Source organism: Amycolatopsis sp. NBC_01286 (assembly GCF_035982555.1).
Taxonomy (GTDB): domain Bacteria; phylum Actinomycetota; class Actinomycetes; order Mycobacteriales; family Pseudonocardiaceae; genus Amycolatopsis.
The window spans coordinates 6059306-6174648 of sequence record NZ_CP108428.1; the positions used below are offsets into that span (position 1 = coordinate 6059306).

The following is a 115343-nucleotide window of genomic DNA, read 5'->3' on the forward strand; positions in this document are numbered from 1 at the left end:
GTGTGCCAGCCGGGTGCGCAGGTCGTCGACGCCCGTCTGCGGGATGTCGATGCGGAACGGCGTGAGCGTGTTGTTCTCGGTCATGACATCGACGTTCGCAGACAATGCGGCAGGTTGGCTTCCGCTATTGCTGACATGATCGAGAACATGTTGGAGACCTCGGCGCGTCTGCTCGAACTGCTGTCGTTGCTCCAGCTCAAGCGTGACTGGACGAGCACCGAGCTCGCCGGCCGGCTCGACGTGAGCACCCGGACCGTGCGCGCCGACATCGGCAAGCTGCGGTCGCTCGGGTATCCCGTGGACGCGCGCCGCGGCGTCGCGGGCGGGTACCGGCTGGCCGCCGGGACGGCGATGCCCCCGCTGCTGCTCGACGACGATGAGGCCGTCGCCGTCGCGGTCGGATTGAGTGCGGTCGCGGCCCAGAGGCTGGGAGTCGAAGAGACATCGCTCACCGCGCTCGCGAAGCTGGAGCAGGTGCTGCCCTCGCGTCTGCGACGGCGGGTGGAGGCGGTACGCGAGGCGACGAGCGTTGTTCCCGGGGCTGGGCCGCCGCTCGATCTCTCGGTTCTCGGCGCGGTCGCCGCCGCGATCCGCGGCCGCGAACGGCTCCGGTTCGGGTACACGAAGCGTGGGGGCGACCAAGAGGCGCGCCACACCGAACCGCAACGGCTGGTGAACTGGGAAACGCTCTGGTATCTGCTCGCGTGGGATCTCGACCGTGACGACTGGCGGGTCTTCCGGGTCGACCGCATGGTTCCGCACGCACCGACGGGTGCGCGGTTCCGGCCGCGCGTGATCCCGCAGGACAATGTCGTCGAGTTCGTCGTCGGACGCATCAGCAAGGGAGCCTGGAAGTACCGCGCCCGCGTACTGATGCGTGCTCCCGCCGCCGAGATCGCTGCGAAGATCCACATCCCGGTCGACATCGAGGTGGTCGACGAGTCCACGTGCCAGGTCGAGGTGGGTTCCGACGACCCGGACCGGCTCGCGTTGTGGATGACACAGCTCGACGTCGACATCGAGGTGATCGACGGGGACGAGCTCGCGGTGGCGTTCGATCGCCTCGCGACGAGGTTGCTCCGCGCGGCGGGCGACGGACCCCGCGATAGTTCTCGGTGATCGATTCCTTGCCGGCGCCCGGCGCCCACTCGTCCGGATCGACCGCCGGCGGGCAGCCGGCCTCAGCGATGATCTCGTCCGTCGGCCTCGTAGCTGACCGACGTTCTGGTCTCCGTGATCGGCGACCAGAACCCCGGCTACAACCTCCGGCGTGTTGTCCAGCTCATCGCCCATGTCGGCGACGCCGAGGACTTCTACGACGCGGCCCGCGGGACGGGACGACGTCGCGTCGAGCCGCAGCTGCCGCTCGATCGTCGACGCGATCTCGGATGCTCTGGTACTCGGCGATGCGCTTGCCGAACTGCTTGCGCTCCTTGACGTACGCCACCGCGTGGTCGAGTGCGCGCGGTCCGGGCGCGTCAGTGCAGCTCGTTCGCCGTGAGGAGGCGGATCTCGGCGCGTAGCCAGGTGGCGGGATCGGCCGGCGCGGTGCTCCACGCCCGGACCGCCTCGGCGCAGCGGGCCAGGCCCGTGCGGGTCAGGGCGGCGGTGATCGGGGTGGCCCTGGCCGGGAACGTGGGCGGCAGGCGGTTCAGGCCGCGGTGCGCGGCTTCGGCGAGCAGGGCCAGCGCGCCCTCGATCGCGGCGGCCGGTGGGGGTGGCCGGACGGGACCCGCGGCCGGAGGGACGCTGCCGGTCGCGGGCGCCAGGTCGGGCACCACCACCCCGGCCGCGGTGCGCACGGCGAAGGGCTCGACGACCAGCCCGCCGCCCGCTCGCCGGATGGCGCCGGACACCTCGAGCGGGTCGCCTGCCAATGCCTCGGCCAGTGCGTCGAGGGCGCCGGGTGCGGTCGCGCGGTGGGTGAGGCTGACCGTGGCCTCCGCGCCGCCGGGGTCCACGACGACCGCGTCCAGGCGCTGGGCGCCCGCGAGGTAGCGGACCTGCCGCACCCGGGCTATCGGCACCACCCGGACCAGCTCGGCCGCGACCCGCGGCCGGACCACCCTCGGTGGCAGGCCGGTCAGCTGGGCCAGCGCCTCGGTGACCGGCGGACGCAGCGCGGGCGGCAGCCCGGCCCACGACTCGCCCACCGGGCTGACGGTGGTGCGGGCCAGCCGGCCCGCCCCGAACCGCACCACCCGGCCCGCGCTGCGCACCGCCGCCTCGCTGACCACGTTGCCCGCGGCGAGCGCCGCCAGCGTCGTGCCCGCGAGCCGGCGGGACCGCATCGGCCCCGTGCCCGCCGGCCAGCGGTGCCGCACCACCAGCACCGTCTCCGTGCCGGGATGGGCGAGGAACACCTCAGCGGTGTCGGCATCGTCTTCGTGGTCCACGCGGCAGCCCAGCGCCACCAGGCGCACCTGCCGCAGCGGGGTCTCCGCGGGCTCGTCGGTGCCCAGCACCCGCGCGGGTGCTCGCGCACCGGAGTGGTGGCGGGCGTGCAGTTCCGCGATCAGTTCCGCGACCCGCACCGGTTCGTGCCGGGCGGACCGTGTGCCGTAGGCGGTCAGCTGCTCGACCAGCTCCGCCAGCGCCGCGGCGGGCCAGCGCAGGTTCGCCCGCTCGCACGCGGCGTGCTCGCGGCGCAGCGCGGCGACCAGAACCTCGTCGGCCGGCACGACCCCGGTGCGCAGCAGCTCGCCGGCGGCCGCCGCGACCGCGGCCATCGCGCCGGTCGCCGCCCCGGCCGCGGGCCGGTCCACCCGGCCGGCGAGCTCGACGGTCACGTCGGGATCCGCGGGTGCCAGCACGTCCGCCTGCCGGAACGCCCAGACGGCGACCACGACGAGGACGTCCCTGGCTTCCGCGCGGGCGTCACAGTCGACGAAACCCAGCTCGCCGGGTACCAGGAAGCGCACCGTGGCCGCCGGGGTCTCCACCGTCATGGCCGGCCTGCGCACCCGCGCGGTGAGCCCGCCGCCCACCGCGCGCCGGGCCGCGGTGAGGGTGCGGGCCCCGAAGCGGGCGGTCAGCTCCTCGTCGGTCACCGCCCCCGGCCACCCCGCCGGGACCTCTCCGGCCGGTGCCGCCGCCGGGGCGGCGTGATCGCGCTGGTAGGCGAGCACGGCGCCGAGGCGGTGCCGGCACATCCCCGGCGCGCCGCACGTGCAGCTCGCCGCGTCCAGCCCCCGGCCGGGCGGCAGCACCACCCGCGTGCCGTCGGCGAACACCGCCTCGACCGTGCCGTCCCCGGCCGACGTGACCGGCGGGACGCCGTCGAGGTCCCGGGTCGCGCGTTTGACCAGGCCCCGGTTCGCGAGGGCGGCGAGCGCGTCGGTGGTCAGCGCGAGCAGGTCCGCCCTCACCGGCCGATCCTGTCCGCCACGAACTCGGCGAGGTGGCCCGGGGTCATCGCACCCACGTGCGCCCCCACGTCGGCGAGCCGCCGGCCGAGTGCCCGGTCGTAGTCGGGGTTCGCGGTCTCGTCGAGGGCGGCGAGGCACAGCACGTGCGTGCCCTGCCCGACCAGTCCGTGCACGGTGCGCACCAGCGACCCCTCGTCCCCGCCTTCGTAGAAGTCGGACACGATCGCGACGATCGCCCGCCTCGGCGCGTCCACCAGGCCGGCGCCGTAGCGGACCGCGCGCGCGATATCCGTGCCGCCACCGAGCTGCACCTTCATCAGCAGCTCCACCGGGTCGGTGACCTCCGAGGTCAGGTCGACGACGTTCGTGTCGAACGCGACGAGGTGGGTGCGCAGGCCGGGCACGCCCCACAGGCAGGCGGCGGTCACCGCGGAGTGGATCACCGAGCCCACCATCGAGCCGGACTGGTCCACCAGCAGCACCAGCTGCCACGGCTGGGTGTGCCGCCGCCCGCGCGAGGTGAACCGCGGCTTCTCGATCAGCAGGCGCTTCGAATCGGGCTGGTAGTGCGCGAGGTTGGCCCGCACGGTGCCCCGGAAGTCGAAGTCGCGGGCCTGCCGGAAGTTGCTCGGCCGGCGCAGCCGCGTGCCGGTCAGGCCGTGCTTCACCTCGGTCGCGAGCCGTGCCACCAGCTCGCGGACCACCTCCGCGACGATGCGCCGCGCCAGCGCGAGCACCTCCGGGTTCATCAGGTGCTTGGTTCGCAGCACGGCCCGCAGCAGCGCCGGGTTCGGCTCGACCCGGGCCAGCACCTCCGGGTCGGTGACGATCTCGTGGATGTCGTAGCGCTCGACCGCGTCGCGCTCCAGCCGCTCGACGGTCTCCTGGGGGAACAGGCGGTGCACGTCGTCGAGCCAGTCGACCGCCGTGAGGTTCGAGTTCCCGCTCCCGCCGTCGCGCACCCCGCGCTCGGCGAGGTCCGGATCGCGGCCGTACAGCCACGACAGCGCGGCGTCCATGGCCGCGGTCTCGCCCTCGAGCCCGGTCATGCCCGCCGCCGGTGCGCCGAGCACCAGCCGCCAGCGCTCCAGGTCGCTGCTCGGTCCGTCGTTCACAGGTCCGCCAATCCCGCCCGCGTGAGCATCTCGTCGATCGCCTCCTCGATGGCCGCGCCCTCGGCCACCAGTACCGGGTCGGCCCGCACCCGCAACAGCCCGCGCCCCGACCCCTCGCCGCCGTGCCGCGCGACGAGCGCGGTCGCGAACCGCTCCCGTTCGGCGGGCGGGAAGAACTCGAACGCCTGCCGCAGCGCGGGCAGCGCGATCAGGAAGTCGTGGGCGGTCAACGTGCTCACGACTTCGTCGAGCACCGCGGTGAGCCCGCCGTCGTCGAGCACCTCCTCCCGCGCCACCGCGAACAGGCCGGCGAGCCAGTCGCCGAGCACCGCGGGTGCCCGGGGCACGGCGTCGCTCGGCACCACCGCCGCGCCCAGCGCCCAGCACAGGCCGAGCCCGGCGCCGCGCAGGTCCGGCGGCACGTCCCGGCTCGCGACGAGCCGGCCGCCGACGCCGATCGCGATGTCCGCGTCGAGGCCGAGCGCGGCGCCGCCGTCGCGGACCGCGTCCCGGACCGCCGCGAGCGCCCGCAACCGGGCCGGCTCGGCGGGGACGTCCCCGCCGCGGATGCCCTCGGCCAGCCACAGCGCCTGCGTGGCCGCGGTGGTGACCACCGTGCCCAGCAACGCGCTGCCCGCGGTGCCGAGCAGCCGGTCGTGGCGCCACAGCCCGAGCGCCACCCGCAGCGCGGCACCGAGCGGCCCCAGTTCCCGCGCCGCTGCCACCCCGGCCGCGACCCGGGTGGTCAGGTCACCGGCGAGGTCGGCGAGGCCGCACAGGGCGGCGTCGTACAGCAGCCCCGCGAGCGAACCCACCTCGTTGCGCCGGTCGACCCGGCCGGCGAGCGTGGCGGTGGCGGCGTCGGCCGGGGTGCCGCCCCGGGCCGCCGCCTCGATCAGCGCGGACTCGCGCCGGTCGGAGGCGGTGAGCTGCCAGCCTTCGGCGGCCGTCGCGTCCCGGCCCGCCGACGGGCCCGACTTCCGTTCCACACCGGGGACGCCGAGCACGCGCAGCCGGTGCAGGGCGCGGCTGCGCCGCAGGTCGGTCGCGTCGGTGAGGTCCAGCCGGACGTCCCGGGTGCCGTCGAGCCCGAGCGCGGCCAGCTCCGCGGCGACCGCGCCGACCAGCGGCGGCGCCGGGGTGTCCGGGTGCAGGCGGCCGGTGCGGTCGCCGGTGAGCGCGGCGACCATCTCCACGACCACCGGGTGCGCGCCGGGCGACAGCGGGCCGCGGGCCGACCACGGCAGCGGCTGGTCCAGCGCGTCCGACACGAGCGCGCTCACCAGGCCGTCCAGCACGTCGGTGCGGGCCGGGTGCGGGTGCCCGCGCAGCGCCGCGAGCCCCTCGCCCAGCGCCTTCGCCGAGATCAGGTCGGCGGTGGACACCGGTTGCCTGCGGGCCCGCAGCCGCGTCACCACGTCGGCCACCAGCCCGGTCGCGGCCTCCTGCGGCCCGGCCTCCCAGAGCCGCTGGTAGTAGCCGGGGGAGGGCATGCCGGAGGCGTAGCCGGTGAACGCGTCGAGCCTGCGGTTCGAGTACGGCACCAGGTAGCTGCCGGCCTCCGTGCCCGCCGGCACGTCCGTGACCGGCGGCCAGTCCGGGTTCGCGGTGGTGCCGCCGGCGTCCGCGAGCCTGGCCACCAGCGCCGGGCGGTGGAACCCGCCGACCACCACCACGACCGGCCCCTCGTCCCGCGCGGCCGCCGCGGCGACCCACCGCGCCATGTACTCCTCGCGTGCGGTGTCCTCCGCCCCCGCGTCCGCCTCGCCGCGAACGAGGTCGAAGTACGCGGCGAGGCGTTCCGCCAGCCCCTCGTGCGGGTGCGCCTCGACCAGGTGGTCCCACAGCACGTCGACGTTGTCCACCGACAGCGCGCGGCACAGCCGTTCCGTGGCGTCGGTGTAGCGGCGTTCCGCGTCGGCGTAGACGTTTTCCGTGTCGGTCGCCCGCCAGCCGGGCAGGTCGATGAACCGCACCTGCGCGCCCACGGCCCGGCCCTCGGTGAGCGCGATCCACTCGGGGGAGTAGTCGCAGAACGGGGCCCACGACAGCCGGGTGCGGGCGGCGTCGCGCACGTAACTGAAGATCGCGAGCGGCGGGGTGTGCCCGAGCAGCAGCTCACCGATGCGGCCGGTGAAGTCGGCCGGTCCTTCGACCAGCACGTGCGCGGGCCGGTGCGCGGCGATCGTCTCGCGCACCAGCCGCGCGCACGCCGGGCTGTGGTGGCGGACCCCGATGACGTGAACGGCGCCCCCGTGTACCGGTGCCGCCATCAGCCCGGCAGCCGCAGCCGGGCGCCGTGCAGCTCCGCCCACGCGGGCGAGCCCTTGCGCCGCGCGGCGTCGTGCTCGAGGTAGCGGCGCAGCTTCGCGAGGTCGTCCGGGCTGTCCTTCGCGGCCGTCCCGGCCAGGCACTCGACGACGTCCTCGCCGGTCCCCGCCTCGCCGCGCAGGTACCAGCCGCGCAGGCCGACGGCGTGCGCGACCGACACCGCCTCCGCCGTGCTGAGCACCGTGGACAGCCGTTCCCCGCCACCACCTCCGGTGCCCGCGCGCAACTCCCGGAACGTGGTGACCAGCACCTCGAGGACGTCGCGACGCTGCGCCACCGGCACCCCGGAACGGCGCAGCAGCTCCGCCGACTCGGTCGCCACCAGCGCCAGTTCGGTGTCCAGGTCGGGGATCGGGAACACGGTCTCGAAGTTGAACCGGCGCTTGAGCGCCGCGCTCATCTCGTTGACCCCGCGGTCGCGGGTGTTGGCGGTGGCGATCACGTTGAACCCGTCGGTGGCGAACACCATCGCGTCCCGCCCGGTCAGCTCGGGGACCGCCAGGACCCGGTCGGACAGCGGGGAGAGCAGCGAGTCCTGCACCTCCAGCGGGCAGCGGGTGATCTCCTCGAACCGGACGACCTTGCCCTCGGCCATGCCGCGCAGCAGCGGCGCGGGGACCAGCGACCGCGTCGACGGGCCCTCCGCGACGAGCATCGCGTAGTTCCACGAATAGCGGATCTGGTCCTCGGTGGTGGCCGCGCCGCCCTGGATGGTCAGAGTCGACACGCCGCTCACCGCGGTCGCGATCAGCTCCGACAGCAACGACTTGGCGGTGCCGGGCTCGCCGACCAGCAGCAGCCCGCGGCTGGTGGCGAGGGTGACCAGGGCCCGGTCCACGAGGGACGGGTCGCCGACGAACTTCTTGCGCACCCCCAGCTTCGCGTCGCCGACGACGAACCGGCGGGCCGCGTCGAGGCTGAGGGCCCACCCCGGCGGACGGGGCGCGGTGTCCTGCTCGCGCAGGCGGACCAGCTCGTCGGCGAACCGGACCTCCGCGGGCGGGCGCTGCAGGTCCTGCCCGGCGGTCACGGGGCGCCCACCAGTTCGGTCAGGTCGGCCAGCAGCTCACTCGCCGACACCGCGTCGAGCGTGCCGAGCGGCGTGTCCTCCCGGCCCCACCAGCCGTCGTGATCGGGCGACAGGAACACGCGCCGGATCTCCTGGTTCTCGCCGAGCATGGTGGGCTCGCCCGCGACGATGCCCTCCTCCAGCTCGAGCACCCCGAACCAGCCGCCCGCGAGCGGTTTGACCACACCGGCCTCCACTCCGCCGTCCTGCGGCGCGGTGCGTTCCCAGCCGTGCTTGGTGAGACCGAGGACCCGGCCCACGCTCACCGAAACCTTGCCGAACCGCGCCAGGGTGAGCGCGGTGCGTTCCTCGTCGGTCAGCGCGAGAACCTGCCGGCCGAGTTGCGGGAACGGTTGCAGGATCTCGTAGTCGGCGAACACCTCCGACCACGCGGTGAGCGCGTCCCCGAGGTGCAGCGGGTGGGCGACGCCGACGGTGGTGCCCGCGGCCGGGGTGCAGGTCTCGTCGTCGGCGTCGGCGAGCGTGCGGTCCTCGGCCAGCCGGAACGCGCCGGCCAGAGAGTCCTGCTCGTCGTAGACGCCCCACACCAGTCTGCGCACGACGTGCCGGAGCAGCGGGTGCCCGGAGAAGTAGCGCGCGAAGTCCTCGTGGCTCCACCGGCGTCCCGCGACCATGGCCCGCTCCAGCCGCGTGATCTGGTCGCTCGCCAGGGTGCGGACGTCCTTCTTCAGCGCGGAGAACCGCTGGTAGGCGGCGGTTGCGAGGTCCGGGTCGTCCTTCGCGCCGGGCTTGGGCAGCGACTTGCGGCGGGTGCCGTCCTCGTCGGAGACGGTCGGGCGCAGCGCCTCGTCGAAGCCGACGACGAACCGGCGCGGGCCGTAGTCGAGGACCATCGTGCCGTCCTCCGCGAGCCCGAGGTCGGGCACCAGCCGGTCGGCGAGCTGCTCGGCGGTGAGCCCGAGCTTGGCCGCCACCAGTTCGATCTTCTCCCCGGCGCGCTGCTTGAGCCCGGAGAACTTGACCTTCTGCGCGATGCCGTTGAGGTGCATCAGCGCGACGTCGGTGCCGATCTCGGCCAGCACGTCCAGCCCGGTGACGGCGCGGGCGTGCCCGCCCTCGCCCGGCCAGGCACGGATGACGGGCGACAGCCGCCGCACGGTCTCGTCGTCGCCGACGGCGGCCAGCGCGGTCAGCGCCCAGCCGTCCTTGGCCGGCAGGCCCGCCTTGCGCCACGCTTCGAACACCGCCCACCCGAATTCGGCGAGCGAGCCCGGGTCGCACACCTCGGCAACCTGCGCGATACCGCCGTACGGCTCGTCGGGGGTCCCGAGCACGAACATGGTCAGCAGGTCGGCGGTCGACGCCTTGGGCAGCGCGACGTCGGCACCCCGCAGCCGGATCTGCGGCAGCGCGGCGGGATCGGCCCACGCGCCGGGCGCCGGCATCTTCTTCGGCAACAGCTCCAGCGGGTCGGCGGCGAGGACGCGCGCCACCCCGTCGCCCGCCTCGGCACCGGCCAGCCGGCCGGCCTCGGCGACGACGGTGCCGGTGCCCTCGTGCGCGGCGAGCGTGCGGAGCATGGCCTCCGCCGCGTCCCGCGCCTTGCCCGCGCGGCCGAGCGCGGCGGGCACCAGGTAGGGCAAGGTCGCCAGGCCGTGCCGCAGGAGCCACGCCCGCACCACCGGCCGGGCCGGCTTGCGGCGGGCCATCGCCGTGGCCATGATCGCGGCGACCTCGGTGTCCAGGACGGGCAGCAGCGCCTTCAAGTCGTCTTGCCCGTTGTTCATGGCGGCCACGGTGACGACCACCGGGACCGCGGCGGTCCCGAACCGGGCCAGCAGAGCCGGACCCCACACATCGAGGTTGTAGAGCCGCTTCGGCTGCCAGGCCGTGAGCACGGGCAGTGCCAGTTCCTCCGGCGCGTGCAGCAGTATCGAGGGCAGCATCCAGTCGCTGCCGCGGTGCTTCTCCAGCTCCTCTGCCCAATCGGTGCCGGGACGGGTGTGGCGGCCGGAGGAGTCGCGCGTCCCCCGCGCGAGAACCTGAGCCCGTTCCCCGTCTTCCCACACGACACGCGTCGGCGCGGCCACGGCCAGGTCGGTCAGCACCACCGGCGGCGCAGTGTCGCGCGGACGGGTCCAGGGCGGACTGACCAGCACCGGCGGCAGCAGCTCGGCCGGCGCGTCGGGCAGCCGGACGACACCTTCCTGGGTGGCCGACGCGGCCTGCCTCGCCGCTTCCGGCAGCGTCGGCACGACGTCGGTGAGCAGCTCGGGGCGCGCCATCAGGTGGGCCCGCAGCAGCTCGGCGGCCACCTCGCCGCTCTTGCCGCCCTCGGCGGCCGCCTCGGCCAGCAGCCGGGTGGCGCGAACCGGGTAGCGCAGCACGGCCTCCTGCAGCGCGGCACGGAACGGTGCCTTCGCCGCGTGGGCGACCAGCCCGCGGAACGCGTCGTCGGTCGGCATCGCGACGATCGCCGCGAGCAGGCGCTTGAGCATGTCGTTGTCGGCTTTCGCGGTCCACCGCACGAGTACCGGCGCGGCGGCGGGGCCGATCGTGCGCACGATCGTCGGCAGCGTCCTGGACTGACGGTGCAGGCCGTAGGCGTCGCCGAGCCCTTCTAGCTGCTCGACGCTGTGCACGGCGCACAGGTACATCCACCCCGCGAGGTGCCCGTGGTCGTCGACCTCGGCGGGCAGCTCGTCCACCCACGCCCGCTCGGTGGGCGCCAGGAACGCCGCGACCAGCCGGGTGCCGGGGCTCTTCCGGAAGCCGCCGAGCACCTCGACGACTCGCGCGTACTCGGCGTCGTCCGCCGCCGCGACCGCCGCGCGGACCTCCCCGAGCACCTCGGGGCCCGCCCAGCGCCACGGCAGGTGCTCGCCCTCGGCCAGGTGCCGCACCGCGTTCGCTGCCTGCCGGCCGCCGAGGCCTTGAGGGGTGAGGGTGGCCAGCCGCATCGCCGCTTCGGCCGCGAACAACAGCCCGTGCTCGGCGAGCCAGTACGGCCCGAACCGGCCGAGGTCGTCCCGGTCGTAGTAGGTCACGGAGGCGCTGAGGACGGTGAGCACCGCCGCGGCGCCCAGCGGGTCCGCGGTACCGCCGAGGTGCGCACGCGCGGCGGCGGCGACCGGCTCGTCGGTGTCCGGTGCGTCGAGCACTTCGTCGATCTCGTGCCGGTACGCGGCCAGCAGCTTGCCGGCCGCCGCGTGCGCGTCGGGGGAGGGGCGGTACCGGGGCTTGCCCAGGTCCCGGCGGGCGTAGGCCATCCGCACCACGCCCGCCGGTGGGTCGAAGGTGTCTTCGTCGACCACGGTCACCGCGGTCTTCGCGACGGGCGTGCTTTGGACGGCCGGCTCCTGGACGGACGGTGCCTCGGTGGCCACCGCGCCCGTGTCGGTGTAGCCCTTCTTGACCTTCTCGTCGACCTGTTTGGCGAGGAACGCGGCCGCGTCGGGGGCCGAGCCGAACCCCTTGCGCTTGGACTGCCCGCCGGTCCCGATCCGCCCCCACGTCACGACCACGTCGGTGCCCTGCACCACCCCCTCCCAGAACTTCGCCGAGCCACCGCCGATGTACTCAAGACGCCGCACGTTCCACTCTTCCCTGCCGTACTTCTCCGACCGTGTGCCCAAGCTAGCCGGACCCACCGACAGTCCGGAGTGGATCGCGCGGATCGGGGTCCGCGAAGGTGCTTGGTGAAGATCACGACGGGGGCGTTCCGACGGTGGCCGCCAAGACGTTCGACCAGCGCCGGCCGTCGGCCGGACGCTCGCGGAGATCAACGTGAATCCCGCACAGGGGGCTGATCACTGACCCGAGACGACCGGCCCGACGGCAGCAAGGGTGGAACCGTTGGCACCGCCCGACAGTTCCTGAAGTCGTACGGCGGCGGGGAAGCGTTCCATGCTCGTTACATCTTGATGAGGACCTTCAGGCTCTTGCGGTCGGCCATGTCCTGGTAGGCGGCCGGAACACCGTCGAGGATGTCGGGCATCAGTTCCTCGATGTAGGTTCGGGGCCGCCGGCCAAGCGGAGGTCGTGACGGAAGAGGCCGCCGAAGCCGATCGGGGCTTCCTCGTACTGCGGGACGCCGACGCGGCTGATGATGCCTCCGCGACGGACGATGCCGATGGCCTGTTCGTAGGTGAGCATGTGGCCGACCGCGTCCAGTACGACGTGTGTGCCGTGTCCTCCCGTCAGTTCGCGGACGGGCCTCGCTGCCTTCGGCGCCGCAGGAGGAGACGACGTCGGTGGCGCCGAACTGTGCGGGCTCGGTGGCGTCCCATCAGGACGATCTGTTCGGCGCGGGGCTGGGGAGGTGGGCTGGACCGGGTCCCCGGGCATCACGACTCGGTGCGGATGCCGAGGGAGGCTTCGCGGAGGCTGGACAGGCTGCAGTGGCCGTTGGCCAAGTCGGCGACCCAGTACGTCCAGCTGTTGGGTGACGCGCCGCTTGCAGCGGCGGCGGCATCTGCGAGCGTGTCGTAAGTCCGGCCGCCGAAGCCGATGCCTCCGTCTCCGATCACCGATGCGGTGATCTCGGCGTTACCTGCGGCAACGAGTGTGGTGCCCTCCGGCAAGAAGTCCCCGTCGACGAGGTCCGCGCGACGGGTCGGCCGGCGGCTTCTTGTCGCCCGCGCGCAACGCCGCCAGCGCCGCGGCGCTCGACAGCGGCGGTGCGGCCGGTTTCTTTCGCGGCGGCCGCTCCTTCACCGCCGCCGGTGCGGTGGGAGAGGCCGCGTCCACCGCCAGCGCGGGAAGCTTCGCGCGAACCCTCGGTGGCGGCGGCATGGGACAGCTCTGCTCCCGCGACGGGAACCTGGACAGCGTCGCAGCCGGCCATCACCAGGACGTCGCGGAAACGTCCCCCTGCGGCAGAGAACGCGGAACCTGCGGTCTACCCGGAGCAGTGGAACAGATCCAGGTCGTTCGGCCGCTCGTCGCTGCATTGCCCGCTCATCCCCGTGATCGGCCGGCCTACACGGACGACATGCGGACCATCACCTACGGACAGGTCGCCGATCGCAGCGCGGAGTACGCCGCCGGGCTCGACGTGGCGCGGGGGGTGCACGCCTCGGAGGAGGAGCGGACATCGGCGTCGAGTTCCGCGAAGAGCTGCTTGAACGGGCTCGGCCTGCACAGCTGACGCCAGAACGGCCTTGGCGGCCGGGGGGCGTAACGCTGTTCGCATGAGCAAATAGCTCCGTGTCGTTTCGGCAGGTCCGGGCTTACGTTCGGGCGGTGACCAACGAACTGACCATTCCGCTCCTGCCCTGTCCTTCCATCGATGAGATCGCGTCGTTCTACGAGATGCTCGGCTTCGAGATCACCTATCGGCAGACGCGGCCGAACCCGCACGTCGCGGTGCGGCGGGAGGACATCAATCTGCACTTTTTCGGGATGGACGGCTACGACCCGGCGCAGTCGTACAGCACGTGCCTGGTCATCGTGGCCGACACGGGCGAGCTGTTCGAGGCCTTCGCGGCGGGGATGCGTTCCGTGCACGGGAAACTGCTCGTCTCCGGCATCCCGCGGATGACCCGGCCGCGGCTGCGCAACGACCGGTACACCGGCTTCACCGTCGTCGATCCGGGCGGTAACTGGATCCGGATCAATAAGGCCGCCCAGGAACCCGAGGCGCGGACCAAGCTCGCCAAAGCCTTGGAGAACGCCGCGAGGCAGGCGGATGCGTGCGGCGACGAAGGCCAGGGGCTGAAGATCCTGGAAGGCGCGTTGAAGCGGGCGACCGGCGATGAACCGGAGTTTCAGGCGGTGCGGGAGTTCCGCGACGAGCTCGTCGAACGGATCAAGGGGTCCGAGCCGCGTCCAGGCGTTTGAGCGCGGCCGTGACCACCTCGGGATCGGGCGGAGGTGTCGGGTGAGCCCCGCCATCCACGCGTTTGTGCGCTACTACGGGAGGATCGTCGACTGCCCGTGCGGCGTGGCTGACGACGATCGTGGACGGCACAGCAACTCGGCGCGGCCGCCACAGAGGCCCTGCTGGTCGTCGTCGCCACGTGCGGCCTTGGTCTCCTGCTCTTGTGTCCTGCCGGAGGAATGGAATCGGAGACCACTCTGCGGACGCCATCGACGCCCGTCAGGAGGACGCGATGCTTGGACGACCCGGACCTCCCCGGGACATCGTGACTATTTTGAATCTGCCCGCCGGCTCGACCCGTCGGCTTGCGTTGCAGATGGGCCTGGACGTCGAGGATGCCGGGATCGGCTTCGTTCTTCACCGCGTCAGATCCGACGCGGCAGACAAGGAGTAGAACCCCGAAGCCCAGACGTTCACGGAAGCTGCAGGCCAGCCGCGAACTTCAGTGTGGGGTCATGGGTCGGCTCGGTCCTCGGAAACACGCATTATTCACCGGCAAAGAGACCGTCACATCGACGACCTTTCGTGGTCGAACCGCAGGTCAAGCCGCAGCTCTTGGTAGAGCTGAGCCAGCTTACCTGGCTCGCTGTCGGCGAGAGCGGCCCGATGTCACCGAGCGAGTCGACCATCGTGTAGACCCCGGCATCCGTGAGTCCGGCTGGCTTGCCTGCCGTCGCTAGCTCGGCTTGAGCTACCGCGCGGTCAGCCTGTGCCTCGTTGAGCTATCAACGAGCGCCGCCGGGTCGACTCTTGCGGCGATGGCGTCCTGGAACGCCCGGAGCTTGGCTTCCGCGTCATCTAGTTGCTTCCGGGCAGTTCCGTCGCCCGCGGCCTGCTGCGTCGGCTGAGCTTGGACCAGTTGACTGGCGGTTCGGCCGATGTTCCCGCGGTCGAACAGTTCACCGATCCGCCGGTTCACTGCGTCCTTAGCAGTACTTCCCGGAGGTAGATCGTGGGCGGGTGCGTGAGCAGGGCTGGTGAACCGGCGGTCAATGTCCGTGCCGGACAGCAACAGTACATGCCGCGCTTGCGCGGTCTGCCTTCCATCTTGCGTTTCCAGCTATTTCAGCCGTCTGGTGCAAAGTCAGGACTGTCGTGTGCAGGTCCTCCTGCGTGGGCTTCGAGGCGGCGACCTACTGGAGTGATCGCGTGGCTGCTCCAGGGTCCGCACCTTTAGATGTAGTTTAGGCAATACGGGTCGACGTCGAAACCACGTCGACGGCGCCGCCCTCATCTCCGTCATGATTGAACGGAGTCTGTTGATTCTCTGTCGCGATAGGATACATTTCAACAAATGTGTCTATCGATATCGGAAATCAAACTAATTCCGGGGGGGGGGTGTCGATCGAGGCTGTGGTCAGAACTTCTGAATGTGGACAGAAAGTGGACATCTTTAGGTCAATTATCAGGTCCTTCGAGTTGAATCTCACGAAATGATCTCGGATGGATCGAACATCAGTGCCTACGTGTCAATGATCGATTCTCTTACGTATGCTCGTCGGTCAGTGGATCGCGAGCGGGAAAGACGGAGATGCAGATGAGTGAAGACGAGCTGGCTCGTACGGTGGTGGCCGTGCTGTCGCACTACCTCACGCGGAAGTCGGCAGAGGGGCCCGCCACGTACAACGGTCCGTTGGAGGATCTCCTCAGCCGGGTGCAGGTCCGATTTTCTGATCCGTTCCTCGCCGAGGTCTTCGAACGGTTCGTCGAGCGACCTTCGGGGACTGTCGAGTCGGAGACGCTGCGACTCCATGTTCGCGACGTGGTCACGCGGGACGCTAATTTCGCTCGTGAACTGACGTCAGCTCTCGCCGGCCGGAAGGTGAGCAAGTTGCGGAGCCCAAGACGGCGGACCCGTTTGGTTCTGGCGGGGGTCACCGTCATATTGCTGCTGGTGGGGACCTTCGTCGTCGGCCGTGTGACCACGTCGCGACCGGCGCAGGTCGCGGCCGCGCCCACAACGATCACCGTCGAACCGCCGACGAGCCCGCCGTCGGACGTAAGTACCACGGCCTCGCCGATATCGACCACGGAGTCCGCCACCGACTCGGCGGCCCCTGCCGTCCCCGGAGACGGTGCCAGCGTACCCAAGGGGTCACCTGTCTTCCTGCTCGACCTGCCGCGCCCCGGCGACGAATGGAACTTCTCGCGAGGGGATCACGACGTGCAGCTGACGCCGTACCCGAACTCACTGTGGAACACGTTGGCGACGTGCAACAGTAGTTCCTACAGTCGTGAACAGCAGTTCCGCCTGAAGAACTTCACCCGACTGGAGGTGAAGGCGGTGGGAACGGACTCGACCTCCTCGCCCGAGCTCGAGGTGAAGTTCGAGGTCTTCGTCAATGACGACGCGGTGAACGCCGTACAGACCGTGGTGGTGAATCCGGGACAAGCGAAGCCGCTGTCGGTCGAACTCCCCGCTGGCGTCTTCGCGGTGAAGCTCAGGACGTCGTTCACCACCGCCCCCGGAAAACCCTGCAGGAGCGGTAACGCGGTTTGGGGATCGCCGTACGTCGTCGCGTCCGGAAGCTGACCTGCGAAGGAGCAGAGGGATAACCTATGGCCGAGATCTTCATCAACTTCCGCAACGGCGACGCGCAGGACACCGCTGTGCTGATCGATCAGAAGCTGTGCCGGGTGTTCGGCGAGGACAACGTCTTCCGCTCGAGCCGGGCGATCCCCAAGGGGGTCGTCTTCGATCCGGCGCTGATTCAGGCCGCGTCGAACTGTTCGGTCTTCCTGGCGGTGATCGGGCCGCATTGGTTCGACCGGAACAAGGAAGGCGGACGGCGGATCGATGCGCCTGCCGACTGGGTGCGCACCGAGATCGAGTTGGCGATCGCGAGCGGGAGGCCCGTCATCCCCGTGCTGGTCGGCGACCGCAAGATGCCCGAGGCCGCCGAGCTCCCCGCGTCGATCGCGGACCTGACCCGCCGCCAGTATCTCCGGATACACCACCGCTCGGCGGAATACGACTTGAAGCACCTCGTCGACTCGATCCGGGACCACCTCGGGACGTCGAACGGCATCCCAAACCCCGGAGTACCGGACTCGGTGCGGCTGACCAGTCTCACGCCCACCAGTCGCTCGTCCGACGTGCGGATTGGTCCGGTCAGTATCGATAACCGTCTTTTCAGTGACAGTGTGATCCACCGCTGCACTGACTTCGCGCAGAGCCCGCGAGGCTCGATCAGCTTCAACCTGGGCAGGAGCTACCGCCGGTTCGAATCCACCGTCGGTGTCCTCGACGACGCGACCGACGCGAGCCAAAAGGGGGTCTTCCGGGTCTTCCTGGACGGAATTCTGCGGGATGAAAAGACCGTCCGGCTCGGGCAGTCACGAGTGTTCAGGGTGAATGTCACGGACGTGCTGCGCGTGGAGCTGCAGTCTTACCGGCCCGGCATGATCGAAAGCCCGTTGCTGGCCGGCGCGCGGATGGCGGGCGGTCTCTCCAACTACCTGCCGGAGCTAGGCTGGGGCAATCCCGAGGTGCATTCCTGACGACCAGCGCCAGCGGCGACGCAAAGGAGGTCTTCGGACTTCCGGATGAGGCGTAGCCACGCGGGGATCGAGAGGGGAGCTAATTGCGGTCCTGGAAGGGGCGTGCGACTCGACCGGGCCCCTGTTCGGCGAAGGGAAAATGAATCACTGGTTCTCCAAAAGCATCGATCAAGGCTGCTTCCGTTCGCGGGACCATCGGGTGAGACCTCGCCGTACAGCCTTCGCTACTCGGTGCTCTTGGCCGTGTATCCGCTCCACTGTCGGTAGCAGGGCGGTGAGCATCTCCCAGGCGCGGTGTGGCTCCCCGGCTTCGCCGACGGATGCGGCAAGGTCGATTCGTATGACGAGGGTCTCCGGGTGGTCGAGGCCTATACGTGGTTCAAGGATGTTCAAGATGTGCATGAGCTGTTCGCGAGCCGCTATCGGGTCTCCGGCCTCTCGTGTCCGGCGAGCGAGACTGGCAAGCAAGCCTATCGTCTCGGTGTGGTCCGGGCCGTAGATTCGCTGGAACACTGGAAGCAAGGCGCGGCTGCTATCGCGGGCGAACACGACGTCTCCGGCTTCGCCGGCCCACCAGATATGATTTGCTCGAACGACCAGGGTAGACGGATGGTCTGGTCCGCATACCTTCTCTTGTGTCAAAAGGAGTGAAGCGTATGCGTCACGGGCACCGGCGGCATCGCCGGCTATACCGAGCCACCAGGCGAAGCCCGATCGTGCGATCAAGGTGTCGAGTTGGTCGGGACCGGAAATGCGTTCACGGAGGGCCACCAGCTCCGCATAGCGGTCGCGGGCATCCGCCGCATCACCTCCCTCTCCTATCCACCAGGCGTGGTTCGCCTTCATGCTCAACGTGATCGGATCCGTCGGGCCGTAGATCACTTCGCGGACCGGCACCAGCTGCGCGTAGCTGTCACGTGCGGCCATGGCATTACCTGTTTCTCCCCGCAGCCACGCGCACACGGACTCGATGTGCATAGTCCGCTTGTGCCTCGCGCCGAGTCGATCTCGAGAGGTGCGGAGGATGGACTCCGCTTCTGTGAGAGCGGCCAGGTGCCACCCGCTCTCGGCCAGATATTGCACTGCACGGTCGGCGCACTTCACTATCTGGGCCAGGAGAGAACTGGCGATCGCCGGCCCGGATATGCTGGCGTGCAAGTGTAGTGCGTGGGGTGCCAAGGCTCGCCACGTCGGCCAATTTGCCGGGTCTTCGATTTCCTCAGGGCCGAAATGGCTGATGAGGTGCACGGCCAAGACCAGGTAGTCCAAGTGCTGGCCGGACGCTGAAAGATGCAGCCGGCTGGTGTCGCGGACGAGCGGGTGGATCCGCAAGGACAGGGAGCTCGGCGAAACAGGTCCTGATTCTCCGAGATCGAGCAGGCCGAGGCCGCTCAAGGCATGCAGTAACCCTCGGAGTGCGGCTGCGTCGATCCCTGGGAACAGTGGTGAAGACGCCATCATGGCAGAATCGAGGAGTTGGTAGGGAATCGGCGCGTCGGCGAGCAATGACATCATCGGCAGTAACGTCCGGGCTTGTGGTTGCCCTCGGTCCTGCAGGAGGTCGAGGGAGAGCTCCCATGTCCTGTCGACGAGCCTGCGTGCCTCCGCCGTCGTCAGCGTGCCGGTTCGACGCTCGAAGACGGACGGAAGCCCGCGGGATTCCAGACCTGCCAGATATGCGGCGAACGTAGTGATGGCACCCGGAAGCCGCAGCTGGTTGGCGTCGGCCAGGTAGCGGCCGGCTAGACCGAGTGCCAGTGCATGGCCTCCGAGTCGCCGGGCGAGGTCGGCGGCTTCCTGAGGAGTACCGGAATGCCGTGCGTGGTCAAGGAGAACCTGTGCGCCATCGGCTGTGGACAACATTTCTACACGGTGGAAACGGCACCACAGGTCGACACCAGTCCGTGCTCCCCAGGTCGAGTGGAGGCCGTCACGAGTGGTTACCAGAATGGCACCGTATCGTGCGCGGACCGGTCTGATCCAGCCCCGACCGGCGGCGACCGGGTCTTCGTCGGAACCGAGAATGCGGGAGTCGTCGGCGTTGTCGACGACGAGCAGCCATCGCTCCTTTCGTTCGCTCAACAGACGCCAGAGCAAATCCGGCGCGCTGCCCATGCCGGTCCAGGCCCGATCGATCTCCGAGTCGGTGGCGCCGAGCCGGGCCGCCAACTCACGCAAACCGGCTTGCAAACTCGTCTCCGTCGCAGCGGATACCCACCACACCCGGACACCGGACTTCTGCAGCTCACCGGCCACGAGCAGGGCGACCGTCGTCTTTCCCGCGCCCCCCATACCGTGTAGCACCCGGACACGAGGAGCTCGCCGAGCTCGCCGCCCGTAGAGGGCACAGAGATCCTTGACGAGTGCGGAACGTCCGAACAAGTGCTCGCCGAGCAGCCCCTCCGGCGGAGCCAAAGAGGTCATGCCCGGCGGACGTCGAGCATCGTGTTCACCAGGGACAGACAGGTGCAGGGCCTGACGCGCACCGCTATCGAGCCGTAGCTGCCGCCACGACAGGGCGATTCCGCCGACCGAGACCAGGAGACTCACCGCGGTGAGCAGAACACCGGCCGACCCCGAGAAGGCACTCTGCCGATCCGGTGGCTGCGCTGTATAGGCCAGGAAGAATCTGTTGCCGGCAGGCAACAGCCAGACGATGGCGGCGACCGTACCCGTCAACCCGGCGCCGCCCACCACCCACCAACGCCATCGGGACGACACTTTCGTCTGCCTCGGCAGTCTCATCGGCAGACACGCTCGTATGCCGCAAGCACGCGTTCTCTGACACCGCGCTGCACGGGGTGGTTTCGGTACCAGCGCTGGCACAGCCGATTGATCGTGGCGGTCGGTCTCGGTAGCGGCCGGTCGGCCTCGACGAGCAAGACGACCCGATCACCCGCGCGGTCGTTGACTGCGTCGTGTTCGAAGGAGTCGTCGAAGACGAAAGCCTGACCGGCGGACCACGGCACGTCGAGGCCGTGCTGTGGAAAGCGCAACGCGCAGGCTTCATCACCGGCCGGAACCGTGAGCGCCAAGTGGGCGCGGAGCACTCCCCAATTGTTCCCGACGTGCGGCGCGATCCGCGAACCGGCAGCGAGCACTGCGAAGTCGGCAGCACGCAGGCCGGGAATCCGGGCCAGGGTTGCCTGCGTCGTGGGCGTGGAACGCAGATACGGATACGGACCGGTCCGATCGACCAGGGGCACCAGCCGCCAGCTTCCCGTCACGCCGACCGAGAGCGGATTCATGGCCTTCGTGTCGATGGCTGCGAATCGATCGAATAACCGCCGCGCCTCCGACTTGATGGCCATCGCCTCGGACTCGAGCGCGGCGAGCCACGGGAAGTCCTCGGGAGCCGGCAGCGGCCAAGTCGACCGGTGCCGCCTGCCGAGCATCTCAACCATGCTCAACAGCCTTTCCAGAATTACGTAACTCGGATCGGGCATAGCGGCGCTCCTCGGCAATGCGTACGCTCTCTGCGTAAAACAGATTCGCGGTTTTCCATCGACCCACATCGACGCGATGTCCGCGTTCGGTCAGCTCCTTGCCGACGAGGTCGAATACGAATGCGGAGCGGCGAACGATCTCCCTCGCACGGAAGCGGGCTGAACCTTTCGCTCCGTTGTTGCCTTCGTGGCTGCGGTAGTCCGAGCAAACCTCGTCGATGGCGATCGTGATGCCGTACAGCGGGGAAAGACCCAGCAAGTAGGTGTCGGGACTGATCCGGAACGGCTCTTCGGGCATCGGCAAGACCGTGCTCAGAAAGTCGGTATGCCACGCGTTCGCAGAGGTCGCGAGGTTCGGCCCACGGTCGAACCCGTATTCGACGAGCTCCGGGAGCCGGTCGCCTCGTGGCAGGTCGGTATCGGGTACCTCGATCCCGAGCGGTGTTCCCTGCTCGTTCACCAGCCGCATGCGCCAGTGCACCTTCGCCGCCCCGGTGACCCCGGAAACTGCCTCCTCGACCGCTTCGACGGCGTGCGGAGAGAGCCGATCGTCACCGTCGAGAAAGATGACCCACTCGCCGGTCGTGACGGCTGCAGCGGTGTTCCACGCGGCGGCTTGACCGCCGTTGGCGCGGGCAATCGATACCAATGAGTCGCCGTATGCGCGGATGAGCTGCCAACTGTCGTCTGTCGAGCCGTCGTCGACGACGACCACCTCTGCCGGCGGCCGTGTCTGCCGCAGCGCCGAACCGATGGCGTCGGCGATGAATGCTCGCTGGTTGTAGCTCGTCACCACGATGCTGATCACGAGCTCAGCCGGAGTCGGGTGAGCAACAGGCGTCGACAGGCTGTTCACACCGGCCGATGAACGGGACGTGGGGCGACACCGGTGTGGTCAAGCCGGTCACCGAGCCCGGAGATGTCGCGACGCGCTGCGGCGGGCGAGCCAGTCCGAGGGGTACAAGAGCTTCTCGTAGTACATCCAGTCCGTCCTGTGGTCCGGGGCGACGGTGAGCCATGAGTCCTCCTCGACGAGGACGCCCTCGCCGAGGAGAAACGCCAGCTCCGCGCCGAACAGGTCCCGCACAGTGACGTCGACGTCCTGCTCGATCGCCGCGAGGTCGACGGTCCACTCCCTGAACAGCTCGTTGACCAGCGCGGCGGCGACCCGGGATGGCAGGTCACAGTCCTGCACCTCCACCAGCCGCCCCGCCAAGTCGAAGCCCTCGCGCGACTTGTGGGCGCAGTACACGAATCGGTGGTCGCGCTGGAACGACCGGGCTCCGCTGCCGATTCCGGCGAGAGAGTTGCCGAGCTGCGGGCGGAATCGTGTCTCGTAGTAGTTGCGCTCGCTGCGGCGTACGGATGTCGAGGGATCGATGAGCCGGACGTGCTCCCCGTCGGCGCGGCCTTCGACTTCCCACCCGTGCCGTGTGGCCAGGTCCGCCAAGCGCGCCACCCGTGCGGCGCAGGTAGCGACATACCGGTCGATCCCGCCGCGGCTGCGTACTTCCGAGCCGCGAGCCGGCCGATAGCGATATACCGAGATCGTGGTGCATTCGCTGGTGAGCGCCTGTGCCACCGAGTCTTGAACGGACTCGTCGGTTTCCTCGGCCAGACCCACCATCAGGTCGATGTTGATTTCGGTCGCGCCGGCGTTGCGGCAGTACCGGATCAGCGCGCGGGCCTCGTCGGCGGGCGTGAACGTCCTTCCCGCGGCCTTCACCACGGCGTGGACGAACGACTGGACGCCGAAACTGACCCGGTGGTATCCACCCGCCACGATCGCCCGCGCCTTGTCCTCGGACATCGTTCCCGGTGACATCTCGAATGTGCGCTGAGCTCCGGGTTCGAACACGAACACGTCATTCACAGCGGTGAGCAGCCGCTCGATCTGTGCTGCAGTGAGCACGGTCGGCGTGCCGCCGCCGATGTAGCTTCCGGCGACCGGACGACCGGCGGTGGAGTCGATCTTCCGCAGAAGAGCTTCTATCCCGGCGACACAGGCTTCGGCTTTGCTGCCTGCCCTGTCGGCCAGTCCGTAGAAGTACATGCAGAAGTTGCAGTGTTCGACGCACAAGGGGATTCCGAGGTAGAGGCTCAATGGGCGTCCGGAGTCATCGTCTCGCAGGAGAACGAGTGCCTCCTCGTAAGGAAGCATCGTCTTCGCCGAAGCGAAGTAGGCCGGCGGCGTGTGCAGGTTCAGCGACTTCGTCAGCTCACGCAGGTCGCCGAGCCGGTGAGCCATCACGTGGTCGTGTGCGCTCATCGGGCACCAGCCGAGAAGTCGAGGAAGAACGGGACGCGCGGAGCGAAGCCGTCCACGCGGCACTGTTCGATCCAGACGACGTCGTCGCTGTTGAAGATCACGACGAGATCATCGCGGATCTCGACCCGCGATCCTGCCTGAAGTGCTTCGAACAGCCTTCTGTTGGGCTTGTTCGATGGCATGAGGGCGACCGCCTCGTACTGGATGGATGACGGTCGGCAAGTGCCGTCGAAACTGAACGTCTCCCATTCGTTCAAGACGAGACAGGGCCTGGCGGTGAGGTTATCGACGTAGTCAGCGAGTTCGACGGAGTGCCGCCGCACCGCCGCACGTGTCTCCCTCGCAAGCGTGATGGAGGCTGCGCAGTCGTATCTGCAGGGGAGGTGAGCCGTCCACGTGAGGCCGGTGAACCGTGGGGTCGAGTTGCAGAGTGCGGAGGGCGCCTGCGTGGATCGCCACGCTTGGTAGGGCATGTTGTTGACCGACCAGTTGTTGTGCCGGGCGAAAGCCTCCGTGCAACACGAGGGATAGCCCAGTCCCTCGCCGAACCAGTAGTGGTCGATCCACGGCTTGCTCGAGGCACGCCCACCGCTGACCAACGGGTACCAGCCTGACCACCGGGTGCGATCCACCGCCTGGCGGTCCCGTCCGACGAACACGTGGACAGAGGCGTTGGGGACATCCTCCGCCACGGTGTGGGCCGCGGCCCGCGTAGTCGTCAGCGTCTCCTTGCCGATCACGTCGGCGAGGGAGTCGTCGCCTGAGAAGCCGGCAAACTGCGCGTTGGCGGTCACGTAGAGCCCGCGGTTCCGGCACATATCGACGTATTCGTCCAGCTGGGACCGGGTCACCCAGTCGTCCATCGAGGGTTTGACCCCGGTCATGACCGCGACGAAGTTGACCGGTTGTCCGTGCTCCGGCCGGAGGGCGGTGTAGCCGCGCAGCTCGTCGCTCTGGTCCATTGCGGACAGCACGGGCGGGGCGATGTCACCGAGGATCGAGATCACGTCTCACCCATTCCACGAGACCGAGCACGAACCGGCAGGCGTGTGGCATTTCGTCGTACCGGGAGAAGGACGGTAGGAGCTGGGACAGCGGCGCCGGGTCCGGCTCGCATGCCTCCGCTCTCGCGATCACGTCGGCGGTGTGGAACAGCCACGTCTCGCCCGGGACGGGGTCGCCTAGGTGCCGGACGGCGAAGGTCAGGTCTCGCCACAGGTCGACATCGTGGGGATGACGGACCACGAGGTCTGCGTAGATTGTCGCGGCGGAGAGCATGTCGCGCTCGGTGTAGGCGACGTGGCCCTCGAGCAACCTGCGCACATCGCCGTCCGGCGCCGCCTCGATCCGGCTGACGGCCGACCTGTACCGCTCTGGACTTCGAACGCGCAGCAGGCTCAGGTGGTCGATGCTCGGATCGGTACGTTGCTTGGAGTCGGCGAGGCTGTTGACCGGAATCCCCTGCGGGCAGCCGAGTTCGGTCAGTGTTTCCCGCAGTTCCGCGGTCGCACCTGGCAGCCACTGCGTTCGGGTCACGTCCGTCCGCGCCCGGCCTCCGGCCGCGACCCAGCGCTGTTTCCAGCTCGTGTCCGGCATCGATGGCCGCGCCGTCAACGGGTTCGCCGTCGCGCGGGCCGTCACCGTGCTGCCGGTGGGCGTGACCGAGCTGATGTCGTCGGGTGATTCCGAGCCGAGGTGCACCGTCACCGTTCCGGGCGGCAGGTCGACCTCGACGACCGGCGGATCGGTCGTGACAGTCGCGCGAACCCGCACGGTGACGCCGGCGTACGAACGGGGGAGAGCCAGCCACACGCCGGTGCCGGGCAGTGCCACGACGCCGTTCGCATCCGCCCGCACGTTCGTGGTCCGGCCCGCCGCCGCGGGGCTCAGGCAGTGGATGGCGGCGGTGAACGCGCCCGCCTGAGCGCAGGTGGCGCGGAGATCGCCGTCGGGGAGCAGCTTGTCCGCGTGACGGTCGAGCAGCCGGATCAACCGGCTCAGCCACCCGCTGAACCGGTGGTCGACCAGCACCGGCCCGGCCGCCGCGCCTGCGGCCGCCACGACCGCACAGAGCTCCGCGATCTCGGCTCGCCCGGCGAGACGGCGCCGGACCCATTCGAGCCTGATCAAGTTCATACCGCGCGTCGCGTTGCCAGGTTCGACGGTGGGGTCGACGGCCGTCATGCGGGTACCGCCACGCCGTTCTGGAGCGGGAGAACCGCCTGGGCCAGCTCGCCGAGCTCGGCAGTCCAGCTGTCCGGCCGGTCGGCGGGCACCAGGACGAACTTCGACGCACCCGCGTCGACGTACTCGCGAATCCGCTCGGCGATCATCGCCGACCCGGTCGGCAACCCTTGAGCAGGTGACAGGTCTGGCCGACGCCACGAGAGGAATTCCGCCGTCCGCTGAGAAGGCTCGCGCAGGGTGTAAAGCAACAGCACGCCGTAGTGGTCCTCCTCGATCTCTCGGCCGGCCTCGCTCGCTGCGGTCCGGACCTCGGCGATGCCTCGCGCGACTTCGGCCGGCGTCGCGAAGCTGGCGAGCCACCCGTCAGCCAGGCGCCCGACGCGCCGGAGTTCCGACCGGACCCGGCCGCCGAGCCACACCGGCGGGCACCGCCGTGGCCGCAGAGGCAGGCCGACGCCGTCAAGCCGGAACCGTGTGCCGGAGTGGGCGACCGACTCTTCGGACCAGAGTCGCCGCATCACGTGCACGGCTTCGTCCAGCCACGGCCCACGGTCTTCACGGGTCACGTTGAAGGATTGCTGTTCGTCGGGGTGCACCGTGCCCAGGCCGAGGATGGGCAGGAACCGGCCGCCACTGAGCAGGTCCAGCGTGGCGATGGCCTTCGCCAGGACAGCGGGCGACCGGCCGGGCGCGACCAGGACGCTGGTGCCCAGCTTGATCCGCTCGGTCACGCCTGCGGCGAAGGCCAAGCCCGCGAGCGGATCGAGCGCCGGGCTGGCGATCACCTCGGACAACCACAGGGAGTCGAATCCGGAGTCTTCCACGCCGCGGCACACCGAGACGAAGTCGTGGCTGTCGTCGATCACGTGCTGGACGCCGAGGCCGTAGCCGATCCGGACCTTCGAACCCGCCGTCATGTCAGCACCTCGTGGAGTTCGGCCCCGTTGAAGACCCGGCTGCCGTGATGCCGACCGGCCAGGAACGATGGGATGATCGTGCGGAACAACGTCTCGTGAATCGCCATGTAGCCGTGGCAGTTCGGGTCTGGCAGCGGCACCGAGTGTTCGGTCCCTTGCCCGGCGAGGGTGCAGCCGCCTCCGCAGCTGCCGAGCCAGCTGCACCCTTCACATGTCGGCGGCGGGTGCCGAAGGTCCGCCGGAAGCAAGTCGCGAAGCTCCACCCGGCCGATTTGCGGCTTCTTCGTGATCTGCACTAGTGGCAGCTCGTTTCCGGCGTCCGCCACGAAACGTGGGCAGGCGTGCAAGCTCCCGTCGGAGCTTGCCACGTGCAGCGATTTCCCCGAGCCGCAGTACCGGCTCGTGCAGGAGTCGCGCCAGCCGCCGCGGTCGCCGAGGAGCCTGAGAAGGAACTTGTGCGCGGACTGCTCGATCAACTCCGAACCGCTGGTGTCGGCGCCGGAGACGAGGTCTGCCATGAACGCGTCGAAGTCGACAGGGGACAGGCCTTCGGCATCCCAGGCCGCGGCGGCTTCGCCTTGGGAGAGCACGGGTTTGACCAGGTAGCTGTCGGGGTGGTGCGCGGTGATTTCGGCGAGTATGTCGCGGCTGCGGCCCACCGCCCGCTGGGTGACCGTCGCGATGAGGTGGACGCGCACATCGCGGTCACGGCACCGGCCGATCGCGGCCACGGCTTTGTCGTACGAGCCCTCGCCGCTGCGGAACCGGCGGGCACCGTCGTGGATGTCGCGCGGGCCGTCGAGGCTGATGCCCACCGAGACGCCGTGGAGTGCGAGGAAGTCCGCGAGTTCGTCGTCCAGCGTGGTCCCGTTGGTCTGGATGGAAGCTCGCAGAACCTTGCCACGGGCTGCCGCCTCGTCCTCGGCCCAGGGGAGCAGGGCGCGGAATTGGCGCTCGGCGGCGGCGATCTCACCGAAGTCCACCAGCACCGAGGACCAGGGCTGATCGAGAGCGGCGCGAATGGTGGCCCGCGCGTGCGCCAAGTCCATCGATCGGTCCCTCGTCGGCGTCGCGTGCCCGAGGTAGCAGTAGGAGCAGACCAGATTGCAACCGGAGTTCAGCAACAGGACGATGGTGTAGTAGTCACGGGTTTCGGCCACCGCTGCCGCGTGGGCTGCCTCGTCGTACGTCGACGCGCCGTCAACGGTGATCAGCGCAGATTTCCAGGCGACGTCCAGGAGCGGCTCGAGAGGACCGGCGTCCTCCACTCGGGCCACCCTTTCGAGAGCGGTCCGTTCCCGGCCCTCGAAGACAGCCCACCCGCCCGTTCTCGGGCTGATCGCGAGCTCGCCGTACGGGAGATGGTGCCAGTTGAGTTTGTCCATGGCCAGCACACCCGTCCGCGGCAGCGGCCGGGAAACGGGACGGATCGGATCACCTGGTTCGATCCAGCGCATCGCTCAGCCTTCCCGGACGTGGAACGCGGAATCCAGTCGCACACCGGTGCAGAGCAGGATCAGCTTGCAGCCGGAGCACTCCGCGCGGAGCAGGTCGCCGGCCCTCTCCGCGACGGTGTGCCAGTCCTGCCGGTCCACAACGTCCTGCAGGGTGCCGACCGGGCGGTCCCGCAGAGGTGGGCAGGTGAACACTTCCCCGTCCGGTCCTACGCACGTCTGCTGGGCGTGCGGGAACCGAGGAGTCGGTAGATCGGGCGCCGTCTCCGGCCATTCGTCGGACAGGACCGGACCCATCACGCCGATGCTCAGTCCGTATCGCCGCTCGAGTCCGGGACTCCGGCTGATCAGGTCTCGCCAGACTGCCTCGTCGAGACGGCGCTCCTGGATCTGGGTGGCACGTCCGAGCGCCGCGATGGGGAAGACGGTCCAGCTGGACGCCCCCAGTTCCTTGGCGAGGGCCGCGCATTCGTCGAACTCGTGCACGTTCCCGCGGTGGAAGACCGTGTGTACGCCCGTGGTCCGCCCGCCCGCTTCGCGGAGGCGGTCCAGCGAACGCAGGGTCCGACGGAATGTTCCACGTCCGCGCATCCAGTCGTGCGTCGCGGCGGTGCAGCCATCCAGGCTGACGTGAACACCGAAGCCGGGGAACCGGCGCTGGGCATCGGCGATCTTCGCCGGTATCGCGCCGCGGAAGATCAGACCGTTGGTGACGAGGGTCGTCTGTTCGACCCCGCGCTCGAGGGCCCGGATCGCCACGTCGACCGCCTCCGGGCGCAGCAACGCCTCCCCGCCCGAGAGCACAAGACTGCGGAGTCCGCCGGCGGCGAGGACATCGACGAACGCCAGCCAGTCGGCGATGTCCACTTCGTGGTCGGCAGGGGAGTCCTCCGCCGGCACCGCGCAGTGCCGGCACCGCAGGTTGCACCGTTCCGTGAGCAGGATCTGCACCTGGCCGGGGCGGAACCGCTCCGGCGCGGACGTCGCCATCACGCCACTCCGGCTGCCTGGCCGCCACCGCCGGGCACGTAGTCCGGTGGCAACATGCCGGCGAGGTCCGCCACTCGGGCGTCGAGAGCCCAGCCCGGCCCGAGGTGCGCCATCAGCGCATCCAGATCGAGGCCGAGGTACTGCGCCGGACCGTCCACGAGGATCGCTCGTTTCTCCTGAGGGCTCAGGTCGGCACGCTCCCGGACGATGACGACCGGGTCGGGCCACGCACCGTCCATGTGGGGCCAGTCGCTGCCGAACAGGATGTGGTCGGCGCCGACGAGCTCAGCCGAGTGAGCCAGGCCGAGATCGGCCGGCTCGCCCGACACATAGAGCTGGTCGCGGAACTGTTGGATCGGGCTGCGTTCCAGTTTCCGGGACATCAGCGCGAACTTGTCGTAGGTCTCTTCCATGCGGCCGAGCCAATGCGGAAGCCAGCCGACGTCACCCTCGAAGATCCCCATCCGCAGCGTCGGGAACCGCTCGAGCACACCGCCGTCGATGATGTGCAGCACGGCCAGCTGGGCCTGGAACGGCTGGCCCATCTGCCACTGCGTGCGGTTGGCGAACACCCAGCCCATCCCGAGAGCGTTGGCCGCCGGGTTGACCACGTGCACCGTCGCCGGCATGTTCACATCCACGAGCCGCTGGTACAGCACGTCCAACTCGGGATGCCCGAGGTTGCGGCAGAGACTCGCGCGCCGCGGGTCGGCGAACGGCACCACGCCCGGACCAGACCGAGGCAGCGGTGACAGCATGACTGTGGAGCAGCCGAGTTCGAGACAGCGTTCCAGCTCGGTCATGGCGCGGTCGACGGAAGTCAGCGGCAGCACGGCTCCCCAGCGCAGCCGGATCGGGTCCGTCGCGCAGAACCGGGCCATCCAACTGTTGTAAGTCTCGGCGTACGCCCAGCGGAACTCGATGTCCTCGACGTCATCGAGACCGAGCGTGCACGACGGAAACAGGACGCTGACAGCGATCCCTTGCTCGTCCATGAGATCGAGCCGGGCGGCGGGATCCCGCACACCGGCATGCACCTCAGCGTCGAGGTTGACGTCGAGCCGTCCTTCGGTGCTGCCCGAACCCGGTGTGCACAAGGCGCCGATCGTCCACTCCAGGTCCAGCTCACGTCCGTGGTGGAACAAGGTTTCGTTGCCTTCGTCGTCGGTGGCCCGCTGCCGGGCGAATTCACGGAACTGCTCGGGCAGCTCCTCCGCCCACAACTCGAACGGCTCGACCACGTGGCAGTCGGTGTCGATGACGGGCAGCTGGTCGGGGCGAGGCTCGCTCATGTCAGTACCGTCTTCCTGTCGGAGGTGTCCTGCAGCCAGCGCGCCACGGACTCGGGTGAGGGAGCGCTCCCCGAGGAGCGCAAGTGTTCGTGCACCGCGACCAACAGCTCGGGGCGGCACAGCAGCTGGGCGGCGGTCTGTTCGTCGCCGGAGCGCCGGAGCGCGAGTGCCAGGCCGATCCACGCCGACGCGCCGGACGACTCCTCGATCTGCTCGCGGTACCCGGAGACAGCCAGGCCGAGATCGCCTCGCACGAAGCTCAGGTCGGCCGGGGTCGCGCCGGGCACTCTCGCGGCGACCGACCCGGGCTGTGCGACCAGCCTCTCGAACTCGTCCGGCGCGGTCATCCGCAGGTGCCACAGCTGGAGGCGCGGGGCATCGGTGTGCGCCTCAGAGGTGCCGCTGAGCAAACCGGACTCCGGTAGCGGACTTGGCGCATCACCGGCGACCCAGGCCGCCGCAAGGGCCACGACGTCCGCCGAGGCCGGTGTCAGGTTGCGCAACCGCCAGCGAGCCCCGTGTTCGATCGCCGTTTCGCGGGCCTGCACTTCGAGGCCGGCCGGGATCTGCTCGTCGTGCCAGCCCGCGAGCGTAGCGCCCATCCCGCTGACGAAGTGCACGCCCGCGGGAGTCAGGCCATCCGATCCGAGCAGCTCGGCGCAGGCGTTCTCGGTCTGGGTCCGCCACCGGGCGAATTCGAAGTCGGGCAGCGCGTTGCGCCCGCGGGTCGTGGCGCGGTGCCGGTGCACTCGCCAGAAATCGGTCACGCCGAGGAAGGCGTAGGTGCCCTGGAGCAGCCCAGGAAGCGGCCTCGGGTCGTCCCGCCAGGGCGCGTAGTACCGGGTCGACGGATCCGGGTCGGTCAGCTCGACGAGGTCCAGCAGCGCGCTCAGCTTGGCGTGTTGAAACTCATGGACCAGAGTGTTCGCGAAGTCCGGGGCGTCGCCGGGGAGGGACAGGGCGATCGACCCGAAGGCGTCGGTCGAGGTCGCGCTGATACTGCGATGAGGGCCGCTAGCGCGCTGGGGCACCAGGGAGCGCAGGCCGGCCGCGATCGCGACGGCGTAGGTCGGGTGGTCCTCGGATAGCAGCGCCCACGCCTCGCCGAACAACTCGGCCCAACGACCGGCTTCACGTTCGGTGAGCCGGCCGGTGACGGCGGAATAGTTGTGTCCGCGGAAGGGATCGACGTCGTCGAGGTCGACTGAGATGGTCCGGCAGCCCGCGGTGGCGCTCAGCCGTCGCACTGGCGTCCACCCGTGGTCGGCTTCGCCATCCGGGTGCACGACGACCGCGAGTCCTGCGGACTGGACGCGGGCACAGGCGCCATCCGAGACAACGACGGTGTCAGTGCCGTGCGCGGCCGCTGCCCCCAAGGTGGGCAGCGCGACTCGGCCCCCGCGGACGTGCACCGCGATGCGGAACGGCAGGCCCGCGCGGATGGCCGCCGCCGCCGCGACGTTGGCCGCGTACGCGAGGTCGAGGCGGAGCCGGTAGTCCGGTGGAGCAGGATCGTGCAGCTGCTGCAGGCAGCGGCACAGCCAGCCGCCGACGTGCGGATGGAGCAGCACGTCCCGGATCACTGCGGGTGCGGCGAGCTGGATTTCGGTCATCAGTTCGTACGCGGTGCGGAAGCCGGCGGTGTTCACCAGGCTCGGCACGGCTTCGGAGGCGACGTGATCGATCGCGCGCAGCATCAGCAGGTGCTTGCTGAGCTGGCCCGCTCGCAGCGCGGCGATCGTCTCCGCGTCGCCCCGGCCGGAAGCCAGGAGGTCGAAGTCGGCCGCGGACAGCTGATGGATGGCGGTCATCGCGCGCCCGCCCCAACCCGGGCGAGGTCCGCCGCCACGCGGCCGTGCACGTGATCGATCAGACGGAGCAGGTCTGGGCAGTACACCGAGGGGTTGAGGAAACCGGACCCGGCTTGGTACCGGTGTGGATAGAGTCCGCCGCCGCAGACGTCTAGCACGCGGCAGGAGCGGCAGATGTCCGACAATCCGTCGACCCCGATCTGGCGAGCCGCGACGCTGGGGTTCTCCAGCGCCACGTCGAAGTCGTGGTCGAAGACGTTGAGGCCGGTCTTGGCCGCCCCGTCGAACGCGGCCTTCAGGGAATCGACCTGTTCCAGTGATCCATCCGTCTCGACCACGATCAGGTTGACCGGGGTGAGCCCGATCGACTCCAGAGAGCTCCGGCCCCCGAGGACCAGGTTGATGAGCTCTTCGAAGAAGCGGATACCAGTTTCCCGGCGGGGCGCGAGGTACCACCGGTCGAAGATCGGGATCAGCCAGTCGGCGTAAGGCGTGCTCGCAGGGTCCGCGACGCGGTGCGGGGGGCGCGCAGTCCAGTTGCCGTGCGGCAGCAGGAAATCCAGGGACGGTGGCTCCAGTGCGAGCAGATCCTCGTAGGTCCCGACGGGGTCGTTGGCGATGTCGATCGTCGCCAGCAGTCCGGTGAACAACGGCCGGTACTTGGGTGTGGCCAGCAGTTCGAGAGCGTCGGCGACCTGGTCGTAGGTACTCCGGCCATTGCGGTACCGGCGGTGGCGGTCGTTGGTCGCCCGGCCGCCGTCCAGGCTGACACCCACCCGAATCCGGCAGTCGAGGAGCAGGTCTAGGTAGTCCTCGTCGAGGAGGACGGCATTGGTCTGCACTCCGAGGCTGTGGACGGTGTCCGGGCCCAGCGCCCGGTCGAACGTGCTGGTGAGCTTGCGGAAGAACTCCCGGCCGGCCAGCAGCGGCTCGCCACCGTGCAGGATGATCCGTACCTCGTCGAGCTCATGAGTGGTCGCGTGCCGGGCGATCCGTTCTGCCGCGCGCTCGACCACCCGGTCCGACATCACGGTCGGCTGTGCTTGCCAGCTCTGGTCGGCCATCTCGTAGACGTAGCAGTAATCGCACGCGATGTTGCAGCGGGAATTGACCTTGAGGAGGAACTGGCGAAACGGCACCGGTGTCCATCCAGAGGTGCGCAGCGCGGATACGTCGAGCAGATCTGCCGGCCACTCCGCGGGAGCTGTGCGGGCGTGTCCGGCGGGCACGGTTGGTGACACTAGTTGCACCTCTCGAACGATTCGAAACCGATGGCGGGTGCGATGGATACGCGCCCGCCATCGGATTGATCACCAGGGGCTCGAACTGTGCTGGTTGAAGGCACCGAATGCGGCGATGGGATCTCTCGCGTCATCCGCCTCACGCTGGAACCGGCGGAGCGAGTGGGCGAGGACTGAGTCGTCCAAGTCCCTCAACGAGTCGAGCGTGACGCTGCTGACATCGACGAGGCCGCTTCCTTGCGAAGTCTTCGGCTGGGTCATTGTTCACCTCCCTTCGATATGGATACCGCCGGTGATGTCGCCAGCGGTGATCGCCCACCGAATCTGGTCGAACCGCTGATCGCCGTCACCGATCGCGGACCGTGCGACCCCCTCGGATCTGAAGCCGACGGCTTCGAGCATTCGCTGCGATGGCACATTTTCCGGATCTACCAGTGCTTCGATCCGGCGCATACCGAGTTTGGACATCGCGTGCCGGACGAGTAGACGCAATGCCTCTGCGAGGTAGCCGTGGCCGCTGTGGCGCACGCCGACGGCACAACCACATTCGCAGGTTCGCCATACGCCCATGGCGAACCTGCTCAGGTTCATTACTCCGATGAATTTGCCCGATGATTTGAGACCGACCAAGAAAAGGATCGTGCCTTCCGGGCCGGTATCCGTGAAGTAGTTCTCTAGGTCCGAAGCTGTATGTGGATAACTGACCCAAGGGTGATGGAAATCGACGCTTTCTGTAAGAAGTATCGAGATTTCTGGAATATCACCCTTGGTTAATTGGGAAATAAACACGCGTCGACCTTCTGCAAGGACGGCAGAAGGTTTGCTGGGAGTGGAAAATTGGACCAATTTTCACCTCTCTCGAACTATGGCGGCGCGCTCTGGTAGTATAAATGTATGGCATGTACATGTCAGGGTGGGCCTGAGATTGGGCAACTATTGTCAAGTTTCTGTCCTATTCGATGGGTGGCAGCAATATCGACTTGGTGATCACGGTCGGCGGACTTCTGGGGATCTCGCGCAGGGACTTCCGCGCGGTCGGCGAAGGTAGCCTCAAGGCCTGTATCAAAGTCGGTCAGAGTCATTCGTTGATCGCGTCGATGTGGACTGTGGTAGCGGACAGCGAGCTTGTCTTACGGCGTATCTACTGCCTGACGCTGTCCGTAAGCCTCGGGGTCGAAGGCCAAGGGGCCCGTCGCCCCCTTGGCTTTGCGGTGCGCGTCCTGGTCGGACTTGCTCGGGATCGTCACCTCGATCCCGCGACGGAGCAGGTGAGCCAGGTTATCTTCGAGGTGTAGGCCTTGTCCGGCAGCACCCGGTCAAGACGGGCGTACGGGATCCCGCCACCGCTCAGCCGAGGTGCCGGGATCCCGTCCAGGACGGGAACGGCCTGGGGGTGTCCCTATGTGGTTGTCAAGCCGCGGCGGGGGCGAGGGCTGGTTCGGGGTGGGCTGTAGTGGGTGCCGTTGCGGAGCATGGCGTAGAGGACGTCGCAGCGGCGGCGGGCTAGGCAGATGAGCGCGGCGTTGTGCTTCTTGCCCTCGGCCCGTTTGCGGTCGTAGTAGGTCCTGCTGGTCGGGTCGTGCAGTGCCGCGAACGCGGCGAGGAAGAACGCCCGTTTCAGCTTCCGGTTGCCGGTCCGGGTCGGGTGCTCGCCTCTGATCGAGGATCCGGAGCTGCGGGTGACCGGAGCGATGCCGGCGTAGGCCGCGAGGTGCCCGGAGCTGGCGAAGTTCGAGGCGTCGCCGACTTCGAGGAGGATGCGGGCTGCGGTCCTGACTCCGATGCCGGGCATCGAAGTCAGGACCCCGGCAAGAGGGTGCGCATCAAGTATCCCCTCAACCTGCTCAGCGACGGCTTTGCGTTGCTGGAGAACGGATTTGAGACTATCCGCCAGCCGCGGCAGGACTGTGTCGGCGGCTGCGGTGCCCGGGACCGTGACGGTCTGCTCGCCGAGCGCGGTCATGATCGCCTCGACCAGCTTGTCGCCCATGCGGGGCGCGTGGACTTTCGCGATCGCGGTCAGTTTGCGTCGGCTGGCCTTGGCGATGCCGGCCGGTCCGCCGCAGCGGGAGAGGATCTCCAGCACCGCCGGATGGCTGATCCGCGGACCGATGGCGCGTTCGAGGGCGGGGTGGATGCCGGTGAGCAGACCGCGGATCCGGTTGGCAATGCGGGTGGCTTCGCCGGCCAGGTCGTCATCGAACCCGACCAGCACGTCCAGTTCGGCCAACGCCTCGTCGCCGACATCGACCGGCCGCAGCGTGTGCGGCAGCGAGCGGGCGGCGTCGCCGATGACGAACGCGTCCCGGGCGTCGGTCTTGGCCCGGCCGGGATAGAGGTCGGCGATGCGGCGCATCGCCAGTCGGGGCAGTTAGGCGACCTGATGCCCGGCTGCGCGGGCGACCGTGACGGGCAGCGCTCCGATCGTGGCGGGTTGGTCGACTACGACCAGCAGTGGTCCGTGGTGGGAGAGTTTGTCGAACAGCGCCCGCAGTTTCCGGTTCGGTGTTGGGCAGCGGCCCGTCATGCAGACGCTTGCCCGCCGGGTCCAGGCCGACCGCGTGATGGGCTTCCTTGCCGACATCCAGGCCGAGGAACACCCAAAACTGCTGCTCATCCACCAGCCGTTCGTTCGTCGCGTCGTGGTCACCGGGTTGGGCATCGATGGCCGGCACCCACGTTACGACGAGACCTACCTGGTGGTGGCCGTGTCCCTATCAGCGGTCCCTCGATGCCACCAGACCCGGTGACACCACCCCCCGGATCATGGGTTCGACTGGGGGCGTTAGTCATGCCAGGCCTGGTGACCTTAACTCCCTGGTCGGGAGCCACGAAAAGGTAACGGGGGGAGTCACCACGGTCGACGACGGCGTCTGTCCGTGCTCGCAGCTCAGATGCGCCTTCGTGGTCAACCGAATACGCGACCAGCCCGACGCGTGCGCACCCATCATCGGAGCCTGTCGATCAGCTGGCGCTAATTCTGCAACGACTGTCGGCCCGGACGGAACAGCGCGGGCGGTAGCGGCTGAAGTGCTGCCCACTGTTCGTTGGTCACCTCGGACCATCCCCAGATCCCCGGTAGACCTGCGTGATCCTCTCTGGGCGGCGCGAGTTCAGGTGTTTCTCGACGTCGTCGAGTTAGTCGAGCATCGCGTACACCTCCGCCACGTCGACTGCTTGCGCGTCCGGTAAGTGCTTTGGCTCCTCCATGGCGGCTTGTGCGCGTTTCATCGGCTCGACGAAGTTGACGGGGTCTACGCCCGCCTCGATGGCCGCGAGGTGTCGCCGCTGCTTCGCCTCGGCGTCTTTCATCCGCTTCTCAGCGGCGGCCGTCTACCCGGCCGTCCTGCGACCCGGTGAGCAGCTGCTGTTCTCCCACCCGGTCACGACCTTGGCCTGGTTGTTCTGGTCCAAGCCGACGCTGGCAACGCCGACCCCCACGACCTACGGGCTGGAGTACGGGAAGCTCGCGGTGAGCTGGCCGACAGGGCCGGAGTTGTTGCCGGCGTCGCCGGTGGAGACGGTGACGGTCTGGATCGCGGCCTGCAGCGCCATGCTGTTGAACCGGTCCCGAGCTGCCTGCGGGAGTGAGCGTTCGCCGTCGGCGCTGGCTTACCTATCAGTAGGCGCTGCTGATCCGGGAGGACATCGGTGATGCCGAGAGGCGCGCCGACGTTGGAGAAGATCGGCACGTTGCCGCACGACACGGGCAACCCCGCGCAGGGAACGCGGTACTGGGAGGCGGCCCTGGTGGTGTTCGACGAGCGGCCCACCCGAAGGCGGCCGAGGTGCGTGCCCGGCCGATACTGACGGGCCGCTTTAGCGGTTTCCCGGCCTGGCCACCAGGAGTTTCAGCGTGGGCTGAATCGTTCGCCCGCACGATGACCCGGCTGCGACGATTCCGCTCGCAAGAGCCGAGGCCGTGACGCTCGCGGCTTCGGCTCACTCACGCGCGGATGGCGCGACCCCAGGGAGCTCAACGTGCGACTACGTCGGTTGGCGTGCGCGGCGACGATCACCGCGCTGGTGGCGTCGATGGCCACGATCCTGGTCCTGGACGGCGGGAGTCCGCCGCCACCGGCACCGGTCACCCAGGCGCCCGACCAGGCTTCGGCGAAGCTGGCGGCGTTCCGGCAGGGCACCCGGGTCGAGGTGCTCGACCAGCGGACCCCGACCCGGGCGGTCTTCGCGAATCCCGCGGGTGGGATGACGGCCGAGCTCACGGCCGTTCCCACCCGGGTGCGCCGGGGCGACTCCTGGGTGCCGGTCGACGTGACGATGCAGCGCCGGGCCGACGGCACCGTCGGCCCGACAGCCGCGGTGGGCGAGCTGACCCTGTCCGGTGGCGGCCCGGCGGGTGCGCTGCTGACCCTGCGGCGCGACGGGCACTTCCTGGAGCTGACCTGGCCGGGCCCGCTCCCCGCGCCGCGGCTCTCGGCGGCCACGGCGACCTATCCCGAGGTCCTGCCGGGGGTGGACCTCGTGCTGATCGCCGGCCCGAACGGCTACCAGCAGCAGCTGGTGGTCAAGACCGCCGAAGCGGCGAAGAACCCCGCGCTCGCGTCGATCCGGCTGGCGGTGCGCACCGACGGCCTGACCCTGACGGTCGACGGCGCCGGCTCGGTGCACGCGGCCGCCGCGGGTGGTGGTGACGTCTTCGCCGCGCCGCCGTCGACCATGTGGGACGCGAAGGGCCGGACCGCGAAGGTCGCGGTGTCCACAGCGGACGGCGCGCTCACCCTGTCCCCGGACCGGGCGGCGCTCACCGGTGCCGGCGTCGCCTACCCGGTGACGATCGACCCGAACATGGTGACGTTCGACAAGAACGCGTGGGCCACCGTGCTGTCCGGCAAGAGTTACCAGTCCTACTGGTGGACGAGCGGGTCGCCGCCGTGGGCCCAGGTCGGCCAGTGCTACGAAGACGGCTGGTGCGAGGGGATCGGCGAGGCGCAGACCTACTTCCAGTACGACACCGGGTTCCTGGCCGGCAAGACGATCACCCAGGCGAGCCTCGACACCACGGTCGTCTTCAGCCCCAACTGCTCCGGCCGGACCCACCGGCTGCACCTGGCCGACGGGCAGATCAGCCCGGAGACGACCTGGAACGTCCGGCCGGGCAGCCGGTGGTACCGGGAGTTCACCGCGCCCGGCGTGTACAACCCGGGCGGCTGCGGTGACTTCAAGACGGTGGGCGTCGACGTCGCCGACATGATCGACACCGGCGGCGTCACGACCTTCTTCCTGACGGCCGCGGACTCCGGCGACCAGATCGCCTGGCGCAAGTACGACCCGGGGGCGACCAAGGTCGTGGTGACGTACAACCAGGTACCCGACGCGCCGTCCGACCTGGCCACCGACCCGCCGCTGCCCGCGCCGTGCAAGTGGTGCGGCGGCGCGCGCTACCTGGCCGGCGACGACCTCCGGCTGATCGCCCGGCTGTCGGACCCCGACCAGGACCTGGTCGAGCCGCAGTGGGACATCTGGCGTGACGGCGTCCTGGAACGCCGTCTGGGCAACGGTTTCCAGAGCTCCGGGGCCTTCCACGACACGGTCGTCGACCTGAAGGGACTGCGGGACGGCACCGGCGTCGACTGGGTGGTGCGGGGCAGTGACGGCAAGGCGTCCGGCCCGGAAACGCACGGGACCGGGGCGTTCTACGTCGACCGCGTGGGGTTCACCGACCAGCAGGTACCGAACGTCTCGGCCGTGCTCTACCAGCCGGACAACCGCTGGCACGGCGGGACCGGGGTGCCGGACACCTTCACCTTCACCGCCAACAACGTCGGCGACGTCGACCACTACCTCTACGGCTGGCAGGATCCGCCGGCCACGCCGGTGGACGCCCAGTCGCTCGGCGGCCCGGCCAGTGTCCGGCTGACGCCGCCCGGCGACGGGCCCCGCGAGCTGTTCGTGCAGAGCGTCGACCGCGGCGGGCACCGCAGCAAGTCCCAGGTGCACCGCTTCTACGTCCGGCCGGGCAACGGCCCGCTGGCCCAGTGGTCCTTCGAAGGCAACGCGAAGGACAGCGCGCACCTCGGCGACCACCACGGCACGCTGGCCGGTGCCGCGACCTACACCTCGGGCGGGGCCGCGGGTTCGGCGGTGCACCTCGACGGCGTGGCCGCGCAGGTGTCGGCGCCGAACGCGGTCCGCACCGACACGAGCTTCTCGGTGGCCACCTGGCTGAAGCTCGACCAGCTCCCCGCGGCCGGCACCGGCTTCACCGCGGTGTCCCAGGACGGCGGCCGGCTCAGCGGGTTCTTGCTCGGCTACCGCGACGAAGGCGGCGGCAAGTGGGAGTTCACGCTGCCCGCCGCGGACACCGCGCAACGCCCGGCGGGGGAGAGCGTCCGCGCGAACGTGGCGGCGTCCGTGGGCACGTGGACCCACGTGGCCGCCACCTACGACTCCCAGGCCAAGCAGATCCGCCTGTACGTCAACGGGGTGCTCGCCGGGACACAGGCCCGGACGAGCGGGTTCAACGCGACCGGGCCGCTGGCGATCGGCCGCGGCAAGTGGGCCGGCGCCCCGGCCGACTTCTGGCCGGGCTCGGTCGACGAAACGCAGCTCTACGACCGGGTGCTGAGCGCCCCCGAGATCGCGGCCCAGGTGGGGGCCAGCGGAGTGCAGGTCGCGCACTGGAAGTTCGAGGAACGCGGCGGCAGCACGGCCGTCAACGCGGTCGAGGGCGCGCCCGACGGCGTCCTGGACAACGGCGCGGCATTCGTCGCGAACGGTGCCGTGGGCGGCGGGATCAAGCTCGACGGCGTCGACGACTCGGTGTCGGCCGCGGGCCCGGTCGTGCGCACGGACCAGAGTTTCTCGGTGGCCGTGCAGGTGAAGCTCGACCGGGCGGACGCGGGCACCTACACCGTGCTCAGTCAGGACGGCGAGCGGATCTGCGGGTTCTGCCTGCAGTACCAGGGAAACCGGTGGCAGTTCATCTTCCCGGGGTCCGACGCGGACAGCCCGGCCGAGTACTTCTGGGTGGCCGGGGCGTCGCAGCCGAAGGCCGGTGAGTGGACGGCTCTCGTCGGCACCTACGACGCGTCGACCCGCAAGATCCGGTTGTACGTGGACGGCGCCCTCGCCGGGGAGTCGACCCGTACGACGGCGTGGCAGGCGCTGCGGTCGTTCCGGATCGGCCGGGCGATGATCCGGGCCGAGCAGCGGCAGGCGTTCCCCGGCACCCTCGACGAGGTCCGGGTGTACAACCGGGCGATCGGCGAGGACGAGGTGCGCGGGATCGTCAGCCGCGACAACGTGACGGCGGGCACCTGGCGGCTGGACGGGACCGCCGTGGACGCGAACGGGAAGCTTGCCGGTGTCCTCAACGGCGGCCCGGACTGGTCGGCGGGACAGACCAACTCGCCGGACCCGGCCGACCTCGCGGTGCAGCTGAACGGGACCGGGGCGCACATCAGCACGCCCACCGCCGTGCACACCGACCAGAGCTTCTCGGTCGCGGCGTGGGCCCGGGCCGACAAGACCGGTGCGCCCGCGACGATCCTGTCGCAGGACGGCACGAAGGTCAGCGGCTTCGCGCTGCAGGCGACCGCCGACCGCTGGGCGTTCACCGCGATGCCCTCGGACGGCACCGCGGCGGGCGACCAGGCCCTCGGCGGCACCGTCCAAGCCGGGGTGTGGACGCACCTGGCCGGCGTCTACAGCAAGGACCGCAAGCAGCTCGACCTGTACGTCAACGGGGTGCTCGCGGGCTCGGCGGCGCACACGACCGCGTTCGACGCCACCGGCGGGTTCCAGATCGGCCGGGGCAAGCGCGCCGGGGCGACCGCCGACTTCTTCGCGGGCGCGGTCGACGACGTGTCGGTCTACAGCCGCGCGTTGTTCGCCGGTGAGGTCGCCACCATGGCGGGGCAGGACCTGAGCCTCGGCCACAACTGGACGATGGACGAAGGCAGCGGCACGACGACCGGGGACGCCGTCGGCCCCCGGCAGGCGACGCTGCGCAACGGCGCCACGTTCACCGCGGGCCGGATCGGCAACGCCGTCAAGCTCGACGGCGTCGACGACGTGGTGACCACCACCGGGGTGGACGTCCGGACCGACGGCAGCTTCACGGTGTCGGCCTGGGTGAACCTCGAAGGCACCACCTGCGACTTCGCCACCGAGACCAGCTGTTTCACCAGCGCGGTGTCGCTGGACGCCGGAGACGGCAAGCCGTTCAGCAAGTTCCGGCTGGGCTACGTCGAAGACACCGCCGGGCACGACGGCAACTGGACGTTCGAGATGCCCGAACGCGACGGCACCGTCACCAAGGCGGCGGTCGCGGCCGAGCCGGGGGAGCTGTGCCGGCCCGGGGAGCAGTGCAAGTGGGTGCACCTGACCGGCGTCTACGACGTCGGGGCCCGCGCGATCTGGGTGTACGTCAACGGGAACCGCAAGGACGACGGCACCCTGCTCACCAGCTGGCCGGGCACCGGCGGCCTGCAGATCGGCGGCGGCAAGGCGATCGGCGAGCAGCCCAAGTCGTGGCGTGGTGGCGTGGACGACGTCCGGATCTACAGCGGCGCGCTGACCGCCGACCGGGTGTCGGCGCTGGTGCGGTCCTACCCGTTGCCCGGCGGCCCGGCCACGCTGCCGGTCGCCGACGCGGGGGCGTGGAAGTTCGACGAGAACACCGGCACCACCGTGGCCGACTCCAGCGGCCGGGCCAAGACCGCGACGCTGAAGGGCGGCGCCGGGTGGTTCGCCGGCCGGATCGACAGCACCGGGTGGTTCGACGGCACGAGCGGGTACGCCGAGACCGCCGGCCCGGTCGTGGACACCAAGGGCAGCTTCTCCGTCGCCGGCTGGGCGTTCCTCACCGACGGCGCCCGCAACGCGACCGTGCTGGGGCAGGACGCGAACCAAGTGAGCGCGTTCCAGGTGCGCTACGACGCGGCGACGAAGAGGTGGGCCGCCGTCGTCGCCCTCGCCGACCAGGCGAACGCGGGCTCCGTCGTGCTCGTCTCCAGCGAGCAGGCGCAGCTCAACGACTGGGCGCACCTGGCGCTCGTCTACGACGTCCGGCTCGCGCAGCTGCGGCTCTACGTCAACGGGGCGCTGTCCGCCGTCCAGGTGGGAGTCACCGTCCAGGACGCCACCGGCAAGTTCGCGGTCGGCCGGGCCCGGGTGAACGGCACCACCGCGGACTACTTCCCGCGGGGCGTCGACGACGTGCGCGCCTACGGCCGGGCCCTGACGGACGGCGAGGTCCGCCGGGTCCACGACGAGGCCCCGGCGGCCGTCCACGGCTTCTGGCGGTTCGACGACGGCACCGCGCGGGACTACTCGTGGCGGCAGAACCCGACGACGCTGTCGAGCGCCGGAACGTCGTTCGCCCCCGGCGTCTTCGGCAAGGCGCTCGAGCTGGACGGGGTCGGCGGGGCCGCCAGGTCCACGAACGTCGGAGTCCCCATGCGGGACAGCTTCACGGTCTCGGCCTGGGCCAAGCTGACGCGCACCGACAAGGTGGCGACCGTGCTCGCGCAGGACGGCGTCCGCCGCAGCGGGTTCGCCCTGCAGTACCGGCCCGAGGTCGACCGGTGGATGTTCGGCGCCGCCACCAGCGACACGGACACCGCACCGCTGGTCTACGCCAACTCCCTGCAGCCGCCGACGGTCGGCGCGTGGACGCACCTGAGCGGCGTCTACGACTACGCCGCCCGCCAGCTGCGGCTCTACGTCAACGGCCAGCTCGTCGGGACGAAGGACAACGTGCTGCTGTGGGTCGCGGGCGGCGGGCTCACCATCGGCCGCGGCCGGGACAAGGGCGCGACGACGGAGTACTTCCCCGGCCTGATCGACGAGGTCACGACGGACAAGGGCGTTCGCCCGGCCGACAGCATCCGGCTGGCCGGGACCTTCCAGCCGCCCTCCGGCGGGCAGCTGGGCCGGTTCGTGAACGACGCCGGTGAGCGCTACACCGCCAGGTCCGCCACCGGGTCGGACGCGCCGTTCGCCGGCGCGCCGGCGGGCTTCCGGTTCGACCGCCCGCTCGGGGTGGCGCTCGGCGGCCCCGGAGCGGACACCGTGCCGCTCTACACCTGCCGGGGCCCGGCCGGGCCGTTCACCTCGGCCGAGCCGGGGTGCGAAGGACAGCCGAAGATCGGCACCCTCGGCTGGGCCTACGCCACCCCGCCGGCCGACGTGGCGACGGTGCCGCTGCGGCGCTGCCTGGACGGGGCCGCCCGGTTCGACTCCACCGACGTCGCCTGCGAGGGGCGCGCCACGGACCGGGTGCTCGGCCACGTCGCCGCCTACACGCCGCTGACCCGGTACTTCCACGACCTGTCGGGCCAGCACTACACCAGCAGTCTCGGTGCTCCGCCGGGCTTCCGCTACGGCCGCTCCCTCGGACTGCTGGCGACGACCGACCAGCCGGGCACCGAGCCCCTGCTGTCCTGCACGGACACCGCGGGCCAGTTCGTGACGCAGGACCCGGGCTGCGAGGGCAAGGGGACCGGCGTCCCGGTGGGCCGCGTCTTCACCCAGCCGCCGCCGGGACTGGCCGGCAGGCCGCTCTACAAGTGCGCGGTGGCCGGCGGGATCCGCTTCACGTCCGTCGTCGCGAACTGCGAAGGCCAGACCGTGCTGGGACAGCTCGGGTACGCGCTGACCACGCTGCCCGGCCCGTCGGCACCCTGACCGCCACCCGACCGAACCCAAAGGGGAACTCTGTGCGCAGGACCTGGTTACGTCGCGGGCTCACCCGCGGTCTGGCGGCGGTGCTGTTGGTGACACTGGCGCCGGCCGCCGGCGTGCCCGGGGTGGCCGCGGCCGCGGGCGGGGGCCCGTCGGTCGAGCTGCCCGGCACGGCCTCCACGCCGGTGACCGCGGACGCCGTCGGGACCCGGCCCACGGATCAGGCGACCGCGGACGCGTTGCTCGGCAACCAGCCCGCCAAGCCCGCACAGGAGGGCGCGGGGACACCGACGGCCACCTCGCTGGCGCCGTCGGCCACCTGGGAGGTCGCCCCGCACACCGGGGACTTCAGCTGGTCCTACCCGCTTCGGGTGCCGCCGGCGCCGGGCGGGCTGGCGCCGTCGCTCGCGCTGTCGTACCAGTCGTCCACTGTGGACGGCCGGACGAGCGCGACCAACAACCAGCCGTCCTGGGTCGGTGAGGGCTGGGACCTCTCCCCGGGGTTCGTCGAGCGGTCCTACGGCGGCTGCGCCGACGACACCGAGGGCGACGTCAAGCCGCCCGCGGTCGGTGACCTCTGCTGGCGCAGCGACAACGCCACGGCCGCCTACAGCGGTGGCGGCGGGATGCTCATCCGCGACGACGACACCGGCGACTGGCGCACCAGAAGCGACGACGGCTCCCGCGTCGAACGCCTCGACGGCGCCGGGAACTCCGACGACAACGGCGAGTTCTGGAAGATCACCGCGCTGGACGGCACGCAGTACTTCTTCGGTTCGCAGCCGGACGCCAAGTCCACCTGGACCGTCCCGGTGTTCGGCGACGACGCGGGCGAGCCCTGCCACGGCGGATCGTTCGCCACGTCGCAGTGCGCGCAGGCGTGGCGCTGGAACCTGGACAAGATCGTCGACCGCAACGGCAACGTGGTGCGGTACTTCTACGAACCGGAGGCCAACTCCTACGGCCTGAACGGCAAGGACACCGCGGTGTCCTACATCCGCGGCGGCACGCTGGCGCGCGTCGACTACGGCCTGCGGGAGGACTCCGCCGTCGCGCCGAGCGGCCGGGTCGTGTTCGCCACGGCCGACCGCTGCGTCCCCGGCAGCACCTGTTCCCGCGACGACAAGAACAACTGGCCGGACGTGTTCTGGGACGGCGAGTGCGCCACCCCGACCTGCAAGGACCAGCACGCGCCGTCGTTCTACTCGACCAAGCGCCTGTCCACGATCACCACCCAGGTCCTCGGCGGCACCGTGCCCGTCGACGTGGACCGCTGGACACTCGACCAGCAGTACCCCGACCCGGGTGACGGCGAGAAGGCCGTGCTGTGGCTCAAGGCGATCACGCACACCGGACTGGTCGGTGGCCAGAGCACCCTGCCCCCGGTCACCTTCGAGGGCACCAAGTTCGCCAACCGCGTCGACACGATCGACGACGGCATCTCCCCGCTGGTCCGCTACCGGCTCACCGGTGTCGTCTCCGAGGCCGGCGGGGTGACCTCGGTGACCTACAGCCCGGAATGCGCGGCGGGCGGGCCCCTGCCGGACAAGGAACATCCGGAGACGAACACGTTGCGCTGCTTCCCGGTGCGCTGGGCCAAGCGCAACTACGAGGAGCGTACGGACTTCTTCCACAAGTACGTGGTCACCGAGGTGACGCAGTCCGACCGGCTCTCCAGCAGCACCCAGCAGTCCACCCGGTACGAGTACCTCGACGGCGCGGCCTGGCACTGGGACACCTCCGAATTCGGCAAGGAGGACAAGAAGACCTGGAACGAGTTCCGCGGCTTCGGCCGGGTCAGGACCCGGTCCGGCTCGCCGAGCGACCCGGCCGGCCCGGTGAGCATGACCGAGCAGCGGTTCTACCGCGGCATGGACGGCGATCGGAAACCGGGCGGCGGTACCCGGGGGGCCAAGGTGAAGGACTCGGAGGGCGTCGAGCGCGACGACAAGGACTGGCTGCGCGGCTTCGGTTTCGAGGCCTCGAGCTTCGAGCGGGCGGTGCCGTCGGACCAGCCCGATCCGCCGAGGCTGACCAAGACGATCACCGACCCGGACTGGAAGGGCCCGACCGCGACCCGCGGTGAGTACCAGGCCTACATCGTCTTCGCCGGCACCCAGCGGCTCTTCACCGCACTCGCCTCCGGCGGCACGCTCACCACGAAAACCGTGACCACGTACGACGACCACGGCCTGCCGCTGAAGTCCGCCGACCTCGGTGACGTGACCAGGACCGACGACGACCAGTGCACCACCACCGAGTACGAGCGCAAGCCGGCCAAGTGGCTGATGAACCTGCCGTCCCGGGTGCAGGTCGATGCCGTCGGCTGTGGACAGACCGCGCAGTACCCGCGGGACGCCGTCTCGGACGTCGTCACCACCTACGACGGCAACGGCAACGCGACGTCGGTCAAGACCGCCAAGGAGCGCCCGGCCACCGGCCCCGTTTACGTCACGACCACGAACGAATACGACCTGCACGGCCGCGTGATCGCGGCCACGGATGGCCTGGGCGACACGACGAAGACCGCCTACACACCCGCCGTGGGCGGCCCGGTCACGCAGGTCGCGTCCACCAGCCCCGGCATCGCCGCCGCACCGGCCGGGCTGGTGACCACCAAGGCACTTCACCCGGCCTGGGGCCTCCCGGCCCTGGTCACCGACCCCAACCTCCGCAAGACCGAGACCACCTACGACCCACTCGGCCGTCAGGCCGGGGTCTGGTTGCCCCAGCGGGCCAGGGCCGGCAACCCGAAGCCCAGCTACGCCTTCACCTACCAGATCCGCAACGACGCGCTGAGCGCGGTGACCACGACCAAGATCGGGCCGAAGGGCAACGAGATCAGCGGCGTCGCACTGCTCGACGGGTTGCTGCGGCCACGGCAGGCGCAGGCGCCGGCCCAGGGCGGCGGCCGGTTGCTGACCGACACCCGGTACGACTCGCAGGGCCGGGTCTGGAAGACGACCCAGCCGTACTTCCAGGACGGCCCGGTGGACACGACCCTGTGGATCGCCGCCGACGCCGCGGTGCCTGGCCTGACCCGCACCGAGTACGACGGCATCGGCCGCACCGTGGCGTCGATCTACTACGGCGGAGCCACCGAACGCCGGCGCACGACGAAGAAGTACGGCGGCGACCGGGTCGACACGGTTCCCCCGGCCGGCGGAACCGCCACGACGTCGATCAACGACGCCCGCGGCCGCACGATCGAACTGCGGCACTACACCACGCCCGCGCCGTCCGCCTCCTACGAGACGACGCGCTACACCTATCACCCGTCCGGGCCGCTGGCCACCCTCACCAGTCCCGCCGGTGCCGTCTGGCGGTACACCTACGACCTGCTCGGCCGTCAGGTCCGCGCCGAAGACCCGGACGTCGGGGCCACGACGAAGACCTACGACGACGCCGACCAGCTCACCACGACCCGGGACGCCCTGGGTGTCACGATCGCGCACGCGTACGACAGTCTCGGCCGGGAGACCGGCACGTTCCTCGACCGGATCGGCGGAGCGAAGCTCACCGAGATGACGTACGACACCGTCAAACTGGGCAAGGGCCGGATCGCGTCGGCCACGCGATGGGCCGGCGGCCGGGCCTACCGCAACGATGTGCTCGGCTACCACCCGTCGTACCAGCCCACCGGCACCTCGGTGACCATCCCGGCGGAGGAAGGACTGCTCGCGGGCACCTACAACAGCTACGTGGGTTACAACCCGGACGGCAGTGTGTCCAGCGAGACCTATCCGGCCGTGCGGGACCTGCCTTCCGAGACCGCCACGTACTCCTACAACGACCTCGGCCTGCCGAGCACGAGCACGGGCGAGGCCGGCGGGGCCACCGTCGAGCACGTCAGCGCGACCAGCTACACCCGGTACGGCGAGGTGCAACGGATGCAGCTGGGCTCGGGCACCGGCCACGTCTGGCTGTCGTCCTACTACGACAGCAACACCCGCAGGCTCACCAGGTCCATTGTGGACGCAGAGGTGCCGTCGCCGATGCAGTCCGACGTCCGGTACACCTACAGCCCGGCCGGATCCATCACCTCGGTCGCCGACAAGTCCGCGGCGGCCGACATCCAGTGCTTCCGCCAGGACCAGCTCCAACGACTCACCGAGGCGTGGACGCCCACGGCGCAGACCTGGTCGGAAACCGCGGGCTGTCAGGGCGAGCCGTCCGTCGCCGGCCTCAGCGGCCCGGCACCGTACTGGCACTCCTACAGCTACGACGCGGCCGGCGACCGGCGTGCGGAGGTCCAGCACACGGCGTCGGGCACCACCACCCGCGACTACACCTACGAGACGCCGGGCCACGCCCACGCGCTCAGTTCCGTGGCCACCCGCGGACCGGGCGTCGCCGGGGTCGAGCAGTTCGGCTACGACGCGGTCGGGAACACGAAGAGCCGCAAGACCGCCGGCGCGGAGACGACGATGACGTGGGACGAGGAAGGCCACCTGGCCGCCTCCACCGCCGCCGACGGCAAGCAGACGTCGTTCGGCTACGACGCCGGTGACGGCCGGCTCATCCGGCGCGACCCCGACGCGACCACCCTCTACCTGGGCAACCAGGAGGTGCGGGTGAACCGCAGCGGCGGCAACCCGATCGTGACGCGGTACTACACGTTCGGCGGCAAGACCATCGCGACGCGCGTGGACACGGGCCCGCTGACCTGGCTGGCCGCGGACCACCAGGGCACCGGGCAGATCGCGATCGACTCGGGCCAGAACGTCACCCGCCGCCGTCAGCTGCCGTTCGGCGGCCCGCGCGGTACGTCGTCGGCGTGGCCCGGAGATCGCGGATTCGTCGGTGGCACCACCGATGCGAGCACCGGGCTGACCCATCTCGGCGCCCGCGAGTACGACCCGTCGACCGGCCGTTTCGCCTCGGTCGACCCGGTGCTGGCCATGGCCGACCCGCAGCAGATGAACGGCTACGCCTACGGCGGCAACAGTCCGGTCACCTACAGCGACCCGAGCGGGCTGACCCGGACCATGTGCCCGGACGGCGAGTGCGCCGGTGGCGGCTGGGCCCCCAACACGAGCCCGGCCAGCACCTACAACCCGCCGGTGAGCTGGATCCCGCCGTCGATCGCCGCCCCGGCCAACCCCGGCCTGACACTGCCCAAGAACAAGCTGTTCATCGGGCCGATCGCCAAGGACAAGGGTCCCCGGCCGACGATCGGCTGCACCCCGGGCAAGGCGTGCGGCGTGATCCCGAGCTGGCAGCTCACACCCGACTCGTGCAAGAGCAAGGGCGGCTTGTTCGACACGTCCGGCATCAGCGCGGCGTGCGGAGCCGACAAGGCCGTGCAGGCCGAGGCCAAGAAGGCGGCGACGCCTCCCGGGCACGGCCCCGACATCAACCTGATCGAGGAGTTCTTCCGTCCCATCCGCGAGGCGTACGAGTGGAAGGAGGAGATGAAGGAGAAGTTCTTCGACCACTTCACGATCGCCGACTGCCTCAGTGCGGGCATCGCTGCCGGCGGGTATTTCGCCGGTGAGGTGTGCCACGGAATCGACAAGTACGGCGATGGCATCTCGGCGTCCGGAAAGATGGGATTCTCGCCGTCCGTGGGCACCAGAGCCACTTACGGCTTCAAGATCGCCGAAGGGACGATCGAGGACCTCGGCGGTTCGGGCTGGGGCTTCAGCATTCCGCTCGGAGTGGGGAGCATAGATTTCGGCCGGGGTGACTCCGGGAAGTGGTGGGGTGGCGTGGGGGTAGGCCCGTCCGCGATGCCGTTGTTCGGCAAAGATCCAGGTGGGTGGGAAATGGACGGGAGTCTCGAGTACGCCAAGTCGTGGCGGCTCAGCGACAGCCGCAAGCCCAAGTAACACCTCGGCTCGAGCACGACGAGCGGGGACCGGGCCACGTGCCCGGTCCCCGCCGGTCAGTCGAGGCCTTCGATGATGCGGAAGTCGCGCTCGACGCCGTCGGCGAGTGCGGTCAGCGCCTCCTGGTAGGCCGCGCTCGCGCGGGCGGCGACGGCCTGGTCGAAGCTGTCGAACTCGATCAGGATGGTGCGCTGGACGATTCCGGCTTCGTGGGCGACGACCCGGCCGTCGCGGGCGAGCACCCGCCCGCCCGCGGCCCTGACGGCCGGGCCGGCCAGCTTGTTGTAGGCAGCCAGCTTCTCGGGGTCCGAAATGGAACGGTAGACGCTGACCCAGTAGCCCTTGGGCATGGAACCTCCAGTGTCGGGATGAAATGCATCTGACTTACGGCGTTGTCTCGGACGAGCGCCGGCGGGCGAGGGCGAGGCCGGCCAGCGTCGTGATCATCATGGCGCCGACGCCGACCAGCGCCGCGGTGGTGTAGGCGCTGTCGTCGGGGAAGAGGCGGTCCGTGGCGGTGCCCGCGGCGAGGATCAGGCCGCCGATGGCGCTGCCCAGGGAGTACCCGACGCTGCGGACGACGTAGTTGAAGCTCATGGCGCTCGACGTCTCGCTCTGGGGGGTGACGGCCAGGATGACGCCGGGCATGGCGGCCGAGAAGCTGCCGACGCCGAAGCCCAGCACGCCCATGGCCGCGAGCAGTTCGGCCAGGTTGGATCGGGCGGTGGCGAACAGGACGAACCCGCCGCCGACGATGGCGGCGCTGACGGCCAGGAGCAGAGGGCCGTCGATCCGCTTCCGGACCCGCGGCGTGAGCTTGCCGGCGACGAACCCCAGCACGGAGAACGGGATGAGGACCAGCCCCGCCACGAAGGTGGTCAGCCCGAAGCCGTAACCGGCGCTGTGCGGCGTCTGCGCGTAGCGGGTGATGAGCGTGAGCAGGAGGTACATGCCGCTGCCGCCGACGAACATGGCGATGTTCGCCCCGGCGACCGCCGGGTGCCGCACCGCCCGGACGTCGATCAGGGGCGTCTTGGTTCGCAGTTCGGAGACGGCCCAGACGCCGAGCAGGAGCACGGCGGCGACGGCAAGGATCACGGCCACGGCGAGGTGCCGGCTCCACAGGCTCCGCTCGCCGGCCAGGAACAGGACGAGGAACAGCCCGCCCGCCAGGACGAGCGCACCGGCCACGTTCACGCGAGCGGAGCGGCCTGCGGGAGCCGCGGGCATGGAGCGCCACGCGGTCACGAAGGCGATGGCGGTGACGAGCAGGCCGAGGCCGTAGGCGGCCCGCAGTCCGCCGAACTCGGCGAGCAGCGCGGCCAGGGGGTAGCCGACGCCGGCGCCGATGATGGAGACCACGGAGATCAGGGCGATCGTGGGCGCGCTGCGCTCTTCGGGAAGGTGGTCGCGGGCCACGCCCATCATCAACGCCGTGAGACCGAGGCCGGCGCCTTGGGCCGCTCGGCCCACGAGCAGCCAGGCGAACGGCAGCGGCAGCACGGTGAGCGCGCTGCCGGCGACGACGATCGCCAGCGTGGCGAGAATCGTGGCCCGCCGGTGCGGCCCGGCTCCGAGCCGGCCGAGGACGGGTGTGGCGACGGCGCCGCTGAGCAGGGCGATGGTCAGCGTCCACTGCGCGCTGTCGAGGGAGACGTGGAACGTGGTCGCCACGCTGGTGATGAGCGGCGTCCCGAGGCTGGCGACCGCCGCCACGACCAGGGCGATGAACATCAGGGCGGGGACCAGCAGACGTGCCTCGGAACGTATCGTCTCGGCCTCGGTCACCGGTCCGCCCCTTCGCGGGCGTGGCTTTCGAGCTCCGCCAGGTGCCGCAGCGCCGGAAGGGCAGCGGCCAGGGCCTCGACCTCGTCACCGGTGAGTTCGCCGATCAACCGCGCGTACGCGTCGACGCCCGCCTGGCGGCGCGTCCGGACGTACGACGCGCCGGCCTCGGTCAGGCACACCAGCGTGACCCGCTTGTCGGACGGATCGCCCTTCCGTTCGACCAGCCCGGCTTCCTCCATCACCCGGACCAGGACGGTCATCGCGGGCTGGGTGACGCCCTCGGCCACCGCCAGATCGGTGATCCGCCGCGGGCCGGTCTTGTCCAGGGTGGCCAAGGTGGCGGCGGACGTCAGGCTCATGTCGCGGGGAAGACGTCTCACGGCCCTGGTGGCCAGCCCGTAGAGGGCGGACCCGATGGCATCGGAAGCGCCGCGCGCGGCGTCTCGGCGACTCATGCCCTAAGCATAGCAGCTTTATATTAACTCTTTATGCATCCCCTGATCGGGGTTCGTCGATGCTTAACTCCGGTGGTGCCTGCAGGTCGTGGGCGCGGAACAGGACGGCGTGCTCGACGCCCATGGCCTTGCCGCTCATCGCGGTGAACTTCGGGATGAAGTCCTTCGGGGCCGGGTGGTCCGGGAGCGCGGCCAGGTACGCGGCGTGCGCTTCGAGCGAGGCGATGCCGCGGCGCAGCGGCTCACCCGTGACCTCGACGCCGTGGGTCGCGAAACCGGCCAGCCCGGGAAGGATCAACCAGCGCACCGAGTGCGGTTCGAGATCCTCGTCGTCGACCTGCTCCGGGAAGACCCACCGGTTGCCCGCGTCGCGCACCGCGTCGAGCGTCGCGAGTCCGGCCGCGCGGTGGTCGGCCTGGTCGAAGCCGAAGGGCGTCTCGATCTCGTAGCCGGTGCCGAGGACGACGTCGGGCTTGAACCGGCGGATCTCCCGGCAGATGTCCCGGCGCAGGTCGAGGCCGTAGACGAGCACGCCGTCCGGGTGTTCGAGGATGGTCAGGTGAGTGACGCCGACGGCGGCGCAGGCGGCCTGCTGCTCGGCGACACGCAGGCGTGCGGTCTCTTCGGGAGGGTTCGGCATGCCGGCTTCGCCGCGGGTGAGCAGGAGGTAGCCGACCTCGATGCCGCGCGCGGTCCAGCGAGCGACGGCCGCGGACGCGCCGTACTCCATGTCGTCAGGGTGCGCGACGACGCAGAGCACGCGGTGGAAGGACTCCTCGGGAAGCGCAGGCACTGTCATGGCGCCAACCTTCCACACCTCGGAACCGGCCGCCGGTTCTTTCGGAGGTGCCGATGAACGGCTGCCACGGGCGACTGGGAGCTCCACCTCGACAACTGGCTCCCCGACGACGCGGCCGCACGCTGGGAAAGGACCTGACCGCTCAGGCGTGCTCCGGGACAGCCGAGCATTGGCAGGCCACCTTCGACCGCTACCTGACGGCGCTGGTCCGCGTCTGCCTCCGAGCGCGAGAGACGCTTCGCGAGAAGGGCGTCACCCGCAGTGACTTCGTGGTGCTGCTCCTCGACGAGGAACAGCACGACACGGTGATCAGGCGCGTCCTGACCGCCGGCGAGGTGCGCCGTCACTTCCCGGCCTGCACGCGCGGTCGGTCGCGCTGGCCGGCGTCGCCGCACTCCCACCCCCCGAACGCGCCGCGTACCTGGCTCCTCTGCTGGGAAACTCCGAGGGCGACGTCCGGTCCGAAGGCGCCGAATCGGCTCTGCGTGACCTCGGTCCCGCAGCCTTCCCGGGCCTGCGATGTCGCTGTCCCGCCTCGGTCGCCTCGACCTCGTTCTCGACCGGGCCGAAAGCCTCCCCTCGGAAGTGGTGGTCAGTGCCGTCGTCGCGCCGCCGCGGGATTGCCACCCCTTGGCGGATTTCATCGAGCGGCGCCCGGCGTACCTGCCTGCGCTGGGCCAGTATTTCGCGCCTTGTAACGGCTTTTGCGATATATAGCAGCGCACGAGGTGGGCACCGCGATGACCGGCTTGAATTCGCCACACCTCATCATCCGCCGGCACGCCGTGGCCGCTCTCGGTCGGCGACGGCTCGGCAAGGACGTCGGCCGACGGGTGTTGCCACTGCTCTGCCGCACGATTCGCCAAGATCCGGATGCCGTCGTACGTCGCCTGGCGATTCTGTCGCTGCTGGCGTGGCGGATCGATTCCCGCCACCTGTAACCAGACATCAGGTCGAATGCGTCGATGTGGCCGGCCCGAAGTCGCTGAGATAGATCCGCCACGTGTCGACGTCGGCGTGCTCGGCGGCGACCGGCGAATGGCCGGGCAGCTCCCGCCAGAGGTAGGGCACCGGGAACGACTGACATCCATCGGCAGAACGCGAGCGGCGGGGCCTTGATCGACTGTCGACGGATTGTCGACGGATTGTCGACGGCCGATGCGACGGTGTTCGAGCCAAGAGGGCTGGGAGAGATTCGGGGAGGCTCGTCCGGGGATTGGGGTGACGCGTCGCGACCCGGATCGGCGTGCGGGGCCGCGGTCGTCGATCGGCCGCGCCACGGGGCCTGCGAGATCCGTCAGTGGCAACCGCTGTGAGCGGTCTTGGCGCTTTTACTGATGAAACAGGGGGCAGTCAATGGGGAGACCATTTCTGCCGGCACCGGCGGAGCTTGCCCGCGATGTGCTGGACGAGCACGGCTACGTAGTTCTGCGGGATGTCGGCGGACAGGATTCCGCGGCCGAGGTGCTGGGGCGGATCGGCGAGCTCATTCCGCAGTACAGCGGTTCGCCCACCCACGAAGTCACCTATCGGGCGGGTAACGACGGGCGCTCGTATTCACAGAGTGCGAACACCATTCTGGCGCACACGGAGGCGCCCGGGTGGGACCCGAGTCCTGCCTACCTGGCGCTGTACTGCCACCGGCAGGCTCGCTGCGGTGGTGGCCACACGGACCTGCTCGATGTGGAGACGCTGCTGCCCATGCTCACCGAGGAGGAAGCGGCCCTGCTGGTCGAGCCCGAACTCGTGTTCCCGGCGGCGGACGGGAGGCGGCTGCGCACCACGATGCTCGGCTCGGCGGCCGGCGGCCGGCGGCTGCTGAGGTTCAGCTTCAACCTGCTGACCGCGGGCGACTACGATCCGCCTCTTGCCGCGGCTCCCGTCGAGGGCGAGCTGCCGCTGGGGCCGGCCGGGCGGGCGCTGGCCCATCGGGTCAGTGACCTTTTCGCGGAATTCCGGACTCGCATTCTCATTCCGAACGATGGTTTGCTCGTCTGGGACAACCAGCGAATGCTGCACGCGCGGTCGAGTTATCAGGACAAGCGGCGCCATCTGACCCGGTTCTGGGTCTCGGACCGGAGGGTGGCGTGATGGAAGAAAACCTCCTGCACATTCCGGGGCTGCCGTCGTTCGACCCGGAAAACAACGTCGAAAGCGCCGTCATAGGTCGCCTCGCCGGCAATTGGCGGCGCCGGGCGACGGTGAAGCGGGACGAGCCGGACCTCGACGACTTGTTCGACGTCGGCCGCCCGGACTACCCGGAGCACCTCGTCCCCTTCCACGACCATCCGACCTGGCTGGGGCTTCCCGACCATGTCCGTTCGCGTCTGCTGAGCTGGGCGTGGATCGCCTACAACCGGCACACGGTGCTGGCCGAGCAGCGGGTGGCGAACCCGGCTTTCGCGCTGGTGATGGAGGGTGAGTTCCCGGGCCTCGGTGGTCCGACCATGGAGATCGCGCTCGCTCAGGCGATGGTGGACGAGCAGTACCACACCCTGATGCACATCGGTGCCAGTGCGGTGACCCGGCGAAAGCGGCAAGCCGCGCTGCCCGACGCCTGGCTTCCGGACTCGCACACCGCCGTCGTGCACCAGGCGTTGCGCGATCGAGCCGAAGAACGGTGGCAGCGCAGTCTGACGACACTGGCCTTCGCCACGGTCTCGGAGATCTCGATCAACGCCTACCTGGACCTGCTGGCCGCGGACCCGGACATCCAGGTCGTCAACTCCACGACGGCGACACTGCACAATCGGGACGAGTACTGCCACGCCTCGATTTCCGACGAACTCGGAAAAGTCATCTACGAGGTGCTCGACCCGGATCGCAAGCGGTTCTTCCTGGACATGCTGGTCGCGGGATTGGAGGCGTTCGTGGCTACCGACTACTCCACGTGGGAACGCATCCTAGAGATCGAGCAAGTCCCCGGCCGGCAACGAATGATAGCGGAGACCAGGGCCGACACCTCCCGTGCTCGGCTGGTGCGCGACTACACCGGCCTGCATTCGCTGATGTCCGAAATGGACGTACTCGGCCAGGTCGACTTCGACTGGGGCAAAGCGGAAGTGAACAAGTGATGGCCACTCCGGTCGTCGAGGCCGTGGCGCTGCGCACGGTCTCCGGGCGCCGGCTGCGTGAGCTGGTGCTCGATCGCACCCGTGACGCCGGACTCGCCCACGAGGTCGACGTCGTCTCACAGGTGTTGCCGTTCAAGGTCAGCTCGTACGTCGTCGACCAGCTCATCGACTGGGACCGCGCACCGTCGGACGGGATGTACCGACTGGTCTTCCCGCACCGGGACATGCTCGAGGCGGCGGATTTCGCAGCCGTCGAGTCGGCGATGCGCACGGAGAGCCGGGCGGGTCTGCGGGCCGTGGCCGACAGCGTCCGGGACCGGCTCAACCCGCACCCTGGCGATCAGATCACCCTGAACGTGCCCGGTGAAGACGGTCAGAGCTGGGGGCTCCAGCACAAGTACCGCGAGACGCTGCTGGTCTTTCCGCGCCACGGGCAGACGTGCCACAGCTACTGTGGCTACTGCTTCCGATGGGCCCAGTTCGTCGACCGGCCGGACCTGCGCCAGGCGGTTTCCGGGCCGGAGGTGATGACCGACTACCTGCGCGGGCATCCGGAGATCGTCGACGTGCTGCTGACCGGCGGAGATCCGCTCGTGATGCGCACCGAGCTGATTCGTCAGTACCTGGAGCCGTTGCTGCGGCCGGAACACGACCACGTACAGACGGTTCGCATCGGTACCAAGGCGATTTCGTTCTGGCCGCACCGTTTGCTGGCCGGCGGGGACGCCGATGAGCTGTTGCGGCTGCTCGAACGGATGGTGCTGGCGGGGAAGCACGTGGCGTTGATGCTGCACCTGTCGCACCCGGCGGAGCTGTCGACCGATGCGGCGCGCGATGCCCTGCGCAGGTTGTCCGCCACCGGGGCGGTGCTGCGCTCGCAGGCCCCGGTTGTCCGGCACGTCAACGACGACGCGCACACGTGGGCACAGCTGTGGCAAAGCCAGGTCCGCCACGGTGTGGTGCCCTACTACATGTTCGTCGAGCGGGATACCGGCGCGAGACGGTACTTCGGGTTGCCGATCGCCCGCGCCCTCGAAACGTACCAGGGTGCGGTGCGGGCGCTGTCCGGTCTGGGCCGCACCGCCCGCGGCCCGGTGATGTCGACGTCCCCGGGCAAGGTCGCCGTGGACGGGATCACGCAGTTGCACGAAGGACCCGCCTTCGCACTGCGATTCCTTCAGGCACGTGACCCGGACCTGGTCGGCCGTCCCTTTCACGCGGTGTTCGACCCCCGTGCGCAATGGTGGGACGAACTGACCCCCTATGCGACGCAGGACGCCGAGTTCTTCGCCGGTGGCATCCGATGAGGCTGCGGACGCACTTGGTGCGCATGGTGGACAAGGACGTGTGGCGGTGTGCGCGGGAGGAGATTCCGGCGCACCAGGCCGTACTGGTGGAACTGTCCGCCGACGGGTGCTCCGGCTGGGGCGAGGCATCGGTGTTCATGACGGCCGACTACAACTCCACCGCCGAAGTACTTCTTCGACGGATGAAGGATGTGCGGCCGCTGTTGCGCGACGCGGACCCGACGGCGCCGGCGCAGACCTGGGACCGGCTGCGGCCGATCCTGGCGGACTGTCCGTTCGCCCTGGGGGCGTTGGACATCGCCGGGCACGACCTGGCCGCCCGCCTGTCCGGTGCGCCGCTGTACGACCACCTGGGGTTGCCCGACCCGACGGGGAGATCCTCGAGCTACAGCATCGGTCTCGACACCGTCACGGCGATGGTCGACAAGCTCCGCCGCGTTCCGGGGTGGCGGCTGTACAAGGTGAAACTGGCACGGGCCGGCGACATCGACGTGTTGCGAGCACTGCGTGAGTACACCGATGCGCCGTTCTGGGTGGACGGCAATGCGTGCTGGCGGCCCGAGGAGCTGTTCGACGTCCTCGACCTCCTGCCGGAGCTGGGCGTGGTGGCGCTGGAACAACCCTTCGGCACGAACGAGGTCGCTGCCCACCGCCGGTTGCGGGCCGCTGGCGTCCTGCCCGTCTTCGCCGACGAGTCGGTGACCACCCCGGACCAGGTCGCGTCGGCCGTCGGGGTCTTCGACGGCGTGAACATCAAGGTCCTCAAAGCCGGTGGCATCACCCCGGCCCTGGAGATGGTGCGCCTCTGCCGGGAGTCGGGTCTCGGCAGCATGCTCGGCTGCCTGCCCGAGTCCTCGGCGGGCGCCAGTGCGGCCGCGCACCTGGCCGGGCTGACCGACCACGTGGACTTGGACACCATCGCGCTCTTGGCCACCGACACCGGTCATGGCGCGCTGCTGGACGACGCCGGCCGTATCCGCCTGGCATCCGGCCCGGGTACCGGATTTGTCCCGGACTGGGAATCCCCGGCCCACATCGAACCGGCAGGGAGCCTGCTTTGACCACGATCGACGCCCGCCGGTGGCACGATCCGGCCGAGATCACGCAGGTGGCCACCACTGCCCTCGCGGCGCACGGCGTCGCCGAGGCGCGCGAGGTGGCCGAGGTACTCGTCGAGACCTCGTTGCTGGGCGTGCACACCCATGGCGTCCGGCTGCTGGGCTCCTATTTGGACGAACTCCGGCGTTCGGTGGCCACCGCGACACCCGAAATCGTCATCGTCAAGGACACCGGACCGGTGGTGCAGGTCGACGCCGGCGACGCGCTCGGCGTCGTCGCCGCGCTGCACGGCGCCCGGCTCGCGGTGCAGCGGGCCAAGACGCACGGTATCGGGCTGATCGGCGTCCGTCGTTCCAACCACTTCGGCGCGGCCGGCTGCTACGCGCGCCGGATCGCCGCGCACGGCCTGGTCGGATTGGTGACCACTTCGGCGGCGGCGCGGGTCGCGCCGTTCAACGGCGTCGATCCGTTGCTGGGCACCAACCCGGTCGCCCTGGCCTACGGTGACCGGTTCTGCTTGGACATGGCGACCAGTCAGGTGTGCTTCGGCGAGATCAAGGAACGCGGCCGTGCGGACCGGGCGCTGGAACCGGGCTGGGCCGTGGACGTCGACGGCGTCGGCACCCTCGACGCCTCGCGGGCACGCGGACTCGCACCGCTGGGCGGCTACAAAGGCCAAGGGCTGGGGATGGCCGTCACCTTGCTGACCGCGGTGCTGGTCGGGGGTCCCTTGGACTTCGAAATGGCCCACGTCGGCACGGCGCGGCACGGCCGCGGTGTGGCCCACCTGCTCCTGGCGATCGACCCGGAGGTGCTCGGCGGTGCCGAAGCCGCCACGGCGGCGCTGGCCCGGTTGCTGGACGCCACGCAGGGCAGCCGCGCCGCCGATCCGGCGCGGCCCGTGCTCGTTCCCGGCGATCCGCAGCACCGGAACCGGGAGCGCCAGCTGGCGCAGGGCATCGAGCTCGACGCGGCGACCATCGCCTTGCTTGACACACTGGAACGGGACCCGCGATGATCCTCGTCCTGCTCAGCCCGCGTCAGCGCGGTCTTGATCTCACCGATGTCGCCGGCTGCGCCGTTGTGACGGGCGGGCCGGTGCCTTCCGGCGCGGGATCGGTCACGGTGGTCGGCGATTACACCACCGAGGCCGTGGTCGCGGCCGGACTGGAAGTCGCGCGTCGGAATCCGATCAGCCGGGTGGTGTCCTTCGCCGAGGCCGACGTGCTGGCCGCGGCGCGACTGCGTGACCTGCTCGACCTGCCCGGGCAACGAGGACCGAGTGCGGCGGCGTACCGGGACAAGGCGCTGATGCGCGAGCACCTGGCCGACGCCGGCCTGCCAGGGCCGCACTGGCAGCGCGTGGAGACCGCCGCGGAGGTCCGCGGCTTCGCCTCTCGATTCGCCCTTCCTCTCGTGGTGAAGCCGCGGTCGTCCTCCGGCAGTGTCGGGGTTCGGGTGCTGCACACCGAGTCCGATCTCGCCGGGTTGCCGGCGACACTGCCCGATCATCTGGCCGAGCAGTTCGTACCCGGCGACGTCGTTCACGTGGACGGCCTGGTGGTGGACGGGCGCAGGGTGTTCGCCCTCCCGGCCGCCTACACCGAACTGGGATGTCTGGCGCACTTGCAGGACAGTGGCAGCGGAAGCCATCTGCTGGCCGGCGACCACCCGTGGCGCGCCGCCCTGCGCGAGGAGCTGTGGCAGGTGGTCGACGCCTTGCCGTCGGCCGGAAGTCTCCTTCTGCACGCGGAGTTCTTCGTCGCCGAGGGCCGGCGACCGGTGCTCTGCGAGATCGCCTCGCGGTTGCCCGGCCACCCGATCCCGCCGATGCTCGACCGAGCCCTGAACTGCGATCTGCGCCGCACGTGGCTGCGGGTGGCCGCCGGGCTGCCCGTCGACGTGGACGCGATCAGCCGGGCGGCGCAAGCCGCGTTGCCGGTGGCGAACTACGGGCTGCCACCCCGGCGTGGCCGGCTGGTCGAGCTGCCGTCGGGCCCGCCCGAAGGCACCGAGGACTGGCTGCACGACCTGGATGTGCTCGCCCGCCCGGGGCAGTTCTGGGACGAGGCGGACTACGAGAGCCGCAAGTCCGGGGACTTCGTGCTCAGCTGGACGGTGACGGCGCCGGACGAACGGAAGCTGTGCGACCGCCTTCGGCTGTCGGCCGATCTCTTGCAGGCCAGGACAGTCTGGCGGGCCGAGCGGAGCGAGGCGGCGTGCGACCGGTGAAGTGGATCCTTGCCGAACCATCCGAAGTGGACAGTGAGACGTGGGTCGATCCGTTCGGCCGCACGCCGGTGTGGTCGTCGGCCGGGTTCCGCCGGGTGGCCGGGCAGCTGCCCCTGCACGAGGTGCTGAACCTGGTCGCCATCCGTGCCGGCCGCCCGGTGCTCTCGGCTCCGTTGCTGCGCTCGCCGGAGCCGGGCGGGCTGCGGTTCTACGACGTGCCGGCGATGATCGGTGACGAACGTGCCTTCGGTGATCACGATCGGCTGGCCGCCGATCTCGCCGATCGCTTCCGAGCGCTGGACCTGGAAGCCGCCCGGACGAAGGCCTACCCGAGCGTCGCACTGGGCACGTACGGCGCCCACCACGGGGTGGTGGTGGATCCGGCACTCGGTCCGGACGAGCGGATCGAGGTGTGCCGCGGGTTGCCCGGTGCGGTGGCCGACGCCGCGGCGGAGCTGGGGTGCGCCAGTCACGGCCTGCTGTACCTGACGGACGAGTTCCTCGACCGGCTCCGGCCGGCGCTCTCCCCGCAGCACCAGATCGCGGTGCTGGGCGCGGAAAGCGTGCTGGAGTGCGAAGGAACCGGCTGGGAGGACTACGTCGCCTCGCTGTCGTCCCGGCGACGCGGCCGGGTACTGAAGGAGCGCCGTGACTACCTCGCCGGCCCGGACCGCAGCCACATCGCCACCGGGCCGGACGCCATCGGGTCCGACCTGGTGGACCTGCGGTGCAATCTGCGCACCCGTTACGGCTTGCCCGCCGAGCGAGAGCGCACCGTCCTGGAGTTCGAGGCGCTGGCCCGGTGGTGCGGACCGGAGCTGGTGGTGATCAGGTCGCTGCGGCAGGACGAGCCGGTCGGCTTCGTGATCTGCCTGCGCCGCGACGAGACGCTCTACGCGAGAACGGCGGGCTTCGACTACGACCGGCTCGGGCCGAAGGACTTCTGCTACTTCAACGTCGTCTACTACGACGCTCTGGAATGGGGTCTTCCTCGCGGCGTACGGCGGTTCGAGCTGGGCTTGGCCGGCTATCCGGCCAAACGCACGCGGGGCTGCCACTTCGAGCGCCGGCACGGCGTGTTCCGGCTGCCGGACGACGAGTCGTTGCGCTCCGCGCTCGCGCTGCAGGACCGGGGCGAGCGGGCGCGGTTGACGCACGAGTGCGGAATTTGAGAGGGAGGCACCGATGAACGTGACCGACGGCCCGGTGTGGCTGGACGGCCGGCTCGTGGACAGCGGCGACGCCGTTGTGCACCTGATGAATCCCTCGACGCACTACGGGTGGGGGGCGTACGAAGGGATCAGGTTCTACCCCGGCCGTTCCGGGCCGCTGGTGTTCCGCCTGCGTGAGCACGTGAACCGGCTGTTCACGTCGGCGCAAGCCCTCGGCATGCGGATTCCGTTCACCGGCCGCGAGATCGTGGCCGCCTGCGCCGAGCTGGTCGAGCGTTCCGGACTGTCATCGGGCTACTTGCGGCCGCTGGTCTTCCTGCGACCGGGCGTCATGTCCGTCGCGGCCCAGCTGGACCAGGTTCAGGTGGCGATCGGCTGCTGGGAGTGGGCCGGGTACTTGCCGGAGGCCGGCGGCGGTATCCGGGTGCGCGTCAGCGGCTGGGTTCGCAGCGGCCCGGCCCAGCTGCCACCGAGCGTGAAGTCCACGGGGGGCTACCTGAACCCGTCGCTCGCCCGGCTCGAGGCGGTGCGCGGCGGCGACCACGAGGCGATTCTGCTCAACCAGGCCGGCCGGGTGGCCGAGGCGTCGGCGGCGAACGTGTTCGCGGTCGTCGACGGTACGCTCGTCACGCCGCCCGCCGAGGAGGGCATTCTGCCCGGCATCACGCGCGACGCGGTGCTGACGCTGGCGGACGACCTCGGCATACCCACCAGAGAGCGGCCGCTCGCCCGCATCGAGCTGCGCACCGCGGCGGAGGTGCTGCTGGCCGGTACGGCCATGGAAGTGGTCGCGGTGACGCGTCTGGACGGAATGCCGGTCGGCGACGAGCGGCCCGGGCCGGTGTTCGGTGCCCTGCGAAGCGCGTTCGACCGGGCGATCTCGGGTCGGCTGCCGGCCCACCGGGACTGGGTGACCGCTCCGGCCGATGTCCTCGAAGCCGCACCCGGTGCGCCGTGATCACCCGCCGGTTGTACGACAGCTACGCGCCGCGTACGCGCGCCGGACGGCTGCTGGCCTGCGCGGCCGCCGGGGACTCGACGGGCAGCGGGCTGTTCCTGGCGCTCGCGCCGGTCTTCGTCGTCACGTACCTGGGCGTCGACCCGGTGCGAATCGGTGTGGTGCTGGGTGCGGCGAACCTGCTCGGGCTGGCGTCCCCGGTGCTCGCCGGCGCCCTGGCCGACCGATTCGGCGCCGACCGCGTCTGGTCGGTGCTGCTGCTGGCGAGAGCGATCGGCTACAGCGGGTTCGTGTTCGTGTCGTCCTTTTCCGCCTACGCGGTGCTGACCTGCGCGGTGTGCGTGCTGGATCGGGCGGCCCCGGCGGTCCAGCAGGCGTTCGTGGTGCAGGTCGAGGCGGCCGACGAACGCACCAGATCGATGGCGGTCCTGCGGACCGTGCGCAATGCCGGGATGAGCCTCGGGCTGCTGGGCTCCGGGGTGCTGATCGCGATGGGCGCGGAGTGGTCGTTCCGGCTCGGGTTCGCGGTGAACGCCTTGTCGTACGTCGGTTTGCTCGTCGTGGTGCGGGTACTGGGGAGGGATCTCCCGCGGCCCGCGCCGTCAGCCGGGCCGAGGCAACGGTCCAAGGTGGACGGTCGATACGTGCTGATGTCCATCGGCAATGCCGTGCTCTCACTCCATGATTCGGTGCTGTTCACGCTGATCCCCCTCTGGCTGGTGACCAGGACGCAGGCGCCGCCCGCGCTGATCGGCCCGTTGCTGGCGTCGAACACGGTGCTGACGGTGCTGCTGCAAGTGCCGCTGTCGCGGTGGTGCGCGGGCCCGGCCGCGGCTCGCCGCACGGTGGTTCGTGCCCTCGCCCCGCTCGCCGGTTCGTGCCTGTTGTTCCTGGCCGCCGAGCCGGCGTGCCCGGCGGGCGCGATCGGGCTGGCCGTCGCCGCGGTCATGGTGCTGACCGTGGGGGAGAACATGCACTCCGCCGCGGCGTTCGAACTGTCCCATCGGCTGGCGCCCGACCGTGCCATGGGTGCCTACCTGGGTGTTTTCAACGTCGGCAACGCGGCGCAGTTGTCGTTCGGGCCGCCCTTCATGACGGCCGTGGTGCTACGCGGTCCGTTGGGGTGGGCGAGCTTGGCCGTGGCGTTCGCGGTAGGTGGCGTGCTGATGGTGGCCGGTGGCAGAAGCCGAGCCCTGGTGAAGAGGTAGGTGAGGACGTGGCGGATTCCGAACACGTACTGGTGGTCGGCGGCGGGCTGGAAATCCCCCGGCTGCTGCGGGAGCACCGGCCGGGCACGAGGACGTCCGTGCTGTGCCAGCTGCCCCTGTTGCCGAAGCTTCAGCAGCCCGGTGCGCACGAGCGGGTGCTGGCTCTGGGCGCGCGCTGTTCGGCCCGTGAGTGGGTCGAAGCGGCCCAGCTGGTCGACAAAGCCGATCCGATCACCAGAGTCGTGACGTTCGGGGAACGTGACCAGGACATGGCGGCCGCGGTCGGTGTCGCGCTCGGACTGCCCGGGCACGACCCGGCCACCGTGGCCGCCGTGCACAACAAGGACCGGATGCGCCGCACGCTGAGGTCGGCCGGTGTCGAATACGTCCTGGCCCGCGTCGTGAACAGCAGTGAGGAACTGCGGGGCTGGCTCGTGGACCACCCGGGTTCGTGGGTGGTGAAACCGCTCGACGGCTCCGGCAGTGCCGGTGTCGGCGTGATCACCGATCCGGACCGGTCGGCCGCGGCCTATCGGCGCTGTGTCGGTTCGACGCACACCGGCCGGAGTGGCTCCGCGAGCGTGCTCGTGGAGGAGTTCCTCCACGGGGTCCAGATCAGCGTCGAATCCTTCTCCGAGCACGGGGAGCACCTCGTGGTGGCGGTGACCCGGAAATTCTCGGATCCCGCCACCCTGGTGGAGCTCGGCCACGTGCTGCCGGCGGATCTGCCCGAGGCCGTGCTCGCCGCGGCCGCCGACCACACGCGCCGGGTTCTCACCGCGCTGGGGGTGCGGGACGGACCGTGTCACACGGAACTGGTGCTCACCGAGGTGGGCCCCCGCACCATCGAGACCCACCTGCGGCTCGCCGGCGATGAGATCCCTTACCTGGTGCGCGATGCGACCGGCGTGGACCTGGTCGACCTGGCGGTCCGGCACACCTTCGGCGAACCGGTGCTGCCGGACGCGCGCCGGCGGCTGAGCGAGCCCCACGGGCCGGTACAGGCCATCTGGTTCGGTACCGCCCCGTGCACCGGGACCCTGACGCGCGTGGACGGTCTCGACGAGGCTCGGGCGAACGGTTCGCACGTCCAGCTGGCCGTGGCGGTCGGCGACGAAGTACGTCGTCTCAGTGACTCGGCCTCCCGGCCGCTCTGGGCCCGGGCCGACGGCCCGGATGCCGAGGCTGCCGTGCGCAGGGCACGTGAGGCCGTCGCCCGTTGCGCGCTGGTGGTGTCCGTGTCCGCGGGTCTTGCCGACGACGTCGGGGCCGGCACCTGATTCGAGCCTTGCCGGTGGTAGCGCCCGGCCGAGAAGAACGGAGATGCGATGAAGCTCGTCTTGGCGGCCGTCGCGATGCTCGTGACAGGGCTGATTCCACCGGCATCGGTCGCGGTGGCGGTAGCACCCGCGACGCCGCGGGTGCTGTTCGACCACCCCTGTGAAGACCATCCGGACTACGAGTGCGGCACGATCTCGGTGCCGATGGACTACGACCGGCCGTCGGGCGCCCGGCTGACCGTCAAAGTGTCGAAACTGAAGGCGACGGGGCCGGCGGCCCAACGGCAGGGCGTCCTGGTCTACAACCCCGGCGGGCCCGGCAGCAGTGGCCTGTACCGGGCGGCGATCCTCCCGGACTCGGTGCGGCGGGTCTACGACTACATCGGCTTCGATCCGCGTGGTGTCGGCGGCAGCAGTCCGATCAGCTGCGTGGACGGGCCGGCGTTCTTCGCCCAGCCCGTTTCCGACCCCGACCCCGGCGGCCCGGCGGACAAAGCGCGTGCTGCCGCCCGTGCGCGGCAGTACGCGACCGGCTGCGCCCGGCGATCGGGGGCCGAGCTGCCGCACCTGACGACGACCGACACCGCCCGCGACATCGACGAGATCCGCAAAGCACTGGGAGAGCAGCGGATTTCCTACTACGGATCCTCCTACGGCACCTATCTCGGCCTGGTCTACGGGCAGCTGTTCCCCGGCCGGGTGCGCCGCATGGTCCTCGACAGCGTGGCCGACGCCGACCCGGACGACGTCTGGTACCGCGGCAACCTGGATCAGGACGTGGCGTTGCAGGCCAGAGCGGAGCAGTGGTTCGACTGGATCGCGCGCCACGACGACGTCTTCCACCTCGGCGTCACCCGGCAGGCGGTCGAGGTCGCGGGCGGGAAGGCCCGCGCCCGGCTCGCCCACGCGGCGATCGGCGTGCTCGGTCCGGGCGAGCTGGACGCCGTGATCCTCAACTCCGCCTACTTCGACACCAATTGGGTGAGCAACGCCCGCGCGCTGAGCGACTACGCGACCAGGTCCGATCCGGCCGCGCTGGTGGAGCTGGCCCGGCTGGCCGAGCCGACGTCCGCTGCGGCCGAGAACGCCACCGCGGCCTACACCGCGATCAGCTGCAACGAGGGCGTGTGGCCGCGGGACTGGACCCGCTGGGATCGCGACAGCACGGCTTACGCGGCCAAAGCGCCGCTCGAGACCTGGGCGAACACGTGGTCCGGCCTGCCCTGCGCGTACTGGCCCGTGCCGAACAGACAGCCCATGGCCATCGACGGCCGCGGGCTGCCACCCGTGTTGATGCTGCAGGCCACAATGGACGGTGCCACGCCGTTCGAAGGCGCCGTCCGTACGCACGACATGGTGCCGTCCTCCCGGATGATCATCGAGAGCGGCGGCGGCTCGCACGGCCTGTACAACCGTCCGCAGGTTCGCAACGCCTGCGTCGACGGCTACGCGACCGACTACCTGCTGACCGCGGCGATGCCCGCCGCGGACGTCGTGTGCCCAGCCCATCCAGAGCCCACGCCCTGACGGCCGACTTCAGTGAGATATGGACAACTCAGGTGAACAAGTCGAACGAAAGAACGAGACTGATCTCCCAGACACGCGCCGGCGAGGACGCCGATGGCTGGCACCGCGCGGTGCTCGATGATGTCGAGTCCCGCCTGGCCGATCCGGAGTTTCCGTGTGTGTTCTCCAGGAACGCCTTCAAAAAACGCTTGGTGAAATTCATCTTCGTCGAACACCGCGGGAGAAGGGAAATCCGGCGCTTGGGGGAGGGTCTGCGGGACTACGTGGAGCTGTCCCGGGCGTGGGACGGCAGGTTGGACACCGCGTACCCCTTGGTCGTGGCGTTCTCGCGCGAGGCCGTCGCCGCGCGGACCGTCGACGACTACCACACCTTCGGCTGGAAGATCCTTCAAGAACTGCACGAGATCGATCCCGCGCCCTGGCCGGACGACATCGGCCGAGATCCGCGTTCCGGTGCCTGGTCCATGTGCTTCGACGGAATGCCGCTCTTCTGCAACATGAGCAGTCCTGCGCACCGGGTCCGTCGAAGCCGCAATCTCGGCGGGCACTTCATCCTCGTCATCAACCCGCGAGAACGGTTCGACGTCTTCGCCGGTGACACGCCGAGCGGCCGCAAGGTCCGCTCGAACATCCGCGACCGAATCGGCCGTTACGACGGTATCCCGCATTCCTGGCAGCTGGGTTCCTATGGGGCCGGCGCACTCGAATGGTGTCAGTACGGTCTCGTGGAAGACAACATCGAGAGAGTGGACAAGTGCCCCTTCGAGTTTGGCGGAGGTGCTCGTCCGGCGGATGTGATCAAGAAATCAGAGGGGGATCTGTCCATGATCGAGATCATTGTGTCCCAGGGGCGGATAGGCGACCGTGCGCCGGGGATGCTGGAGGGCGCGGAGCGCACCGCGCACGCGCTGGAGCAGCGCTACGACGCCAAAGGGCAGTACGTCGGCCGGCCCGGCGCTCCGGTGGACGACGACTGGAGCGTCAGCCTGCCCGCCGCCGGGGAAACCCTCACCGCGCTGGGACAGGCGGTGTCGGCGAGCATCACGGCCGACCACCGCACGGTGATGGTCGCCAACACCTGCGCGGCCAGCCTCGCCAGCTTGCCCGTGGTGGCGCGAGAACACCCGGACTGCCTCGTGTTGTGGATCGACGCGCACGGGGACTTCAACACCCCGGAGACCACCGGGTCGGGTTACCTCGGCGGTATGGCGCTGTCGGGTGCGTGCGGCTTGTGGGACAGCGGGCACGGCGCCGGGCTCGACCCCCGTCAGGTCATCCTCATCGGAGCACGTGACATCGATGCGGCCGAGCGCGTGCTGCTGGACGAGGCCGGCGTCCGGATCATCCCGCCGGCGGAAGCCACCGCGCGACGGGTGGCGCAGGCCGTCAACGGATCACGGGTATGGGTGCACATCGACTGGGACGTGCTCGAACCGGGCTACGTCCCGGCCGACTACCAGGTGCCGGACGGGCTGCTGCCGAACCAGATCCGGGCGATACTCGAGTCCATCCCCGCGTCCGACGTCCTGGGTATCGAACTGGCCGAGTTCACCGCCACACCTGGCGAGGGCACCGACGGCGGTGCGGTCGACTCCATCATGGACATGGTCGCGCCCGTCTTCGAGACCGTTGCGGATCGATGAAACCGGGGCGGCGTCACGGCCGGGAGGCGAGTCGGGTGACAACGTCCCCCCTGTGGCAGTTCACCAAGATGCATGGTTGCGGCAACGACTTCGTCGTGCTTGATCTGCGGGACACGGCGTCGCCTTCGCCCGACCTCTGCCGGGCGTTGGCGGACCGCCACCGAGGCGTCGGGTGTGACCTGATCCTCGGGGTGAGACCACCACGCAGCGCGCAGGCGGTTGCGTCCTTCGAGATCTGGACCGCGGACGGCTCGCGCTCGATGCAGTGCGGCAACGGCGCGCGCTGTGTCGCCGCCTGGCTGCTTCGCGCCGGTCTGGCGCGAGGGCCCCGGTTCGCGCTCGACAGCCCGAGCGGCACGCACTCGGTGGAGGTACTGGGAGACAGTGCCTTCAGCATCGGCTTGGGCGTGCCGCGGTTCTCCCCCGAGCAGATCCCGCTGTTCGGTTTCGAGAGCCAGGAAGACCTCTACGAGACGGCGTTGGAAGACGGGACACTCGTCCGCTTCGCCGCCGTGTCCACCGGCAACCCGCACGTCGTGATCGAGGTCGACGACATCGACGCCGCGCCGGTGTCGCGGATCGGTCCGGCCGTGCGGGCCTCGTCGATCTTCCCGCCCACCGTCAACGTGGGTTTCACCCAGGTCGTGTCGCGTGACCGGATCAGGCTGCGCGTCCACGAGTACGGCGCGGGCGAGACCCTCGCCTGCGGCAGCGGGGCGTGCGCCGCGGCGGCTGTGCTGATGCGTCGGGGACGCGTCGACCGCAGCGTCACGGTCTCCGTGCCCGGCGGCGAACTCCAGATCAGCTGGCCGGACGACGGCGAGCGGATAGTCCTGGCCGGTCCGGCCACAACCGTCTACGAAGGAAAGTTTCGTCATGCCTCTTTACAACAGCATTCTTGACGTAGTCGGCCGCACGCCCATCGTACGGCTGAACCGGCTCGCGCCCGAGCACGTCACGGTGTACGTCAAGGTGGAGTCGTTCAACCCCGGTGGCTCGGTCAAGGACCGCCTGGCCCTCGCCGTGGTCCTCGACGCCGAGGCCAGAGGACAACTCAAGCCGGGCGACACGATCGTGGAGTGCACTTCCGGCAACGTCGGCATCGCGCTGGCGATGGTGGCTGCGGCGCGTGGCTACCGGTTCGTGGCGGTGATGGGGGACACCTATTCGGTGGAGCGACGCAAGCTCATCCGCGCCTACGGCGGCAAGGTCATCTTGTTCCCCGGCGACCTCGGCAGCCTGGGCGGCAACCGCATCGCGGACGAGCTGGCCGGGAAACACGGGTGGTTCCGGGCCCGCCAGTTCGAGAACCCCGCGAACCCCGCGTACCACCGGGAGACCACGGCCGCGGAGATCCTCGGTGACTTCGCCGGGAAGCGGCTGGACTACTTCGTCACCGGTTTCGGCACCAGCGGCACCGTCACCGGAGTCGGCCAGATGCTCAAGCTCGCTCGTCCCGAAGTGCGCATCGTGGTGCTCGAACCGGCCAAAGCGGCGCTGCTGGCCGGTCAGGCGTGGAACCTGCACCAGCTGCAGGGGTTGGCCCCGAACTTCGAACCCGGTGTCCTGGACCGCAGTGTGATCGACGAACTCGTGACCGTCGACGACGAGCGAGCCCGGGACACCGCGCGGCGCCTCGCCGCCGAAGAGGGGATCTTCGCGGGCATGTCCGCGGGCGCCACCGTCGCGACGGCGCTGAGTGTGGCGCAGAACGCGCCGGCGGGCTCGGTGCTGCTCGCGATGCTGCCGGACACCGGCGAACGCTATCTGTCCGGTTTCTGGTTCGAAGGGATATCCGAGGGTTCGGACGACGAATGGCTGGCCGCCCTCGATCGCTGATTCCCGACCAATCCGCCCTTGAGGTTCCACCGACCCGACCGGATCTGAGCTATGAGGGAATTCATTCCGCCCGCGACGCGCTTCGTCCGCGTGCCGGACGGCTTCAGGATGAAACGCGGTGGCGTGCTGCACGGCGCGCGTATCGCCTACGAGACCTTCGGGCGCCTCAACGCGGAACGGGACAACGCCGTGCTGATCCTCACGGGTCTCTCGCCCGACGCGCACGCCGCGTCCCAGCCGGATGATCCCGGCCCCGGCTGGTGGGAGGCGATGCTGGGGCCGGGCAAACCGATCGACACCGATCACTGGTACGTGATCTGCGTGAACTCGCTGGGCAGTTGCAAGGGCTCCACCGGGCCGTCCTCGCCCGACCCGGCCACGGGCGAGCCCTATCGGCTGGACTTCCCCGCACTGTCCATCGAGGACATCGCCGACGCCGCGGCTTTCACCGCGCGTGCGCTGGGTTTCGAGCGGCTGGCGTGCGTCATCGGTGCCTCGATGGGCGGGATGAGCGCACTGGCCCTGCTGGCACGTCACCCGGACCTGGCTCGCAGCCACGTCAACATCTCCGGAGCGGTGCACTCCCTGCCGTTCTCGATCGCGATCCGTTCCCTGCAACGCGAGGCGATCAGGTCCGATCCACAGTGGAACCGCGGTCGTTATGCGGCGGAGTGCTATCCCGAGCGCGGCATGATCACCGCCCGGAAGATCGGAATGACCACCTACCGATCGGCCCAGGAGTGGGACTGCCGCTTCGGCCGTGCGAAGCCGGACCCGGCCACCGGGGTGGATCACCACTCGTTCGGCCCGGAGTTCACCGTGGAGGTGTACCTGGAGCACCACGCGCGCCGGTTCGTGCACCGGTTCGATCCCAACAGCTACCTCTACCTCAGCCGCAGCATGGACTGGTTCGACCTCGGCGAGCCGTGCGGCGGCGACACCGCCGAGGCGCTGTCCCGGCTGCGCGTCGAGAAGGCTCTGGTGATGGGCGCGCAGACCGACATCCTGTTCCCGTTGCGGCAACAGCGGCAGATCGCCGACGGCCTGCGCGCCGGTGGGGCCGAGGTGGAGTTCCTGTCGCTGGAGTCCGACAAGGGGCACGACGCGTTCCTCGTGGACATCGACCGCGTCGGACCGCCCGTGGCGAAGTTCCTGTCCACCCTTTGACCACCGGTCCAGTTCCTGGGCCTTCGTGACATTTCCTTCGAGACATTGCCGGAACGACGAGAGAGCGAGACCGATTTGACAACCCCGTCGAAGATAGCCTTGGTCACCGGTGCCAACCGCGGCATCGGGCTCGAGATCACGCGCCAGCTCGCCGGCAAGGGCGTCCGGGTGGTGCTCAGCGGTCGCGACCGCACGGCAGTCACGGAGGCTGCGGCGGGCCTGCGCAGTACCGGTCTGGACGTCGAAGGCCTCCAGCTCGACGTGACGGACTCGCGGAGCATCGCCACCGCCGCCGCGGAGCTGGACACCCGATACGGCCGGCTCGACATCCTGGTCAACAACGCGGCCGTCCGGATCGAGGAGTACGGCAAGCAGCCGTCGGAGCAGTCGCTGCCCGAATGGCGCGAAACGTTCGACACCAACGTGTTCGGCCTGGTCGAGGTGACCCTCGCGTTCTTGCCGATGATCCGCAGGTCGCCGGCGGGACGGATCGTCAACGTCTCGAGCCTGCTCGCTTCCCTCACCCTGCACAGCGATCCCGGCTCCTACACCTACAGCCCCACCTTCAAGTCGCTGCCGGCCTACAGCGCCACCAAGGGCGCGGTGAACTCGTGGACCGTGCACCTGGCCTACGAGCTGCGCGACACACCGATCAAGGTCAACTCGGCGCACCCCGGCTACACCAGGACCGGCATGAACGAGGGGGCGGGTGACCTCGAACCCCCGGCCGGTGCCGCCACCAGCGTCAGCCTGGCGTTGCTGGACGACCACGGTCCCACGGGCAGTTATGTGCACGCGGGCGAGGTTCTGCCGTGGTGACCTATCCGCGGGCCGCGAGCCCGGCTTCCCCGTCCCGCACCTCGAGCATGGGATTCGCGTCATGACCACCGTCGCCCTCGTGACCGACACCGTCAACCTCGCCATCGACTACGACATGCCACTCCTGCGGGAGGCCTGCACCACGATCGGGCTCACCACGGAGATATGCCAGTGGGAGGACGAGGAGGTCGACTGGTCCCGCTTCGACGCCGTTCTGCTGCGCTCGCCGTGGAACTACGTCGACCGGCTCTCCGAGTTCCTGGCCTGGTGTGAACGCGTCGACGCCTCGACGCTCCTGCTCAATCCACTGGCGGTCGCCCGGTGGGCGCTCGACAAGTCCTACCTGGCCGACCTCGCCGCCCTCGGCGTCCCCATCGTCCCGAGCAGGTTCGCCGGACCGAGCGAAGATCCCGCGTCCGTCGTGCGCGATTTCCTGGCCGAACACCCGGAGGCCACCGAGATCGTGGTCAAACCCGTTGTCGGGGCGTACTCGAGGGAGGTCCAGCGATTCACCCGGTCGATGGAGACCAAAGCCGCCGGCCACATGTCGCGGCTGTGCGAGGAAGGGGGGCAGGTCCTGCTGCAACCCTACTTCGGCTCGGTCGACAGCAACGGAGAAACCGACCTCGTCTACTTCGACAGGCGGTACAGCCACGCCATCCGCAAGAGCGCGATGCTGATGCCGGACGGAACGGTGAACGTGCCGACGCTCGAATTCCGCAAGGCGCGCGTCGCCGACGAGAGCGAACGCGTGGTTGCGTCGGCCGCACTCGATGCCGCCGCGTCGCACCTGGGACTCGACCGGCCCCTGCTCTACGGCCGCGTCGACCTGATACGCGATGACAACGGCAAGCCGGTGGTACTGGAGCTGGACATTTGCGAACCGTCGCTGAACCTGCCCTTCGGTGAGGGCAGCGCCCTGCGGTTCGCCGAGGTCCTGGCCGAACGCGTCGGTGGCTCTTCGTCGCGAGGCGTCAGATGACAAGGCGTCGAGGACAGGAGCAGCGCATGCGCGTTCTTGCTTTCCTGGACGGGACCGTGGCCGAACCCGACGATCCGTGCGTCCGGGCCACCGACCTGGGGCTGCTGCGCGGCGACGGGGTGTTCGAGACGGTGCTGGTCGAGAACGGGGAGCCGAGGGAGCTGGGGCTCCACCTGGACCGGCTGGTCCGGTCGGCGTGGATGCTCGACCTGCCGGAACCGAGCGAGACGGACTGGAAGCGCGCCGCCCGGCAGGTCATCGACAACTGGCGCGGCGACGGCGAATTCGCGATGAAGCTGATCTACACGAGGGGATCGGATGCCGGGCATGGCTCGGCGCCGACCGCCTTCGCGCTCGGTCTGGAGATCACTCCGAAGATGATGAGCGAGCGGAGCGAAGGTATCGCCGCGGTGACCCTGGAGCGCGGCATCGAGCCGGGGCTGGCCGTGCGCGCGCCGTGGCTGCTGCTGGGCGCGAAGACGCTGTCGTACGCGGTGAACATGGCCGCGTTGCGCGAGGCGGACCGGCGCGGGGCGTCGGATGTGATCTTCACCGCCACCGACGGTTCGGTGCTCGAAGGCCCGACCGTGTCCGTGGTGATGGTGCGCGGCCGGACCCTCTACACCCCGCCCCCCATTCTCGGCATCCTGCCCGGGACCACGCAGGCCGCGGTCTACCGTGGGGCCGAGCGCGCCGGGTTCACCGCCAAGATCGAGATGCTGTCCGTGGACGACCTGTACGCGGGCGACGGCGTTTTCGTCGCCTCTTCGGTGCGCAAGCTGACCAGGGTGCACACGCTCGACGGCAAGGTGCTGCCCGACGCGAGCGAACTCCACCGTGAGCTGAGCGCGGCCTACGAAGCCGGCTACGCCTGAGCTCGCCGTTCACCCCGGCTTCGGGCAACCCCGATAGGACGTCTCAGCACGAGGAGGCTCTGAGTTCATGACCGTCCCTGCCCGGACAGCACTCTCGCCACGGGCGACGCTGCTGCGCCCTGGATTGATCTTGGCCGGCGTTCTCCTGATCGCCACGAACCTGCGGGCGGCGATCACCAGCCTCGGTCCGGTTCTGGGCATCGTCCAAGACGACCAGGGACTCTCGTCGGTGGCCGCGTCGGTGCTGGTCAGCGTGCCCCTGATCGCGTTCGCCACGTTCTCGCCGATCGCCCCGAAGGTAGCCGCCAAGGTCGGACTGGAACACGCGCTCGGCGCCGCGCTGCTCCTGCTCGCCGTCGGCATCGTGCTGCGCTCCACGCCGCCCCAGCCCCTGCTGTGGGCCGGTACCGCGCTGCTCGGCGTCGCGATCGCGACGGTGAACGTGCTGTTGCCCGCACTCGTCAAACGCGACTTCCCGGCCCGCATCGGACCGGTCACCGGCGTCTACACCGCGGCCCAGTCCGGCGTCGCCGCGATCGCCGCCGGAATCGCGGTCCCGCTCGCGGGTCAGCAATCCGGTGGATGGCGCCTCTCGCTCGGTGTCTGGGCCGGGCTCGCGGTCCTGGCGCTCGGCGTCTTCGCCCCTCGGCTGCGCCGGTTCACCCGAATCGTCACGCCGTCGGCCGGCCCCGGCGCGAGCGGGACGCGCTCCCCGTGGAGGAGTGCGCTCGCGTGGCAGGTCACGCTCTTCATGGGCCTGCAGTCACTGGCGTTCTACGTCCTGTTGACGTGGCTGCCCTCCATCGAGCGAGTCGTCGGCATCAGCTCGGCGGCCGCGGGCTTCCACCAGCTCCTGTTCAACCTGTCCGGGCTGCTCGGCAGTCTGCTCTGTTCCGCGCTCGTCCACCGGCTTCCCGACCAGCGCCCGATCGCCATCGGGGGGTCGCTGCTCCTGATGGGGGCCCTGACCGGGCTTCTGCTCGCGCCGGGAATCGCCGTGATCTGGGCCGTCATCGCCGGCTTCTCCATCGGCATCACCCTGACCCTGGCACTGTCCCTGTTCGGGCTGCGGACACGGCACTACGCCGAAGCCGGGGCGCTGTCGGGCATGGCCCAGGCCGCCGGCTACACCCTCGCCGCACTCGGCCCGATCGCCATCGGCGCCGTCCACGACGCCACCGCGTCATGGACCCCGGCACTCGCCATTCTGGTCGCGCTCGTGGTGGTCCAGACGGTGTTCGGTGCCCTTGCCTCCCGCCCGAAAACGCTTTGACCCACCTCGATGAGCCCCAGACGTCTTGGACGGCACTCCGCAGCAGGTGCCGACCACAAGACGCGAAGCGGTCAGGAGTTCAGTTCTTCGAGGAAGGCGGCGACTTCGGTGGCGAGCCGCTCCGGGCGTTCCCGTGTGACGAAATGGCCCTCGTCCTCGAAGAGCACCGCCTTGGCCCAGGGCACGCTGCGTGCGGCCCGCAACGTGGACTCGGGGGAGATGACGCCGTCGCGCATGCCGGCGAGGATCAGCACGGGAACGTCGACGGTCCGCAGGATCGCGGCGATGGTCTCCTCCCGGATCGCCGCCCGTTCCGGGGTGTCCGTCGCACCGCCGAGGATGCGGAACTGCCGCTCGATGACGGCGGGTCGCGCCGGTTCTCCACCATCGCGCGGCGGCCCGGCGAGGAGGACCTGCTCGGTACCGACATGCCCGCGTCCAGCGCCATCACGCAGGAGCTGCTGGCTTGGAAGCCCACCCACCCCGGCCTGATCGAGGACATCGGGCAGGGCCACTACTTCACGTGATCACCTGCGACAGCAGGTGTTCGGCGATTCACCGGTGAGGTGGTCCCGGCAGCCGCGCGACCAGCCGGGCGCCCGTCGCGCTGTCCGCCGCGTGCAGTGAGCCTCCGTGACGGGCCGCGATGTCGCGGGCGAGGGTGAGGCCGAGGCCTGAGCCGCCGGCGTCGCGGGCGCGGGCGTCGTCCAGCCGGGCGAAGCGCTCGAAGACGCGCTCTCGGTCCTCGGGCGGGATGCCGGGGCCGTCGTCGAGCACCTCCAGGACGACTTGGTGCGTCATGGCGGGCCTCAGAAGTGGTAGACGTCGACGACGTGGTGGATGTAGTCGTTCTTCAGCACCACGGTCTTGCGGCGGATCAGCGGCGCCGGGCCGGAGAAGTCGAGGGTGTAGAACGACGTCCCGTAGTACGGGTCGACCGTCTTGTAGCGGAAGTACATGGTGTGCCAGTTGAACCGGACGTCCACGAGGTCGCCGCGGCGTTCGATCAGCTCGACGTTGGTGATGTTGTGGCTGGTCCGCGGCTCCGGGATGGACGTCGCGCTGGAGCGTTCGGTGCGGATGCGGAACACCCGGTCCTCCAGGCCGCCCTTGTCCGGGTAGTAGATCAGCGAGACCGACGTCTGCGGGTCCTCGGTGAGCAGGTCGTCGTCACCCCAGGACGGCATCCAGTAGACGACGTCGTCGGCGTAGCACTCCAGCCACTTCTCGAACTCGCGGTCGTCGAGGTAGCGGGCCTCGCGGTAGAGGAACTGCTCGACGTCCCGCTGGGTGATCGTGGTTTCGGCGGTGGTCATCGGGTTTCCCCTCGCTCGGCGGCGATCGCGGCCTGCATGGTTTCCCGCCAGTAGCCGTGCTGGACGGGGTAGAGGCCCTCGTCCTCGTTCTTCTTGCCGGCGGAGATGACGCCCTTCATGTCCAGGGCCTCGGCGACTTCGTCCGGTCCGGTCAGCCAGTGCTGGGCGCCGCGGCTCATGTCGTTCCAGGGTGCGGCGGTGGCGCGGAAGGTGAGCTGGCAGGACCGGAACTCCTCCAGGTCGTCCGGGGTGGCCATGCCGGAGGCGTTGAAGAAGTCCTCGTACTGCCGGATCCGCCACGCCCGCGCGTCGGCGCTCTCGCCCTTCGGCGCGATGCAGTAGATGGTGACCTCGGTCTTGTCCGGCGCGATCGGCCGGAAGTGCCGGATCTGCGTGGAGAACTGGTCCATCAGGTACACGTTCGGGTACAGGCAGAGGTTGCGGGAGCCGCGGACCATGAACTCGCCCTTGGCGTCGCCGAACTTCTCCTTCAGCTCGGCCATCCGGCTCCACAGTGGACGGTCCTGGGGGTTGCCCGCCCACGTCCACAGGCACAGGTGCCCGTTCGGGTAGGACCAGTAACCGCCGCCGGACTTGCCCCAGCTGCCCGCGTCCAGGGTCTTGGTGCTGTTCTTGGACTCGCCGGTGGCGCGGCGGGCGGTGGTGGCGGCGTAGTTCCAGAGGGTGGCGGTGACGTGGTAGCCGTCGGCGCCGTTCTCCGCCTGGACCTTCCAGTTGCCGTCGTAGGTGTAGCTCGACGCGCCGCGCAGCACTTCCAGGCCGTCCGGTGACTGGTCGACGAGCATGTCGATCACCTTGGTCGTGTCGCCGAGGTGTTCGGCCAGCGTCGTGACGTCCGGGTTGAGGCTGCCGAACAGGAAGCCGCGGTAGGACTCGAACCGCGCGACCCTGGTCATGTCGTGGGAGCCGTCGGTGTCGAACGAGTCCGGGTAGCCGGCGCCGTCGGGGTCCTTGACCTTGAGCAGCTTGCCGTCGTTGCGGAAGGTCCAGCCGTGGAACGGGCAGGTGAGCGTGGTGCGGTTGTCGGTCTTGCGGCGGCAGATCATCGCGCCGCGGTGGGCGCAGGCGTTGATCAGGCAGTGCAGCTCGCCGTGCTTGTCCCGGGTGATGACGACCGGCTGGCGGCCGATGTGGGTGGTGAAGTAGTCGCCGGGATTGGGCAGCTGGCTCTCGTGGGCGAGGTAGATCCAGTTGCCCTCGAAGATGTGCTTCAGCTCGAGTTCGAAGATCTCCTCGTCGGTGAAGATCCGCCGGTTGGCGCGGTAGACGCCCGCCTCGGGGTCCTCGACCACGGCGTCGTCGACGACGGCGGATGCGTGCTGCAGCAGCTCGGTCATGGGTCCTCCAGCGGCGCGGATCGGCCTCCGGCGACCGGTGCCGCCGTGGCATGACTTCGAACCATGACAGGCCGTGCCGCCGGTCACACCAGGCAAAACCCCAGTGCTGACTCAGGGTGTCATTGATAGATAGTGTTTATCAATCACGCGATATCAAGTCTTTGTCTTCGATGAGTGCGCTCCCTACGGTGGAGTGATCGGCGACGGAGGCACAGGAGGAGGTCCGCCATGGAACTACGGCACCTGCGCTACTTCACCGTCGTCGCCGAGACGTGCCACTTCGGCCGGGCGGCCGAACTGCTGCACGTCGCCCAGCCGGCCCTGTCGCACACCATCCGGCAGCTGGAGGACGAACTGGGCGTCACCCTCCTGGCCCGCACGACCCGGCAGGTCACCGTGACGCCGGCCGGCGAGTTCTTCCTCGCCGAGGCCCAGCGGGTGCTCGCGGCGGTCGGCAACGGCGTCCGCGGGGTCCGGCGCATCGGCGAGGGCAAGCTCGGCCTGGTCCGGGTCGGGTTCACCGGGACGGCCGCCTTCTCCCACCTCCCGCACCTGGCCCGGGCGCTCACGCAGCGCGTCCCGCAGGTGGAGCTGGAGGTCCGCGCCGACCTCCTCACCGCCGAGCAGTGCGAACACCTGCGGTCCGGCACCCTGGGCATCGGGGTGCTGCGGCCGCCGGTCACCGGGGCCGACATCGACTTCCGGGTGATCGAGGTCGAACCGCTGATCCTCGCCGTGCCCGCCGACCACCGGCTGGCCGTCGAGCCCGTCGTCGCGGTGGCGGACCTGCGTGCCGAGCCGTTCGTCACCTACACCGGGCGCAACTCGGTCGTGCACGAGGCCGTCCGGCGCAGCTGCCGGGACGCCGGGTTCACCCCGCGCGAGCAGCACGAAGCCCCCGGCACCGCGACGCTGCTCGCCCTGGTCGCCGGTGGCCTCGGCGTCGGGGTCGTGCCCGCTTCCGCGCGATCGCTCCCGCTGGCCGGTGTCGTGTTCCGCGACCTCGCCGGCGCGGCGACCGTCGAGCTGGCCCTGGCCTGGCACCGCGAGACCCGTTCCCCGCTCGTCAGCACCGTCCTCGCGGCCCTCGAGGACGTCTTCCCGTCCGCACGACCACCCGCTGAGGTCACCTGATGAAGATCACCCGGGTCGAGGCGATCCCGTTCGCCATCCCGTACCGCAAGCCGCTGCGGTTCGCCTCCGGCGAGGTGCACGCCGCCGAGCACGTCCTCGTGCGGGTGCACACCGACGACGGCGTCACCGGGATCGCCGAAGCACCGCCGCGGCCGTTCACCTACGGCGAGACGCAGGCCGGCGTCGTCGCCGTGATCGAGACGATCTTCGCGCCGCAGCTGGTCGGGCTGAGCCTGCTCGACCGCGAGGTCGCCCACGCCCGGCTCGGCCGCACCGTCGGCAACCCGGCCGCCAAGTCCGCGGTCGACATGGCGATGTGGGACGCGCTCGGGCGCACCCTCGACGTCTCGGTGACGGAGCTGCTCGGCGGCTACACCGACCGCATGCGCGTGTCGCACATGCTCGGGTTCGACGAGCCCGCCGCGATGGTCGCCGAGGCACAGCGGATGCGCGACACCCACGGCATCACCACCTTCAAGGTCAAGGTCGGCCGCCACCCGGTGGCCCTCGACACCGCCGTGGTGCGCGCCCTGCGTGAGGCCTTCGGCGACGGCGTCGACCTCTACGTCGACGGCAACCGCGGCTGGACGGCCGCCGAATCCGCCCGCGCCATGCGGGAGATGGCCGACCTCGGGCTGTTGTTCGCCGAAGAGCTCTGCCCCGCCGACGACGTCCTCGGCCGGCGGTGGCTGGTGCGGCAGCTCGACGTGCCGTTCATCGCCGACGAATCCGCCGTCACGCCCGCCGACGTCACCCGCGAGGTCCTCGGCGGCTCGGCCACCGCGATCAGCATCAAGACCGCGCGCACCGGCTTCACCCGTTCGCAGCGCACCCACCACCTCGCCGAGGGCCTCGGCCTCGAAGTCGTGATGGGCAACCAGATCGACGGCCAGCTCGGCTCCCTGTGCACGGTCGCGTTCGGCGCCGCTTACCCGCTGACGTCCCGGCGGCCCGGCGAGCTGTCCAACTTCCTCGACATGAGCGACGACCTGCTCACCGAACAGCTGTGCATCACCGACGGCGAACTCACCGTCCGCCCCGGCGCGGGTCTCGGGGCCGACGTCGATCCCGGAAAGCTCCGGCGTTATCGCCAGGACTGCTGACCCACCACGAATCAAGGAGGATTCATGACCGCCATCCACGAGACCGCCACGGCCGCCGGTTCGGGTTCCCACGCGACGGAACGGTTCAAGTCCGACAAGCTCGCCGGCGTCGCCGGGACACCGAAGGAGCGCGTCAGCCTGCTGGCCCGCGAGGTGCTCGAAGCCGTCCACGGCACCATCCGCCGCCACAAGGTGACCTACGCCGAGTACAACGCGCTCAAGTCGTGGCTCATCAGCGTCGGCGAGACCGGCGAGTGGCCGCTGTTCCTGGACGTGTGGGTCGAGCACGTCGTCGAAGACGTCGCCACCGAACACCGCGAAGGCAACAAGGGCACCATCGAAGGCCCGTACTACGTCCCGGACGCGCCCGAGCAGGGCGCCCGCGGGGCCGTCCCGATGCGCGCGGACGAGCCGGGCACGCCACTGACCTGGACCGGGCAGGTGACCTCGACCGACGGCGCGGTGCTGGCCGGCGCGAAGGTCGAGCTGTGGCACGCCGACGCGGACGGCTTCTACTCCCAGTTCGCCCCCGGCATCCCGGAGTGGAACCTGCGCGCGGCGTTCACCGCCGACGCCGACGGCAAGTTCGAGATCCGCACGGTCCGCCCGGCGCCGTACCAGATCCCCACCGACGGCGCGTGCGGCAACCTCATCTCCGCGGCGGGCTGGCACCCGTGGCGCCCGGCGCACCTGCACGTCAAGGTGTCGGCGCCGGGTCACGAACTGCTGACCGCCCAGCTCTACTTCCCGGGCGACGACCACAACGACGACGACATCGCCTCGGCGGTCAAGCCCGAGCTGATGCTGTCACCGCGCCCGGCCGCCGACGGCGAAACCATCGAGTACGGCTTCGTCCTGGACCCCGAGCGGTCCTGACCCGTCCCCTGTCCGTCCACTGTGGAGAGACCGATGCTCTATCACGTTCGCATGGACGTACGCCTTCCACCGGACCTGGACCCGGCGGAACGCACCGCCGTGCTGGCGCGCGAAAAGGAGTACAGCCAGCGGCTGCAGCGCGCGGGGAAGTGGCCACAGCTGTGGCGGATCGCGGGCGAGTACGCCAACTTCTCGATCCTCGACGTCACCGACCACGACGAGCTGCACACCCTGCTGTCCGGGCTGCCGCTGTTCCCGTACATGGACATCGAGGTCACCCCGCTGGCCAGGCACCCGTCGAAGATCGACAACGGGCCGGCCTGAACACAGCGGCCTTAGGGCTGCAGGGCAGCAGCACGGGCTAGGGCGACCACGCACCTCAGGCGTCTCGGATCGGGAACGCCCGGAGCGTGTCAGCCGCGGACGCGCTGGCGCAGGAAGAGCGCGGCTCGGTCGAGCGCTTCGCCGGCCTCGTCGAGCAGGCCGGTGAACGACTGGAACACGTGCGGGACCTTCGCGGTGATGTCGAGGATGACGTCGACTTCTGCGTCGGACGCGCGCAGGGCGAGCCGGCGGGCGTCGTCGAGGAGCATCTCGTTCGTGCCGACCTGTACCAGGATGGGCGGCAGACCGGTCAGGTCGGCGGTCACGGCCGGGCTGAGCAGCGGGTCGCGACGGTCCTGGTCCGCGACGTAGAAGCTGCTCATGCGGTCGAGACTCGCGCGGTCGAGCAGGGGATCCGCAGCCGCTTTGGTCACGATGCTTTCGCCGGTCCGGGTCGCGTCGAGGCCTGGTGAGAACGCGACGATCGCGGCCGGCATGGGGAGTCCGGCGTCGCGCGCAGCGAGTGCGCCCGTGATCGTCAGTCCGCCGCCGGCGGAGTCGCCGGCGAAGGCGATCGATCCGGGTGCGTGGCCTCGGTCGAGGAGTTCGCGGTAGGCCGTGACCACGTCCTGGACGTCCGCCGGGAACGGGTGCTCCGGCGCCAGCCGGTAGTCCAGGGAGAGGGCGGGGATCGCGGTTCTGACGACCAGGCCCGCGGTGAGGCCGAGCGCCGTGCGGGGCGAGCCGACGACGTGCGACCCGCCGTGCAGGTAGAGCAGGGTCCCGGAGCCGGGCGTGGTGTCCGGGCTGATGTGCAGCGCGGGGCGTCCGCCCAATGACGTCTCGCGCGTGTGGATGCCCTCCGGCACCGGCAGCGGGTCCATCAGCCTCACGAAGCTTTCGCGGAGCTCGGCGACGGACTGCTCGGCCCCGACACCGGCGCCGCGGAGCTGCGCGTCCAGGCGTTCACGCTGATCTGTGGACATCGTCCTGCCTTCCACTCCGGAGTTCCTGCCAGTACAGTATATGCCATGGCAGATAGTGCAGCGGCAGATCTGGTGGCCCTCGACACACTGTTCACCGACCTCGTCCGTGTGGAGACGCGGCTCTACAACGCGGTCACCGACCGCGTGAAGGCGGAGGCCGGTGTCGCGGGCGGGTACTTCGAGCTGCTGCGTCATGTCCGCGACCACCCGGACGCCCGCGTCGCGGATCTCGCCGCCGCCTTCGCGATCGGTGTCGGAACGACCAGCAAGATCGTCGACCGCCTGGAGAAGCAGGGCTGGCTGGAGCGTCGCCCGAATCCGGCCAACCGCCGCTCGTCCCTGCTCGCGCTGACCCCCGCGGGCGAATCGGTCGTGTCCCGGGCGGAGCCTGTCTGGCGGGCAGCGATCCGGGAAATCCTCGGCGAGGCCGTCACCGCTGATGAGCTGACAGCGCTTTCAGCAGCCCTCCACGCCGTGCGCTCGAACCTGGAACGACGTCAGCTGGGGCTCCCGGCCGGATGAGGTGGCACGGTTTCGACGTCCGCCGGGCCGGCGTCGAAGACCAGTGAGAGCAACGGAACGCTGGCGCGGCTACGCCTGCGGGTGCAGGACGATCCGTCCGAAGGGGCGGGTCTCGGCGAGCGCGTGATAGGCGGCTTGCACCGCGGCGAGCGGGTAGGCGGCGGCGATGGGCACGGCCAGTTCCCCCGAGGCGGCGAGATCGGCGAGATTCCGCAGACCTGAACTGCCACCGGCGTTGACCGTGCCGAGGGCTTTGACCCCTTTTTCCTTGGCGGCCTGGTAATCGACCACGGTGTTGATGCGCTGCCGGGACACCCCGAGCGCGAGAGCGAGGTCGACGTACCCTGACCCGAACGCGTCGATGAAGGCGTCGATCGGACGACCCTCGGCCGCCTTGTGGATCTGCTCGGTCACGTCGGCGCCGTAGGACACCGGGCGCACACCGAGTTCCCGCAGCCGATCCGCGTTGCCCGGCCCCGCGATGCCGATCACCGTCGCACCATTTCGCCGGGCAAGTTGCGCGGCCGTGAGGCCGACCCCGCCGGACGCGCCGGCTATGACGACGACGTCGCCCTCGCGGGGCTCGACGGCCTGGACGGCGGCCAGGCCGGCCATCGGTGTGACGTAAAGGGAACCGGCCACGTCCCACGAGAGCACGGCCGGTTTCGGGACCAGCTGCTCGACGGGGACGGCGGCGAATTCGGCGTGCGCCGACCAGTCCTGCGACCAGCCGAGCACCTCGTCGCCGATCTTGACGTCGTGCACGTCCGCGCCGACGGCGGTGACCGTGCCGGCCAGGTCGCGGATCGGTACGTAGGTCGCTCCGCGCAGCGCGGACAGGGTGCCGGGGTTGATGCACGACGCTTGGATCCGCACCACCGCATGACCCGGGGTGGCTTCGGGGACGGGAACCTCGTCGATCCACAACTGCTCGATGCCGTCGAATCGATCGTAACGGACGATGCGCATGGCCGGTCCTTTCGGGACGTCGGAGGTGCCGTTCACCGGCGCCGGATGAGCGGCAGCAGGATGTCGTCGACGAGGTGGTCGAGGAAGACGCCGTCGCAAGGTCTTCCGGCCACGACGAGCCGGTGGACGATGATGGCGGAGGCGATCTCCGCGAACAGTTCCGCCGCCCGCGGGGCCAGTTCTTCGCCGTGTTCGAGCGCGCCGCGGAAGGACTCTCCGGCCATCGCGGCCTCGTCGCGGTGCAGGATGCGCCGCATCCCCGCGGCCAGGTCCGGATCGCTGCGCATCCCGGCGAAGAGCGCGCCGAGCAGGCCGACTTCCTGTTCGGCGATCTCGCTCGCGAGCCAGGTCACCATGGCGGCCAAGCCGTCGCGAAGGTTGTCCGAGCTGACCTCGGGCGGTGTGGCGCCCGCCCGGTGCTCGACGGCTGCGACCACCAGCGCCGCCTTGTTCGGGTAGCGGCGGTAGATCGTCGCCTTGGAGACCCCGGCTTCGGCCGCGACCGCTTCGATCGACATCTGCTCGTACCCGGAGGCGGTCAGCATCCGCAGCGTCGCGTCGAGGATCGCCACGTCACGGCCGGCGTCACGCGGCCTGCCTCGGACCGGTGGGGGGTTCACCGGGCTGTCGCCTCCTGACTTTCAATACGGTACCGGTTCGTATTGAAAATCTACGGGCGAAGCTCGATCCTGTCAAACCGGACAGCCTGAATGCGAGCCGAGTCGGACGGTCGCGAGAAGCGAAGGTCTACAGCTTCTTGAGCCGCTTCCGGTTGGCTGTCAGGACTTCGTCCGACAGGTCCGGCGCGGCGTCGGCGATGGCGCGGGAGAGGGTCAGCGCGCCGACCATCTGGCTGAACAGCGCCACGGCGCGCTCGCGGGCCTCGGCGGGGGTGAGTTCGGTGCCGGACTGGCGGGCGCGTTCGAGCAGCATCTCGGTGATGGCGGCGAAGTAGCCGTCGAGCCCGCGCCGGTACTCGGCCTGGGCGGCGGCGCCGTGGCGGCCGGCGTCGGTGACGAGGGCGGCCGAGGCGCAGCCGGCCTCGGGGTGGTCGCGGTGCTCGGCGCTGACGTACCCGTCGACCATGTCGTGCAGGGCCGCGCGCGCCGAGCGGGGATGGGCGTCGCGGATGGCGTCGAGCGCTTCGAGTGAGTCGGTGAAGCCCTGGTGGAGGACTTCGAGGGCGAGGTCGTCCTTCGAGGTGAAGTGGTTGTAGAACCCGCCGTGCGTCATGCCGGCTGACTTCATCAGTTCCTCGATGCCGATGCCGTCGATGCCGCGCAGCCGGAACCCCTCGCCGGCCGCGTTGACGATCTTCTCGCGGTTGAGCTGCTTCTGCTCCTGCGTGATGCGAGGCACGTCGACCACCTTCCCCGGCGGCCACACCGCCTCTTCCGATGATACTCATCATCAAATCGAGCGTCCACAGCGAAGCCTGGCTTGACAATTAATGATGACGATGGCAATCATAGTTATTGATGGCGGACGTCATCAAAGTCTGGAAGGGGTGGTCATGAACTTCGGCACCATCGGGGCCGGGACGGTCGCGCAGGCCATCGCCGGTCACCTCGTGGCGGCCGGCCACAAAGTGACCCTCGGCAACAGCCGCGGCCCGGACACGCTGCTCGACGTCGTGACCCGGCTGGGCCCGCTCGCGAGCGCGGGCACGGCCGCCGAGGCGGCCGCCGCCGACATGGTCTTCCTCACGGTGATGTGGCCGCAGGTCGGCGACGCGCTGGCCGGGCTGCCCGCGTGGGACGGCCGCATCCTGGTCGACACCACCAACACCTTCGCCGACGTCGAGGTCGGGACGGCAAGCGAGTTCGTCGCGGACCGGGCGCCGGGCGCGCGCGTGGTCAAGGCGTTCAACACCCTCTACGCGCCGTACATCGCCGCCGGTCCCCGGCACGCGGAAGGGCGGCAGCTGCTGTTCTACGCCGGTGACGACGAGGCCGCCAAAGCGGACTTCCGCGAAGTCGCCGACGGACTCGGCTTCGCCCCGGTCGACGCCGGATCGCTGCGCGAGGGTGGCCGGCTGATGCAGATCGGCGGCCCGCTCTCGGCACTGCACGCGTTGAAGCAGGACTGAAGCCGTGAAGGCACTGGCCTACGAGAAAGCGCACGCACTCGACGCGTTCGCCATCAACCTGGTCGAGGTCGCCGAACCCCGGCTACGCGACGGCGACCTGCTGGTCGAGGTCCACGCGATCGGCGTCAACCCGGGTGAAGCCGCGATCCGGCAGACGCGCAGCGCCGAGCCCGGCGGCCGGGTCATCCTCGGCTGGGAGTTTGCCGGGGTCGTCGTCGCGGCCGGGCCCAAGGCCACCGGGTTCGCGGTCGGGGACCGGGTGCTGGGCGCCGGCGACATCACCCGCGACGGCAGCTGGGCCGAGCGCGTCGCGGTCGACCACCGGGTGGTCGCCCGGATCCCGGACGGGCTCGCGTTCACCGACGCCGCGTCGCTGCCCATCGGCGTCCTCACGGCCTGGGAATCGCTGTTCCGCGACCAGGACGCGCTGCCCGCCGGTGTCGGCCGGGTGCTCGTCATCGGCGGGGCCGGCGGCGTCGGGTCGATGGCCACGCAACTGCTCAAGGCCACGACACCGGCGTTCGTGATCGGTACGGCTTCGCGGCCCGAGTCGCAGGCGTGGGCGACGGCGATGGGCGCCGACCTGGTCGTCGACCACCGCGGCGACCTGGCCGGACAGCTCCGCGCGGCGGGGATCGACCACGTCGACCTGGTGTTCTCGACCTCGGGCACCAGCGGTCACCTCGAGGCGATCGCCGAGGTGCTGCGGCCCTTCGGCCACCTGGCCGCCATCGACTTGACCGGCCCCTTCGACCTGGGGGCCTTCACGGGCAAGTCCTTGTCGCTGCACAGCGAGATGGTGTTCAGCAAGATCGTGGCCGACGGCGACGTCGCCAGTCAGGGCCGGATCCTCGCCCGGGCGGCGGCCGACGTCGTGGCGGGCCGGCTGCGTCCGATCGTCACCACCACGCTCGAGGGCCTGACCGCCGACAACATGAAGACGGCGCACACGCTCGCCGAGAGCGGCCGGACCGTCGGGAAGACCGTGATCCAGATCGCCGGCTGACGCGTGAAAACCACCCTCGATGAAAGGAAGTCCCTGACGTGACCAAGGATCTGCTCGACGGTGAGTACGTCCCCAGCACCAACCCGATGACCCGCGACCAGGTCGAGCTTTACGAGCGCACCGACGGCCGCGAAGGCGCGACGATGGAAGGCGGCCCGGTGGTCGTGGTGACCATGCGCGGCGCCCGTTCGGGCAAGCTGCGCAAGGTCGCGCTGATGCGCATCGAGCGTGACGGCGTCTACGCCGTCGGCGCGTCGGCCGGCGGCCAGGCCCGCAACCCGAGCTGGTTCCACAACCTCGTCACGCACCCGACGGTCCAGCTGCAGGACGGTCCCGACCGCCGGCTGATGACCGCCCGGGTGGCCGAAGGCGCGGAGCGGGAGAGCTGGCTGACCTACGTCGACGAGCTTTACCCGTTCTTCGCCGGCCATCGCACCCGAGCCGTCGAGGCCGGCAACCGCGAGGTCCCGCTGATCCTGCTGGAACCCACCGAGAGCTGACCCGGACACCGGCATCAGCCGGACCTGACGTGCGTTGCGGTGAGGTCCCGGATCGTGACCACGCTCGGGTGCCAGGGCCGGGTGGCCGGGCCGGTGAGCACAAGCCGGCGTTCCAGGTGGGGCCGGAGCGGAATGTGGGTGAGGGTGCCGGAGAGCATACTCGCGGCCAGGGACGGCAGGATCGCGACGCCGAGGCCGGCCTCCACCATGGACAGCAACGTCATCAGCTCGCGGATGCGCCGGGCGGGCCGGTAGGGCAGGCCCGCCAGCGCGTGCAGGCGCTCGATCGGGGGTCCGAACCCGGATGTCGTGACCAGCAACGGGTCTTCCAGCAGTTCGGCCAGCTCGACGGCCTCCTCGCCGGCCAGCGGGTGGTCGCTGCGGACCACGGCTTCGTAGGCGTCGGTCGCCACGTGCAGCGCGCCGCGGGGGAGCGGGTCCGGGTCGATGAGGAACGCCGCGTCGACGGTCCCGCTTTCCAGCCACTGGCCGATCTCGTCGTCGACGGCCTCGAAGACGGTGACTTCGAGGTGCGGCAGGTGGTCGTGCCACAGCCGCAGCAGCTCCGGGAGCAGCCCGCGGGCGACGGTCGGGGGCACGGACAGGCTGATCGACGCGGCCGCGGCGGCGCTGGTGTGCGCCGCGGCGGCCGCGTCGAAGGCCCGGGCCGCGGACAGCGTGGCGCGCGCGTGCGGGAGCAGCACTTCACCCAGCGGGGTGGGCCGCACCGGGGTGGCTCGCCGGACCAGCTCGCCGCGCACCGCCGCTTCGAGCGACGCGAGCGAGTGCGACACCGACGACTGGCTCAGGCCCAGCGCGGCGGCGGCCGCGCCGAAGCCCTCGTGGTCGGCGACGGCCACGAACACGGCCAGCTGGCGCAGGGTCACACTCATCGAGTCCACCGATCGAGAGATGAACGTCATCGATTTGCTTCATCTTAGGCTCGTGGAGATGCTGGAAGTGCGCCCCGCCCCGGCTTTGAGGAGACCCCGTGGTGAACCAGCTCAAGACCGACGTCGAGCACGTCCTGGACAACCCGGTGTACTCGGCCCTGTCCGGCCCGGCGCAGGCGGAACTCGCCGAGCGGCGCGGACGCGTCCTGCGCTACCGGACGGACGTGTCGCCCTTCCTCGGCCTCCCGGCCGACGCGACCGAGCGGGACTGGGCCGACGCCGCCCGCCTCGTGGGTCACGGCTCGGCCGCGTACGTCCACCATTCCGGGCCGGTGCCCGCGACCTGGACCGTCGCCGACCGGTTCGACGTCGTGCAGTTGACCGCGCCGCCGGCGTTGACGGGCGCCCCGGACGCCCGGGCGGTCCGTCTCGGCGCGGCGGACGTCCCGGAGATGCTGGACCTCGCCGGCCGCACGAAGCCGGGTCCGTTCCTGCCGCGGACCATCGAAATGGGAACATACTTGGGAATCCGCCGCGACGGCGTGCTCGCCGCGATGGCGGGGGAGCGCATGCGGCCCGCCGGCTGGGTGGAGATCAGTGCCGTGTGCACGGCTCCGGACCATCGGGGCCAGGGGCTGGGCAGCAGCCTCGTGCGGGCGCTGATCGCCGGTATCGCCGGCCGGGAAGAGCGGGCCTTCCTGCACGTGGCGGCCACCAACACGAACGCGATCAGGTTGTACGAGACGCTGGGGTTCGCGGTCCGGCGCGAACTCTTCATGACGGTCCTGCGCCCGAGGTAGCGGCCGCGCCGCCGCAAGCGTCCGTGTCGTCAGGCTGATGCCGTGACCACGCGGCCGAGGTCCCAGGCCGACGTCACCGTCCGCGGCGCCGCCGGATCATCTCGGAGCGGGCAGTGCGTCCTCATGGTTCAGCGGGTCCCAGGGCGGTGGTCGCGACGAAGCCGTCGGGACGAGGCTCCTTCAGCTCGATGAACACCGAGTGCGTCGGGGTGTCACCCACGTTCTCGCCTGAATGTTCCTGTTCGTCGAGCCAGCGGACGGCGCCTGCCGGCAGATCGACGCCGACTTCCCGGCCGCCGGCGTGGATCCGGCGCCGGAACGGGCTGAGGGTGACCATCACGCTGTCCGGGTGCCGGTGTGGTGCGGTCCGGTCGCCTGGCCCGTCGAGGTACTCGAGCACCCGGACGCGTTCGTTTTCGAAGGCGACTCGATACAGCTCGGGGTTCGTTTCCATGGGGTCGTCGGCCATGACTGCCTCCTTGTGGCACTGGAGTACCATGATGGCATGGCGGGACCATATGAGTCCACCGGCCGCCGGCGGCAGAAGGGCCGGACCCGGGCCGCGCTGGTGGCGGCCGCGCACGAGTTGCTCGCGGCGGGGGAGTCGCCGGCCGTCGAGGACGCTGCCGCGATCGCGGGTATCTCGCGGACCACGGCGTACCGCTACTTCCCGAACCAGCGCGCTCTGTTGCTCGCCGCTTATCCGGAAATCGAGGACGGCGTCGGGTTGCTGCCGGTCGACGCGCCGGCTGACGCGGACGCGCGCCTGGAGCTGGTCATGCGGTCGTTCCTGGATTTCGTGGTGCGCTGGGAGCCGCAACTTCGGGCGCAGCTGCGGTTGTCCTTGGAGCCGGGGGCGACGCAGCCGGTCTTGCGTGGCGGCCGGGCGATCCGCTGGATCGAGGAGGCGCTGGCGCCGCTGGCCGAGACCCATCCGCACGTCGACATCCGCGAAACCGCCGTCGCGATCCGATCCGCGACCGGCATCGAGTCGCTGGTGTGGCTCACCGACATCGGCGGGCTCGACCGCGCACGCGCCGCCGAGGTGCTGGCCGGTTCCGCGCGGGCGATCCTTCGAGCGGCCCTCGAGCCCACGGACTGAACGGCGTGACGTCCTCGGCGCTGCCTGGGGAGCGTTGCTACGGCCCGCGTTCGTGAGCTGCTGTGTCGACGAGCTGTCGACCGATTGTCGACCGCCTGCTTGATAGTGCCGACGTATGAATGAGCTGAAAGCAGCGTCGAGAAATGGTCCGGCCACCGCCGGAATGCGAAACACGCACCGGTCCGGCCGCCTGCTCGTCCGGGATGAGCCGCCAGCGGGCCCCGCAGCCGGGATGGGCGACCTGCTCCGCGCGGCCCGTGCCGGGGATTCCGCGGCATGGGAAGAGATCGTGCGCAGTTACGGCGGCCTCCTGTGGGCCACCGCGCGTTCCTTCCGGCTGCAACCCGCCGACGCCGGCGACGCGGTGCAACTGACCTGGCTGAGGTTGATCGAGAACTGCGTCCGCATCGACAACCCCGAACGCCTGGGCGGCTGGCTGAAGACCACGGCACACCGGGAATGCCTGCGGATCTCCCGCCGGGACACCCACCTGGCGCACGGCGCCGAAGGAGCAGGCGATTCCGCCGATCCGGCCGACGACCTGGAAGAGCGGGTGATCGACGCCGTCACCGCTCAGGAGATCCGCGCGCTCGTGAAGGAACTGCCGCCGCGCTGGCGGACCTTGCTCCACGCGTTGTACACCGACGCCCCGCGGACGTACTCGGAAATCACCGACACCCTCGGCATCCCCATCGGCAGCATCGGCCCGACGCGCACGCGTGCCCTCAAGCAGCTCCGGTGCATGATCGAGGAACGCGGGCTCGACCTGGCCACCGTCTCCTAATGGACGATGCTCCGGTCGTCCGCGGGCCGGCTCGCTTCCCGTTCGAGCTTGAGCCGACGCAGCAGCGGCCCGGTCATGACCGTCGTCACCAGCGTCATCACCACGAACGCCGCGAACAGGTCCGGGCCGATGATGCCCAGTGACAACCCCGCGGAGACCATCACGAGCTCCGTCAGGCCCCGGCAGTTGACCATGACGCCGAGGCCCGCGGACTCCCGCCAGCTCAGCCTGGTCAGCCGGGCGACCAGCGTCGTCGCCCCCAGCTTGCCGGCGACGGCCACGACGATCAGCAGCCCGCACATCAGGAAGTCCCGTGGGCTCCGCAAGAACGTGAGCTGCAGGCTGAAGCCGATCACCGCGAAGAACAGCGGAAGAACGAACGTGACTCCGCGTTCGACGGTGCGGCCGAGGTGCTGTGCGGTGACGTTGTCGCGCGGCATGGCCAGGCCGACCAGGAACGCCCCGAAGATCACGTGAACGCCGATCCAGTCGGTGATGTAGGCACCGGACACGGCGCAGAGCAGGACGACTGACGTCGAGCATCGGCGCAACGCTGTGTTCGTCCCGGCCAGCGCCAGTAAGTGCCGCAGAGCCGGGCGAACCACGAGCAAGGTCGCCGCCGCGAAGGCGATGAGCAGCCCGGCGGTCGGGATGGCGGTGGCCGCCGAATCACCGCGGGCCATCGCGACCACGACCACCAGCAGGCACCACGAGACGGCGTCGCCCGAACCCGCGGTCGCGAGGCCGAGCGTGCCGATCCTCGTCTTGATCAGATCGCGTTCGGCGAGGATCCGGACGAGTACGGGGAACGCCGTGACACTCAGCGAGGTGCCGATGAACAACACGAACGGCAGGAGGCCCACCCCGGCCGGGCGGTACGCCCCGGCCAGCCCGGCGCCGAGCAGCAGCCCGCAGACGAGCGGCACGCCCACCATGCCGATCCCCAGCGTGGCCACCTGGCGACCCGACCCGCGCAGCAGCCCTACGGGAAGATCGGCGCCGAGCAGGAACACGAAGCAGATGATCGCCAGCTGGGCGACCAGGCCGAGGTGCGGTATCAAGTCCGCCGGGAACAACGCGCGCTGCACCTCCGGCGCGATCTGGCCGAGCAGCGCGGGGCCGAGGAAGATCCCCGCCGCCATCTCGCCGATGACACGGGGCTGACGGCCGCGGGCCGCGACCCAGCCACCCAGGCGCCCGGCCACGACGATCACCGCGATCGCGACCAGGAAACCGACGACGCGGAACCAGCCGCCGTCCCCGAGCTTTCCGAGTTTCCCGATCTCGGGAACGGCGTGCGTCATGCCGACGGTGATCAGCGTCGAGATCACGGCGACGGCCGCGAGAGTACGGCGGGATTCGGGTGCCTTCATGGCTTGTTCGGCTCCTGGGTGGGTGAACGCGTGTGTGTCCACCGATCGCCGATCCGGCTGAGCGGCCACGGTGCGGTGACACCGGCCGGTCAACCGGATCGGCCGGCGGCTACTTCAACGACCGGTAGTCCTGCCCGGCGAAGATCGGGCTGTCGGAAAGGCGCGCGCCACTTTCGTCGGCGACCTCCAGGTGGAAGGCCGTCGGCCCGGCGTAGGAGAAGTGCTTTCTGGGCACCTCCAGGTCGTGCGCCCGGTTCTTGTCGTAGGTGCTGTCATCGCAGAAGAAGCGCATGACGAACGCCATCCGGGTGTCGAGCGGGCCGTCTTCCAGCAGGACACTCCGGTGGATGACGTCCTTGTCGAAGATCAGCGCGTCGCCGATCTCGAAGTCGTCTTCCACCGAGAAGTAGTCCAGAAGCCGCTTCATCGCCGGATCGTTCAGCGGGCCGTCCCGGAGCTGGACGAACTCCTCGAGCGTGATGTCGTCCTTGGCGTCGACGTGCTCCTTCAGCAGGCGGAACGACGCGGGATCCACGGCGGAGTACATGAAGTCGCCGGAGATCACGTTCTTGGGGACGTAGGCCATCCCGCCCCGCTGGCCGCTCGGGTCGATCGGCGCCAGCGGCGCCCAGATGGTGCAGCCGTAGTCGTCCGCGTGCTGGTAGCCGAAGCTCTGCGTGCCGATGTGCCAGGGGAAACCCTTGTCCTTCAGCTTCCGCAACTCGAACGAGAGCGCCTGCGCGAAGAACATGCCGCGCCCGGTCAGGCGGTTCATCGCGGCCCTGAAGGTTTCGTCGGTCAGCAGGGAGACGAGCTGCTCGTCCCCGTCGTACATGTCGAACGCCAGCCTGTTGAACCCGCTCTGGTACTTGTCGGTCGGGCGCGCCAGGATGTTTCCCATGGTGTGCCGCAGGTAATCCGTGAAGTCTTCGCCGTAGAACCCCCTCAACACGGTGAAGCCCCGGTCCCTGAATTCCCGGACCTGGTTCTCGTCCAGCTGAAATCGGTTGTCGAGCACTCTGCGTCTCCCATCGCGAGGCCTGTCCAACGCACTCATCACCATCAAGAGGATTTCGGCCGCCTCACCTGATACACGGCGCCGTGTATCAGCGGAGGCACCCGGCGTCCTCTTCAAGAGCGGCGACGGGATTCGGTCCGGCCATCGAGGGGAGACGGGACGTATGAGCATCTTGATCCTGCACACGGCGAACGCCAGCCGGCGCCGGCATCTCGGCCGTGCGGCGGAATACGCGAAGCGGCACGGTGAACGGCTGATCCTGATCGTGGAGAACCCCACGTGGGAGCGGGAGTTCGCCGACCGGGTGGTCGCCGCCGACACGTCGGACATCGCGAAGACCGTTGCCGCCGCACGTGCGCTCGTCGAAGACGAACCGGAACCGGTCCGCGGCGTGGTGACGTTCGTGGAGCACAGCGTGCCGGCCGCGGCCGCGGTGGCCGCGGACCTCGGGTTGCCGTTCATCGGCGAGCGAACCGCGCGGGTCGCGCGGGACAAGTACGCGATGCGCCAGGCGTTCGCGGCCGGGGACGTGCCCCAGCCGGCGTTCGGTCTGGCCGGCACCGTCGACGAAGCCGTCGCGACGGCCCGGCGCATCGGCTTCCCGCTGGTCATGAAGCCGTTGATCGGTGGCGGGAGCATGTACGTGCGCCGGGTCGACGACCTCGTGGAACTGGCCGAACACTTCGAACCGATCAGACGGGGTGCGTGGGACGCCTTCCGTTACGACCCGCTCCACGAGTCCGCGCTGGCGCGGTACCGGGGCTCGATCATGCTGGAGGCGTACCTGCCCGGCAGCGAGGTGAGCGTCGAATCCCTCGTCGTCGGCGGCGAAACGCACGTGGTGGCCATCCACGACAAGCCGCTTCCGATGAACGGGCCGTACTTCGAAGAGGTTTACTACACCACGCCGAGCCGGCTTCCGGCCGAGGTCCAGGCCCGGATCCGGGAGATCACCGCCGCCGCGCACCGGGCCGTGGGCATCCGCACGGGCGCCACGCACACCGAATTCCGCATCCGGGACGGCGCGGACCCGATGATCCTGGAGACCGCCGCCCGGCTGGGCGGCGGCCCGGTCTACCAGTCGCTGTTGTCGAGCACCGGGGTGGACATGGTGGCGGGCCTGCTGGACCTGGCGTTGGGCAGACAGCCCGATCTCACCTCGAAACCGGAGCCGGAACCGACCGGCTTCTACCTGTTCTTCGCGGAGAAGGCCGGGCGGATCAAGAACATCCACGGTGTGGAGCAGGTGAACGCCGATCCGGACGTGCGGGAGCTCACCTTGTACCGCGCCGTCGGCGACGACGTCGAAGTCCCGCCGGACGCCGGGCAGGCCCACGGGCACGTCGTCTTCACCGCGGACACCGTGTCCGGCCTCGGCGATGTGTTCGACCGGCTCGTCAAGACCTTGCGGCTCGAGATCGGATAACCCCCTGACCTCGGACGGCCCCGGCGATCCCGTGGGCCGTCCGAGCCCGCGTCCGGAAGGGCGGTCCACGCGCGTGCGTTCGACGAAGCGCTTCATCGGCGTCACCAGGATCGCGACCAGCCTGGGGTACTACCTCACGATCCCGTTGCTGGGCGTGGTCGCGCTCCGGGCGGGCGCGATGAGCCCGATCGAGGTGGGCACGCTGGTGGCCGTGCACGCGGTCTTCCGGCGCGGCCTCGCCCTGCCGGTCGGCGTGCTCTGCGACCGGCGTGGCGCCGAGCGCGTACTGGTGCTCGGGCTGGTGGCGGAGGCCGCCGGCTACGCGCTGCTGGCGTCGTCGATCACCTTCCCGATCTGGCTCGCGGCCCTGGTCATCGACGGCGCCGGCGGGGCCGCGTACAACTCCGCCGGCCGCGTCGTGCTGGCGCGGGTGGCCAAGGACGACGGCAGCAGCGCGCGGTCCTTCGCCGGCTTCTACGTCGCGACGCAGGTCGGCGCGCTGGCCGGACCCCTCGCCGGCGCTTTGGTCAGCGCCGGCGGGGCACCTCGCCTGGTACTCGTGTTGTCCGCGGTCGTCTACCTCGGCGCGGCGGCCGGAGCCCTTCTCCGATACCGCAAAGTGGAACGAACCCCGCCCGCCCGCCGTCAGGGCAGCTTGCGGACGGCGTTCGCCGAACCACTGCGCCACAAGCTTTTCGTGGGGCACTGCGTGCTGACGGTCCCGATGTGGTTCGGTGTTTCCCTGTTCGTCTCGGCGGTGCCGCTGGAGGCCGAACACCGCGGGCTGCAGTACGTCGACGTGGGGTTGATCAACTCGATGAACGCTCTGGTGGTCGTCGCGCTCGGCCACGCGGCGGGCCGGCTGACCGAAGGCTGGGCGATGTCCCGGCGGTGGGTCCTGCTCGGCGGCGGGTCCCTGGTGATGGCGGCCGGCTGCCTGCTCTGCCTGCCGGCGGGCACACCCTGGTTCTACGCCGGGATGCTGGTGGTCACGGTGGGCGAGCTCGCCTTGATCGTGGCGGCCGACGTCGTCGCGTCCGAGCTGGCTCCGAACGGGGCGACCGGCGTTTACCTGGGCTACACGACCATGTCCTGGGGCCTCGGCGCGGTACTGGCGGGCCTGCTGTCCGGCTTCCTGCTGGACGGCTCGAGCACCGGCCGCCTCTGGTTCTGGCCCGCCGCGGCGGCGTTGCTGCTGGCCGGCGCGACGGGGCTCGTCACCGTCGGCCGCCGGCAGGCCCGGCGTCCGACGGTGATCGCCGCCACGGCTTGAGTGAGCGGATCGCGCCGAGGACTGCTGGAGGGCCGCGGGTCGGGCTTCGTTGATGAGAGTGAGCCGCTGTCCGCCTCCTGTGGGAGGAGGTTGGCGCCGTAGTCGTTGACGTCTCACCTCTCGGCGAAGCCGACGCGCCGTGCCAGACGACTTACCGGGACAGGATCAGCGAGGTCACAGACCACCTGACGCGCACCAGTACGCTGCTCCGCGCACTCGAAGACGACCTGGCTACCTGGACGGGCATTGCTCGAACTGGCCCAGGCGGACGCTGACCGATACGAGAAGCCGGCGTCGCTCAACGAATACTGCTTCCTCCTTCAGACCCGCGGCTTCGAGCCGCGTGGTCGGTCATCCACACCACGCTCGGCGTGCCGGGGGCGTTTAGCCGCGGCCTGCGCCACTACCCGGATGGTCGAATCGCTGCTGCTTCGGGGTGCGGGGCGGTGACCACGCACCTCACCGTCGACCCAGCCGCGGGGCTTGACGCCCGTTGGCTAATTGCATTAGCTTGACGGCGAACAGCATTAGCCAACGTTGCGGAGAACGTCATGACCGAGTACCTGGACATCGCCGGCAACACCCTCGCCTACGACGTGACCGGGCAGGGACCTCTCGTCGTTCTGGCGCACGGCATCGGCGACAGCCGGCACTCCTACCGCTTCCTCGCCCCGGCCCTGGCCGCGCAGGGGTACCGGGTCGCCAACGTCGACGTCCGTGGTTGTGGGGACTCCAGCGTCGGCTGGGACGGGTACAGCCGGACCGACATCGCCGGGGACCTGGTCGCCGTCGTGCGTCAGCTTGGTGGTCCGGCCGTGATCATCGGCCAGTCGATCAGCGGTGGCGCCGCCACCATCGCGGCCGCGACCGCGCCCGATCTCATCGCCGGCGTCATCGAACTGGCGCCGTTCACCCGCGCGCAGTCGTTCGACCTCGGCGGACTGGTGCGGGTGAAGCGGTTCCGGGCCGGCTACACGCAGATGGCGCAGGTCATGCTGCGCGGAAGGCTGGAGAGCTGGCTGAAGTACCTCGACGTGGCGCTGCCGGTCAAGCCCGCCGACTGGGACAGCGAGTCGGCCCGTATCGCGGCGAAGCTGCGTGAGCCGGGCCGGATGAAGGTGCTGCAGGCCATGTGCAAGACCAGCCCGGCCGACGCCGGTGCGCAGCTGGCCAACGTCACGTGCCCGGTCCTGATCATCGAGGGCAGCGTCGACCCCGACTGGGCCGACCCCCGCGCCGAGGGCGAGAAGATCGTCGCCGACCTGCCGCGCGGTCTCGGTGAACTGGCGGTCGTCGAGGGTGCCGGGCACTACCTGCACGTCCAGACGCCCGATCAGGTCGTCGCACTGGCCCAGCCGTTCCTGGACAAGACGCTGACCCGTGCCTAGGGCGGGGCTCACCCCGGCCTCGGTCACCGAAGCCGGGGCCGCGCTGGCCGACGAGGTCGGGTTCGCCCAGCTCAGCATGGGCCTGCTGGCCGAGCGGCTCGGGGTCCGGACTTCCTCGCTCTACAAGCACGTCGCCGGCCAGGCCGACCTCGTCCACCGCATCGCGGTCCAAGCCGGGCACGAGCTCGCCGACGCCATCCGCGACGCGATCCAGGGCCGGGCGGGCAGTGACGCCTTCACCGCCGGCGCCCAGGCGATGCGGACGTACGTGAAGCAGCACCCCGGCCGGTACGCGGCGGGCAACGCCGCCCGCTCGACCGGGCCCGACGACCCGCTCGTCGCGGTGGTCGACCGGGTGCTCGCCTCGTGGGCGGCGATGGTGCGCGGGTACGGGATCGGCTCCGGTCAGGAGATCCACGTCCTGCGGATGGTGCGCACCATGCTGCACGGGTTCGCGACGCTGGAAGCGGCCAACGGGTTCCAGATCGACGTGGGTGTCGACGACAGTTTCACCTGGATGGTCGACTTCATCGACCACGGTTTGCGGTCCCTGGACGGGGCCTGATTCGCTGATCCTTCGTGAGGAGTTGCCAGGTCCGTGAACACCGCCGACGAAGCCGAGGACACCCGGACCGAGCGGCACGCGAGCTGGGCCGAGCTGTTCTTCGACCTGGTGGTCGTGGCCGGCGTGGCGGCCCTGGCCCACGTGCTCGGGTCCGAACCGGACGCCGCGGCGCTCGGTCTCTACACACTGTTGTTCCTGGCCTTCTGGCTGTCGTGGACGACTTTCATGTTGTACAGCAACGTCGCGGCCGGGAAGACCCGCGTGATCCGGCTGATGATCGGGATGTTCGGCCTCGGGGTGATGGTCGCGTCCGTGCCGGGCGTGGCGCATTCGGTGCTCGGCCACGACGGCGACGCCCACCCGACGACCGTGTTCGCGATCGCCTACATCGCCACACGCGTCTACGGGTCCCGGTCGTGGCGCCGGGGCGAAGTGCTGCTGGACTTCCCGGTCGTGCAGTACTCGGCCGGGCTGCTGCCGTGGATCGCGTCGATCTGGGTCGACGGGCGGTGGACGCTCGTGCTCTGGGCGGTGGGGATCGCTCTCGATCTGCTGCTGATCCTGGCCGTGTCCGGCGACAAGCTCCTCAAGCAAGCCCAGACAGCACTCACCACGCGAGCCGGTTCCCGGCATGGCGCGCGCCCCGAGGGGAAACTGCCAGTGATCCACGGGGTGTCGGTCGATCCGGCGCACTTCTCCGAGCGGCTCGGGCTCTTCATGATCATCGTGCTCGGTGAATCGGTGGTGCAGGTCATCGGCGCCGCGGCCGAGGCACACTACGACGTCGGCGTACTGGCCACCGGACTCGCGTCGTTCGTGTTGCTGGCCGGGATGTTCGGCTTGTCCGTCGTCTTCGGCTACGCCGGCTTGCCGCACCTGCGGGCCGGCCGGATCCCCGCCCGTGCGGCGCTCGGCCTGCACTGCCTGGTCACCGGCGTCGTCGCCACCGTGGCGGTGTCGCTCTCGTCGGTGATGAAGCACGGGTCCGATCCGTTGCCCGGGCAGGGACGCTGGTTGCTGTGCGGCGCGGTCGCGACTTACTTCGCCCTCGGCGTGGTCACCGGTGTGGCCAGCCACAGCTCCGACATGCAGCGGACGATCTCGCGGATCATCACGGGCATCGTGGTCCCGCTCCTGCTCGGCCTGCTCGCCCACGGTATCGGCGGCCGGACGTTGGTGGCCTGCATGGCCTTGGTGGTGCTCGCCCACCTCTGGTTCGAACGGCGCATGGCACCGGCCGAGGGCGGTGCCTGACAAGCAGAATCTAGGCAAGTTCCGGTGCTTCCGCCGGTAGCGTGCTCGGTGCTCGCCGCCCGGTTCGTTCGATGGGAGTGACCTTGACCGCCCTTTTCGCGGCCCCCCGGAAGGTCAGGGACACGGCGCCCTTCGCGCGGACGCCCGTGTTCGTCGTCGCGGGGCTGCTCGGGCTCCTGCTGATCGCCGTGGCGGGACGGTACGGCTACTTCGGGGACGAGCTCTACTTCCTCGCCGCCGGACGGCATCTGGCGTGGGGGTACGCCGATCAGCCGCCGCTCGTGCCGCTGCTGGCCCGGGCGATGGAGGCGATCGCGCCGGACTCGGTGTTCGTCCTGCGACTGCCGGCGATGGTCGTGATGGTCGTGTCCGTGGTGCTCACGGCGCTGATCGCCCGGGAGATGGGTGGCGGCCGCCGGGCGCAGGTGCTGGGCGCGGCGACGTTCGCGGTGTCCACGCAGTTCGTGGCGAGCGGCCACTACCTGGCGACGTCCACCTTCGATCCGTTCCTGTGGACGCTGCTGGTGTGGCTGCTCGTGCGCTGGGTCCGCACTCGCGCCGACGGCCTGCTGGTGTGGTCGGGCGTCGTCACCGCCATCGCGCTGAACACCAAGCTGCTGATCGGCGCGTTCTGGCTGGTCGCCGTGATCGCCGTGCTGGCGTGCGGTCCGCGCGAGCTGCTGCGGCGGCCCGCCCTGTGGCTCGGCGGGCTCATCGCGGCGGCCGCGGTCGTGCCGACGCTGGTCTGGCAGGCCACGCACGGCTGGCCCCAGCTGGCGATGAGCACGGCGATCTCGCAGGAGGTCGCGGCGATGCCGGGTGGCCGGGCGATGATCCTGCCCGTCATGCTCGCCCTGACCGGGCTCCCGGTCGCGGCGCTGCTCCTCGGGTACGGCGGCTGGCGGCTGCTGCGCGCACCCGAGCTGCGGGAATACCGGTTCCTCGGCTGGACGACGGCCGGGCTCACCGTGCTGTTCGTCGTCGTCGCCGGGCGGCAGTACTACGTCGCGGGCCTCTACGGCGTGTGCTGGGCGGCCGCGGCGGTCGAGCTCGAGCGCGGGCGGGCGGCGCGCTGGTGGCGGTGGGCCGCCACCTGGCCGGTGTACCTGCTCACGGTCGTGATCATGCTGCCGACGGCGTTGCCGATCTGGCCGCAATCGTGGCTGCGGGACCACCCGCGGCTGCCGAAGTCGGTGTTCTCCGCCGAGGAGGTCGGCTGGCCGGAGGTGACGGCGTCGATCGCGAAGACCTACCACGCCCTGCCGGACCCGGCCCACACGGCGATCGTGACGCGGATGTACTGGCAGGCCAGTGCCGTCGACCACTACGGCCCGGCGCTCGGCCTGCCCGAGCCGGCGAGCCCGAACCGCGGCTACCACTCACTCGTGACGCCGCCGGATTCGGCGACGAGCGTGCTCTACGCCGGCCCGGATCCGCTGGCGCTGCAAGGGCATTTCGCGAACGTCCGGCGCGTCGGCACGGTCGACGAGGGGCTCGGGATCGCGAACACGAGCCAGGGCCTGCCGTTGTGGCTGGCCACCGGCCGGGCCGAGAGCTGGGCGGCGTTGTGGCCGAAGCTGCGGGACTTCCACGTCTGATACCCGGGAAATCCCCAGTGTCACCGGTGTTAGCGTGCCGCCCGTCCGGGCACCGGCGAAAGGGGTCAGGTGGATACCACCGCGTCCTACCCGTTCAACCACGGCGACGGCTTGGCGCTCGACGACGCCTACGCCGAGGCGCGGGAGCGGCCGGGGCTGACCCGGGTGCGGCTGCCCTTCGGCGAACCCGGCTGGCTCGTCACCCGCTACGCCGACGCGCGCCAGGTGCTGGGGGACCGGCGGTTCTCGACGCAGCTCGGCACGCAGCACGACTGGCCGCGCGTGATCCCGATGCGTGCCGAGATGGGCATCCTCGGCCTGGACGCGCCCGACCACCCGCGGCTGCGGCGGCTCGTGGCGAAGGCCTTCACCGCCGCCCGCGTCGAACAGCTGCGGCCGTGGGTGCGGACCCTCGCGCGTGAGCTGCTTTCCGGCCTCAAGGAGCAGGGTGGCACCGCGGACCTCGTGGATCAGTTCGCGTTGCCGTTCTCCGTGCAGGTGATCTGCGAGCTGCTCGGTGTGCCCCCGCGGGACCGGCCGAAGTTCCGCGTCTGGACCGACTGGGTGTTCTCGACGACGCCGATCAGCCCCGAAGAGTTCATGGCCAACCACGCGGCCTTCCGCGGCTACATGGCGTCCCTCGTCGAGGCGCGCCGGGAAGAGCCGCGCGACGACCTGATCTCCGCCCTGATCCGCGCCCAGGACGACGAGGACCGGATCAGCGCGGACGAGCTGGTCGACCTCGGCAACTCGCTGCTGCTGGCCGGGCACGAGACGACCGCCGCGCAGGTCGGCAACTTCGTCGACGTCCTGCTGCACACCCCCGGCGGCTGGCAGCGGCTGCTCGACGACCCGGACCTGGTGCCGTCCGCGGTCGAGGAGCTGACCCGGTTCGTGCCGCTGATGTCCGGTTCGGTCTTCCCGCGGTACGCGGCCGAGGACATCGAGGTCGGCGGCACGCTCGTCCCGGCGGGCGAAGGGGTGCTGGTGTCGCTGGGGTCGGCCGACCGGGACCCCGCGCGGTTCGGCGAGCCCGACACGCTCGACCTCGGCCGCGAGCAGAACCCGCACCTCGGTTACAGCCACGGCGCGCACCACTGCTTCGGCGCAGCGCTGGCCCGCGTCGAACTGCAGGAGGCGTTGCGCGCGCTGCTGGACCTGATGCCCGCGTTGCGGGTCACGGGGGAGATCGCCTGGAAGCCTCAGGTCGCCGTGCGCGGTGTGAGCAAGTACGTCGTGGGTTGGTGATTCTCTAGGGATTCCCCCACCTCGTTCACGGTTAGCTCGCGGGGTCGGATCGCCGCATCGACGCCGGGAGCAGCATGACGCCCACGCACCGCCCTGCCGCACGCCCGGAACCCGTTGCGGTGGTGGGGATGGCGTGCCGGTTCCCCGGGGCCGACGGCCCGGCGGAGTACTGGGACCTGCTGCGTGACGGCGTGTCCGCGGTCGGGCCCGCACCCGGCGGCCGGCCGGACACCGGCCCGGCCGGCTACCTGCGCGACGTCGACCGCTTCGACGCCGCGCTGTTCGGGGTGTCGCCGCGCGAGGCACGCGAGATGGACCCGCAGCAGCGGCTGGTGCTGGAGCTGGCCTGGGCCGCGCTGGAGGACGCCCGGACCGCGCCGGATTCCCTGCGGGGCAGCGAAACCGGTGTGTTCGTCGGGGTGACCGCGGACGACTACGCGGCGCTGGCCCGCCGGTCCGGCGCGCGGATCGGGCACCACACGATGACCGGGGTGAACCGGGCCATCCTCGCCAACCGCGTCTCCTACGTCCTCGGCCTGTCGGGGCCGAGCATGTCGGTGGACACCGGGCAGTCGTCCGGCCTGGTCGCGGTGCACCTGGCCGGCGCCGCGCTGCGCTCCGGCGAGGCGGACCTGGCGCTGGCCGGCGGGGTCCAGCTGAACCTGGCCGAGGAGAGCACGGCCGCGCTCGCCGAGCTGGGCGCGCTGTCCCCGGACGGCGCCTGCTTCACCTTCGACGAACGCGCGAACGGCATCGTCCGCGGCGAGGGCGGCGGCATCGTCGTGCTGAAGACGCTCTCGCGCGCGTTGGCCGACGGCGATCGCGTGTACTGCGTCATCGAGGGCAGCGCGGTCAACAACGACGGCCCGAGCGCGGGGCTGACCGTCCCGAGCGCCGAGGCCCAGGAACGCGTGCTGCGGTCGGCGTGCCGCCGCGCGGCGGTGGACCCGGCCGACGTCCAGTACGTCGAGCTGCACGGCACCGGCACGGCGGTGGGGGACCCGATCGAGGCCGCCGCGCTGGGCGCGGTCTACGGCGCTGCGCGGACGTCGCCGCTGTGGGTCGGCTCCGCGAAGACCAACCTCGGGCACCTCGAAGGCGCGGCGGGCGTCGCCGGGCTGCTCAAGGCCGTGCTGGCCGTGACGCACCGGGTCGTGCCGCCGAACCTCAACTTCGACCGGCCCAACCCGGCCATCCGGTTCGACGAGTGGCGGCTGCGGGTGGCGCGCGGGCTCGAGCCGTGGCCGGACGCCGAGCGCGCGCGGGCGGCGGTGTCGTCGTTCGGCATGGGCGGCACCAACTGCCACGTCGTGCTGGCCGAAGGCCCGGCGGCCCCGGCGGGCGGTGCGCCGCAGGACGGCCCGGTCGCGTGGGTGCTGTCCGGCCAGGGTGACGCCGCGCTGGCCGCGCAAGCGGGGCGGCTCGCCGAGCACGCCGAAGGCACCCGCCACGACGTCGGCTGGTCCCTGGCCACGACCCGCGCGGCGCTCCCGTCGCGCGCGGTGCTGGTCGGCTCGTCCTCGGCCGAGCTGCTCGGCGGCGCGCGAGCGCTGGCCGGCGGCGGCATCGCGCCCGGGCTGGTCCGCGGCGGCGCCGACCCCGGGATCACGGCGGGCGCGCGCGGCGGCGCGGTGTTCGTGTTCCCCGGCCAGGGTTCCCAGTGGGCCGGGATGGCCGACGAGCTGCTGGCGACGTCGCCGGTGTTCGCCGAGTCGCTGCGTGCCTGCGCGGACGCGCTCGCGCCGCACGTGGACTTTTCGCTGCTGGACGTGCTGAGCGAGGGTGAGGACTCGCCCAGCATGGCGCGGACCGAGGTCAACCAGCCGGTGCTGTGGGCGGTGATGGTCTCGCTGGCCGCGTTGTGGCGCTCGCTGGGCGTCGAACCGGCGGCGGTCGTCGGGCACTCGCAGGGTGAGATCGCCGCCGCGTGCGTCTCCGGCGCGTTGACGTTGGAAGAGGGCGCGCGAGTCATCGCGGTGCGGGCGCAGGTCGCGGCGCGCGAGGTGCCCGCGGGCACCGGCATGGTGTCGGTGCGGCTGCCCGCGGACGTCGTCCGGGAGCGCCTCGGCCGCTGGGACGGCCGGCTGTCGGTGTCGGTCGTCAACGGGCCCGCGTGGGTCCTGGTCGCTGGCGACGACGAAGCGCTGGGCGAGCTGGTCGAGGACTGGGAAGAAGAGGCGCGCGTCCGGCGGATCGCCGCGGACTACGCGTCGCACTCGCCGTGGGTGGCGCCGATGGAGGCCGGGCTGCGCTCCGGCCTGACCGGTCTGCGCCCCGGCCCGGCCGCCGTCCCGTTCTACTCCACGGTGACGGCGGGACCGGTCGACGGCGACGCCCTCGACGCCGGGTACTGGTACCGCAACCTGCGCGAGACCGTCGACTTCCACGGCGCGACGAGCGCGCTGCTCGCCGCGGGCTTCACGGCGTTCGTCGAGGTCAGCCCGCACCCGATGCTGCTGGGCAGCGTGCGCGAGGCGATCGCCGCTTCGGGCGGCGGCGCGGTCGCTACCGGCACGCTGCGCCGCGGCGAAGGCGGGCTGACGCAGGCCCTGACGTCGCTGGCCGAACTGCACGTCCGCGGCGTCCCGGTCGACTGGTCCCGGCACTTCCCGGGCGCGGCCCGGGTGGACCTGCCGACGTACGCCTTCCAGCGCGAGCGGTTCTGGCTCGGCGACACCGGCCCGGTGGCCGCGCCCGCGGCGGGGCCGGTGGACCTGCACGCGCTGGTGCGCCAAGAGACCGCCGTCGTCCTGGGCGCGCACGACGTCGCGCAGGTGGAACCGTCCGCGTCGTTCAGCGAGCTGGGGTTCGACTCGGCGATGGTGGTGGAACTGGCCGGGCGCCTCGGTTCCGTCACCGCCGCGGCGGTGTTCGACCACCCGACACCCGCGCGGCTCGCGGATTTCCTGGCCGCCGAAGTCGAAACTGACCCCGCCGGACCCGAGCCTGCGCCGGATGTTTCCGGTGACGACCCGATCGCCATCGTCGGCATCGGCTGCCGCTTCCCCGGCGGCATCGACTCGCCGGAGACGTTCTGGTCGGTGCTGGCCGACGGCGCCGACGCGATCTCGCCCATGCCCGCCGACCGCGGCTGGAGCGCCGACGTGCTGGCCACCGCCCGCGGCGGCGGTTTCCTGCACGACGCGGGCGACTTCGACGCCGCGTTCTTCCGGATCTCCCCGCGCGAAGCGCTGGCCATGGAACCCCAGCAGCGGCTGCTGCTGGAGACCACGTGGGAAGCCCTGGAACGCGCGGCGATCGACCCGACGTCGCTGCGCGAGAGCGCCACCGGCGTGTTCCTCGGCGCGATGGCCCAGGACTACGGCGTCCGGCTGCACGAGAACACCGGCCGCGGCGAGGGGTACGCGCTGACCGGGACGTCGACGAGCGTGCTGTCCGGCCGGATCGCGTACCTGCTCGGCACCCGCGGCCCGGCGCTCACGGTGGACACCGCGTGCTCGTCGTCGCTGGTCGCGATGCACCTGGCGGCGCAGGCCCTGCGCAGCGGGGAGTGCACCCTGGCCGTGGCGGGTGGCGCGACGGTGATGGCGAACCCGGGGGTGTTCGCGGAGTTCGCGCGGCACGGCGGCCTCTCCCCGGACGGCCGGTGCCGCTCCTTCGCCGACGACGCCGACGGCACGGGCTGGGCCGAGGGCGTCGGCGTCCTGGTCCTGCAACGGCTTTCCGACGCGCGTCGCGAGGGGCGGCCGGTGCTGGCGGTGCTGCGCGGCAGCGCGGTCAACTCCGACGGCGCGTCCAACGGCCTGACCGCCCCGAGCGGCGCGGCGCAGCGCGCGGTGATCCGGCAGGCCCTCGCCGCCGGCGGGCTGTCCCCGGCGGACGTCGACGCGGTGGAGGCGCACGGCACCGGCACGCCGCTGGGCGATCCGATCGAGGCCGAGGCCGTGCTGGCGACCTACGGCCGGGACCGCGGTGGCCGCGCGCCGGTGTGGCTGGGGTCGCTGAAGTCCAACCTCGGGCACACCCAGGCCGCGGCGGGCGTGGCCGGGGTGATCAAGATGATCCTCGCCATGCGGCACGGTGTGCTGCCGCGGACGCTGCACGCGAGCGTCCCGTCGACCCGCGTGGACTGGACGTCCGGCGCGGTGCGGCTGCTCACCGAGGAGGCGCCGTGGCCGGGGGAGGGCCGGCCGCGCCGGGCCGCCGTCTCGGCGTTCGGCATCTCCGGCACCAACGCGCACGTCGTCCTCGAACAGGCACCGCCGGTCGAGACGCCGGTGCCGGAGCCGACGGGGCTGCCGGTGCCCCTGGTCGTGTCGGCGCGGTCGCCCGAGGCGTTGAGCGAGCAGCTGTCCCGGCTGGAGTCCGTTGTGGACGTCGATCCGGGTTCGCTCGCGGTGTCGTTGCTGCGCACCCGCACGACGTGGGAGCACCGCGCTGTCGTGCTCGGTGCTGGGGTCGAGCGAGGGGTCGCGGGTCCGTCGGGGGACATCGCCATCGTGTTCACCGGCCAGGGCGCCCAGCGCGTCGGGATGGGCCGCGAGCTGTACGCGGCCTTCCCGGTGTACGCGGCGGCCTTCGACGAAGTCTGCGCCGAACTGGACCGGCACGGTACCGGGACGCCCGTCGCGGAGGTCGTGTTCGGGTCCGAAGAACTGCACGAGACGAGGTACGCGCAGGCCGGGCTGTTCGCGCTCGAGGTCGCGCTGGTCCGGCTCCTCGCGTCGTTCGGTGTCCGGCCGTCGGTGGTCGCCGGGCACTCGGTCGGCGAGCTGACCGCCGCGTACGTCGCGGGTGTCTTCTCGCTGCCGGACGCGGCCCGGCTGGTGGCCGCGCGGGGCCGGTTGATGCAGGCGTTGCCGTCCGGCGGGGCGATGGTCGCGGTGGCGGCGTCCGAAGTGGACGTCCACAGTGTACTCGGCGACGGCGTCTGGCTGGCGGCGGTGAACGGGCCCGCGTCGGTGGTGCTGTCGGGTGCCGCGGAGCCGGTGGCGGCGGCCGCGGCGAAGCTCGCGGAGCGGGGCCACAAGACGACGCCCCTGACCGTCAGCCACGCGTTCCACAGTGGACTGATGGAGCCGATGCTCGCCGACTTCGCGGCCGTCGCGGCCGTGATCGACTACCGCACGCCGACGCTGCCCATCGTGACCGGCGCGGACGGCGACCCGGCGTCGGCGGACTACTGGGTCGAGCAGATCCGCCGTCCGGTGCGGTTCGGCGACGCCCTCGCCGAGCTGGGCGCGCGCGGGGTGTCGGTGGTGGTCGAAGCCGGCCCGGACGGCGTGCTGACCGCGATGGCCCAGACCGTTCTCGACGGCGGGCCGGTCGCGGTCGTGCCGCTGCGCCGGGACCGGCCCGAGCCGGAGACGCTCCTGACGGCGCTCGCGCGGCTGTTCGTGCACGGCGTCGACGTCGACTGGACGCCGGTGCTGCCCGAGCGGGCGGCGCTGGTGCCGTTGCCGACGACCGCGTTCCGCCGTGAGCGGTACTGGCAGGAGTCGCCGCCCGCGGCCGCCGACGTCGCGGCCGTCGGCCAGACGCCCGTCGACCACCCCGTGCTGGGCGCGCTGGTGACCGACCCGGAGACCGGCCGGGCGGTGCTGACCGGCCGGTACCCGGCGACGCTCCCGGTGCGGCGGGTGGCCGGGACGGCGGTCGTCCCGGCGGCGGCGCTGCTCGAACTCGCGTTGTGGGCCGGACACCGGATCGGCGCGCCGGTGGTGCGCCGGCTGGCGGCCGGGACGCCGTTGACGCTGCCCGAGACGGGCGGCGTCCCGGTGCGGGTCGTCGTCGGCGCGGAGGCGGACGGCGAACGCGCGATCACGGTGCACGCCGAGCAGCACGGCACCTGGACCCGCCACGCGAGCGGGGTGCTGGCGGTGGCCGCCCCAGGCCCGGAGCCGGCGGGCTACGCCGTCGACCCGGACCTGCTGGAAGCCGCGCTGCTCGCCGTCTCCGCGTCGGACGACGCGCTGGCGTGGACCGGGGTGACGCGGCACGCGGCGGCTTCCGGCCCGCTGGAGGCCCAGCTCGTCCCGGCCGCCGACGGCGAGTTCTCCCTGTCCGTGACGGACGCGGACGGCGTGGTGGCGCTGTCCGCGGAGTCGGTGACGCTCGGGCCGGTCGAGCTGCCCGTCACCGTCGCGAGCTGCTTCCACGCGCTGGAGTGGCGCGAAGTGACGGCCGAGCCGGGCCCGGTGTCGCACCGGGTCGTCCACGACGTCGACGACCTCGCGGCCGCTGACCGGCCGTCGTGGCTGGTGCTGCCGATCGACGCGACCGGCGCCGATCCCGCCCGGGCCCACGCCGTGGTCAGCCAGGTATTGGCTCTGCTGCAGGCTTTCCTCGCTGAACCGTCCCGAGTGGACACCCGGTTGCTGGTCCGCGTCGGCGACGAGCCCGTCGCGGCAGCCGTCGGTGGTCTGGTGCGCGCGGCGCAGGCCGAGCACCCGGGCCGCATCGTGCTCGCCCACAGCGACCTCGCCCCGGCGGACCTCCTCGAAGCCGTCGGCGCGCTCGACGAGCCCGAGGTCGCCGTGCGCGACGGGCGCGTCCGGGTACCGCGGCTGACCCGGGTCACGCCCCCGGAACCGGTGCGGTGGGATCCCGCGGGCACCGTACTGATCACCGGCGGCACCGGGGTGCTCGGCTCGCTGGTCGCGCGGCACGTCGTGGCGGAACGGGGCGTCCGGAGTGTGGTGCTCGCCTCGCGTCGCGGCCCGGACGCCGAGGGGGCGGCGGACCTGGCCGCCGAACTGCGGGCCCACGGCGCCCGCGTCGACGTCGTCGCCTGCGACGTCGCCGACCGCGACCAGGTCCGGGCCCTGCTCGACGGCATCCCCGATCTCACCGCCGTCGTGCACACGGCCGGGGTGCTGGCCGACGGCGTCCTCGCCGCGCAGGACGGGACGCGGCTGGCCGAGGTGTTCCGGCCCAAGGTCGACGCCGCCGTGCACCTCGACGAGCTGACCCGCGGCCACGACCTGGCCGCGTTCGTGCTGTTCTCCTCGGTGTCGGGGGTGTTCGGCGGCGCCGGCCAGGCGAACTACGCCGCGGCGAACGCGTTCCTCGACGCCCTCGCCGTCCGCCGCCGCGCGGCCGGACGGTCCGCGGTCTCGCTGGCCTGGGGCCCGTGGGCCGGTGACGACGGCATGGCCGCGCGCCTCGGCGCGGCCGACACGGCCCGCCTGGCCCGCGCCGGCCTCCGGCCGCTCGACCCGGCCCTGGGCATGGCGCTGCTGGACGCCGCGCTCGCGGACGAGCGTCCGGTGCTCGTCCCGGTCTCGCTGAAGCTCGGCGACCAGATCGCGCCGGTCCTGCGCGAACTCGCCGGCCCCTCGGCGCGCGGGCGCGACACCGATCTCGCGGCCCGGCTGGCCGGCCTCGACGACGCCGCCGGGCTGGCGCTGCTGACCGAGCTGGTCCGGGCCGAAGCGGCCACCGTGCTGGGTGGCGGGCCGGGTGTCGGCGCGCTGCAGGCGTTCCGGGACGCGGGGTTCGACTCCCTGATGGGTGTGGAACTGCGCAACCGCATCGCCGCCCGCACCGGCCTGGCCTTGCCCGCGACGGTGGTGTTCGACCACCCCAGCCCGGCCGCCCTCGCCGAGCAGCTGCACGCGGACCTGCTCGGCCGTGCCGCGCCCGCCGTGGCCGCCACAGGTCCGGCGGACGACGACGATCCGGTGGTGATCGTCGGGATGGGCGTCCGGCTCCCGGGCGGGGTCACCACGCCGGAAGCGTTGTGGGACCTCGTTTCCGGCGAGGTCGACGCGATCTCGGAGTTCCCGGCCGACCGCGGCTGGGACGTCGAAGCGCTCTACGACCCGGACCCCGACGCCGCGGGCAAGTCCTACACCCGGCACGGCGGCTTCCTGGACGACGCCGCGTTGTTCGATCCGGCGTTCTTCGGGATCTCGCCGCGTGAAGCCCTGGCCATGGACCCGCAGCAGCGGCTGCTGCTCCAGACGTCGTGGGAGGCCCTGGAGCGCGCGGGCATCGCGCCGACGTCCCTGCGCGGGCAGAACGCCGGGGTGTTCTTCGGGGCCTCGACGCAGCCGTACGGGGTCAGCGCGCGCGACGCCTCCGGCGAGACCGAGGGTTACGTCATGACCGGGTCCTCCGCCAGCGTCCTGTCCGGCCGGGTGTCCTATGTGCTCGGTGCGCGCGGTCCGGCCGTCACGGTCGACACCGCGTGCTCGTCGTCCCTGGTCGCCCTGCACCTGGCCGCGCAGTCGCTGCGGTCGGGGGAGTGCTCGCTCGCGCTGGCGGGCGGGGCGACCGTGCTGGCCACCCCGGACATCTTCGTCGAGTTCTCCCGGCTGCGCGGCCTCGCCGCGGACGGCCGGTGCCGGTCGTTCGCCGACGACGCCCAGGGCACCGGCTGGGCCGAAGGCGTCGGCGTCCTCGTGCTGCAGCGCCGGTCCGACGCCCTGCGCGACGGGCGTGAGGTGCTGGCCGTCGTGCGCGGCACGGCGGTCAACCAGGACGGCGCGTCCAACGGGCTCACCGCGCCGAACGGACCGTCGCAGCAAGCGGTGATCCGGCAGGCACTCGCGAACGCGGGGCTACGTCCGTCCGATGTGGACGCCGTGGAAGCCCACGGGACGGCGACGACGCTGGGCGATCCGATCGAGGCACAAGCGCTTCTCGCGACGTACGGCCAGGACCGCTCGGAACCGCTGTGGCTGGGGTCGTTGAAGTCCAACATCGGGCACACCCAGGCTGCCGCCGGGGTGGCGGGCGTGCTGAAGATGGTCCTGGCCATGCGGCACGGCGTGCTGCCGCGGACGTTGCACGTCGACGCGCCGACGTCCGAAGTGGACTGGACGGCGGGTGCGGTCCGGCTGCTCACCGAGGCCCGGCCGTGGGAGGTGGCCGACCGGCCGCGGCGGGCCGGGGTGTCGTCGTTCGGGGTGTCCGGGACCAACGCGCACGTCGTGCTGGAACAGGGACCCGCGCCGGTGCGCCCGGAGCCGTCCGCGGGGTTGGTGCCGCTCGTCGTCACCGGCCGGTCCGCGGCGGGCCTGGCCGACCAGGCCGCCCGCCTGGCCGAGTCGCTGCCTGCCGATGTCGGCGCGGCCGGACGTTCCCTGTTGTACTCGCGGGCCCACTGGGAGCACCGCGCCGTGGTGCTGGCCGCGGATCACGAGCAGGCCGTGGCCGGACTGCGTGCGGTGGCGGCCGGGTCCGCGTCGCCCGACGTGCTGCGCGGGACGGCGGACCCCGGACCCGTCGTGTGGGTCTTCCCCGGCCAGGGCGCGCAGTGGGCCGGTATGGGCCGGGAACTGTGGGCGTCGAACCCGGTGTTCGCCGCCCGGATGGCCGAGTGCGAGGCAGCCCTCGCGTCCCATGTGGACTGGTCGCTGTCCGAAGTGGTCCGTGGCGCCGGCGCGCTCGACGCGGTGGACGTCGTGCAGCCCGTGTCGTTCGCGGTGATGGTGTCGCTCGCCGCGGTGTGGGCGTCCCTGGGCCTGCGGCCGGACGCTGTCGTCGGGCACTCGCAGGGCGAGATCGCCGCGGCCTGCGTCGCCGGCGCGCTGTCACTGGCCGACGCGGCCAGGGTCGTCTCGGTGCGCAGCCGGATCATCGCGCGGCGGCTGGCCGGCCACGGCGGGATGCTGTCCGTCGCACTGGGCGAGGAGGAGATCCGGCTTGCCGAGGGCGTCGAGATCGCGGCGGTGAACTCACCCGACGCGGTCGTGCTGGGCGGCGATCCCGCGGCGCTGGACGAACTGGCCGAGACCTACCGGGCGCAGGACGTCCGGGTGCGGCGGGTGCCGGTGGACTACGCGTCGCACACCGCGCACGTGGCCCGCGCCGAGGCCGAGCTGACCGCCGAACTGTCCGATGTGGACAGCGTGGCACCCGTGATCCCGTGGTACTCCACAGTGGACAGCGCGTGGACGACCGGTCCGCTGTCGCCGGACTACTGGTACCGCAACCTGCGTGGCACCGTCCGGTTCGCCGACGCCACGCGCGCGCTCGCCGACGCGGGCCACCGCGTGTTCGTCGAGACGAGCTCGCACCCGGTGCTGACGACGAGCGTGCAGGAGACCGTCGCGGACGCCGTCGTGTGCGGCACGCTGCGGCGGGACGAACCCGAGCAGGACCGGTTGCTGCGGTCGGCGGCGGAGCTGTTCGCGCACGGCGTTCCCTTGGACCCGGCGGCGTTGCTGGCGCCCGGGCCGGGCGCCGCGGTGCCGACCACGGCGTTCCAGGAGCAGCGCTACTGGCTGACGGCCGAGCGGGGCCCGGACCTGGAGCGGGTGGGGCACCCGCTGCTGACGGCCGCCCTGGACGATCCGGTGACCGGTGGCGTCGCGCTGACCGGACGCGTCTCGCTGCGGACGCACCCGTGGCTGGCGGACCACGCTGTGTCGGGTGTCGTGGTGGTGCCCGGGACGACGTTCGTGGAGCTGGCGGTGCGGGCCGGTGACCGGCTCGGGGTGCCGGTGGTGCGGGAACTGGTCGTCGAAGCGCCGATGGTGCTGCCGGAGACGGCGTCGGCCGAGCTGCGGGTGACCGTCGGCGCGGCGGACGGCGACACGCGGCCGGTCACCGTGCACTCCCGGGGCGGCGACGGCACCTGGACCTGCCACGCGACGGGCGTCCTGACGGCGGCTTCGACCTCGGCAGCCGCGGCGACCGAGTGGCCGCCCGCGGACGCCGAAGCCGTGGACGTCACGGCGTTCTACGACCGGCTCGCGGAGCACGGTTACGGCTACGGCCCGGTGTTCCGCGGCCTGACCGCGGCGTGGCGCCGGGGTCCTGTGGTGTTCGCGGAGGTCGCGCTGCCCGACGGCACGGACGTGGCGGGCTACACGCTGCACCCGGCCCTGATGGACGCGGCGCTGCACGCGGCGATGCTGGACACGACCGAGGTGCGGCTGCCGTTCTCGTGGTCGCGGGTGGCGATCCACGCGACGGGAGCGACGGCGGCCCGCGTCACGCTGAGCCCGGCCGAAGGCGGCGTGGCGGCCGAGCTGACGGACGCGACGGGCACGCCGCTGCTGTCCCTGGGCGCCCTGACGACCCGGCCGGTCACCCCGGGCCAGCTGACGACGTCGGCGAGCGACGCGTTGTTCGCGCTCGCGTGGACGGAGCTGTCCCTGGACGCGGGGGAACCCGGTGCGGTGCGGGTTCTCGAGGGCGACGAGCCGTGGCTCGGCCTGGGCGACGCGGAAGCTCAGTGGGTTGTCCTGCCGGTCGACCCCGATCCCGCCGAAGCCGAGACCCGGCGCGTCCGGACCACCGTCGACCGCGTGCTGCGTGTGCTGCAAGCCGTCCTGGCCGGCGCGGACCAGGCCGCGCGCCTCGCCGTCGTCACCTCCGGGGCCGTCGCGGCCGAGCCGGGGGAGAGCGCCGATCCGGTGGCCGCCGCCGTCTGGGGCCTGGTGCGGGCCGCCCAGGCCGAGCACCCCGGCCGCTTCCTGCTCGTCGACCAGGCCGGCGAGGCCCCCGGCCACGGCGTGCTCGCCGCGCTCGCGGCCCGCGACGAAACCCAGTGCGCCCTGCGCGGACCGCGTGTTCTCGTCCCGCGGCTCGAGCGGGCCGCCGCCGGGACGAACACCTTCCCGGCCGACGGCACCGCGCTCGTCACCGGCGGCACCGGACTGCTCGGCTCGCTCGTCGCGCGCCGGCTCGTCACCGGCCACGGCGTCCGCCGCCTCGTCCTGGCGTCCCGGCGCGGTCTCGGCGACGACCTCGCCGCCGAACTGCGGGAGCTCGGCGCCGACGTCCGCGTCGAGGCCTGCGACGTCGGGGACCGCGACCAGGTCCAGGCCCTGCTCGACGGCATCCCCGATCTCACCGCCGTCGTCCACGCCGCCGGGGTGCTCGACGACGCCGTCGTCACCGCCCTCGACGGCGGCCGCCTCGAGCTCGTCTTCCGGCCCAAGACCGACGCCGCCGTCCACCTCGACGAACTGACCCGCGACCGCGACCTCGCCGCCTTCGTGCTGTTTTCCTCCGCCGCCGGTGTCCTGGGCAACGCCGGTCAAGCGAACTACGCCGCCGCCAACGCCTTCCTCGACGGTCTCGCCACCCGCCGCCGGGCCGCCGGCCGGCCCGCCGTTTCGCTCGCCTGGGGACTCTGGACCGAAGCCAGTGGCATGACCGCCGGCCTCCGGAACCGCGAAGGCCTCGGCACCGCGCAGGGCCTGGACCTGTTCGACCGCGCGCTGACCTCGGACCGGCCGGTGCTCGTCCCGATCGCCCTCGACCTGCCCGCGCTCCGGCGCCTGCCGGCCGTGCCGCCGCTGCTGCGCGGCCTCGCCGGGCCGGTCCGCCCGCAGGCACGCGCCGCCCGCGACGGCGGGTTCGCCGACCGGCTCGCCCGGCTGGCTCCCGCCGCCCGCCGCGCCGCGCTCGACGACCTCGTCTGCGCCGGGGCCTCGGCCGTGCTCGGCGGCCTCGACGTCGCGCCGGGCCGGGCGTTCCGCGACGCCGGGTTCGACTCGCTCACCGCCGTCGACCTGCGCAACCGGCTGGCCGCCACGACCGGGCTCACCCTGCCCGCGACGCTCGTCTTCGACCACCCGAACCCGGCCGCGCTCGCCGCCCACCTGCACGGAGAGCTGTTCGGGTCGGCACCGGCCGCCGCCGAGACCACTGTCGCGTCGGCCGAGCCGATCGCGATCGTCGGGATGGGCCTGCGGCTCCCCGGCGGCGTCGACAGCCCCGAAGCGCTCTGGGACCTGGTGCACGACGGCGTCGACGCGGTGGCGGGCTTCCCGGCCGACCGCGGCTGGGACCTCGCCGCGCTCTACGACCCCGACCCGGACGCCGCGGGCACGTCCTACACGCGCTCCGGCGGGTTCCTGCACGACGCGGGCGTGTTCGACGCCGGGTTCTTCGGCATCTCGCCCCGCGAAGCCCTCGCCATGGATCCGCAGCAGCGGCTGCTCCTGGAGACTTCGTGGGAGGCCGTCGAACGCGCGGGCATCGCCCCGACGTCCCTGCGCGGACAGCGTGTCGGCGTCTTCACCGGCCTGATGTACCACGACTACGGCGTCGGTGCCCCCGCCGACCCGGAGCTGGAAGGCCTGCGGGGCACGGGATCGGCGGGCAGCGTCGCCGCCGGCCGGGTGTCCTACGTGCTCGGTCTGCAGGGGCCCGCCGTCACGGTGGACACCGCGTGCTCGTCGTCGCTGGTCGCGATCCACCTCGCGGCGCAGGCCCTGCGCGCGGGCGAGTGCTCGATGGCGCTGGCCGGCGGCGCGACCGTGCTGTCCAGCCCCGAGGTCTTCGTCGAGTTCTCCCGGCAGCGCGGCCTGGCCGCGGACGGCCGGTGCAAGTCCTTTTCGGACGACGCCGACGGCACCGGCTGGGCCGAAGGCGTCGGTGTGCTCGTGCTGCAACGGCTGTCCGACGCCGTCCGCGACGGCCGGGAGATCCTCGCCGTCGTCAAGGGCAGCGCGGTCAACCAGGACGGCGCCTCCAACGGCCTCACCGCCCCGAACGGCCCGGCCCAGCAGGCGGTGATCCGGCAGGCCCTCGCCGCCGCGGCCCTCGAACCGTCCGAAGTGGACGCCGTCGAGGCGCACGGCACCGGGACGGTCCTGGGTGACCCGATCGAGGCGCAGGCGGTGCTCGCGACCTACGGCCAGGACCGGGAAACCCCGTTGTGGCTGGGTTCGCTGAAGTCCAACATCGGCCACGCGCAGGCCGCGGCCGGCGTCGCGGGCGTGGTGAAGATGGTGCTGGCCCTG

Annotated in this window: 90 protein-coding genes and 2 pseudogenes (2 of these 92 running past the window's edge); 50 read left to right on the forward strand and 42 right to left on the reverse strand. The window is 70.8% G+C overall.

Features of this window, described 5'->3' with window-relative positions:
- Positions 1 to 84 carry the beginning of an epoxide hydrolase family protein gene (locus tag OG570_RS28970; RefSeq protein WP_326952308.1) on the reverse strand. The gene continues 1059 nt to the left of window position 1, outside the view, so only the first 84 of its 1143 coding nucleotides appear in the window; it begins with the start codon at positions 82 to 84; the stop codon falls past the left edge of the window.
- 63 nt (positions 85 to 147) lie between these two features.
- Here OG570_RS28970 and OG570_RS28975 point away from each other — a divergent pair, with 63 nt between their 5' ends.
- Positions 148 to 1119, forward strand: coding sequence for a helix-turn-helix transcriptional regulator (locus OG570_RS28975; protein ID WP_442788335.1), 972 nt, complete (start codon positions 148 to 150; stop codon positions 1117 to 1119).
- 163 nt (positions 1120 to 1282) lie between these two features.
- On the opposite strand, the gene OG570_RS28980 is transcribed toward OG570_RS28975, so the two are convergent.
- From OG570_RS28980 to OG570_RS29015, 8 genes are all read right to left on the reverse strand, one after another.
- The gene (locus OG570_RS28980; protein ID WP_326960196.1) at positions 1283 to 1537 is read right to left on the reverse strand and encodes an acyl-CoA dehydrogenase family protein; all 255 of its coding nucleotides are present in this window, start codon (positions 1535 to 1537) and stop codon (positions 1283 to 1285) included.
- On the reverse strand, positions 1479 to 3368 hold the full coding sequence (locus OG570_RS28985; RefSeq protein WP_326952310.1) for a hypothetical protein: 1890 nt from the start codon (positions 3366 to 3368) through the stop codon (positions 1479 to 1481). The genes OG570_RS28980 and OG570_RS28985 overlap by 59 nt, the downstream gene beginning before the upstream one ends.
- Positions 3365 to 4483 (reverse strand): VWA domain-containing protein, encoded by a 1119-nt coding sequence (locus OG570_RS28990; RefSeq protein ID WP_326952311.1) that lies wholly within the window; start codon positions 4481 to 4483, stop codon positions 3365 to 3367. Before OG570_RS28990 ends, OG570_RS28985 begins: the two co-directional genes overlap by 4 nt.
- On the reverse strand, positions 4480 to 6756 hold the full coding sequence (locus OG570_RS28995; RefSeq protein ID WP_326952312.1) for a DUF5682 family protein: 2277 nt from the start codon (positions 6754 to 6756) through the stop codon (positions 4480 to 4482). The genes OG570_RS28990 and OG570_RS28995 overlap by 4 nt, the downstream gene beginning before the upstream one ends.
- A complete protein-coding gene (locus OG570_RS29000) occupies positions 6756 to 7844 on the reverse strand; it encodes an ATP-binding protein (protein ID WP_326952313.1) in 1089 nt (362 codons plus the stop codon). The genes OG570_RS28995 and OG570_RS29000 overlap by 1 nt, the downstream gene beginning before the upstream one ends.
- Positions 7841 to 11437 carry a DUF4132 domain-containing protein gene (locus OG570_RS29005; protein ID WP_326952314.1) on the reverse strand — a complete coding sequence of 1199 codons (3597 nt, stop codon included), beginning with the start codon at positions 11435 to 11437 and terminating at the stop codon, positions 7841 to 7843. Before OG570_RS29005 ends, OG570_RS29000 begins: the two co-directional genes overlap by 4 nt.
- Before the next feature lie 403 nt (positions 11438 to 11840).
- Positions 11841 to 12191 (reverse strand): zinc-binding dehydrogenase, encoded by a 351-nt coding sequence (locus OG570_RS29010; protein WP_326952315.1) that lies wholly within the window; start codon positions 12189 to 12191, stop codon positions 11841 to 11843.
- Positions 12191 to 12427, reverse strand: coding sequence for a hypothetical protein (locus OG570_RS29015; protein ID WP_326952316.1), 237 nt, complete (start codon positions 12425 to 12427; stop codon positions 12191 to 12193). Before OG570_RS29015 ends, OG570_RS29010 begins: the two co-directional genes overlap by 1 nt.
- Positions 12428 to 12474: 47 nt before the next feature.
- On the opposite strand from OG570_RS29015, the gene OG570_RS29020 reads away from it, so the two are divergent.
- From OG570_RS29020 to OG570_RS29035, 4 genes are all read left to right on the forward strand, one after another.
- Positions 12475 to 12993, forward strand: coding sequence for a hypothetical protein (locus OG570_RS29020; protein WP_326952317.1), 519 nt, complete (start codon positions 12475 to 12477; stop codon positions 12991 to 12993).
- Positions 12994 to 13088: 95 nt separating this feature from the next.
- Positions 13089 to 13685, forward strand: coding sequence for a hypothetical protein (locus OG570_RS29025; protein WP_326952318.1), 597 nt, complete (start codon positions 13089 to 13091; stop codon positions 13683 to 13685).
- Positions 13686 to 15262: 1577 nt separating this feature from the next.
- Positions 15263 to 16258 carry a hypothetical protein gene (locus OG570_RS29030; RefSeq protein ID WP_326952319.1) on the forward strand — a complete coding sequence of 332 codons (996 nt, stop codon included), beginning with the start codon at positions 15263 to 15265 and terminating at the stop codon, positions 16256 to 16258.
- A 26-nt stretch (positions 16259 to 16284) separates the two neighbouring features.
- Positions 16285 to 17226, forward strand: coding sequence for a TIR domain-containing protein (locus tag OG570_RS29035; protein ID WP_326952320.1), 942 nt, complete (start codon positions 16285 to 16287; stop codon positions 17224 to 17226).
- Positions 17227 to 17394: 168 nt separating this feature from the next.
- On the opposite strand, the gene OG570_RS29040 is transcribed toward OG570_RS29035, so the two are convergent.
- The 14 genes from OG570_RS29040 to OG570_RS29100 form a co-directional block, all read right to left on the reverse strand.
- Positions 17395 to 19923, reverse strand: a complete 2529-nt coding sequence (locus tag OG570_RS29040; RefSeq protein WP_326952321.1) for a tetratricopeptide repeat protein — start codon at positions 19921 to 19923, stop codon at positions 17395 to 17397.
- A gap of 44 nt (positions 19924 to 19967) precedes the next feature.
- Entirely contained in the window at positions 19968 to 20630 is a 663-nt protein-coding gene (locus OG570_RS29045) for an aspartyl/asparaginyl beta-hydroxylase domain-containing protein (RefSeq protein WP_326952322.1), read from the reverse strand.
- Positions 20623 to 21480 carry a glycosyltransferase family 2 protein gene (locus OG570_RS29050; RefSeq protein WP_326952323.1) on the reverse strand — a complete coding sequence of 286 codons (858 nt, stop codon included), beginning with the start codon at positions 21478 to 21480 and terminating at the stop codon, positions 20623 to 20625. Before OG570_RS29050 ends, OG570_RS29045 begins: the two co-directional genes overlap by 8 nt.
- 96 nt (positions 21481 to 21576) lie before the next feature.
- Complete coding sequence (locus OG570_RS29055; RefSeq protein WP_326952324.1) at positions 21577 to 22941, reverse strand: radical SAM protein; 1365 nt, start codon at positions 22939 to 22941, stop codon at positions 21577 to 21579.
- Positions 22938 to 23948 (reverse strand): hypothetical protein, encoded by a 1011-nt coding sequence (locus tag OG570_RS29060; protein ID WP_326952325.1) that lies wholly within the window; start codon positions 23946 to 23948, stop codon positions 22938 to 22940. Before OG570_RS29060 ends, OG570_RS29055 begins: the two co-directional genes overlap by 4 nt.
- The gene (locus OG570_RS29065) at positions 23929 to 25125 is read right to left on the reverse strand and encodes a hypothetical protein (protein ID WP_326952326.1); all 1197 of its coding nucleotides are present in this window, start codon (positions 25123 to 25125) and stop codon (positions 23929 to 23931) included. Before OG570_RS29065 ends, OG570_RS29060 begins: the two co-directional genes overlap by 20 nt.
- Positions 25122 to 25994: a TIGR03619 family F420-dependent LLM class oxidoreductase gene (locus OG570_RS29070; RefSeq protein WP_326952327.1), complete on the reverse strand. Its 873-nt coding sequence runs from the start codon at positions 25992 to 25994 to the stop codon at positions 25122 to 25124. Before OG570_RS29070 ends, OG570_RS29065 begins: the two co-directional genes overlap by 4 nt.
- Before the next feature lie 47 nt (positions 25995 to 26041).
- Positions 26042 to 27502, reverse strand: a complete 1461-nt coding sequence (locus OG570_RS29075; RefSeq protein ID WP_326952328.1) for a radical SAM/SPASM domain-containing protein — start codon at positions 27500 to 27502, stop codon at positions 26042 to 26044.
- Between the two features lie 3 nt (positions 27503 to 27505).
- Positions 27506 to 28450, reverse strand: coding sequence for a radical SAM protein (locus tag OG570_RS29080; protein WP_326952329.1), 945 nt, complete (start codon positions 28448 to 28450; stop codon positions 27506 to 27508).
- 38 nt (positions 28451 to 28488) lie between these two features.
- Positions 28489 to 29781, reverse strand: a complete 1293-nt coding sequence (locus tag OG570_RS29085; protein WP_326952330.1) for an amidohydrolase family protein — start codon at positions 29779 to 29781, stop codon at positions 28489 to 28491.
- Positions 29778 to 31592 (reverse strand): HEXXH motif domain-containing protein, encoded by a 1815-nt coding sequence (locus OG570_RS29090; RefSeq protein ID WP_326952331.1) that lies wholly within the window; start codon positions 31590 to 31592, stop codon positions 29778 to 29780. Before OG570_RS29090 ends, OG570_RS29085 begins: the two co-directional genes overlap by 4 nt.
- On the reverse strand, positions 31589 to 32821 hold the full coding sequence (locus OG570_RS29095) for an FxsB family cyclophane-forming radical SAM/SPASM peptide maturase (RefSeq protein ID WP_326952332.1): 1233 nt from the start codon (positions 32819 to 32821) through the stop codon (positions 31589 to 31591). The genes OG570_RS29090 and OG570_RS29095 overlap by 4 nt, the downstream gene beginning before the upstream one ends.
- A gap of 81 nt (positions 32822 to 32902) precedes the next feature.
- Entirely contained in the window at positions 32903 to 33094 is a 192-nt protein-coding gene (fxsA, locus tag OG570_RS48380) for an FxSxx-COOH cyclophane-containing RiPP peptide (RefSeq protein ID WP_442788195.1), read from the reverse strand.
- Positions 33095 to 33097: 3 nt separating this feature from the next.
- Positions 33098 to 33622, reverse strand: a complete 525-nt coding sequence (locus OG570_RS29100) for a GNAT family N-acetyltransferase (RefSeq protein ID WP_326952333.1) — start codon at positions 33620 to 33622, stop codon at positions 33098 to 33100.
- 194 nt (positions 33623 to 33816) lie between these two features.
- Between OG570_RS29100 and OG570_RS29105 the strand changes: the two genes are divergently transcribed.
- Positions 33817 to 34128 carry a hypothetical protein gene (locus tag OG570_RS29105; RefSeq protein ID WP_326952334.1) on the forward strand — a complete coding sequence of 104 codons (312 nt, stop codon included), beginning with the start codon at positions 33817 to 33819 and terminating at the stop codon, positions 34126 to 34128.
- Between the two features lie 104 nt (positions 34129 to 34232).
- On the opposite strand, the pseudogene OG570_RS29110 reads toward OG570_RS29105, so the two are convergent.
- Positions 34233 to 35457 (reverse strand): annotated as a pseudogene (locus tag OG570_RS29110) (IS110 family transposase).
- Between OG570_RS29110 and OG570_RS29115 the strand changes: the two are divergent.
- A complete protein-coding gene (locus OG570_RS29115) occupies positions 35359 to 35583 on the forward strand; it encodes a hypothetical protein (RefSeq protein WP_326960371.1) in 225 nt (74 codons plus the stop codon). The pseudogene OG570_RS29110 and the gene OG570_RS29115 sit on opposite strands and share 99 nt — an antisense overlap.
- 388 nt (positions 35584 to 35971) lie before the next feature.
- Here the strand turns inward: OG570_RS29115 and OG570_RS29120 are convergent, their stop codons facing one another.
- Positions 35972 to 36145, reverse strand: a complete 174-nt coding sequence (locus OG570_RS29120) for a hypothetical protein (protein WP_326952335.1) — start codon at positions 36143 to 36145, stop codon at positions 35972 to 35974.
- A 342-nt stretch (positions 36146 to 36487) separates the two neighbouring features.
- On the opposite strand from OG570_RS29120, the gene OG570_RS29125 reads away from it, so the two are divergent.
- From OG570_RS29125 to OG570_RS29135, 3 genes are all read left to right on the forward strand, one after another.
- Positions 36488 to 36643, forward strand: coding sequence for a hypothetical protein (locus OG570_RS29125; protein ID WP_326952336.1), 156 nt, complete (start codon positions 36488 to 36490; stop codon positions 36641 to 36643).
- 171 nt (positions 36644 to 36814) lie between these two features.
- The gene (locus tag OG570_RS29130; protein WP_326952337.1) at positions 36815 to 43483 is read left to right on the forward strand and encodes a LamG domain-containing protein; all 6669 of its coding nucleotides are present in this window, start codon (positions 36815 to 36817) and stop codon (positions 43481 to 43483) included.
- Positions 43484 to 43515: 32 nt separating this feature from the next.
- Positions 43516 to 49311 (forward strand): RHS repeat-associated core domain-containing protein, encoded by a 5796-nt coding sequence (locus OG570_RS29135; protein ID WP_326952338.1) that lies wholly within the window; start codon positions 43516 to 43518, stop codon positions 49309 to 49311.
- A gap of 56 nt (positions 49312 to 49367) precedes the next feature.
- Here the strand turns inward: OG570_RS29135 and OG570_RS29140 are convergent, their stop codons facing one another.
- The 4 genes from OG570_RS29140 to OG570_RS29155 are packed head-to-tail and all read right to left on the reverse strand — an operon-like array spanning position 49368 to position 52353.
- Entirely contained in the window at positions 49368 to 49661 is a 294-nt protein-coding gene (locus OG570_RS29140; protein WP_326952339.1) for a DUF1330 domain-containing protein, read from the reverse strand.
- Positions 49662 to 49695: 34 nt separating this feature from the next.
- On the reverse strand, positions 49696 to 51099 hold the full coding sequence (locus tag OG570_RS29145) for an MFS transporter (RefSeq protein WP_326952340.1): 1404 nt from the start codon (positions 51097 to 51099) through the stop codon (positions 49696 to 49698).
- Entirely contained in the window at positions 51096 to 51554 is a 459-nt protein-coding gene (locus tag OG570_RS29150) for a MarR family winged helix-turn-helix transcriptional regulator (RefSeq protein WP_326952341.1), read from the reverse strand. Before OG570_RS29150 ends, OG570_RS29145 begins: the two co-directional genes overlap by 4 nt.
- Before the next feature lie 31 nt (positions 51555 to 51585).
- Positions 51586 to 52353 (reverse strand): PIG-L deacetylase family protein, encoded by a 768-nt coding sequence (locus OG570_RS29155; RefSeq protein ID WP_326952342.1) that lies wholly within the window; start codon positions 52351 to 52353, stop codon positions 51586 to 51588.
- A 519-nt stretch (positions 52354 to 52872) separates the two neighbouring features.
- On the opposite strand from OG570_RS29155, the gene OG570_RS29160 reads away from it, so the two are divergent.
- Both OG570_RS29160 and OG570_RS29165 read left to right on the forward strand, forming a co-directional pair.
- Positions 52873 to 53070 carry a hypothetical protein gene (locus OG570_RS29160; protein ID WP_326952343.1) on the forward strand — a complete coding sequence of 66 codons (198 nt, stop codon included), beginning with the start codon at positions 52873 to 52875 and terminating at the stop codon, positions 53068 to 53070.
- 11 nt (positions 53071 to 53081) lie between these two features.
- Positions 53082 to 53294, forward strand: a complete 213-nt coding sequence (locus OG570_RS29165; RefSeq protein ID WP_326952344.1) for a HEAT repeat domain-containing protein — start codon at positions 53082 to 53084, stop codon at positions 53292 to 53294.
- 7 nt (positions 53295 to 53301) lie between these two features.
- Here the strand turns inward: OG570_RS29165 and OG570_RS29170 are convergent, their stop codons facing one another.
- Positions 53302 to 53424 (reverse strand): hypothetical protein, encoded by a 123-nt coding sequence (locus OG570_RS29170; RefSeq protein WP_326950819.1) that lies wholly within the window; start codon positions 53422 to 53424, stop codon positions 53302 to 53304.
- Positions 53425 to 53709: 285 nt separating this feature from the next.
- On the opposite strand from OG570_RS29170, the gene OG570_RS29175 reads away from it, so the two are divergent.
- The 19 genes from OG570_RS29175 (at position 53710) to OG570_RS29265 (ending at position 74768) form a co-directional block, all read left to right on the forward strand.
- Positions 53710 to 54444 carry a TauD/TfdA family dioxygenase gene (locus OG570_RS29175; protein ID WP_326952345.1) on the forward strand — a complete coding sequence of 245 codons (735 nt, stop codon included), beginning with the start codon at positions 53710 to 53712 and terminating at the stop codon, positions 54442 to 54444.
- The gene (locus OG570_RS29180; protein ID WP_326952346.1) at positions 54444 to 55427 is read left to right on the forward strand and encodes an AurF N-oxygenase family protein; all 984 of its coding nucleotides are present in this window, start codon (positions 54444 to 54446) and stop codon (positions 55425 to 55427) included. The genes OG570_RS29175 and OG570_RS29180 overlap by 1 nt, the downstream gene beginning before the upstream one ends.
- The gene (locus tag OG570_RS29185; RefSeq protein ID WP_326952347.1) at positions 55427 to 56734 is read left to right on the forward strand and encodes a KamA family radical SAM protein; all 1308 of its coding nucleotides are present in this window, start codon (positions 55427 to 55429) and stop codon (positions 56732 to 56734) included. Before OG570_RS29180 ends, OG570_RS29185 begins: the two co-directional genes overlap by 1 nt.
- Before the next feature lie 23 nt (positions 56735 to 56757).
- Positions 56758 to 57795, forward strand: a complete 1038-nt coding sequence (locus OG570_RS29190) for an enolase C-terminal domain-like protein (RefSeq protein ID WP_326960198.1) — start codon at positions 56758 to 56760, stop codon at positions 57793 to 57795.
- Positions 57792 to 58811, forward strand: coding sequence for an Ldh family oxidoreductase (locus OG570_RS29195; RefSeq protein WP_326950814.1), 1020 nt, complete (start codon positions 57792 to 57794; stop codon positions 58809 to 58811). The genes OG570_RS29190 and OG570_RS29195 overlap by 4 nt, the downstream gene beginning before the upstream one ends.
- A complete protein-coding gene (locus OG570_RS29200; RefSeq protein ID WP_326952348.1) occupies positions 58808 to 60025 on the forward strand; it encodes an ATP-grasp domain-containing protein in 1218 nt (405 codons plus the stop codon). Before OG570_RS29195 ends, OG570_RS29200 begins: the two co-directional genes overlap by 4 nt.
- 26 nt (positions 60026 to 60051) lie before the next feature.
- On the forward strand, positions 60052 to 61197 hold the full coding sequence (locus tag OG570_RS29205) for a GNAT family N-acetyltransferase (RefSeq protein WP_326950812.1): 1146 nt from the start codon (positions 60052 to 60054) through the stop codon (positions 61195 to 61197).
- A 13-nt stretch (positions 61198 to 61210) separates the two neighbouring features.
- Positions 61211 to 62155 carry a branched-chain amino acid transaminase gene (locus OG570_RS29210; protein WP_326952349.1) on the forward strand — a complete coding sequence of 315 codons (945 nt, stop codon included), beginning with the start codon at positions 61211 to 61213 and terminating at the stop codon, positions 62153 to 62155.
- Positions 62152 to 63363, forward strand: coding sequence for an MFS transporter (locus OG570_RS29215; protein ID WP_326952350.1), 1212 nt, complete (start codon positions 62152 to 62154; stop codon positions 63361 to 63363). The genes OG570_RS29210 and OG570_RS29215 overlap by 4 nt, the downstream gene beginning before the upstream one ends.
- Positions 63279 to 64643 carry an ATP-grasp domain-containing protein gene (locus tag OG570_RS29220; protein ID WP_326952351.1) on the forward strand — a complete coding sequence of 455 codons (1365 nt, stop codon included), beginning with the start codon at positions 63279 to 63281 and terminating at the stop codon, positions 64641 to 64643. The genes OG570_RS29215 and OG570_RS29220 overlap by 85 nt, the downstream gene beginning before the upstream one ends.
- A gap of 48 nt (positions 64644 to 64691) precedes the next feature.
- Positions 64692 to 66170, forward strand: coding sequence for an alpha/beta hydrolase (locus OG570_RS29225; protein WP_326952352.1), 1479 nt, complete (start codon positions 64692 to 64694; stop codon positions 66168 to 66170).
- Positions 66171 to 66202: 32 nt separating this feature from the next.
- Entirely contained in the window at positions 66203 to 67813 is a 1611-nt protein-coding gene (locus tag OG570_RS29230) for a YqcI/YcgG family protein (protein WP_326952353.1), read from the forward strand.
- Between the two features lie 35 nt (positions 67814 to 67848).
- Positions 67849 to 68715, forward strand: a complete 867-nt coding sequence (dapF, locus tag OG570_RS29235) for a diaminopimelate epimerase (protein WP_326950806.1) — start codon at positions 67849 to 67851, stop codon at positions 68713 to 68715.
- Positions 68690 to 69652 (forward strand): cysteine synthase A, encoded by a 963-nt coding sequence (gene cysK, locus OG570_RS29240; RefSeq protein ID WP_326950805.1) that lies wholly within the window; start codon positions 68690 to 68692, stop codon positions 69650 to 69652. The genes dapF and cysK overlap by 26 nt, the downstream gene beginning before the upstream one ends.
- A 51-nt stretch (positions 69653 to 69703) precedes the next feature.
- A complete protein-coding gene (gene metX, locus OG570_RS29245) occupies positions 69704 to 70819 on the forward strand; it encodes a homoserine O-acetyltransferase MetX (RefSeq protein ID WP_326950804.1) in 1116 nt (371 codons plus the stop codon).
- A 99-nt stretch (positions 70820 to 70918) separates the two neighbouring features.
- Positions 70919 to 71638, forward strand: coding sequence for an SDR family oxidoreductase (locus OG570_RS29250; protein WP_326950803.1), 720 nt, complete (start codon positions 70919 to 70921; stop codon positions 71636 to 71638).
- Between the two features lie 79 nt (positions 71639 to 71717).
- Entirely contained in the window at positions 71718 to 72620 is a 903-nt protein-coding gene (locus OG570_RS29255) for an ATP-grasp domain-containing protein (protein WP_326952354.1), read from the forward strand.
- Between the two features lie 26 nt (positions 72621 to 72646).
- Entirely contained in the window at positions 72647 to 73495 is an 849-nt protein-coding gene (locus tag OG570_RS29260; protein ID WP_326952355.1) for an aminodeoxychorismate lyase, read from the forward strand.
- A 67-nt stretch (positions 73496 to 73562) separates the two neighbouring features.
- Positions 73563 to 74768 carry an MFS transporter gene (locus OG570_RS29265; RefSeq protein WP_326950800.1) on the forward strand — a complete coding sequence of 402 codons (1206 nt, stop codon included), beginning with the start codon at positions 73563 to 73565 and terminating at the stop codon, positions 74766 to 74768.
- Positions 74769 to 74839: 71 nt separating this feature from the next.
- Here OG570_RS29265 and OG570_RS29270 read toward each other — a convergent pair whose 3' ends face one another.
- From OG570_RS29270 to benA, 4 genes are read right to left on the reverse strand one after another with little or no spacing between them, the layout of a single operon-like run.
- Positions 74840 to 75283 (reverse strand): alpha/beta fold hydrolase, encoded by a 444-nt coding sequence (locus tag OG570_RS29270; protein WP_326952356.1) that lies wholly within the window; start codon positions 75281 to 75283, stop codon positions 74840 to 74842.
- 40 nt (positions 75284 to 75323) lie between these two features.
- Complete coding sequence (locus tag OG570_RS29275) at positions 75324 to 75569, reverse strand: ATP-binding protein (protein ID WP_442788196.1); 246 nt, start codon at positions 75567 to 75569, stop codon at positions 75324 to 75326.
- Positions 75570 to 75577: 8 nt separating this feature from the next.
- On the reverse strand, positions 75578 to 76084 hold the full coding sequence (gene benB / locus OG570_RS29280; protein WP_326950798.1) for a benzoate 1,2-dioxygenase small subunit: 507 nt from the start codon (positions 76082 to 76084) through the stop codon (positions 75578 to 75580).
- Positions 76081 to 77442: a benzoate 1,2-dioxygenase large subunit gene (benA, locus tag OG570_RS29285; protein WP_326952357.1), complete on the reverse strand. Its 1362-nt coding sequence runs from the start codon at positions 77440 to 77442 to the stop codon at positions 76081 to 76083. Before benA ends, benB begins: the two co-directional genes overlap by 4 nt.
- Before the next feature lie 228 nt (positions 77443 to 77670).
- Between benA and OG570_RS29290 the strand changes: the two genes are divergently transcribed.
- From OG570_RS29290 to catC, 4 genes are read left to right on the forward strand one after another with little or no spacing between them, the layout of a single operon-like run.
- Positions 77671 to 78576: a LysR substrate-binding domain-containing protein gene (locus OG570_RS29290; protein WP_326952358.1), complete on the forward strand. Its 906-nt coding sequence runs from the start codon at positions 77671 to 77673 to the stop codon at positions 78574 to 78576.
- Positions 78576 to 79679 carry a mandelate racemase/muconate lactonizing enzyme family protein gene (locus tag OG570_RS29295; protein ID WP_326952359.1) on the forward strand — a complete coding sequence of 368 codons (1104 nt, stop codon included), beginning with the start codon at positions 78576 to 78578 and terminating at the stop codon, positions 79677 to 79679. The genes OG570_RS29290 and OG570_RS29295 overlap by 1 nt, the downstream gene beginning before the upstream one ends.
- Before the next feature lie 24 nt (positions 79680 to 79703).
- Complete coding sequence (catA, locus tag OG570_RS29300) at positions 79704 to 80555, forward strand: catechol 1,2-dioxygenase (protein ID WP_326952360.1); 852 nt, start codon at positions 79704 to 79706, stop codon at positions 80553 to 80555.
- Positions 80556 to 80588: 33 nt separating this feature from the next.
- On the forward strand, positions 80589 to 80879 hold the full coding sequence (catC, locus tag OG570_RS29305; protein ID WP_326950793.1) for a muconolactone Delta-isomerase: 291 nt from the start codon (positions 80589 to 80591) through the stop codon (positions 80877 to 80879).
- Between the two features lie 89 nt (positions 80880 to 80968).
- On the opposite strand, the gene OG570_RS29310 is transcribed toward catC, so the two are convergent.
- Complete coding sequence (locus tag OG570_RS29310) at positions 80969 to 81865, reverse strand: alpha/beta hydrolase (RefSeq protein ID WP_326952361.1); 897 nt, start codon at positions 81863 to 81865, stop codon at positions 80969 to 80971.
- Positions 81866 to 81910: 45 nt separating this feature from the next.
- Here OG570_RS29310 and OG570_RS29315 point away from each other — a divergent pair, with 45 nt between their 5' ends.
- Positions 81911 to 82387, forward strand: coding sequence for a MarR family winged helix-turn-helix transcriptional regulator (locus tag OG570_RS29315; RefSeq protein WP_326952362.1), 477 nt, complete (start codon positions 81911 to 81913; stop codon positions 82385 to 82387).
- A 69-nt stretch (positions 82388 to 82456) separates the two neighbouring features.
- On the opposite strand, the gene OG570_RS29320 is transcribed toward OG570_RS29315, so the two are convergent.
- The 3 genes from OG570_RS29320 to OG570_RS29330 all read right to left on the reverse strand — a co-directional run bounded on the left by OG570_RS29320 (position 82457) and on the right by OG570_RS29330 (position 84715).
- Positions 82457 to 83356: an NADP-dependent oxidoreductase gene (locus OG570_RS29320; protein ID WP_326952363.1), complete on the reverse strand. Its 900-nt coding sequence runs from the start codon at positions 83354 to 83356 to the stop codon at positions 82457 to 82459.
- Between the two features lie 32 nt (positions 83357 to 83388).
- Complete coding sequence (locus tag OG570_RS29325; protein WP_326952364.1) at positions 83389 to 83976, reverse strand: TetR/AcrR family transcriptional regulator; 588 nt, start codon at positions 83974 to 83976, stop codon at positions 83389 to 83391.
- Between the two features lie 127 nt (positions 83977 to 84103).
- Positions 84104 to 84715: a TetR/AcrR family transcriptional regulator gene (locus OG570_RS29330; RefSeq protein WP_326952365.1), complete on the reverse strand. Its 612-nt coding sequence runs from the start codon at positions 84713 to 84715 to the stop codon at positions 84104 to 84106.
- A 154-nt stretch (positions 84716 to 84869) separates the two neighbouring features.
- On the opposite strand from OG570_RS29330, the gene OG570_RS29335 reads away from it, so the two are divergent.
- The 3 genes from OG570_RS29335 to OG570_RS29345 are packed head-to-tail and all read left to right on the forward strand — an operon-like array spanning position 84870 to position 86951.
- Positions 84870 to 85445: an NADPH-dependent F420 reductase gene (locus tag OG570_RS29335; protein ID WP_326952366.1), complete on the forward strand. Its 576-nt coding sequence runs from the start codon at positions 84870 to 84872 to the stop codon at positions 85443 to 85445.
- 4 nt (positions 85446 to 85449) lie between these two features.
- Positions 85450 to 86451: a zinc-binding alcohol dehydrogenase family protein gene (locus OG570_RS29340; RefSeq protein WP_326952367.1), complete on the forward strand. Its 1002-nt coding sequence runs from the start codon at positions 85450 to 85452 to the stop codon at positions 86449 to 86451.
- Between the two features lie 38 nt (positions 86452 to 86489).
- Entirely contained in the window at positions 86490 to 86951 is a 462-nt protein-coding gene (locus tag OG570_RS29345; protein WP_326952368.1) for a nitroreductase/quinone reductase family protein, read from the forward strand.
- Between the two features lie 14 nt (positions 86952 to 86965).
- On the opposite strand, the gene OG570_RS29350 is transcribed toward OG570_RS29345, so the two are convergent.
- Positions 86966 to 87844 (reverse strand): LysR family transcriptional regulator, encoded by an 879-nt coding sequence (locus OG570_RS29350; RefSeq protein WP_326952369.1) that lies wholly within the window; start codon positions 87842 to 87844, stop codon positions 86966 to 86968.
- Between the two features lie 98 nt (positions 87845 to 87942).
- Here OG570_RS29350 and OG570_RS29355 point away from each other — a divergent pair, with 98 nt between their 5' ends.
- The gene (locus OG570_RS29355; RefSeq protein WP_326952370.1) at positions 87943 to 88644 is read left to right on the forward strand and encodes a GNAT family N-acetyltransferase; all 702 of its coding nucleotides are present in this window, start codon (positions 87943 to 87945) and stop codon (positions 88642 to 88644) included.
- Positions 88645 to 88765: 121 nt separating this feature from the next.
- On the opposite strand, the gene OG570_RS29360 is transcribed toward OG570_RS29355, so the two are convergent.
- A complete protein-coding gene (locus OG570_RS29360) occupies positions 88766 to 89113 on the reverse strand; it encodes a cytoplasmic protein (protein ID WP_326952371.1) in 348 nt (115 codons plus the stop codon).
- 36 nt (positions 89114 to 89149) lie between these two features.
- On the opposite strand from OG570_RS29360, the gene OG570_RS29365 reads away from it, so the two are divergent.
- Complete coding sequence (locus tag OG570_RS29365; RefSeq protein ID WP_326952372.1) at positions 89150 to 89746, forward strand: TetR/AcrR family transcriptional regulator; 597 nt, start codon at positions 89150 to 89152, stop codon at positions 89744 to 89746.
- 115 nt (positions 89747 to 89861) lie between these two features.
- Positions 89862 to 90530, forward strand: coding sequence for an RNA polymerase sigma factor (locus OG570_RS29370; RefSeq protein WP_326952373.1), 669 nt, complete (start codon positions 89862 to 89864; stop codon positions 90528 to 90530).
- On the opposite strand, the gene OG570_RS29375 is transcribed toward OG570_RS29370, so the two are convergent.
- Together OG570_RS29375 and OG570_RS29380 are read right to left on the reverse strand one after the other, a co-directional pair.
- A complete protein-coding gene (locus tag OG570_RS29375; protein ID WP_326952374.1) occupies positions 90527 to 91903 on the reverse strand; it encodes a cation:proton antiporter in 1377 nt (458 codons plus the stop codon). The genes OG570_RS29370 and OG570_RS29375 overlap by 4 nt on opposite strands.
- A 109-nt stretch (positions 91904 to 92012) precedes the next feature.
- Positions 92013 to 92804 carry a hypothetical protein gene (locus OG570_RS29380; RefSeq protein ID WP_326950773.1) on the reverse strand — a complete coding sequence of 264 codons (792 nt, stop codon included), beginning with the start codon at positions 92802 to 92804 and terminating at the stop codon, positions 92013 to 92015.
- A gap of 280 nt (positions 92805 to 93084) precedes the next feature.
- On the opposite strand from OG570_RS29380, the gene OG570_RS29385 reads away from it, so the two are divergent.
- The 8 genes and pseudogenes from OG570_RS29385 to OG570_RS29420 all read left to right on the forward strand — a co-directional run.
- Positions 93085 to 94347 (forward strand): ATP-grasp domain-containing protein, encoded by a 1263-nt coding sequence (locus OG570_RS29385; RefSeq protein WP_326952375.1) that lies wholly within the window; start codon positions 93085 to 93087, stop codon positions 94345 to 94347.
- 73 nt (positions 94348 to 94420) lie between these two features.
- The gene (locus OG570_RS29390) at positions 94421 to 95620 is read left to right on the forward strand and encodes an MFS transporter (protein ID WP_326952376.1); all 1200 of its coding nucleotides are present in this window, start codon (positions 94421 to 94423) and stop codon (positions 95618 to 95620) included.
- 551 nt (positions 95621 to 96171) lie between these two features.
- On the forward strand, positions 96172 to 97008 hold the full coding sequence (locus tag OG570_RS29395) for an alpha/beta fold hydrolase (protein WP_326952377.1): 837 nt from the start codon (positions 96172 to 96174) through the stop codon (positions 97006 to 97008).
- A complete protein-coding gene (locus tag OG570_RS29400; protein ID WP_326952378.1) occupies positions 97001 to 97573 on the forward strand; it encodes a TetR/AcrR family transcriptional regulator in 573 nt (190 codons plus the stop codon). The genes OG570_RS29395 and OG570_RS29400 overlap by 8 nt, the downstream gene beginning before the upstream one ends.
- A gap of 33 nt (positions 97574 to 97606) precedes the next feature.
- A complete protein-coding gene (locus OG570_RS29405; RefSeq protein WP_326952379.1) occupies positions 97607 to 98827 on the forward strand; it encodes a low temperature requirement protein A in 1221 nt (406 codons plus the stop codon).
- An 83-nt stretch (positions 98828 to 98910) separates the two neighbouring features.
- Positions 98911 to 100425: an ArnT family glycosyltransferase gene (locus OG570_RS29410; protein WP_326952380.1), complete on the forward strand. Its 1515-nt coding sequence runs from the start codon at positions 98911 to 98913 to the stop codon at positions 100423 to 100425.
- A 69-nt stretch (positions 100426 to 100494) separates the two neighbouring features.
- The gene (locus OG570_RS29415; protein WP_326952381.1) at positions 100495 to 101673 is read left to right on the forward strand and encodes a cytochrome P450; all 1179 of its coding nucleotides are present in this window, start codon (positions 100495 to 100497) and stop codon (positions 101671 to 101673) included.
- A 74-nt stretch (positions 101674 to 101747) separates the two neighbouring features.
- Positions 101748 to 115343: pseudogene (locus OG570_RS29420) on the forward strand (SDR family NAD(P)-dependent oxidoreductase) (its annotated part continues 13096 nt past the right edge of the window); the annotation flags it as partial.

Excerpts from the sequence above, each read along its gene's own strand:
- OG570_RS29125 (WP_326952336.1), top strand. The coding sequence starts at position 36,488 with ATGCCGAGAGGCGCGCCGACGTTGGAGAAGATCGGCACGTTGCCGCAC.
- OG570_RS29375 (WP_326952374.1), bottom strand. The coding sequence starts at position 91,903 with ATGAAGGCACCCGAATCCCGCCGTACTCTCGCGGCCGTCGCCGTGATC.
- OG570_RS29370 (WP_326952373.1), top strand. The coding sequence starts at position 89,862 with ATGAATGAGCTGAAAGCAGCGTCGAGAAATGGTCCGGCCACCGCCGGA.
- OG570_RS29055 (WP_326952324.1), bottom strand. The coding sequence starts at position 22,941 with ATGAGCGCACACGACCACGTGATGGCTCACCGGCTCGGCGACCTGCGT.
- catC (WP_326950793.1), top strand. The coding sequence starts at position 80,589 with ATGCTCTATCACGTTCGCATGGACGTACGCCTTCCACCGGACCTGGAC.
- OG570_RS29360 (WP_326952371.1), bottom strand. The coding sequence starts at position 89,113 with ATGGCCGACGACCCCATGGAAACGAACCCCGAGCTGTATCGAGTCGCC.
- OG570_RS29385 (WP_326952375.1), top strand. The coding sequence starts at position 93,085 with ATGAGCATCTTGATCCTGCACACGGCGAACGCCAGCCGGCGCCGGCAT.
- OG570_RS29290 (WP_326952358.1), top strand. The coding sequence starts at position 77,671 with ATGGAACTACGGCACCTGCGCTACTTCACCGTCGTCGCCGAGACGTGC.
- OG570_RS29310 (WP_326952361.1), bottom strand. The coding sequence starts at position 81,865 with ATGTCCACAGATCAGCGTGAACGCCTGGACGCGCAGCTCCGCGGCGCC.
- OG570_RS29010 (WP_326952315.1), bottom strand. The coding sequence starts at position 12,191 with ATGCCCGGGGACCCGGTCCAGCCCACCTCCCCAGCCCCGCGCCGAACA.
- OG570_RS29160 (WP_326952343.1), top strand. The coding sequence starts at position 52,873 with ATGTCGCTGTCCCGCCTCGGTCGCCTCGACCTCGTTCTCGACCGGGCC.
- benB (WP_326950798.1), bottom strand. The coding sequence starts at position 76,084 with ATGACCACCGCCGAAACCACGATCACCCAGCGGGACGTCGAGCAGTTC.
- OG570_RS29275 (WP_442788196.1), bottom strand. The coding sequence starts at position 75,569 with ATGACGCACCAAGTCGTCCTGGAGGTGCTCGACGACGGCCCCGGCATC.
- OG570_RS29030 (WP_326952319.1), top strand. The coding sequence starts at position 15,263 with ATGAGTGAAGACGAGCTGGCTCGTACGGTGGTGGCCGTGCTGTCGCAC.
- cysK (WP_326950805.1), top strand. The coding sequence starts at position 68,690 with ATGCCTCTTTACAACAGCATTCTTGACGTAGTCGGCCGCACGCCCATC.
- OG570_RS29155 (WP_326952342.1), bottom strand. The coding sequence starts at position 52,353 with ATGACAGTGCCTGCGCTTCCCGAGGAGTCCTTCCACCGCGTGCTCTGC.
- OG570_RS29065 (WP_326952326.1), bottom strand. The coding sequence starts at position 25,125 with ATGACGGCCGTCGACCCCACCGTCGAACCTGGCAACGCGACGCGCGGT.
- OG570_RS29380 (WP_326950773.1), bottom strand. The coding sequence starts at position 92,804 with ATGGGAAACATCCTGGCGCGCCCGACCGACAAGTACCAGAGCGGGTTC.
- OG570_RS29350 (WP_326952369.1), bottom strand. The coding sequence starts at position 87,844 with ATGAGTGTGACCCTGCGCCAGCTGGCCGTGTTCGTGGCCGTCGCCGAC.
- OG570_RS29225 (WP_326952352.1), top strand. The coding sequence starts at position 64,692 with ATGAAGCTCGTCTTGGCGGCCGTCGCGATGCTCGTGACAGGGCTGATT.
- OG570_RS29260 (WP_326952355.1), top strand. The coding sequence starts at position 72,647 with ATGCGCGTTCTTGCTTTCCTGGACGGGACCGTGGCCGAACCCGACGAT.
- OG570_RS29335 (WP_326952366.1), top strand. The coding sequence starts at position 84,870 with ATGAACTTCGGCACCATCGGGGCCGGGACGGTCGCGCAGGCCATCGCC.
- OG570_RS29200 (WP_326952348.1), top strand. The coding sequence starts at position 58,808 with ATGATCCTCGTCCTGCTCAGCCCGCGTCAGCGCGGTCTTGATCTCACC.
- OG570_RS28975 (WP_442788335.1), top strand. The coding sequence starts at position 148 with ATGTTGGAGACCTCGGCGCGTCTGCTCGAACTGCTGTCGTTGCTCCAG.
- OG570_RS29115 (WP_326960371.1), top strand. The coding sequence starts at position 35,359 with ATGCAGACGCTTGCCCGCCGGGTCCAGGCCGACCGCGTGATGGGCTTC.
- OG570_RS29395 (WP_326952377.1), top strand. The coding sequence starts at position 96,172 with ATGACCGAGTACCTGGACATCGCCGGCAACACCCTCGCCTACGACGTG.
- OG570_RS29365 (WP_326952372.1), top strand. The coding sequence starts at position 89,150 with ATGGCGGGACCATATGAGTCCACCGGCCGCCGGCGGCAGAAGGGCCGG.
- OG570_RS29045 (WP_326952322.1), bottom strand. The coding sequence starts at position 20,630 with ATGGTTGAGATGCTCGGCAGGCGGCACCGGTCGACTTGGCCGCTGCCG.
- OG570_RS29085 (WP_326952330.1), bottom strand. The coding sequence starts at position 29,781 with ATGAGCGAGCCTCGCCCCGACCAGCTGCCCGTCATCGACACCGACTGC.
- OG570_RS29185 (WP_326952347.1), top strand. The coding sequence starts at position 55,427 with ATGGCCACTCCGGTCGTCGAGGCCGTGGCGCTGCGCACGGTCTCCGGG.
- fxsA (WP_442788195.1), bottom strand. The coding sequence starts at position 33,094 with ATGACCCAGCCGAAGACTTCGCAAGGAAGCGGCCTCGTCGATGTCAGC.
- OG570_RS29315 (WP_326952362.1), top strand. The coding sequence starts at position 81,911 with ATGGCAGATAGTGCAGCGGCAGATCTGGTGGCCCTCGACACACTGTTC.
- OG570_RS29265 (WP_326950800.1), top strand. The coding sequence starts at position 73,563 with ATGACCGTCCCTGCCCGGACAGCACTCTCGCCACGGGCGACGCTGCTG.
- OG570_RS29175 (WP_326952345.1), top strand. The coding sequence starts at position 53,710 with ATGGGGAGACCATTTCTGCCGGCACCGGCGGAGCTTGCCCGCGATGTG.
- OG570_RS29140 (WP_326952339.1), bottom strand. The coding sequence starts at position 49,661 with ATGCCCAAGGGCTACTGGGTCAGCGTCTACCGTTCCATTTCGGACCCC.
- catA (WP_326952360.1), top strand. The coding sequence starts at position 79,704 with ATGACCGCCATCCACGAGACCGCCACGGCCGCCGGTTCGGGTTCCCAC.
- OG570_RS29090 (WP_326952331.1), bottom strand. The coding sequence starts at position 31,592 with ATGACCGCCATCCATCAGCTGTCCGCGGCCGACTTCGACCTCCTGGCT.
- OG570_RS29075 (WP_326952328.1), bottom strand. The coding sequence starts at position 27,502 with ATGCGCTGGATCGAACCAGGTGATCCGATCCGTCCCGTTTCCCGGCCG.
- OG570_RS29180 (WP_326952346.1), top strand. The coding sequence starts at position 54,444 with ATGGAAGAAAACCTCCTGCACATTCCGGGGCTGCCGTCGTTCGACCCG.
- metX (WP_326950804.1), top strand. The coding sequence starts at position 69,704 with ATGAGGGAATTCATTCCGCCCGCGACGCGCTTCGTCCGCGTGCCGGAC.
- OG570_RS29190 (WP_326960198.1), top strand. The coding sequence starts at position 56,758 with ATGGTGGACAAGGACGTGTGGCGGTGTGCGCGGGAGGAGATTCCGGCG.
- OG570_RS29295 (WP_326952359.1), top strand. The coding sequence starts at position 78,576 with ATGAAGATCACCCGGGTCGAGGCGATCCCGTTCGCCATCCCGTACCGC.
- OG570_RS29320 (WP_326952363.1), bottom strand. The coding sequence starts at position 83,356 with ATGCGCATCGTCCGTTACGATCGATTCGACGGCATCGAGCAGTTGTGG.
- benA (WP_326952357.1), bottom strand. The coding sequence starts at position 77,442 with ATGACCGAGCTGCTGCAGCACGCATCCGCCGTCGTCGACGACGCCGTG.
- OG570_RS29120 (WP_326952335.1), bottom strand. The coding sequence starts at position 36,145 with ATGAAAGACGCCGAGGCGAAGCAGCGGCGACACCTCGCGGCCATCGAG.
- OG570_RS29035 (WP_326952320.1), top strand. The coding sequence starts at position 16,285 with ATGGCCGAGATCTTCATCAACTTCCGCAACGGCGACGCGCAGGACACC.
- OG570_RS28995 (WP_326952312.1), bottom strand. The coding sequence starts at position 6,756 with ATGGCGGCACCGGTACACGGGGGCGCCGTTCACGTCATCGGGGTCCGC.
- OG570_RS29210 (WP_326952349.1), top strand. The coding sequence starts at position 61,211 with ATGAACGTGACCGACGGCCCGGTGTGGCTGGACGGCCGGCTCGTGGAC.
- OG570_RS29150 (WP_326952341.1), bottom strand. The coding sequence starts at position 51,554 with ATGAGTCGCCGAGACGCCGCGCGCGGCGCTTCCGATGCCATCGGGTCC.